This window comes from Vannielia sp. ABF1_015 (assembly GCF_056160745.1).
In genome coordinates, this window is sequence record NZ_JBSWXT010000001.1 from 966853 (window position 1) to 1076318 (window position 109466).

The window sequence follows — 109466 nt, forward strand, 5'->3', positions numbered from 1 at the left end:
TCGGCAGTACAAAATCACCGATCTCGGTAAGAGCGGCTGCAAACTGGTTCTCGGCGGCGAAGGCCAACCGCGCGGCAGCGGTCTTATGCTTGGGTGCGATCGTGTAAACAAACTCTGCGTTGTCGGTGTTCAGATCGCTCGGAGAAAAGGCCTTGGCTTCGGTCGCGAGGCGAAACATCCAGTTCTCGGGTCTAAGCCCGGGAGTTCCGCGTACGCGAAGAGACGAATCCTGAGGCGTGACAGACAGTATGGAGCGGACATCGCCTCTCGGATGCGCGCGCCGCAGAGCTGGGTCGATACAATCGCCCTCGCGGTTGCGAGAGCAGGTGATCGTGGTGAATCTCACAAAGTGGCCGACCGGCTCCCGTCTCATCTCCCACCGCGACCAGCGCAAGAGTTCCAGGGTGTTGGTCTTTTGAAACGAGGTGCCAATGTCCGGCGCGCCTTTGATGCGGTGAATGAGGGCCAGCCGCATCACAGGGCCGCCAATCTTAGGGCGCGGCGTCACGCCGATGGCTTGGAGAAAGTTTTGGTACTCGCTGGAGATCTCAACCTGCTGGCCCGGCAAGAGGTTTCTGCCATCCGAGTGGTAGAGCCTGAACTGGTAAGGCAAGCCAAGCTCCGCTTCGTCGACCGGCACGCAAGTCGGCACATTGGCGCGTTGCCCGATGGTGGGCACGCGGATGTAACACTTGTTGCCGTTGGGGAAGGCAGAAATGTAGAAGACGCTGCGGATGGGAGAGTTATCGAGGCAGTCGCGCACGGGCTTAGCGGCGCAATGGGCATCCCATCTCTCATCCGGGGCGGCGGTAGAAACATTCGGAAGACAGCTCACCAAGAGCGCACTCAATGCCCCGACGAAGGGCGATCGAAATTGTATCATCGGATAATCCTTGCAGGCATAAATTTAATTGTAGGGCGCGCAAACCCGCCAGGGTTGCGCGCCCTACCATGCCGCCAAGTGTATTATTCGATCAAGCCCTTCAGCGTTTGAGGCGTTGGCACCCACCTTACAGAGGCCCGTAGGGTGGGTGAAATCCACCATGCGTCAGGCGGCTTTGGCGTCCGCCCCCGTGCCGAACCGGTCGTAAAACCCACCACCCGATGCCGCGATCTCACGCAGCAGGTCGGGGGTGGCAAAGCGCTCGCCGTGCTTGGCGGTTAGGGTCTCGGTCAACTCCACAGCCCGCTCCGCGCCCATGATGTCGAGCCAGCTGAACGGCCCGCCCGACCAAGGCGCAAAGCCCCAGCCGAGGATGGCGCCCACGTCGCCCTCGCGGATGTCCTCCAACACGCCCTCTTCCAGCGCGCGCACGGCCTCCAGCACCTGTGCGAAAAGCAGGCGGTGCTGCACTTCACTTAGCTCCGGCTGCTCATCGGCCACCGGATATTTGGCCTCCAGCCCGTCCCAGAGCAGCCCGCGCTTGCCCTTCTCGTCGTAGCTGTAGAAGCCCGCGTTGGCCTTGCGCCCAAGGCGGCCTTCGTCGGCCATCCAAAACAGCACCTCGTCCACAGCGCCATCGGGATAGGCATCGCCCATCGCGGCCTTGGTGGCCTTGGCGATCTTCACCCCGAGGTCGATGGAGGTTTCGTCGACCAGTTGGAGCGGGCCGAGCGGCATGCCGACCAGCTTGGCGGCGTTCTCCACCAGCGCGGGCTCCACGCCCTCCTTCACCATGCGGATGCCCTCGTTGATGTAGGGGATGATGCAGCGGTTAGCGTAGAAGAAGCGCGCGTCGTTCACCACGATCGGCGTCTTGCGGATCTGGCGGACGTAGTCGAGCGCCTTGGCCACGGCCACATCGCCGGTGTCCTTCCCCTTGATGATCTCCACCAGCATCATCTTCTCGACCGGCGAGAAGAAGTGGATGCCGATAAACTTCTCGGCGTCCGTCGCGGCTTTGGCCAGCTCGGTGATCGGCAGGGTGGAGGTGTTGGTGGCAAAGATGCAATCGGGGCCAGTGTGCGCCTGCACGGCCTTGGTCACCTCGGCCTTCACTCCCACGTCCTCAAACACCGCCTCGATGATCAGGTCAGCCCCCTCAAGCGCGGCGTAATCGGTGGTGGCGGTGATCCGGCCCAGCACCTCTTCCTTCTTTTCCGGGGTCGCCTTCTTGCGGGCAATGCCCTTGTCCATATAGCTCTCGGTATAGGCCTTGCCCTTGTCGGCGGCCTCCTGCTTCTGGTCGATCAACACCACCTCGATGCCCGCCTGAGCCGACACCAGCGCAATCCCGGCCCCCATCATGCCCGCGCCGATCACGCCAACCTTCTTCACCTTCTGGTCCGCCACCTCGGGCCGGTTGGCGCCCTTCTCCAGCGCCTCCTTGTTGATGAAGAGCGAGCGGATCATCGCGCTCGACGAGGGGTTCATCAGAATGTTGACGAACCAGCGGCATTCGATCTTCAGCGCGGTGTCAAACGGCACCTGCATCCCTTCATACACCGACGACAGCAGCGCCTTCGCGGCGGGGTAAACCCCTTTGGTGTTGCCGTTCACCATGGCCGAGGCCCCGACGAAGGTCATGAAACCCGCCGGGTGGTAAGGCGTGCCCCCGGGAATCTTGTAGCCCTTTTCGTCCCAAGGCTTCACGATCTTGGGCTCGCTCAAAACCCATTCCTTCGCCTTCGCCAGCAGTTCCTCGGGCGCAACCACCTCGTCGATTACCCCGGCGCTCTTGGCTTTCTTCGGGTCGTTCAGCTTGCCCTCCAGCAGCAGCGGCGAGGCCCCCATCGCGCCCAGCTTCCAGCTCAGCCGCGTGGTGCCGCCCATGCCGGGAAAGATGCCCACCATGATCTCGGGCAGGCCGATCTTGGCCTTGGGGTTGTCGGCGGCGATGATGTGGTGACAGGCAAGCGGGATTTCGAGGCCGATCCCCAGCGCGGTGCCGGGCAGCGCGGCACAAATCGGCTTGCCACCCTTGTTCTTGTCGTTCATCCCGGCGCGCTCGATCTTGCGCAAAATGCCATGCGTGGCCATCACCCCGTCAAACAGGCCCTTGGCCGGGTCGTCGCCTGCGCTGGCCTTCATCTTGGCGATGATGTTCAGGTCCATCCCGCCGGCAAAGCTGCCCTCCTTGCCAGAGGTCAAAATCACGCCCTTCACGGCGTCATCTGCCAGCACGTCGTCAATCAGCGCGTCGAGCTCCTGAAAGCCCTCCATGTTCATCACGTTCATGCTCTTGCCGGGCGTGTCCCATGTCAGCGTGGCCACACCATCGGCGTCGACGGATTTGGTAAATTGGGTCATGCGGTTTCTCCCTTAGCGCGGCCCGTCCCACGGGCTGCCGTCTCTATAGGTGAAGCGGGCGTTGCCGCCCTCGATTTCGATACGAAGATCATGGTCGGAATACGCGGCCACCTCGCTGGGGGCCTTGGTGCCGATCACGAGGAACGACGCAGGCGCATCGCTCCGGTTGGTCATGTGGTGGCCGTTGGCCTCGCCTGCCGGGAAGGCGGCAATATCGCCGGGGCCCATGGGGTGCGCCCCGTCATCATCCACCAGCACAAGAGCGCCTTCGGTGACGATCAGGAATTCATCCTCATTCCGGTGCCAATGGCGTAGCGAGCCCATGGCCCCGGCTTCCAGTGTCACAAGGTTCGCCCCAAACTGCGTTAGCCCGCCCATCTGCCCCAGCCGCAGCGAAGAGCGCCCGGCCATCATCGCCGCATAGGGCTCAGGGTAGATCGAGCCGGTCTTTACCGGCGCAGCGGCACGGGTCAGCACGGCGCTGGGCAGATCGGCGGGGGCGGGTGCATCGTCTGGCAGCACCTGTCGCGCGCCACCCTCAGCAATCAGCTTTTTCTCGCCAAGGTCAGGATAATGCACCACGTCATCGCCGCCTCGCGCCCCGACAACAAGGTAGCTGCAGGGCGCCGCGCTGGTGTTTTCAAGGCAATGGGCATTGGCCACGCCCTTGGGCCATGCCACCGCATCACCGGGGCGGAGCAAGGTGCTGCCCCGGTTTTCATGCAGCGTGGCCTCGCCACTCAGCATCCACAAAAACTCGTCCTGCGCCTCATGCCAATGCCGGTTGGAGGAGCGCGACCCGGGGGCCAACTCTTCGACAAAGGCCCCAAACTGGGTCAGCCCACCCGTGTCAGAGTAGAGCCACGCCTGATATGCGCCCAGCGGGTCGCCTGGCTTGGCGCTGTCGCGGCGCACGGTATCCTGCGAGATCAGCGGCATCACATCGGCTCCACAGGCCGGGCGAGCGCGTTGATCAGCTTGGGATCATCGGTGGCATACTGGCTGGAGCCAACTTTCCACACCCCGTCAATTCGGCGCAGCAGCGAGAAGCCGGGAAAGGGGGGCGCAAGCAACTGCGTTCCGCTCATCATCCGGGTGATATGGGTCGCCTTGATAATATCAGGCCCGTCAAACTCGGCAGAAATGCAGGAGCGAACCAGCGCTGTTACCTGGATCGAGTCAAAATAGGCGACCACATCCTTGAAGAGGTCGTGGAGATCGGCCAGATCCTTCACCAGCCGCACCCCACCAAAGGCATGAACGTCACCGGGCACCACGAAATGCGGCGCATAGGCCGCAAAATCCCGCGCGCTATAGGCCGCGCCAGTGATATCCAGCAACTGCTGGCTGATGGCGCGGGCCTCCTCGGCGCTGGTGTCGCTCCCTCCGGTCAACGGATCAAACGCGCTCGATGATCGTGGCCGCGCCCATGCCGGAAGCAACGCAAAGGGTGGCAAGGCCAAGCTCCTTGTCTTGCCGCTCCAGCTCGTCGAGCAGAGTGCCGAGGATGATCGCGCCGGTCGCGCCGAGCGGGTGGCCCATGGCGATCGAGCCGCCGTTGGGGTTGACGAGGGCGGGATCTACATCAAACGCCTGCATGAAGCGCAGCACCACGGAGGCGAAAGCCTCGTTCACCTCGAAGAGGTCGATATCGGAAACACTCATGCCATTGTCGGCCATGATCTTCTCGGTCACGGGCACCGGGCCAGTGAGCATGATCGTCGGGTCAGTGCCGATCTTGGCGGTGGCGCGAATGCGGGCGCGAGGCTTCAGCCCGTGTGCCTCGCCAAACTCTTTCGAGCCAATCAGCACACCCGCCGAGCCATCAACGATGCCCGAGGAGTTGCCCGCGTGGTGGATGTGGTTGATCTGCTCAAGATGCGGATATTTCATCAGTGCGATCTTGTCGAAGCCGGGCATCACCTCACCCATGTCCTTGAAGCTTGCCTTCAGCGCGCCAAGGCTCTGCATGTCAGTGCCCGGTCGCATGTATTCGTCGCGCTCAAGAATGGTCAGGCCGTTCTGGTCGGTCACCGGCACGATTGTCTTTGAAAAGCGGTCAGCCTCCCAAGCGGCAGCCGCGCGCTTCTGGCTCTCCACGGCCAGCGCATCGGCCTCATCGCGCGAAAAGCCGTATTCGGTTGCGATGATATCGGCCGAAATGCCCTGCGGCACAAAGTAGTGCTTCATCGCCACAGAGGGATCAACGGCCACAGCGGCCCCGTCCGAGCCCATCGGCACCCGGCTCATGCACTCCACACCACCGGCAATATAGCCTGCACCCGCGCCGCCCTTCACCTGGTTGGCAGCAAGGTTCACCGCCTCCAGCCCCGAGGCGCAGAAGCGGTTGATCGAGAGGCCGGGAATGCGCTCGTCGAGGTCTGAGGCCAGCACCGCGGTGCGGGCAAGGCAGCCGCCCTGTTCCTTCACCTGGGTCGCATTGCCCCAGATGACGTCTTCCACCGCATGGCCCTCAAGCCCGTTACGCTCCTTCAGGGCGTTCAGCACGCCCGCCGAAAGGGTCATCGCGGTCACTTCGTGCAGCGAGCCGTCCTTGCGGCCCTTGCCACGGGGGGTGCGAACGGCGTCATAGATATAGGCTTCAGACATGGTGTCTCCTCTCAAGCCCGGTCGGCTGGCGAGCCGGGCATCAGGTCGTAGGGGGATTTCCAGCCGGGCTGATCGCTGATGCGGGTCAGCCAAGCGTCGATGGCGGGGAAGTCGGCTCGATCAAAGCCGAAAGGTTCGGGATAAAACAGGTAGCCGCAGCAGGCGAGGTCGGCGATGGTGAGGGCCTCGCCCGCCACCCAGTCGCGCCCCGTCAGGTGGGTTTCGAGCACCTTCAGCGCGGCCTGCGTGCGCCCGTTGACGAAGGCAATGGCCTCCTGCGGGCGCTTCTCTTCCGGCAGGAAGTTCGTCAAAAAGCGCAGCGGCCCTTGCTGGCCACTGCCTTTCTGGCAGTCCCAGAGAATCCAGCGCAGAATCTCGGAGCGCGGGGCATCCATGAACTTGCCGCTCTTCTCGCCGATATGAAACAGGATCGCGCCCGACTGGGTGATGACCTCATCACCATCCACCAGCACCGGCACCTCGCCCATTTCATTGAGCGCAATGAACTCGGGGCTGCGCGCCGCGCCGTTGAAGAAATCAACATAAACCGGCTCCCAGTCGAGGCCGGAAAGCTCAAGTGCCAGCGCGGCCTTGTAGGCATTGCCGGATTCTCCAAAGCAGTGGAGCTTGAGTGTCATATGGTCTCTCCCTTTGCCGGTGTCGGAGTGGGGGCCAGCCCCCACACCCCCGGAGATATTTGCAGCAAGAAAATGAGGCATGCTGTGCCTCTCTCCTGCCGTCCTCTCCCCCGGTCTGCGCGCATTCAGTCAGGAGTTGACGCGCACGGCAAGGGCGACGTCACGTTCCCTGTGTGGCGATCTCGGCTTTGAAGGCGCGCAGCCGATGCGGAAGGGTCTCTTCGTGCAACACCGAGGTGGCGTTTTCGAACAAAAAGCTGATGGCCAGATCAGGGCTGAGGCCGGTTTCGTCGCAAAACCGCTTGAGGTTGCGATGCGCGCTTTCGGTCAGGTTGATCTGGTGCTTGCGGGTGAGGCGGAGCTTGTGGGCCACGTCTGTCCTTCCGGTCTGGGGTGGGCGGGGGCAGGGCCCCCGCCCGTTGATCCCAGCCTAAAAGGCCTCTGCCGCGAGGTCCATCACCGGCTCCGCACCGCTTTCGATGCGCTTGAGGTGCATCGCGGTCGCTGGCAGGCGGCGGGTCATGTAGTAGCGGCCCGTTGCCAGCTTGGTGCGGTGGAACTCCTCGTCGGAGGTGCCCGCCTCAAGCGCGGCGAGCGAAGCCTTGGCCATATGCGCCCACATCAGGCCGAGGCAGACGTGGCCGAAGAGGTGCATGAAGTCGTAAGACCCGGCCAGCGCCGCATTCGGGTTCTTCATCCCGTTCTGCATGAAGAACATGCCCGCCGCCTGAAGATCCTTGGACGCCTGCTTCAGCGGCTCAAGAAAGCCCGACTTCAGCTCAAGATTGCCATCGTTCTCCTTGATGAAGCTCTTCACCATCTCGAAATAGGCCATCACGTGCTTGCCGCCGTCCTGCGCCAGCTTGCGGCCCACGAGGTCAAGCGCCTGCACGCCGTTGGCACCTTCGTAGATCTGGGTGATCCGGGCGTCGCGGACGTATTGGCTCATGCCCCATTCTTCGATGTAGCCGTGGCCGCCGTAAACTTGCTGCGCCTGCACCGCCATGTCGAAGCCCTGATCGGTGAGGAAGCCCTTGATCACCGGCGTCATCAGCGAAATCAGCCCTTCGGCATCCGCATCCTCGGCACGGTGGCCCTTGTCGATCAGATGCGCGCCCCAAAGCAAAAACGCCCGGCCGCCCTCCACAAAGCTCTTCTGATCCATCAGGTTGCGGCGGATGTCGGGATGCACGATCAGCGGATCGGCGGGGCCATCGGGGTTTTTCACGCCGGTCACATCGCGGCCCTGCAGCCGGTCCTTGGCATAGGCAACGGCATTCTCATAGGCAATCGCGGCCTGCGCGAGGCCCTGCATGCCAACCCCGAGGCGCGCCTCGTTCATCATGGTGAACATCGCGCGCATGCCCTTGTGCTCGGTCCCGAGCAGGTAGCCCTCCGCCTCGTCGTAGTTCATCACGCAGGTGGCGTTGCCGTGGATGCCCATCTTTTCTTCGAGCTTGCCGCAGGTCACACCGTTGCGCGCGCCCATGTTGCCCTCGTCGTCCACAAGGAACTTCGGCACGATGAACAGCGAAATGCCCTTCACCCCGTCGGGGCCGCCCGGAATTTTTGCCAGAACCAGATGCACGATGTTCTCGGCCATGTCGTGCTCACCGGCAGAGATGAAGATCTTCTGCCCGCTGATCTTGTAGCTGCCGTCACCCTGCGGCTCAGCCTTGGTGCGCAGCAGGCCGAGGTCGGTGCCGCAGTGGGGCTCGGTGAGGTTCATCGTGCCGGTCCACTCGCAGCTCACCATCTTGGGCAGCCACTTGGCCTTCTGCGCATCGGTGCCATGGGCCAGAATGGCCGAAGCCGCTCCATGCGTGAGGCCCTGATACATGGTGAAGCTCTGGTTGGCGGCCGAGAACATCTCGCCCACCGCTGTGCCCATCAGATAGGGCATGGCCTGCCCGCCAAACTCTTCGGGCAGGTCGAGGCCGGTCCAGCCGCCCTCTTTCACCTTCTCGAAGGCCGCCTTGAAGCCCTCGGGGGTGCGCACGACGCCGTTCTCCAGCACACAGCCCTGCACGTCCCCAACAGGGTTGAGCGGCGCCAGCACTTCGCTCGCCAGCTTGCCCGCCTCTTCCAGCACCGCGCCGGTGAAATCCGCCTCAAGTTCGTCATAGCCGGGAATGCCGGTTTCGGTGACCTTGAGCACGTCATGCAGAATGTACTGCATGTCCTTCGTGGGGGCGGTGTAAGTGGGCATCGGTTTCCTCCCTTGCGGCGCCGTTTACTCGGCCGCTTGCTTCACATCATTCCCGGCGAGCGCGTTGCGGCCCCAGTCGATCTGGGCGTTCAACTCGGTGATGGCCACTGCGAGTTCGTCGCGCTGGGCTTCCATTTCCGCCACACGCTGCTCGGCCATCTGCACCGAGGTCTCAAGCTGCCGGTGCTCGCCATTTTCCATGTCATAGAGGTCAAGCAACTGGCGCATGTCTTCGAGCGAAAACCCAAAGCGCTTGCCGCGCAGAATAAGCTTCAGCCGTGCCCGGTCGCGTTTGGTGAACAGGCGTTTCTGCCCTTCGCGCACCGGAAACAAAAGCTCCTTGGCCTCATAAAACCGCAGGGTGCGTGCTGTTACGTCGTAAGCGTCACACATCTCGCGGATCGTCAAAAATTTCTCCGTCATTTCATGTCCTCATTTAACCCTTAGGGAGTCTCTACTTCCTGAACGAAACGGGACATGATTAGTTCGGGGCGACCATACAAGCATCGCGTGCGCGGACGCAGTTGGAACGCTACGTCATTTACCGCTTGTTAAAATATCTGGAAAGCTGACCTAGGGTCACGCGCAATATTTTGCGCCGTCAAACCGCTTTGGATTCTTCTCAAATCGGTTTGGATTTAATTTATCATTATAATTCGGGTGGCCGTTGCAAGGCCCGGTCGCTTCGCCTTTTAGGAGAGTGAGGCCTCGGTCTCATCGCGCAATTGGCGGAGTTCAGAGATTGCCGAGTCAAGGTCTGCGCGTTGCCGCTCCAGCTCTTCCAACTGCCGGTCTGCGCGCTCGATCCAGGTCTCAAGCTGCGGGCGGCTGCCGTCGCTTTCATACATCTCCAGCCACTGCCGGATGTCCTCCAGCGAAAAGCCAAAGCGACGGCCACGCAGGATCAGCGTCATCCGCGCCACCTCGCGGCTGCCATAAAAGCGCGAGCGCCCCTGCTTCTCAGGGTGCAGGAGTTCGATGTACTCATAATAACGCAGGGTGCGCGGCGTCACATCGAAACGCGCACACATTTCCTTGAAACTTAACCGCTGTTCGCTCTTTGCCTCGGCCATGGGCGAGGGCTCCCTGGCTAGATTTACCCAATCGCCGCCAGCCTAAAACAGCGGCAGCCGCTTATCAATCATGCAGGGTTGCGGGCAGCCCGACCCAGAAGGATAGTGAGCTGACCAAGAGTATAGGAAGGATCCCGATGAGCGATTTCAGCGTGGACTGGGTGCAGTCATTCATTGACGCCTTGCCCTATTCGAAGGCGCTCGGCATGCGGGCCGATGAGGTTGCAGAAGGGCGGGTGAGCATTTCCATGCCCTATGCCGAGGCGCTCGCCGGCGATGGCGAGGTGCTGCACGGCGGCGCGATCTCGGCGCTGATGGATACCACAAGCGGCACGGCGGTGATGACATTGCCCAAGGGGCTGGGCACGGCAACGCTCGATCTACGGATCGACTATATGCGCGCGGCCACGCCGGGCCAGCGCGTGCGTGCTTCCGCAGAGTGCTATCACATCACCCGCACGGTGGTGTTTGTGCGCACAACCGCATGGGACGAAGATGAGAGCAAGCCGGTCGCCACGGCGGCTGGGGCCTTTACCTATGGCCACATGCGCGCACCGCGCACGGCCGAGGAAATGCAGGCGGCAATGCAGGCGCTGGCAAACCGTCAAAAGGAGCTGGGCCAATGAAAACGCCAGAACCCGTGCAGGTCATCAAGGAGCGGCGCGACACGGCGCTGAACACATTGGTGCGCGGCATCAACTTCGTGCAGTTCCTCGGCATCCGGTTCGACCGGCGCGGCGATGAGCTGACAGCCGTGCTGCCCTATGACCCCAAGCTGATCGGCAACCCGATGTTGCCCGCGCTCCACGGTGGGGCGACGGCAGGCTTTCTGGAGGTCGCCGCTGTGGTGCAGTTGGCATGGCAGGAGCTCTGGAGCAAGATCGAAGGCGGGCCTTTCGACCCCGAGCAGTTTGCCGCCGAGGGGCGCACGCGCCTGCCCAAAACCATCGACTTCTCGGTGGATTACCTGCGTGCCGGCCTGCCGCGCGATGCCTACGCCCGCGCACGCGTCAACCGCTCGGGGCGGCGCTACGCCTCCGTCCATGTCGAGGCATGGCAAGACAACGTAAACCGCCCCTTTGCTCAAGCCACCGGCCATTTCCTGATGCCGCAGCCAAAGCCAGATGACGACTCATCCGGCGGCTGAGGCCAGCGGCCCTGCAAAGCCCGTAACCCACCGGCGCATCCTGCACATCGCGGTGCCCATCGTGATCTCCAACGCCACCGTGCCAATCCTCGGCGCGGTGGATACCGGCGTCGTGGGCCAGCTTGGCGACCCGGTGCCGATTGGCGCGGTAGGGATTGGCGCAATCATCCTCACCTCGATCTACTGGCTCTTCGGCTTCCTGCGGATGGGCACTGTGGGGTTGACCAGCCAGGCCGAGGGGGCAGGGGATGCGGCAGAGGTCTCGGCCCTACTCGTGCGCGCCCTACTCATCGCGGGCACCGGCGGGGCGCTGCTTATCGCAACCCAGTGGTTGCTTTTTGCCGGGGCATTCGCGGTCTCGCCCGCCAGCCCCGAGGTGGAGGCGGCGGCGCGAGGCTACATGGCCATACGCATCTGGTCGGCACCGGGGGCCATCGCCGTATTCGGGCTGACCGGCTGGTTGATCGCAAAGGAGCGCACCCGCGGTGTGCTGGTGATCCAACTCTGGATGAACCTCACAAACATCGCGCTCGACCTGCTCTTCGTGCTCGGCTTCGACTGGGGCGTAAACGGCGTGGCGATGGCAACCTTCATCGCCGAATGGTCCGGCGCGGCGCTGGGGCTCTGGCTCTGCCGCGATGCCTTCGCTGGCGAGCATTGGCGCAACAAGGCCCTCATCTTCGACCCGGCCCGCCTGCTGCACATGGCCAACGTCAACACCAACATCCTGCTGCGCACCCTGATGCTGGAGGTGATCTTCGTTTCCTTCCTCTTCCTCGGCGCACGCTTTGGCGACGTCAAGCTGGCCGCCAACCAGATCCTCCTCCAGTTTCTCTTTATCACCTCCTACGCGCTCGATGGCTTCGCCTTTTCGGCGGAGGTCTTCGTGGGGCAAGCCTATGGCCGCAAAAGCCCGGCCGCCGTGCGCCGCAGCGCGGTGCTCACCAGCCTCTGGGGCTTTGGCACGGGGGCGGCGCTCGGCCTTGTCTTCCTCAGCTTCGGCCCGCTCATCATCGACGTGATGACAACCGCGCCCGGCGTGCGCGAGGCGGCGCGGGCGCACCTGTTCTGGATGGTGCTGGCCCCCTTCGTCGGTGCCGCCTCATGGATGTTCGACGGCATCTACATCGGCGCCACCCGCAGCCGCGACATGCGCGATCTCATGTTCTGGTCGCTGCTCTGCTACCTCACGGCGCTGGCCGTGCTGGTGCCGTGGCTCGGCAACCACGGGGTCTGGGCGGCGCTGCTTGTGAGCTTCGCGGCCCGGGGGCTTTTCATGGGGCTGCGATACCCAGCGCTGGAGCGCGACGCGGCGCGATAATCCGCAGGAGAAGCCCCTGCCAGCGTGTGCGGATGCGTGGAATGAGCGCCTACAGCAAGTAGATGCAGCAGGTCAGTCAAGGATCGAGAGCACATTCTCCGGCGGGCGGCCAATCGCAGCGCGGCCCTTGTAGAAGACCACGGGGCGCTCGATCAGGATCGGGTCGGCGGCCATGGCGGCAAAGAGCATGCCCGGCGCCATATCATCAGAGAGCGCCTTGGCCGGGGCCTCCTTGCGCCGGATCATCTCCATCGGGCCAAGGCCCAACTCGGCAGCCGCGCGTTCCAGCTCTTCCGGGTCTGGCGGATTATCGAGGTAAAGCCGCACTTCGGGTGTGTAGCCCTTCTCCTCCAGCAGCTTCAGCGTTTCGCGCGATTTGGAGCAGCGCGGGTTGTGCCAGATCACGGGGTTGCTCATAGCCATGCCTCTCTGTCAGTGCCTGTCGCCTGCGAGATATGTGTGTAGCCGCGCGCGGCGAGGATTTCGTCGAGGCCGTGGGCGATACGGGCGGCAAGGCTGAGGCCGCCATACACCAGTGCCGTATAGAGCTGCACCGCAGAGGCCCCGGCGGTGATCTTGGCAAAGGCCTCCTCGGGCGTCGATACGCCACCAACGCCAATCAGCGGAATCTGCCCCTCGGTCGCAAGCGAGAGCTGCGCCAGAACGCGGGTGGATTTCTCAAACAGCGGCGCGCCGGAGAGGCCGCCCTTCTCGCCCGCATGCGCGCTTTGCAGCCCGTCGCGGTCGAGCGTGGTGTTGGTGGCGATCACCGCATCGACGCCGGTGGACCGGGCGACTAGGGCGATGTCTTCAATCTCCTGCGCGTCGAGATCGGGCGCGATTTTGAGGAACACGGGGATCGGGCGCTCAAGCGCATCACGGGCGGCCATCACACCCGTCAGCAGCGCGGTAAGGGCATCGGCCCCTTGCAGGTCGCGCAGCTGCTCGGTGTTCGGGCTGCTCACGTTGACAGTGGCAAAATCGAGCATCGGGCCGCAGCGAGTAAGGACCGTGGCAAAATCCGCCGCGCGGTCCTCGCTGTCCTTGTTGGCCCCAAGGTTCAGCCCGATCGGGAAGCCCTGTGGCCGCGCCTCAAGCCGCCGCGCCATCGCCTCCATCCCCTCGTTGTTGAACCCGAACCGGTTGATGGCCGCCCGGTCCTCGCGCAGCCGGAAGAGCCGTGGCTTGGGGTTGCCGGGCTGCGCGCGCGGGGTCACGGCGCCGAGCTCGATGAAACCGAAGCCGGCGCGAGACAGCGGCGCCATTGCGGTGCCGTTCTTGTCAAACCCCGCCGCCAGCCCCACCGGGTTGGGCAACGCCAGCCCGGCAATCTCCGTGGCCAGCCGCGGTGATGTGACAGGGCCGGGCAGGGGGGCAAACGGGGTGTGCAGCGCCTTCAGCGCCAGCCCATGCGCGCGCTCGGGGTCAACCCGGCGCAGCGCGGCGAGGGCAGCCTGTTCGATCAGACTCACAGCATACCTTCCGGAAAGATATGCCCCGCCTGTCCCAATGGCAGCGACTTGTCCCAAATCACTTCCGATAGCGCCAGCCGCCGGTAAAGATGCGGAAACAGCGCTCCACCCCGCGAGGGCTCCCACTTCAGCGCCTCCCCGAGCGTATCGGGATCGAAGGCCACCAGCACAAGGTCGCTCTCTTCGGCAAAGTGCTTGGCGGCGGTTTCTGTCACCTGCGCGGAGGTCGAGAAATGGATGAACCCGTCGGCCACATCTACCGGCGCGCCCTCAGTGAGGCCCGCGTCGCGGAAGGCGTCCCATTCGGGGCGGCGGAAGATCTTGTAAATCAGCATGCAGCGGGCATGCCCCAGCCACGCCGGACGGTCAAGCCTGCTGCCGTGGCCTGGCGGGGCCGTAAACAGGCACTATGCCGTAAGCCCATCCTTCGTCCGCCTCTCTCTTTCACGGTCTCCGTCTTGCCGAGCCGAGCCCATAACCGAGAAGGATCCATCGGACTCAAGGATCACCGCCGCAACCTCTGAGAGATCCTGATGCCCCTCGCGCCGTGCCACCGTTTCCAACTCTTCACGGGTCACCCGCGCTGCCCGCATGGCTCGCTCAAGCGGTGTACCATCGCGCAGCAAAAGGCTCGGCTCCGAGCGCACCGCGCGGGCGAAGGCGGAGGACCGCACCGACAGGCTGGTTACTGCATATTGCAGGGCGATCAGCAGGGTCAGCGCGGTGGCACCTTCGGCCAATGCGATGTCTTCGTTCAGCAGTATTGCGGCCAGCGTGGAGCCGAAGGCCACAGTCACCACCAGATCGAAGGCGTTGAGCTTGGCCAGCGTGCGCTTGCCCGAGATGCGCAGCGCGACGACAAGAAATACGTATCCCAGCGCCCCGACGATCACCGTGCGCAGGATCCCGCTCCAGCCCTGAAACAACATCTCCGACCAGTTCATTTTACCTCCTTCAACAGCCAACCGAATAGCCGCGCCGTTTGTTCCGGTGGTGCATGGCGCGGGCGGGGGAGGGGCCGGGCCGCCGCCTGCTATCGCCCGCCCCGCCTGCCGCGGTGTTGACGTAGCGTTGCGCCCCTTTGACTCTGCACGCGCAAGGGGCCAACATCGCTGCAATAATCCAACCGGGAGCTTATAAAAATGTCCTCCAAGATCCTCTCCTCCGTGGCCGCGCTGGCGCTATCCGCCGGGGCCGCCAGTGCCGAGTATTCCCTTACGATTCTTCACACCAACGACTTTCACGCCCGTTTCGAGCCGATCTCCAAGTATGACGGCCCCTGCTCGGCTGAAGACAATGACGCCGGCGAATGTTTCGGCGGTTCCGCCCGCCTGATGACCGCGATGCAGGAGGCCAAGGCCCGCTCTAACAACTGGATCCTCGTTGATGGCGGCGACCAGTTTCAGGGCACGCTCTTCTACACCTACTACAAGGGCAAGCTCGCCGCCGAGATGATGAACCAGATGGGCTACACCGCGATGACCGTGGGCAACCACGAGTTTGACGATGGCCCCGAGGTGCTGGCCGGATTCATCGACGCCGTCGAGTTCCCGGTTCTGATGTCCAACGCCGATGTCAGCGGCGAGCCGCTGCTGGCCGATGCGATCATGAAGAGCACGGTGATCGAGCAGGGCGGCGAAAAGATCGGCCTGATCGGCCTCACCCCGCAAGACACAGATGAGCTGGCCTCCCCCGGCCCCAACGTGATCTTCACCGCACCGGTCGACGCCGTGCAGGGCGAGGTCGACAAGCTGACCGAAGAGGGCGTGAACAAGATCATCGTCCTGTCGCACTCCGGCTACGTGATCGACCAGAAGGTGGCCGAAGGCACCACTGGCGTCGATGTGATCGTGGGCGGCCACTCCAACACTCTGCTGGGCAAGATGGACAACGCCGAAGGCCCCTATCCCACCGTGGTGAACGGCGTGCAGATCGTGCAGGCCTACGCCTACGGCAAGTTCCTCGGTGAGCTGAACGTGACCTTCGATGACGAAGGCATGGTGACCGAGGCCGTTGGGGCGCCTATCGTGATGAGCGGCGAAGTGGTCGAGGATGAGGCCACCAAGGCCCGCATCACCGAGGCCGCCGCGCCGCTGGAGGAAATCCGCAACAAGGTGGTTGCCGAGGCCGCCGAAGCCATCGAGGGCAACCGTGATGTCTGTCGCGCGATGGAATGCTCCATGGGCAACCTAGTGGCCGATGCCATGCTTGACCGTGTGAAAGATCAGGGCGTGTCCATCGCCATCGCCAACTCGGGTGGCCTGCGTGCCTCCATCGACGCCGGTGAAGTCACGATGGGTGAGGTGCTCACCGTGCTGCCCTTCCAAAACACGCTCTCGACCTTCCAGGTCTCGGGTGCCGTGGTGAAGGACGCGCTCGAAAACGGCGTGAGCCAGGTGGAAGAGGGCGCTGGCCGCTTCCCGCAGGTCGCTGGCCTCAAGTTCACCTTCGATACTGCCGCCGAGCCGGGTTCGCGCGTGTCTGACGTGATGGTGCAGGACGGCGAAGAGTGGCTGCCGCTGGATATGGAAAAGACCTACGGCCTCGTGTCTAACAACTACGTCCGTAACGGTGGTGACGGCTACAAGATGTTCGTCGATGCCGACAATGCCTACGATTTCGGCCCCGACCTCGCCGATGTCACGGCTGAATACATCGCCGAGAACGCGCCCTATCAGCCCTACACCGATGGGCGCATCACCAAGAAATAAGGCCGCTTAGGCCGCAGAGAGGGCGCTCTTCGGGGCGCCCTTTTTGTTGCGCCGGGCCTACAGGGAGCTGCGCAGGTTGCGCTTGCACTCTGCCGGGCCGCTGGCGCGCTGCGAATAGGCAGAAACGCCGCAGGCCTCGCAGCGAAACTCCTTCAACGCCCCCGATCCGCCCTTCGGCTGCCAGCGGCACTTGCGGCGGCGAAACAACCGGTTGGCCATCGGATCAAGCCGGCTCGCCAACTCGCCCTTCGCCCGTTCGCGGCCCCAGTTCCACCAAACGAAGAGGCCGATAACGGCAAGGGCAGAGAGAATGACAGGCACGGGCAGAGGCTCCCATTGTGGTGGCTGAAGCGGCAGATTTGCAGATTGCCCTCAACGTGGCAAGGAAGGGTGGCAAGGCTGGCGGGCTACCACCAGATGTCGGCAATGCAGCGGCTGTCGCCGGGCACCTCGGCAAATGCCCCCAGCCCGTCAAACTTGCGGATCGGCACTTGGGCCACCGCCGCCGGATCATCCACCAGCCGCAGGTTCACCGCCATCCGCACCCGCCCGTCTGGCCGTGGCTCAAAGGCCCGCCCGCAGATCAGGCATCCGCAGGCCGGACAATGCTCAAAGCTCATGCTCGCCCGCTCGGGCCGCTGCCACGCGCGGGCCTCGCCCCAGGTCGTTAGCCCGTCATCCTGCCAGCCATAGGCCCAAAGCACACCGTATCTGCGGCAGGCGGTGCAATTGCAGGCGGTGCCGCTTTCGGGCCGGGCGAGTAGCCGCCAACCAGCCGCCCCGCAAAGGCAACTGCCGGTCAGCATGGGATCATCGCGATGTTAGAAAGGCGCTCTTGCAGCTTGGCGTCCCGCCCCGCCCATGCGCCCGCGACAAGGCCCCGCAGCTTTGGCACCGAGACGCACCCGGCCCTTCGGAAACCCAGTGACATCGACGCTTTGAAGCTGAAAACGCAGCAGGCCCGGCCTGGCTGCTGGCCCGGCGCTTGCGCAGGGTAAGATAAATGGCGGTGCAAAGGCTCAAAGACCCGAGAACATAATAAAACATGGTAAAAATGGCCCACTCGTTCAAACTATCCTAACGGTGAAGCGGCTGGAGCTTGATTGCAAGACGTAGCGTCAACTTGTTGACTTCACTTCGCGAGTGACGCTCATTCGCAACGTCAAGTGATGTATCAGGAGCGTATCGAGATGGAAGGGCGCTGCACTTGTGGACAGATCCGCTATCGCCTGACCGACAGGCCGCTGTTCACCCATTGCTGCCACTGCACGTGGTGCCAGCGCGAAACCGGCTCCGCCTTCGTGCTCAACGCCCTGATCGAAACGGCTTGCATCGAGCTGCATCACGGAACGCCTGAGCAGGTCGTCACCCCCTCGGCCAGCGGCAGGGGCCAAATCATCCACCGCTGCCCGCGCTGCAAGGTTGCGCTCTGGAGCCATTACGCTGGCGCGGGCGAGCTGATGTCTTTCGTCCGGGTCGGCACGCTGGAAGACGCCGCGCAGCTGCCGCCAGACATTCACAATTTTACCAAAACCAAGCTGCCCTGGGTGGTCCTCCCCAAGGGCGTGCCCGCCATGCCTGCCTTCTACCGGCGGTCCGAGCACTGGCCCGACTGGGCTCTAAAGCGGCGCGAGAAGGCACTGGCGCACCGGATGTGAGACTTAGAGGCCGCCCCGCTGGGTGCGCGCGTGGCGACAAGTCTCCTCAATCAGTGTCGGCGCGCTGCATCACGCGGCGCGGTCCACCCGGCAGATCAACCCAAAGCGCCGCGTCTCCCGCCAGATCGCGGGGCACCATGCCGTGCGCAATGTTCACCCCGAGCCGGCGCGAATAGGCCATCTCAAAGAGCGTGCCCACCTCTGCGCCCTCCAGCCGCAAGGGCAGGGGGTGGGCATTGCCCTCCACAGCGTCGCCCTCAACCTCCAGCACGCGCCGCTCCCGCGTCCAGCCCTCGGTCTTGATCCGTTCCAGCGCGGCGCGGCCAATAAAGTCATGGCCCGCCTCAAGGTTCACCATCGCGCCAAAGCCCATCTCATACGGGTTGGCGGGCAGGCACTGGCGCCGCATGTCCGCGCCATAAGAGATCAGGCCACTCTCCAGCCGCTCAATGTCATTCGGCGCGCCCGGCCCGATCCCAAAGGGCTGGCCCGCCGCCTTCACCCGCCGCCACAAATCGCCGCCCTTGCTGCCATCCCGTAAGTAAAGCTCCACCCCGCCCTGCTTGGACCAGCCGGAGCGCGCGACGACGAGGGGGATGCCCTCCAGCTCCACCTCGCGAAAGCCAAAGAAGGGCAACTCACGCACCCAGCCGCCCAGCAGCGCCTCGGCCACCTCCATCGCCTTCGGCCCCTGTATCGCCAGCGGCGACACATCCGGCTCGCGCACCTGCACATCCATGCCGCCCTCGCGGGCCACCGCCATCGCCCAAAGGTGAATGTCGCTATCCGCCACGGAGAGCCAAAAGTGATCTTCCGCCAGTTTCAGCAGCACCGGGTCGTTGATGAGCCAGCCATCATGGTCGCAGATCGGCACGTAGCGCCCCCGCCCCACCTTGAGGCCATCAAGGTTGCGCGGGGTGAGGCGCTGGACAAGGCGGGCGGCATCGGGGCCGGTGATCTCCACCTGCCGCTGCGCAGCCACATCCCACATCGCCACCCCGTTCAGCAGCCTGTCATACTCGCCCTCCGGGTCGCCAAAGTGGCCCGGGATGAACATGTGGTTGTAAACCGAAAAGCCCTGCACCCCGTCAGCCACTGTGGCCTCGAAATAGGGCGACTTGCGAATGTTGGGGCCGATGTGAAGGGCGTAGGGCATGGCGCGCGTCCTGTTTGGCAGTTTCGCCGCAGATAGCCTTGGCCGAGGGGCGGCTGCAAGCCGGGGGCTTTCCCGGCGGGCGCAAAAGGCTAGATTGGGTGCATGGACCACCCGCTGATAGATCTCATCACCGCCAAGATCCGCGCCGCCGAGGCAGACGGGCAGTTTGATAACCTGCCCGGCGCAGGCAAACCGCTGCCCCCCTGCGACGATCCGGAAAACGCGGTGATGCACCGGATTCTCAAAGACAATGGCGCGGTGCCCGAGTTCGTGTCGCTCTCCCGCGAGCTGGCAAGGCTGCGCGAGGAGCTGCGCGAAACCGGTGACAGAACGCGCCGGGCCGAGATCGTCCGCGAAATGTCGATGACCGAGGCCAAGATCGAACTCGCCCGCAAGCGCGGTTAGCCCCCCATGTGCGGCCGCTTCGCCATCACCCTGCCCGATGACGCCATGGCCCAGCTCTTCGGCGCGCTGCCCTCCAACGATCTGCCCGAGGTGCCGCGCTACAACGTCTGCCCCACCACCCAGATCGCCACAGTCACCAGCGCCGAGGGCGCGCGGCGGCTGCGTCCCATGCGCTGGGGCCTCATCCCGCATTGGTACAAAACCCCCACCGACGGCCCTCTGCTCATCAACGCCCGCGCCGAGACAGTGGCCGAAAAACCCGCCTTCCGCGCCGCCTGCCGCGAGCGCCGCTGCATCGTCCCGGCCACCGGCTTCTATGAATGGACAAAGGACGCCGAGGGCAACCGCCTGCCGTGGTACATCACCCGCGCCGACGGTGCCCCAATGGCCTTCGCAGCCATCTGGCAGGAGTGGTCCCGCGAGGGCGAAGATAAGGTGGGTGGGCCAACCTGCGCCATCGTCACCACCGCTGCCACCCATGAAATGGCCGAGATCCACCACCGCACCCCTGTCATTCTGGAGCCGGATGACTGGGCACTGTGGCTGGGTGAGGCGGGCAAGGGCGCGGCACCGCTCATGCAGCCACCGCCCCAAGGTGCGCTGCGCATGTGGCGGGTCGACAGGGCCGTCAATTCCAACCGCGCTTCAGGCGAAAACCTCATCGAGCCGATTGCGCCCTGAAGATCGCGCCATGAAACAGCAAAAGGGCCGCGCTCCTTATCAGGAGGCGGCCCTTATATCAGCAAACTCAGCCCGGTCAGTTGTTGCCGTTGTTGCCGTTGTTGCCGTTGTTGGAAGCGCTCTCAAAGTAGATCTCGCCTTCATCCAACTCGCCATTGGCGTTGGTGTCCGAAATGTCGATCCCTTCTTCGATAACACCGTCAAACGGGTCATCGCCGCCGTCTTCCAGGCTGTAGTCGATGAAGTAGGACTCATCGAGCGTGTATTCGAGAGACATCGTGTCGGTCACGACAAACTCCACCGCCACGCCGGCCGGGATCTCACCGGTGGACCAGGACATGTCGGTCGACCAGACAACATGGTTGCCCTGATCGTCGTTGTTGAAGCGCACGGTATCGCCGGGCTCGGCGAGCACAACGGGCGGCATCAGGTCGTTGTCGAAGATGTTGACCTCGTGGGTGGCCGCCGTGGCGGCACCGGCGGAAAGCGCCGCTGCGAGGGCGGCGAAAGTCACGGTTTTACGCAGCATCGGAGCCTCCTTTAACTGCATTCGGGCCCCTACCCACAGTTTTGATGCTGCATTGATGCTCGGTAAAGAAGGCCAAAAAACGGCGGGGATACGTCATTTTGTAAGTATATTCTTCGCTGTCAGGTCGGTGCAGAAACCAGCGCCAGCCCCGGAATCTCGCCAACCCCGCCTTCAGGCCTGAGCCGCAGAGCGGCGTCAAAGTTCTGCCGTGCCAGCCGGGCATGTTCGCGCCCCAGCGCCTCGGCGCGGCTGCCTTCACGGGCAGTGACGGCGGCCAGCATGGCGCGGTGCTGGCTTTGCGCAATGATCAGCGAGCGCCGAAATTCCAGCTGCGCCGCCTGACTGCCCAGAAAGGCCGAGGGCGAGGCCAGTGGCAGCCGGTGAGCGCGCAGCAATTCCCGCTCCAGCAGCGGAGAGGCGGCCAGCCGGGCAAGGGCCGCGTGGAAGGCGGCGTTCAGCTCGGCATAGCGCTCAAAATCCAACGCCTGCGCCCCGGTGTGGATCACCGCCTCAATCTCCTCCGCGCGGGCCTCGACCTCTGCGAGCGCCGCCGCATCCGGCCCGCGCTCGGCCGCCAGCCGCAGCACCATGCCCTCCAGCACGCCGCGCAACTCGATGGCGTCTGCCACGTCATCCCGCGTTAGCGCGCGCACCGTGCAGCGCCCCGAGGCCCCGCGCTCCAGCAAGCCTTCCTCTACCAGCTGCGCCAGCGCCTCCCGCGTTGGCGTGCGCGAAAGGCCCAGCATCTCTGCTGCCGCTGTTTCAGATAGATGCGCGCCCTTCGGCAGCCCGCCAGAAAGGATGCGGTCCCGCAGTATGCGCACCGCGTTGTCGATGTTCCTGAGCTTCCCGCCGTCCGCCATGCATCCTCCGTCCTTCTGCTCTATCTGTATACTGTTTGGCGGCAATATCCAAGCATCGGTGTTCCTATATTGGCATTACCGCGCAAACGGTATACAGTTTTGCCGGTGGGCGAGTCGGTTGGGCCGCCCGGCAGGGGAGGAAAGCATGAGCGATACAGCAACCGAAGTGCAGGCAGGCGGCAAGCCGGTGCCGGTAGACGAAAGCATCAACCTTGAGGCGCTCACACGCGATCCCTACCCCATCTACGCCCGCCTGCGCCGCGACATGCCGGTGGTGCGCGTGCCGGGGATGAACCGCATCCTCCTCTCCAAATGGGCCGACACGAAATACGTGAAGGACAACCCGCAAATCTTCTCCTCCAACGACCCGATCACCCCGATGCACCGCGCCTTCCGGGCCCACACGCTGATGCGTAAGGACGGCGAAGAGCACAAATGCGAGCGTGGCGCGATGCAGGGCGCATTCAGCCCCAAGGTCATCACACAGGATTGGGTGCCGCGCTACCAGAAGGTTGCTGAGGAGTATCTGGACCGTCTGCCCAAAGGCGAGGTGGTCGACCTGTTTCCAATGCTCGCCGCACCCTACGCTGCCCGTGGCCTTGCGGTGCTGCTCGGGCTGGAAGAGGCCAGCGACGCCGAAATGATCCGCTGGTCACAAGCGCTGATCGACGGTGCAGGCAACTTTGGCGAGAACGAAGAGATCTTCGCCCGCTCCGAGGCCGCCAACGACGAAATGGATGCGCTCTTCGCCCGGCTTGAGCCGCGCCACCGCGAACACCCCAACAACTCGGCCTTTTCGGTCATGCTGAACGCCGAAAACCCGATCCCGCTCAGCCAGATTCACGCCAACATCAAAATCGCCATCGGCGGCGGCATCAACGAGCCGCGCGACGCGCTCTGCACCATCCTCTACGGCCTGCTGACCAATCCCGACCAGTTGGAGCAGGTGAAGGAAGGCGGTGATTGGGTGAAGGCTTTCGAGGAGGGCGTGCGCTGGGTCGCGCCCATCTCCGTTTCGGGCCGCTACGTGCTGGAAGACACCGAGATCCGTGGCTACCACATCCCCAAGCACTCCACGGTGATGACCCTGCAAGCCTCCGCCAATTGGGATGAGGAGGTGTTCGAAGATGGCCACCTGTTCAACGTCTACCGCAAGAGCAACCCGCACCAGAGCTTCGGCAACGGCCCGCACTTTTGCCAAGGCACCCACGTTGCCCGCCGGGCCGTGGGGCAGGTGATGCTGCCGATGATCTTCGAGAAATATCCCAACATCCGGCTGGCCGAGCCAGAAGATGTGGTCTGGAGCGGCTGGGGCTTCCGTGGCCCGCTCAACCTGCCGGTCGTGCTCGGCTGATCCCCGCCATCATGCCGTGATGCGCCTGCAACGACGGGGCACGCCCCGCCCTCTGCATCACAGCGCCGCAGCAATCGCTTCGGCCGCCGGGGGGATGGTGGCATCGGTCAGCCCCGCAAGGTTGATCCGGCTGTCCTCTACCATGTAAAGCCCATGCTCCTCGCGCAGTGCCATCACCTGCGCGGGGGTCAGCCCCAGCTGGGTAAACATCCCCTTATGCGCCTGCAAAAAGCCAAAGCGGTCCGAGCCGGTCAGGCGGCGCAGCTCTGCGGCCAGCGCGGTGCGGTTGGCCTTCATCCGCTCGCGCATCCCGTCAAGCTCGCCCTGCCAATCGGCGCGCAGGCCCGGATCGGTCAGAATCTCCGTCACCACCCGCGCCCCGTGATCGGGCGGAAAGGCATAGTTCTGCCGGTTCAGCCAAGCCAGCGCTGCATGGGTCATGTCACGGGCCTTCGGATCGGCGCAGGGGGCAATCACGCAACCCACCCGCTCCCGGTAAAGCCCGAAGTTCTTGGAGGCGGAGACGGTGATGATGGTCTCCGGCAGCGCCGCCACCATGTCGCGCAGCCCGGCCACATCGGCCTCCAGCCCATCGCCGAAGCCCTGATAGGCGAGGTCGACAAAGGGGGTAAGGCCCCGCGCGGCAAGCAGCCGGGTCAGCTCGGCCCAATCTTGCAGGCTGAGGTCCGCGCCAGTCGGGTTGTGGCAGCACCCATGCAGCAGCACCACATCGCCCGGCGCGGCGCGGCCAAGGTCTTCCAGCATCCCGTCCCGGTCGATGCCCCCGGTGGCCGCGTCATAATAGCGGTATTCGGCGCGCGGGATGCCCAGCGTATCAAGAATGGAGCCATGATTGATCCAGCTCGGATCGGGCAGCCAGATGCGCCGCTGCGGATTGCCCGCCAGCTTCATCAGCTCAAACCCCTGCCGCACAGCGCCTGTGCCCCCCGGCGTGCCACAGGCCGCATAGGGCAGGGTCTCGGCCAAAGCGCCCAGCACCAGCCCGGCCATCGCGCGGTGAAACGCCGGGTCGCCCGCCAGCCCCACATAGCCTTTGCTCTCCTGCTGCTCGACAAGCCGCTGCTCGGCGGCCTTCACCGCGCCAAAGATCGGCGTGCGCCCCTCTGCGTCGTGGTAAACACCGACGCCGAGGTCGATCTTGCCCATCCGCGGATCCTCCGCGAAGAGCTTCATCAGGCGCAGAATCTTGTCTTCCTCGCGGGGCGGGATGGCTTCAAGCATGGCAGTCTCCGAACGTGGTTGCGAGAAACTGGCTCAGGTCGATCGGATCAGCAAGGGGCATCGCACGGCGTGGCAGGGCGGTCCGCCCACCTGTCACCGCCCGGTTTCAATCGCCAGATCGTCGTAAAGCCCCCACTCGGACCAGCTGCCATCATAAAGCGCGTGGCGCGGGTGGCCCAGCACCTCCAGCCCGAGCGACAATACCGCAGCCGTCACACCCGAGCCGCAGGAGGTGATGACGGGCTTGGAAAGATCCACCCCCGCATCCTCAAAGGCATCGCGCAGCGCTTGCCCCTGCTTCATGGTGCCATCCGGCTTCAGCAAGTTGCCAAACGGCAGATTCTTGGAACCGGGGATATGCCCCGCCCGCAGCCCCTCGCGCGGCTCCGGCGCGACACCGGCAAAGCGCTCGGGCGCTCGGGCGTCGACGATCTGCCAGTCGCCCAGCTTGGAAGCGGCGGCAACCTGGGTCACATCCTTCACCATATCGGCCTGCCGCTGCACGGTCATATGCCGGTCGCGCACGATCGGCGGCATGTCTTCCACCGGGCGCTCCTCGGCCAGCCACTTGGGCAGGCCGCCGTCGAGCACCGCCACATCCTTCTTGCCCATCAGCTTGAACAGCCACCAAACGCGCGCGGCCGAAAACAGCCCCGCTCCGTCATAAACCACCACCTGATGCCCGTCGCCAACGCCCATCGCCCGCATCCGGGACATGAACTTTTCAACCGGCGGCGCCATGTGCGGCAGGTCCGAGCGGGCGTCGGAAATCTCGTCAATGTCGAAGAACCGTGCGCCGGGAATATGCGCCTTGTCGTACTCGGCCCGCGCATCGCGGTTCATCGCGGGCAGATACCATGAGGCATCCAGCAGCCGCAGGTCCGGGTCTTTCAGGTGCTTGGCAAGCCAGTCGGTAGAAACCAGCGTCTTCGGATCGTCGGCCATGGGTCGCTCCCCTCTCGCATCGCAGGCGAGGGTTAGCGCCATGGCGGCGGGCTGGCAAGGGTGCGCCGTCTAGTCAGCGGGCGGCGGCGGCAGAGGGCGTGCGTCACGCACATGCGGCAGGGCGGAGAAGTCCCCGGCACGGATCGACGCGAGGTAGCTCTGTGTCAGCGCCTTGTCCGCGGCCGACATCTCTGCCTCCAGGCCACGGGCATAGCGCAGACCGTTTCGGAAATCAGCGGAGCCCGATGTTTCGGCAGCGTGGTAGTAGAAAGCAGCCCCGAGCGGCGCGTCGACAAAGTTGCGCGAATACTGGTTATAGAGTGCGCCGAGGCTCAGGGCGCAATAAGCGTCGTTCAGTTGCACCTTGAGGCAGGCAACAAGGTAGTCCCGGGCAAGGTCATTGTCTCGCGCTGTGCCAAGCCCGTTCTTGTAGGCATTTCCGGCAAGGTTCATGCCCCAGACATCGCCCAACGCGGCAAGGCGGCGGCTCAGCACCAGCTCGCGGGGGTAATCGGCGGGCAGCCGCTCGAGCGAAACCCTCAGCTGCAACTCTGTGGTCAGCGCCAGTTTCTCATCGCCCAGCTTGCGATAGCGCTCGGCGGTGCGCATCAGGTAGCCGTCATCAGGGCGCTCAGGGTAATCGAAGGCGTAGAAGTTTCGGATGAAGTTGAGAATGTGCCATCCGCCCCATTCCGCGTCGAGGTCGAGGCCGTAGCGCAGATAGGCCTCCTGAATGTCGGGCGCGGTGGGCGGGGTGGCGCGGGCCATCGCATCAACGGTGTTGACGATGGACGGCAGAAAATCGCGGTCGGCGGCGCGTCGCCAAAGCGCCGCGCTGTGCTCTGCGCCCTCGTGGTCCGGGTGCTCGCTCAGGTAGTTGCCGAGGTTGTGGTATGCCGTCGCGTCGCCGTCGAGGGCAGTGCTGAGGAGGATGAAGAAGGCGTGTTTCCGGTCGGTCTCATTCGTTGCATTGAACAGCGTGTCGACCGCGTCGTAGGTGACGTCAAAGTATCGCCCGGCCGGCTTTCCACCTGACTGGCGCCGGGTCCGGTCATTGGCGCGGGCGTGTACGGCCTCGTCAGTGATCTTGGCAGCCATGGCATCGCGGGTGGCTTCCATCCAGCTCTGAAGCGCACTGCTGTCCCAAGGGACGATGGGCTCGGTCGGGGCGAGGGCCGGGTCTCGCGGCGGGCCGGGCGGAATGCGTTCCACCCCGGTCTGCGGGCGACGGTATGCGAGCCGTTCGGAGGGCAACGTGCTTGCGGAGGTCGCGGAGCCGCCTGAGGGCGACGGCGTCTCGTTGCCCCGAAAGGCGGTATAGGCCGTGAGAGCCGCCGCACAGGCGAGAGCCAGGCCCGGGATGAGAAACTTGTTCATGGAGTACCGCTTAACCACTCGTTTGGATCAGGTTAATCGGATGAGTTCGTCACGCAACCGGCTTTTCAGCCGCCCTGCTTCAGCAGCCGCTGCTTCTGGCGATTCCAGTCGCGCTTGGCCTCGGTCTGGCGCTTGTCGGTGTTCTTCTTGCCCTTGGCGATCCCGATCTTCATCTTCGCGATGCCGCGGTGGTTGAAGTAAAGCACCAGCGGCACCAGCGTCATGCCCTTGCGCTGGGTCTCGTTCCACAGCCGCGCCAGCTCCTTCTTCGACACCAGCAGCTTCCGGCGCCGCCGCTCCTCATGGCCAAAGGTCTTGGCCTGCGCGTAGGGCGCGATATAGCCGTTCACCAGCCACAACTCCCCATCCTCGACAGCGGCATAACTCTCGTTGATCTGGCTGGTGTTCTGCCGGAGCGACTTCACTTCCGAGCCTTCCAGAATGATACCCACCTCAAGATCGTCCTCGATGGCATAGTCGTGCCGCGCCTTCCGGTTCTCGGCGATCACCTTGTAGTTGGGGTTGTCATCTTTCTTGGCCATGGAGAGGGGATATAGGGGCTGAGCGGGGCCGGGGAAAGGGGCGGGGGCGTGGAAAGGGAAGGCGACACAAGGTTCGACCTACGCAGGGCTGTCCACCGTCTCGATCCACGGCTTAATATCCACCACCGGCGTCCCGTCAAAGGCATCCGTGGCGTCGATATGCAGCGTGCGGCCCTCTATGGCCTCAATCCGCACGCAGCCAAGGGCCACCGGGTTGGGGCGGGCCGGCGAGCGGAGCGAAAAGGTGCCGCGCGGCCCGTCTGCGTGGCGCGGGGTCTGCACCAGCAGGTCTCGCCGCGCCTCGCCCGTCCAGTAAAGCAGCATCACCCAGTCGCCGGGCTTCAGCCCCTCCAGCGCGGGGACGAATTGCTCATGCAGTTCAACCCGCGCCGATCCGCCGCCCTGCGCGCGCGAAAGCCGCAGGTTCTTCGGGGCCTTGCCCTCGCGCCAATCCGAGCGGATCATGCCGATAAAATGAAGCCCCGCGTCAACGCGCTCTGCCGGATCATAGTCCAGCCGCACCTCGCCCTCGCGGGGCGGTTTCATCAGTTGATAAGGCCGGCGAAGCGCATCGCGTCTTCGATCTGGCCCTTCACGAAGTCCGACACCTGCACATGCGGGCGGCGCACGTCATCGGCGCATTTGCCCAGCACCGAAAGGCCGTATTTCGCGCCGCACAACCCCGGCTCGGCAAAGATCGCGCGGTGCAGCGGAATCAGCTTGTCCTGATACTCCAGCGCCTTGGCGTAATCGCCAGCCAAAGTGGCCGCCTGCATCTCGGCGCACAGGCGCGGGGCCACATTGGCCGTCACGCTGATACAGCCCACGCCACCCATCGCGTTGTAGCCCACCGCCGTCGGGTCTTCGCCCGAAAGCTGGATGAACTCCGGCCCGCACATCTCGCGGGTGATCGCAACTCGGGCAAGGTCGGCGGTGGCGTCCTTCACCCCGATGATGTTGGGGTTCTTCGCTAGCTCGGCCATGGTGCCCGGCAGCATGTCGACCACCGAGCGCGGCGGAATGTTGTAGATGATGATCGGCAGGCCAACTTCGGCGGCGGCCTCGAAATGCGCGATCAGCCCCGCTTGCGTGGGCTTGTTGTAGTAAGGCGTGACGACAAGCGCGGCATCGGCCCCGGCGTCCTTTGCGGCCTCGACGAGGCGCACCGTCTCGCGCGTCGAGTTGGAGCCTGCGCCCGCAATCACCGGCACCCGGCCCGCGGCGGCCTTCACACAGGCGGCCACAACCGCGTCATGTTCGGCATGGGTCAGCGTCGGGCTTTCGCCGGTGGTGCCGACCGGCACAAATCCGCTTGAGCCCTCGGCAATGTGCCACTCGATGAGCGCTTCAAAGCTCTCAAGATCAAGCTCGCCGTGTTTGAAGGGCGTCACCAGCGCTGGAATTGATCCCTGGAACATGTGAGAGCCCTCCTCTTTTTGCGGCCAAATCCCCATCCGGGCGGAGCTATAGAGCCACCACGCGGCAATGCCAAGTTGTTGTATTGTTCATTAACCATGAAGCGCTACACTCTCCCAAACCGTCTCGCCTGCTCCGGAGCCCACCCGAGCCATGCCTCGTCTTGTCCTGTCGCTTCTCGCCACCGCTTGGCTCGTGGCCCTTTCGCCTGCCTTGGCGCAGGCCACTGAGTCGTCGGCAGGGGCCGGGGGTGAGCCCGGGCCGGAGGCGGTGCAGGAGGCTGCGTTGGAGGCCGAGGAAGGCGAGGAGGGCAAGGCACCCGACGCCGAGCTTGGCCCGCTGCCCCGCGCCCCCGCGCTCGAAGGTGTCGCTCTCGCCGCCAAACCGCCGCCCTCCCGGCCCAAACAGGCCAGCGATTTCACCAAGATGATGCGGGCGCTGGAGCGTGGCGATTGGGGTCAGGCGCTGTTCTCCGCCAAGCGCGATAGCCCGGTGATGGAGCGCTACGTGCAATGGGCCAAGCTGCGCGGCGGCGGTGGCGAGTTTGACGAGTATATCGCTTTCCTGCGCGACCATTCCGACTGGCCCTCGCCCCAGTATATTCATGACCGGGGAGAGGCCTCAATCGGGCGCGGCGAAGACCCCGAAAAGGTCGTCACCTACTTCGGAGACAAGATCCCCGAAACCGCAATGGGCGTGCTACGTCTTGTCGAGGCGCACCTTGCCCGCGGCGAAGATGGGGACGCCGCCGCGCTGGCAGTTCTGGCTTGGCGCACCCGCACGCTGAACGCCGATGTCGAGCGCGCGCTGCTCTCGCAATACGAAGAGATTCTCGCCCCCCACCACGAAGCCCGCCTTGATGACCTGCTCTGGCGTGACAGCCGCACAGCCGCGCTGCGCCAGATGGGGCGCGTGGGCGAAGATTGGCAAAAACTCGCCGAGGCCCGCATGGCGCTACGTGCCCGGGCGGCGGGCGTGGATGCCAAGATCGAGGCCGTGCCCGAGGCGCTGCAGGATAACGCTGGGCTTGTCTGGGAGCGCTACAACTGGCGCGTCCGCAAGGGTCTGCACGAGGGGGCGGAAGAGCTGATGGTGGAGCGCTCCAGCTCTGCCGAGGCGCTGGGCCGGGCCGAGCTATGGTCCAACTACCGGCGCATCTACGCGCGCACCAAGCTGCGCGAAGGCGAGGTGGCGGAGGCCTACGCGCTGGCCTCGCGGCATTTTCTGGCCGATGGGTCCGACTATGCCGATCTGGAGTGGCTCTCGGGCTTCATCGCCCTGCGGTTCCTCCAGGATCCCGAGCTGGCCCTCTGGCACTTCGAGCGGTTCGGCGAGGCGGTGGAAACGCCGATCAGCCTTGGCCGGGCGGGCTATTGGCTGGGCCGCGCCTATACCGATCTGGGCGATGCCGAGAAGGCCCGCGATGCCTATGCCTACGGCGCTCAATACCAAACCAGCTACTACGGCCTGCTCGCCGCCGAGGCCGCAGGGCTGCCGATGGATGTCACCCTCACGGGCCGTGAAGAGTTTCCGGCGCTCGAAGACACCAGCTTTGCTAGTTCCGATGTGCTCGCCGTCGGCCTGCGGATGATCGAAGAGGGCGAGGCCAATCAGGCCGAACGCTTCCTGACCCACCTCGCCAGCACGCTGGACCGTCCCGAGGCCGGCAGTCTTGGCGCCCTGATGATCGAGCGCGGCGAGGTTCATCTGGCGCTGAAAATCGCCAAGAAGGTCGCCCGCAACGGCATCATGATCCCGGCGGCCTATTACCCGCTGCACGAAATGGCCAAAACCGATTGGCCGGTGCCCGATGAGCTGGCCCTGTCCATCGCCCGCCGCGAAAGCGAGTTTGATCCCGTGGTGATCAGCCCCGCCGGGGCGCGCGGGCTGATGCAACTCATGCCCGGCACCGCCAAGGATATGGCCGGCGAGCTGAAGGTGCGCTACGACATCGGCAAGCTGACAGAAGACCCCGTCTATAACGCCCAACTCGGCACCGCCTATCTTGCGGGCCTCATCGACATCTTCGGCAACGCGCCGGTGCTGGTGTCGGTCGGCTACAACGCCGGCCCGGGCCGCGCGGTCAACTGGGTCAGCGACAGGGGCGATCCGCGCTATCCCGGCGTCGATGTGGTGGATTGGATCGAGATGATCCCGTTCCGCGAAACCCGCAACTACGTCATGCGCGTGACCGAGAGCATCCCAGTCTACCGCGCAAGGCTGACCGGGCGGGTCGAGGAGCTTGAGTTCACCAAGATGCTCCACGGGGTGCCAAACTAGGCGCTCCGCCCCCTTCGCCCCCTTCGCCCCCGTCGCCGCCGCGAACCGTGCGCAGGCTCAATCAGCCCGCCGCAATCTCGCAGAAATGGGCAATATCCGCCTCGCGCGCACTCCAGTCACACACCAGCCGGGCCGTGAGCATCTCATCCGGGTCGTCGCCGTCCAACTCGCCCACGTAAATGTGGTATTCCGCCCCCGCCGCCTTCAGCCGCTGATGGGCGGCGCGGGGCAGATCGGCAAAGATCAGGTTGCTTTCCTGCGGTGCCAAAAGCCGCCCGCCCGCTGCTTCGATGCCACGCGCCAGCGCAGCGGCGGCTGCATTTGCGGTGTTGGCCGTTTCCAGCCAGAGGTCATTGGTCAGATAGGCGCTCATCTGCGCGGCAAGGTAGCGGTGCTTCGAAAACAGCTGCGCCCCGCGCTTGCGACGATACTCAAGCTCTTCGCCCTTCGCCGGGTCAAAGAGCACCATCGCCTCAACCCCAAGCAGCCCGTTCTTGGTGCCCCCGAAGCTCAGCGCATCCACCCCCGCCTTCCAACTCGCTTCCGCGGGGGTGCAGCCAAGATGGGTCACCGCATTGGCAAAGCGCGCACCATCCATATGGGTCGCCAGCCCAAAACGGCGCGCCACGCCGGTGAGCGCCGCAACTTCCTCAAGCGTATAAACCGCGCCCTTCTCGGTGGCCTGCGTTAGCGAAACCGGCCCGCGCTTGGGCCCATGCACGCCCCGCGTGCCCTCATTCGCGATCACCGCCTCAAGGTCAGCGGGGCTGATTTTTCCGGCCTCATGGGGCACAAGGGTCAGCTTGGTGCCGCCAGAGAACATCTCCGGCGCGTTGCACTCGTCTTCGTGGATATGGGCGCAGGTCGAGCAAAAGATGGTCTCGTAAGGCTCGGCCAGCGTCGAGAGCAGCAGCACATTGGCGGCGGTGCCGGTGGCCGCCAAAAGCACCACGGCCTCGGGGGCCTCGAAGGCCTCGCGGACCTGCTCCACAACCTGCTGCGACAGCGGATCGCTGCCATAGGGCATGGCGTAGCCCTCGTTGGCGGCGACAAGCGCTTCCATCACGGCGGGGTGGGCGGGGCCGGTGTTGTCGGAGGCGAAATGCATTACAGGTCTTCCTCTTCTGCCACGTAATCCTCCCAGTCATCCTCCGGAATGTCGAACTCGGGAAAGGTGGGGCCCTTCACCGCCCGGCCCGCCTTGGCGGTGCTCTGCGGATCGCCGGTGACAAGCGGATGCCAGCTGGGCAGGGGCTTGCCCTCGTGGCGCAGCCGATAGGCGCAGCTCTCGGGCATGAAATAGGCGGTCTTGTTCATGGTCTCTGGGCGCAGCACCACGCATTCCGGCACGATCTTCAGGCGCACGTCATAATTCGAGCAACGGCATTTGCTGTCATCAAACAGCCGGCAGGCGATGCGGGTAAAGACAACCTCGCCAGTCTCCTCGTCTTCCAGCTTGTTCAGGCAGCACTTGCCGCAGCCGTCGCACAGCGCCTCCCACTCCTCGCCCGTCAGCTCGCCCAGCGGTCGCTCCCAGAAGCGCGGCCTCATAACGATGCCAGAATGTCGCGCGCGCGGGCCTCGTCGCGCTGCATCTGCTCGATCAGCGCAGGCAGCCCGTCGAATTTTGCCTCGGGCCGCAGAAACTCGACAAGCCCGATCGAAAGATGGGCGCCATAAAGATCACCGGTGAAGTCAAACAGGAAGGTTTCGAGGTTGGGCGCATCCCCCTCGAACATCGGGCGAATGCCAAGGCTGGCCACGCCCCGGTGCTTCCCCCTGTGCGGCCCGTCCAGCACCTCTGCCAGCACGGCATACACCCCAAAGGCGGGCCGATGCAGCCGGGGCAGGCCCATGTTGGCCGTCGGATAGCCCAACTCGCGGCCCCGCTTGGCCCCGTGAATCACCGGCCCCTCGATCCGGTGCCAATGGCCCAGCATCGCGGCGGCCTCGCGCGGGCGGCCCTCGGTGAGCGCCTCACGGATCGCGGTGGAGCTGATCTCACCCACACCCGGCAGCGCTTTGAGTTCGGCGATGCTGACGCCAAAGCCCATCTCGCCCCCGTCACGCGCGAGCGAGCCGACATCGCCGGCGCGGCCCTTCCCATAGCGAAAATCAGACCCGACCGTGACATGCGCCGCGCCGATGCCCTCGGCCAGCACTTCCCGGCAAAAGGCAACATCGGTGAGCGACCGAAAGGTCTCGTTGAAAGGCAGTTCCACCAGCAGATCCACGCCCAGCTTTTCCAGCCGGTGCGCGCGGGCCTCGGCGTTCATCAGGCGAAAGGGCGGGGCGGCGGGCTGGAACACTTCTCGCGGATGCGGCTCGAAGGTGAGTACGCCCAGCGGCGCGCCCGGCGCGGCGGCCCGGGCCTGCTCCAGCACAGCCTGATGGCCCAGGTGGACCCCGTCAAAATTGCCGATGGCAAGGCTGGCACCGCGCAGGTCGGGCGGGAAATCGGAGAGGCTCTGGATGGTCCGCATGGGGCCTGAGGTAGCGCCGGGGGCGGGGGAGCGCAAGGTCGGCAGGGGCTTTCGGCGGCCGCGCTGCGCTCGGGTGGGCGGGCACCCTCGGGACGGTTCCTCAGTTCACAATCACCCGCTCCGAGCGCCCGCCGCTGACCCTTAGGAACTTGGCCAGTGCCCCGCCCTCGGGGATGATCTGGTTGGGCACCTCCCAGAGAATGCCCGAGAAGATGTAGTAGTCGCCGTTCGGCACCGCCCTGAATTCAAAGTCTCCCTCCGCATCGCAGGTCGCCTTGCGCTGGTACTGAGCAAAGGCTGGCGGGTGTTTGATCTTGGGCATGAGGATCACCGGGATCGACCCACCCTGCACATTGCCAAAGGCCCGGGTGACGAACTCTTTGGCATAGCCCCCCGCCGGCACCAGCAGCACATCGTAGCCCGCACAGGTCACAACTCCGCCGCCGCGCTGCCGAAAGAAGGCCTGCCCGGTGACCGTCGCGCTGCCGGGCCGTTTGATATAGTCCACCTCGCGGGCGCTGAACGGCTTGGAAACCTCAATCGCAGGGCCGCATCCGGTGAGCCACAGGAGGGGCAGGGCGAGCAAGGCAAGGACGGATCGGCGCATTCGGAACTCCACAGGCAACAGGCGGCGCAGGGCCGACAGGGAGCCCTCAGTGGAGCGGATAAGTGGTTAACGGCAGGTTAACGCTGGCCCGGCGAGCGGCGGGTCACGAACCTCAGGAACGCGTAGAGTGGGTAAAACCCACCGTCCGAACCCATCAATCGCCCGCCACCGGCACAGGAACGAATACCAGCCCTCAGTCGAACTTGGCCGAGGGCGCCAGCACCATGGCCTCCCCCTTCAGCACTACCTTGCCCTCCACCATGCAGCGGGTGTCGAGTTGCACCCGCCGCTTGCGGTGGTCAATCTCCATCACCTCCACCTCGGCCAGCACCATATCTCCAGGGCGCACCGGCGCGAGAAACTTCAGAGACTGGCCAAGATACACCGTGCCATGGCCCGGAAGCTGCTCCCCGATCACCGCCGAGATCAGCCCCGCCGTCAGCATCCCGTGGGCAATGCGGCCCTCAAAGATGGTGTCCTGCGCATAGGCGTCATCGAGGTGCACTGGGTTATGGTCGGTCGAGACCTCGGCAAAAAGCTCGATATCGCGGTCGGTGACAACCTTGCGCAGGCTGCGCGTCATCCCGATCTCGATATCTTCGATGCAGATCGTCCCGCGGGGCATGTTGTCGAGCATCTCGGTCTCCTCCGTCATGCGGTCGATATAGCGCCTCCGCTGCAATGCGGCAATATGGCAAAGCAAGAAAATTCCGAAATCAGCACTAATGTCGCAACTATCCTGCGCGCCCAATCCTCACACGCCCGTCTCGCTGATCTCATCCGAGCGGTCGCCCATCAGGTAGCGTGGCCCGGCCCCGCGCGTGGCGGCCTTGTCCTGCTGGTTGTAGAGCTTGCATTTCTCCAGGCTGAGGCAACCGCAGCCAATACAGCCGTCCAGATCATCCCGCATCTTGCGCAACGTCTCGATCCTCTGGTCCAGCGTGTCACGGAACAGCGCCGAAATATCCCGCCAATCCTTCGCCGTCGGGGTGCGCCCCTCCGGCAGCCCCGCCATCAGCGCCTTGATCTGCGGCAGCGTATAGCCAAACTGCTGTGCAATCCGAATAAAGCTGACCCGCCGAATGTCGGCCCGCCTGAAGCGCCTCTGCCCCGAGGGCGCCCGCATCGGCGCAATCAGCCCCTCCGCCTCGTAATACCGCAACGCACTCACCGCCAGCCCGGCCCGCTGGGCGAATTGCCCGATGCTCAGCACATCTCCCGCACGCAGTTTTCCTGACATCCCGAATACCTCTTGATCTAAAGTTAACTTTAGCTAGTAGGGTCCGAATCGCACCATAGCAAGGAGAACACCCAATGGCCGCCCAACTGGAACATGTGAATGTCACCGTCTCCGACCTCGATCGCGCAGTGGCGCTGCTTGATGATCTCTTCGGCTGGAAGCAGCGCTGGCGCGGCAGCTCGATCCACGGCGGCGAAACGGCCCATGTGGGCGGCAAGGAAAGCTACGTGGCGCTCTATCGGCACCACGATCAGGAGGCCGCAGCCCAATCGACCTACCATGTCACCGGCGGGCTCAACCATATCGGCGTGGTGGTGGAAGATCTCGATGCCGTCGAAGCCCGGGTAAAGGCGCATGGCCTCACCCCCCATGCCCACGCCGATTACGAGCCGGGCCGCCGCTTCTATTTCGATGATTGGGACGGGGTGGAATACGAGGTCATCAGTTACGCATAAACCGAATCTTTACGCCCCGCGCGTAAACAGGCCCTAACGGCTCGGTCCTTCCCCCCAAGGCCCGTCACAGAGCCGCAGCGGCGCGGGCCTTTCCCTCGGCCCGCGCCAACTCAAGTAGGGTGGGTGAAACCCACCACCGTGTCGCACCGCATCACGCGCTCCCCAGGCACGGGCCCCATATGGTCGGCAGAACCCACCCTACACTCGGTCCCCGTGTTGACGGGCCGCCCGGCCCTCGGCCATGCTTCCGGCCATGGCCAAAACCAACCAAAAAACAAACGCCGCCCAGCCAACCAACGCCACCCAGCCAACACAGGCCGACCCACGCGCCTTCTGCAACAGCGTCACCCACCCGGGCCGCCGTGAAGACGCCATGCGCCTGATCGATCTGTTCAGCAAAACCACCGGCTACGCGCCCACAATGTGGGGCCCCTCCATCATCGGCTTCGGGCGCTACCACTACACCTACGCCTCAGGCCGCGAAGGCGACCACCTCGCCACCGGCTTCTCGCCGCGCAAGGCCAACATGGTCGTCTACATCATGCCAGGCTACACCGATTTCTCCCACATCCTCGCCCGCCTCGGCCCCCACAAGCTTGGCAAATCCTGCCTCTACCTCGGGCGGCTCTCCAAGATTGACGAGGCCGTGCTGGCCGAACTCATCCGCGCCGGGCTGAAAGACCTCGCCACCCGCTGGCCCATCCATCCCCAGTAAGTCCCACCAAGGTTGTGCGCCCGCCCCGCATGGCGTAAATCGCGGCCTTGACCCGCAAGGACATCGCCATGACCACCACCCGTTTCGCCCCTTCTCCCACCGGCTACCTGCACGTTGGCAACCTGCGCACCGCGCTGTTCAACTGGCTCATCGCCCGCAAGGCCGGCGGCCAGTTCATCCTGCGGCTCGACGATACCGACCCGGAGCGCTCCAAGCCCGAATACGCCGATGCGATCCAGCAGGATCTCGAATGGCTCGGCCTCACATGGGACCGGGTCGAAACCCAGTCCTCCCGGCTCGACCGCTACGCCGAGGCTGCCGACAAGCTGCGCGAGATTGGCCGCTTCTACGAGTGCTTCGAAACCCCCACCGAGCTGGATCTGAAGCGCAAGAAGCAGCTCAACATGGGCAAGCCGCCGGTCTATGACCGCGCCGCGCTCGACTTGACCGAGGCCCAAAAGCAGGCCTACCGCGACGAGGGCCGCACCGGCCACTGGCGCTTCAAGCTCAACCATGAGCGCATCGAATGGAATGACGGCATCCTTGGCGACATCTCCATCGACGCCGCCTCCGTGTCCGATCCGGTCCTGATCCGCGGCGACGGGCAGGTGCTCTACACCCTCGCCTCGGTGGTGGACGATACCGAAATGGGCATCACCAACGTGGTGCGCGGCTCCGACCACGTCACCAACACCGCAACCCAGATCCAGATCATCGAGGCGCTCGGCGGCAACGTCCCCAGCTTCGCCCACCACTCGCTGCTCACCGGCCCGCAGGGCGAGGCGCTTTCCAAACGTCTCGGCACGCTCGCCCTGCGCGACCTGCGCGAACGCGGGGTGGAGCCGATGGCGCTGCTCTCTCTCATGGCCCGCCTAGGCTCGGCTGACCCGATAGAGCTGCGCAGCACCCATGATGAGCTGATTGAGGGCTTCGACCTCTCCAAGTTCGGCTCCGCCCCCACCAAGTTTGACGTGGAAGACCTCTTCCCCCTCACTCACCGCCACCTCGCCGCCCAGCCGCTCTCTGCGGTGGCGGGCGAAATCGCCGCGCTGGGCGTGCCGGAAGCCGAGCAAGAGCGGTTCTGGTCCGTGGCGAAAGACAACATCACCGTGCGTGCCGACCTCGCCGACTGGTGGAAGCTCTTCACCGAAGGCGCCACCCCGCTGGTGGACGACGAGGATGCCGATTTCGTGGCCGAGGCCTTCGCCATGCTGGGCGAGCCGCCCTACACAGACGCCACCTGGAGCGAGTGGACCTCCGCCGTGAAAGAGGCAACAGGCCGCAAGGGCAAGGGCCTTTTCATGCCGCTCCGCAAAGCCGTCACAGGCCGCCAGCGCGGGCCGGAAATGGCAGATGTCATGGCCTTGATGCAGGTGAAACCGGGCGCTTAAACCACCCAAGCCGGGCCGTGCCGTTCTGCGGGGTGGCGCATCTTTCGCCCGTTTGGGAGCGCTTTATGGTGCAGTAGTCATCTTACCTCGGAAGGAGGCGTAACTGTCACCGAAGCGCCGCCCCGGAGGGCGCGGCGCTGCCCGGCCCCTTCGGCGCGTATCGGGCAAGTGCATCGCTCAACCCGCACGCACCCCAACCCCCAGCCGCCTGAGCCCTTCGTCCACAAAGGCCCGCTCCGCCGCGCTCACCTCTGTGGCGCGCGGATAGACAGGCGCCGCCCGGTCATTCACCACCGCAGGCGGCCAGCCCGCCGTGGTCTCAAAAAATCCAAGCGCCCCGGCCTCGCCAAACACGTCACGAAAGCCCTGCACCACCGTGTCCACGTAACTCAGCAACACCGGGTGCGCCGCATCCGCTACCATATGCTCGGGCGCCACGGCATAAACCTCCACCCGCACATCCCCGGCCTCATGCTCGCAGGCGGCCGAAACCTCATGCCGCCCATAGGCCCGCTCGCGCAGGTCCAGCGCCGCCCAGTCTCCACCGGGCACATGCGCCACCAGCCCCTCCATCACCGCGCCGTCCCACGGCTCGGCGCTCAAAAAGGCCACCTCGCGCAGCACGGTGGAGCGCCAGACGCGCCGCCAGCCTTTCAGTTTCGCCGGAAAAGCGGGCGCGTGGCTGTGGGTGGCGAGGTTCACGAGGCTGCCATAGCCAAAAAAATAAGCGTCAGTCATGGCCGCCAACCTGTCTGTCCCGTGCCACCTTGTCCAGCCGCCCGCGCCGCGCTAACCATGGGCCACCCGTTCGTGGAGAATCTGGCCCCGCGCCAGTGCCGAAGGAGCAACCGCCCCGGTAAACTCTCAGGCACCCGGACCGGACGGTTGATAGACTCTGGAGAGAGGCCGCGCGCGGCCCGCCGAAGGGATAGCGATCTCAGGCGAAAGGACAGAGGGGGCACAGAAACGGGCGCAAACTGCGCTTCACTGTGGCTTGAGGGGATCGCACGTGACCGAAGAAAGACGCACACCGCTCTTTGCGATGAACGCAGAGCTGGGCGGCAAGATGGTGCCATTCGCGGGCTGGGAGATGCCGGTGCAATTCGCTCCCGGCGTGATGAAAGAGCACCTGCACACCCGCGCCGCCTGTGGCCTCTTCGACGTCAGCCACATGGGCCAGGTCGTGCTGCGCGGGGCAGGGGCCGCCGAGGCGCTGGAGGCGCTGGTGCCGGTCGATGTGATCGGCCTCAAACCCGGCCGCCAGCGCTATGCCCTCTTCACCAACGATCAGGGCGGCATCCTCGATGACCTGATGGTCGCCAACTACGGCGACCGTCTCCTGCTGGTGGTCAACGCCGCCAACGCCGAAGCCGATATCGCCCACATGCGCCGCGCCGGGCTGGAGATCGAGCCGCTCGAAGACCGCGCCCTCATCGCCCTGCAAGGCCCCATGGCCGAAGCGGTGCTCGCCTCCGTCACCGGCGCTGTGCCCGACCGCTTCATGGACGTGGCCGAAATCGAATCCCCCTTCGGCGACCTCTGGATCTCCCGTTCCGGCTACACCGGCGAAGACGGCTTCGAGGTGTCTGTGCCCGCCCGCCATGCCGAAGACTTCGCCCGCAAGCTCCTCGCGCATGAGGCCTGCGAACCCATTGGCCTCGGCGCCCGCGATTCGCTGCGCCTTGAAGCGGGCCTGCCGCTCCACGGCCACGACATCGACACCACAACCACCCCCGTCGAGGCCGCCCTCACCTTCGCGCTCTCCAAGGCCCGTCGTGCAGGCGGCACCCGCGCGGGCGGCTATCCGGGCGCAGCCGCCATCGAGGACCAACTGGCAAACGGCCCCGCCCGCCTGCGCACCGGCCTGCTGCCCGAAGGCCGCGCCCCGATGCGCGAAGGCGTGCAACTCTTCGCCTCCGCCGACGCGCCCGATCCCATCGGCACCATCACCTCCGGCGCCTTCGCCCCCAGCCTCCAGCGCCCCGTGGCGATGGGCTATCTGCCCACCGGCCTCGCCGCGCCGGGCACCCCCGTCACCGCCGAACTGCGCGGCAAGCGCTTGCCCCTTGCCACCGCGCCCATGCCCTTTCAACCTTCCACCTATAAACGCTGACCAACAGGACCGACCCGATGAAATACACCGAAGATCACGAATGGCTCCGCACCGAAGACGAGCTGATTGTCGTGGGCATCACCGAACATGCCTCCACCCAGCTTGGCGACGTTGTGTTCGTCGAACTGCCCGAGGTTGAAACCGTCGTTGCCAAGGGCGACGAGGTGGTGGTGATCGAAAGCGTCAAAGCCGCCTCCGACATCACCGCGCCGCTCGATGGCGAGATCGTCGAGGTCAACGAAGCCCTCACCGACAACCCCGCGCTGGTCAACGAAGACCCGCTCGGCGAGGCCTGGTTCTTCAAGATCAAGCCCACCGACATGGCCGAGTATGACAGCTACATGGATGAAGACGCCTATCAGGATCTGATCTCCTAACACATCGGCTCATCCGTCCTTCGAGACGTCTTCGCCCCCGCGACGAGGGGGCGAAGCCCCACGAGGAGCGGCCCCCCAAATCCAACCCGGAAGCCCCAATGCCCTACACCCCCACCGACTATGATCCCTATGATTTCGCCAACCGCCGCCACATCGGCCCCTCGCCGGAGGAAATGGCCGAAATGCTCTCGGTGCTGGGCGTCTCCTCCCTTGATGAGCTGATCGAGCAAACGGTGCCGGGCCGCCTGCGCCAGTCCGATCCGCTGCCGTGGGAGCCGATGACAGAGGGCGACCTGCTGGTGAAGATGCGCAAGATCGCCGCCAAGAATCGGGTGATGACCAACCTCATCGGGCAGGGCTACTACGGCACCATCACGCCCCCCGCGATCCAGCGGAACATCCTTGAAAACCCCGCGTGGTACACCGCCTACACCCCCTACCAGCCCGAAATTGCCCAAGGCCGGCTGGAGGCGCTGTTGAACTTCCAGACCATGGTGAGCGACCTCACGGGCCTCGAAGTTGCCAACGCCTCCCTGCTTGACGAGGGCACCGCGGCGGCGGAAGCCATGGTGATGTCCCAGCGCGTCGCCAAGTCCAAGGCCACCGCCTTCTTCGTCGATGAAAACTGCCACCCGCAAACCATCGCCGTGGTCCAAACCCGCGCCCGTCCGCTCGATATCGAAGTGGTGGTTGGCAACCCTGACGACCTGAAACCAACCGAGGTCTTCGGTGCTCTCTTTCAGTACCCCGGCACCAACGGCGGCCTGCGTGACTTCTCCGCAGAATGCGCCGCGCTCAGCGAGGCCAAGGCCGTCTCCACCGTGGCCACCGATCTGCTGGCCCTGACGCTTCTGAAAGCCCCCGGCGAAATGGGCGCCGACATTGCCATTGGCACCGCCCAACGCTTCGGCGTGCCCCTCGGCTACGGCGGCCCCCACGCCGCCTTCATGTCCTGCCGCGACGCCTTCAAGCGCCAGATGCCGGGCCGCATCGTCGGTGTCTCGGTCGATGCCCGTGGCAACCAGGCCTACCGCCTCAGCCTGCAAACCCGCGAGCAGCACATCCGCCGCGAGAAGGCCACCTCCAACGTCTGCACCGCCCAGGCCCTGCTCGCCGTCATGGCCAGCTTCTACGCCGTGTTCCACGGCCCCAAGGGCCTGCGCGCCATTGCCGAGCGCGTTCACCTCTCCTGCGCCGAACTCGCCTCCGGCCTGCGCGAGGCGGGCTTCACCGTCACCCCCGAAAACCCGTTTGATACTATCGTGGTCGAGGCCGGCCCGCTCCAAGGCGCGATCCTCCGCGCCGCCGAAACCGAGGGCATCAACCTGCGCCAACTGCCCGAAGGTCGCATTGGCATCAGCACTGATGAAACCGTCACCCCTGAGATCATCGAGGGCGTCTGGCGCGCCTTCGGCCTCAGCGAAATCGCCAAGGGCGGCACCCCCGCGCTCCCCGAAGACCTGCTGCGCACGTCAGACTACCTCACCCACCCCATCTTCCAGATGAACCGGGCCGAGGCCGAGATGATGCGCTACATGCGCCGCCTCGCCGACCGTGACCTCGCGCTCGACCGCGCAATGATCCCCCTCGGCTCTTGCACCATGAAGCTGAACGCCGCCGTGGAGATGGACCCAATCAGCTGGCCCGCCTTCGCCGCCATGCACCCCTTCGCCCCCAAGGAACAGGCCGCGGGCTACACCGAGATGCTCGAAAGCCTCTCGGAGCGCCTCTGCCAGATCACCGGCTATGATGCCATGTCGCTCCAGCCCAACTCCGGCGCGCAGGGTGAATATGCGGGCCTTCTCACCATCGCCGCCTACCACGAGGCCAATGGCGAAGATCGTGATATCTGCCTCATCCCGACCTCCGCCCACGGCACCAACCCGGCCTCCGCCCAGATGGCGGGCATGAAGGTGGTGGTGGTGAAATCGGCCGAGAATGGCGACATCGACCTTGAGGATTTCACTGCCAAAGCCGAGGCCGCCGGCGACAAGCTGGCGGCGGTGATGATCACCTATCCCTCCACCCACGGCGTCTTTGAAGACACCGTGCGCGAGGTCTGCGACATCACCCACAAGCACGGCGGGCAAGTCTATCTCGACGGCGCCAACCTCAACGCGATGGTGGGCCTCGTGAAGCCCGGCGAGATCGGCTCCGACGTCTCGCACCTCAACCTGCACAAAACCTTCTGCATCCCCCACGGCGGCGGCGGCCCCGGCATGGGCCCGATCGGGGTGAAGGCGCACCTCGCCCCCTACCTCCCCGGCCACCCCGAAACCGGCGGCACCACCGGCCCCGTGTCGGCGGCGCCCTTCGGTTCCGCCTCCATCCTCCCCATCAGCTATGCCTACTGCCTGCTGATGGGCGGGGCAGGGCTAACGCAGGCCACCAAGGTCGCCATCCTCTCGGCCAACTACATCGCCGCCCGCCTTAACGGTGCCTACGATGTGCTCTTCAAAGGCCGCAACAACCGCGTCGCCCACGAATGCATCCTCGACACGCGCCCCTTCGCGGAAGCCGGGGTGACGGTGGATGACATCGCCAAACGGCTGATGGATTGCGGCTTCCACGCCCCAACCATGAGCTGGCCGGTGGCAGGCACCCTGATGGTGGAGCCGACCGAGTCCGAAACCAAAGCCGAGCTTGACCGCTTCATCACCGCCATGCTCGCCATCCGCGAAGAGATCGCGGCGGTGGAGGCGGGTGACATGCCCGCCGATGACAACCCGCTCAAGCACGCCCCCCACACGGTGAATGACCTCGTGGCCGACTGGACCCGCCCCTATCCCCGCGAGCAGGGCTGCTTCCCGCCCGGCGCCTTCCGGGTCGACAAGTACTGGCCCCCCATCGGCCGGGTCGACAACGTGGCGGGCGACCGCAACCTGATTTGCACCTGCCCGCCGGTCGAAAGCTACGCCGAGGCCGCCGAGTAGGGTGGGCAATCTGCCCACCGCCGAAGCAACGTCATCCTCGGGCCAGCCCCGAGGATCTCTTTCCACAAGGCCCTCGGGGCAGGCCCGAGCACAACGACAGCCCACCGCGCGGTGCATTGATTAATCCGCGCGGTGCAAATATCGTATGCATAGGATGTGCATGGCCTGTGCATCACTTGTTGCCCCTCTCTTTCCCGGGTTAACCGCCAGTCCTTACCCCACCGCGCGCTGCCCGGCCCTCCGGCTTGACTCCGCCGCTGCCCTCGGCCAAATACCCCGCCAGTGGGGCCGTAGCTCAGTTGGGAGAGCGCGTCGTTCGCAATGACGAGGTCGTCGGTTCGATCCCGATCGGCTCCACCAGATCTCCCCGAAAATCTCATAAAAACTTAGGCGCCCGGCGTAGTTTCGCCCCATTTCGGCCCAAGCAAATACCCCATCGGCGGGCAGAACGGTTGGCGATATGCAGCACATCCCGGGAGCCGGACCAATGAAGAAATTCGCCACCATCTCAGCCCTCGCCGTCGCCGCCGCCCTCGCCCTTTCAGGCAGCGCTTCCGCCTTCGGCAAAGGCAAATCCAACCCCCGCCCCCCCTCGGGCTATCAGGGCCAGTGGTACACCACGCCTGCGGGCTGTTCCTACTCCAAGGCGCAGGCCCCCGGCGAGCCGGTAAAATGGTATCTGATCAGGAACCCGCATCACATTGGCAAGCCCAACGCAAAGAAGTCCTGCCCTCGGCGGCTGTAGCGCATTCGCGGGCCGCGAGGGAAGGCTGGGCCGGTGTGGCAGCACCGTGCCCGGCCTTTGATTTCAGGGGGTTGGCAGGCCGCATCTCAGGCAGTTTCGATTTACCCGGGCATCAGCACCGCCCTGGGCCTCGTCGTCAGCTCCAATCCATCGCGTAAAGCCGATGCAGGGCGATCCGCTCAACCTGATAGCAGGCCTCCGCCATCTCCTCGCCCTTGGTGTTATTCATTCGTTCATGAAACTTGCGGATGATACCGGCCTTGTCGTGGTCTTTCACGGCGATGATGAACGGAAAACCATTCTTGGCCATGTAGCGCTCGTTAAGGTCCATCAGCTCGCGGCGCTCTTCGTCGGTCAGCGCGGTCAGCCCCGCGCCCTGTTGTTCGGCGCTGGAGTGCTCGGTCAGCCGGTCGGCCCCGGTGATCGCATCGCCAAGGTCAGGGTGCGCGCGCAGCACGTTCAGCCGCTCGTCCTCGCTGGCGCGGCGGAACACGCGAGCCATCGCGTTGTGGATGCCCTCGGGCGTATCATGCGCCGGGCCAAGCTCCAGCTTGTGGGCGCGTTCGGCAACCCACGCGGAGTGCTCGAACACCTCGCCAAAGCGATTGGTGAAGGTTGTCAGGTCCATCTGGCTCGGGCGGGCCGACATGCGCTTGGGCGGGTGCGTCATCGTCCAATGGCGGGCAATGTCGATCCGCCGGGCAAACCAAACGCCCTCCTTGGCCATCGCATGGTCGATAAAGCGTTTGATCGCCATCAGTCGCCCCGGACGGCCCGCAAGGCGGCAATGCAGGCCGATGTTCATCATCTTGGCCGAGCCCGCCGAGCCCTCGGCATAGAGCACGTCGAAAGTATCCTTGAGGTAGTTCAAAAATTCCTGCCCATCACCAAACCCCGACGCGGTGGTGAAGCGCATGTCATTGGCCTCCAGTGTGTAAGGAATGATCAGCTGATCCTTGCCAGAAACATGCACCCAATAGGGCAGATCATCCGCGTAACTGTCTGACAAATAGGCAAAACCTCCCATCTCCGTGGCGATCTGCACAGTGTTCTCCGAGCACCGCCCCACGTAAAGCCCACGAGGCCGCGCGCCCACCACCTCTCGGTGCAGGGCAATCGCCTTCTCCAGATGCTCGCGCTCTTCGGCTTCGTAGAAGTCTCTGTAATCAATCCATTTATAGCCGTGGCTGGCAATTTCCCACCGCGCCTCGCGCATCGCCGCAACCTGATCGGGCGAGCGGGCCAGCGCGGTCGCCACGCCATAGACGGTCAGTGGAATCTTCATCGCGGTGAACAGCCGATGCAGACGCCAAAACCCCGCGCGGGCCCCGTATTCATACATCGATTCGATGTTCCAGTGCCGCTGGTTGGGCCATGGCTCCGCGCCGATCACATCGCTCAAGAACGCTTCCGATGCCTCATCGCCATGCAAGATATTGTTCTCGCCACCTTCCTCGTAATTCAGCACGAACTGCACTGCGATTTTCGCGCCATTCGGCCATGCTGCATTGGGCGGGCGGGGGCCGTAGCCTCGCATATCCCGGTCGTAACGGTCCATCTGGCGTCTCCAATCCTCAAGTGGCCCAATCGCGCGGCCTGTCCGCCCAAGTTTTTACCCCCGCCGGGCGAATGGCAAGCGCCTGCCGTCACGCCATGTGTGTCAGGCATTGAGAATTGCGTGGCATGGCATAAGCTTGGGCGAAACAAGGGGGCCGCGCATGTTGGACGAGACCGAAAAGAAACCGCTGGTAGATGTCAGCCACCTCAGGGTGGAGTTTGATACCAACGACGGGCTCGTTGTGGGCGTTGAAGACGTGTCCTTCCACATCGACCCGGGCGAAACTCTTTGCGTTGTGGGTGAGAGTGGATCGGGCAAGTCGATCTCCTCGCTCTCGCTCATGCGGCTGGTCGAGTTCGGCGGCGGGCGCATTGCGAATGGCACGCTGAATTTCCGGCGCGAAGACGGTGAAGCGATTGACGTATCCAAGGCCGAAAACAAGCTGATGCGCGACATTCGCGGCAACGAGATCGCCATGATCTTTCAGGAGCCGATGAGCGCGCTGAACCCGGTCTTCACCATCGAGCGCCAGCTCACCGAGGGGCTGCGCGTCCACAAGAAAATGAGCAAGTCAGCCGCTGCCGCCGAGGCGCTGGAGCTGCTCCGGCGCGTGCGCATTCCCGAGCCCGAGCGGCGGCTCAAGCAGTACCCCCACGAGCTTTCCGGCGGCATGCGGCAACGCGTCGTGATCGCCATGGCCCTCGCCTGCGAGCCGCGCCTGCTCATTGCCGACGAGCCCACCACAGCGCTGGACGTGACGATCCAAGCCGAGATTCTCGCCCTGATCGACCGCCTCAAACGCGAAACCGGCGCCGCCGTGCTGTTCATTACCCACGACATGGCCGTGGTGGCGCAGGTGGCTGATCGCGTGGTTGTCATGCTCAAGGGCAACAAGGTTGAGGAAGGCCCCGTTGAGCAAATCTTCGAGGCCCCCCAGCACCCTTATACCAAGGCCCTCCTTTCCGCTGTGCCCAAGCTGGGCGAGATGGAAGGCAAGGCCGAACCCGAGCCGCTCAAAATCCTCGGTCGCGAGATCGAGGCCCACCCGGTGGTTCCGGCGGCAGATCGAAAGGTGCTGTTGGAGGTGAAAAACCTCACCACCCGCTTCCCGGTCAAGGGCGGGCTGCTGCGGCGCACGCAGGCCTACGTTCATGCCGTCGAGGATGTATCCTTTGAGCTGAAAACCTCAGAAACCCTTTCGCTGGTTGGCGAATCCGGTTGTGGCAAGTCATCCTGCGGCCGCTCGATCCTGCGGCTGGTCGAGCCGCAATCGGGCGAGGTGCGCCTTGGCGGCAAGGACGTCATCGCCATGAGCCAGCGCGAGCTGCGGCGTGCGCGTGCCGACATGCAGATGGTGTTTCAAGATCCCTTTGCATCACTCAATCCGCAGATGCGCTTGATGGATCAGGTCGCCGAGCCGATCCTAAACTACGGGCTGGCGAAGGGCTCCGAGGTGCAAGACCGCGTCGCCGCGCTTTTTGACAGGGTGGAACTGCCCCGCAACTTCCTGCGCCGCTTCCCGCATGAAATGTCAGGCGGCCAGCGCCAGCGCGTCGCCATCGCCCGCGCCCTTGCGCTCAACCCCAAGCTCATCATCGCAGATGAGGCGGTGTCGGCGCTCGACGTGTCGATTCAGGCGCAGGTGCTCAACCTGCTGATCGAGCTGCAGGCCGAGCTTGGCATTTCGCTGCTGTTCATCAGCCACGATATGGCCGTGGTGGAGCGGGTGAGCCATCAGGTCGGCGTCATGTACCTGGGCCGGATCGTCGAGATCGGTCCGCGTGCCGCCATCTTCGAAAACCCGCAACACCCCTACACACGCGACCTGATGAAGGCCGTGCCCGTGGCCGACCCGCGCCAGCGCAAGAGCGAGCGCGAGCTAAACTTCAAGCCCATCCCTTCGCCGGTTTTTCCCGTGGGTCACGAACCCGCGCCATCCGTTTACGATGAGGTAGCACCCGGGCATTACGTTCTGAAGCCGCTGGACTAGCCGATGCCCGGTCGGCTCTTCCTCACCCGACCGGCAGAAGAGGTGGGCGCGGCCTTTGGGGCCGAGATGCCGAAAGGGCAGGGGCCTCGGGCCAACATCGCGCCCGGGCAAGAGATCGTGGTGTGGGACGGTGCGGCGCTGCGGCTGATGCGCTGGGGGATGATCCCGGTTGGCCGGGTGAACGCGCGGGGCCGCCCGGTGATGGAAACCATCGTTAACGCCCGCGCCGAGACGGTCTTTGCCAAATCCGCCTTCGCCGGCGTGCGGCGCGGTGTGGTGCCCTGCGACGGCTGGTATGAGTGGACAGGCAAGGCGCGGCGCAAGCAACCGTGGCGGATTGCGTCAAAGGACGGCGGGCTTCTGGGGTTCGCGGCCATCTGGGATGTGTGGAAAGCCCCCAACGGGGCCGAGTTGGCACAGGTCGCCACGGTGACCTGCGAACCCAACGGCGATGTCGCCCCGATCCATCACCGCATGGGCGTCATCCTTGCGCCGCACGAATGGCCCATCTGGTGTGCGGGCAACATGGCCGAGGCCGTAAACCTCTGTCACCCATGGCCAGACGGGCGGCTAGAGCTTGCCCATGCCGAGGGCGTCGACTGGACCGGCGCCTGAAGCGGCCTAGGTCTTTACCCTTGAAACCAAGGGAGAGAGACATGTCTGTTGCACGCGTTACCGAAATTATCTCATCGTCGCCCAAGTCCTTCGAGGACGCCACCGAGAAGGGTGTCGCCCGCGCATCCGAGACGCTCAAGAACGTTCAGGGCGCATGGGTGAAAGACATGAAGGTGACGGTCGACGACGGCAAGATTTCCGAATACCGCGTCGGCCTCATGGTCACCTTCGTGCTCGACGATTAAACCTCAGGAAACAGCCGCCGGCTTGGCCTTCGGGCGCTTGATAAAGCGCGGCTTGGCCTGCGTGGCCCCCCGGATCTCGTCAACCGCCTTGAAGCACTCCTCCAGCGCGTGCTCAAGGCCTTGCCAATCCAGCTTGGCCTTGTCCAGCCGCACGGTGCGCTGCTGGCCATTGCCGCTGACGATGCAGATTTCGCGCTTGCCAAAGGTGACAAACTGCACCCGGATGTCGATCTTTGGAGGGTTGGCGTCATGGGCGCGGATCTTCTTGGCCATGTCCCGCGCGCCCTTGTTGCCATAGCCGCTCTCACCCAGCTTCGCTTCGCCCTTGCGGGCAGCCTGGAACGCGGCGGTATGGTCGTACATCGTCACTTCTTCACCCCAGCGCTCCATGCCGTCGGTGATGAACATGCCCAGCATCATCCCCTTGCCCGAGACCGCGAGCGAAAACCCCTGTTGCGTGCTCATTTTCCTGAATTCCTTGTGCTTTCAAAATGAATGACAGGGAGTTTAGCCGCCCAGAGGCACGGAGCAAGAAAATAAGGCCTACGCTCGCATTTGAGCCTGTTGCGTGCGTGCAAAGATGGCGTCTGGTAGCATAGCCTGAAGGCGGCCTTGCTCACCGCTTCCAACGCAAAAAGGGCACCCGCTAAGGGGCGCCCTTTCCAATTCCTTACCTGTGGCCAGCGGCCAATCGGTGGCTTAGGCCAGCGACAGGTTGGTCGCGCTCTGGCGGCCATCACGGCCGGACTCGAGGTCAAAGGTAACCTTCTGGTCGTCCTTCAGGCCGGTGAGGCCAGCACGCTCGACGGCGGAGATGTGCACGAACACGTCTTTGCCGCCCTCGTCGGGTGCGATGAAGCCAAAGCCTTTGGTGGGGTTAAACCATTTCACGGTGCCACTGGGCATTCCGGTATCTCCTAGTTTCTGCCGCCCGCGGAAGTGCGGCGGCCTGGCGTCGGTAGCGGATCGGTCGTGACGCCTTTTGGAAGGGAGACAGTGGATCGAATAGCGGTAGCGGTCGCGGGCGTTGTATCGCAGGTTGTGCGGATTCGGGCAAGGGGTGCCGTGTTTACCGGCAGTTAATCGCTTTTGGGCAAGCTAGGCGCATGCAACGAAATATTCGCCCCCAGCTTGCCGCAGTGCCCGTGTTCTTCACCGTCTGTCTCGCAGAACGCGGCACCACCCTGCTGATCGACGGCCTCGCGGTGCTGCGAGATGCCGTGCGGCATATAAAGTCCTACCGCCCCTTCGACATCCTCGCCTTCGTCGTCCTGCCCGACCATCTCCACTGCGTGCTAGCGTTTCCCGAGGACGATCCGAATTACTCCCAACGCTGGGGCAGCATCAAGGCCCGCTTCAGCCGCGAGGCCCGAAAGGCGGGCCTCGTCCCGCCATGGCCGACGGCGGATGCCGAAGCGCAGCGCGGGCTGTTCCGCAAGAGTGAGACGGGGCTATGGCAAAAGCGCTTCTGGGAGCATCACTGCCGTGACGAGGCGGATCTGCAAAACCATGTTCGCTATTGCTGGAGCAATCCGGTCAAACACGGGCTGGTGGAGAGGCCGGAGGATTGGGCTGCAAGCTCGTTCCATCGGGAGGTCCGGGCGGGGAAGGTTGGCGCGAGCTGGCAAGGAAGCGGCGCAAACTCGGCGCGGTGCGGGCAAGCCGCCTAGGCTCGCCGCGCTTCAGCAGGTTCAGCGAAACACCTCGCTGTCGTCCAGCAGGTGCAGCCGGTGCCAGCCGAACTGTTTGAACAGTGGCCCCACGAAGGCTTCGGGGAAGGTCACACCAGCATGGCCAATGTTCATCTCATAAATCCAAGGTGAGCCATCGGGGGCAATGCCAACGTCCCAACCGACATAGCGCACGTGGGGCAGTTGGTCATGCAGGCGGGCCATCTCTTCGGCGGCGCGGCGCACGCCGGGCACCTTCTGCCCTTCAAAGCGCAGCCCGCTATCGGGGTGCTGCGTGGTTGCGCTCCAGTCCGGCATACAGCCGACCGGCCCCATCTCTTCCGCCTCGATGTCGAGGATGACCTTCAGCGCAGAGGCCGAACGTATGTGCGAATCTCCCGTGCGTCCCAGCCGAATGCCAGCCGAAACCGCACGTGCCGGTTCCGTTCCAGGGTGAACGGTGGTGATGCGCAGGGTGGTTGTCCCACCTGCCGAAAGCGCGGCGAACTCCGGATCGAGTTGCACTTCGCTCTGGATGGTGAAATCGCGTCGCGGCAGATCCTCCAGCTTAAAGCTCTCACGCGTCAACCTCGTCACGCCCTTTCCCTGCAGGCCACGCGTTTCCTTGACGTAGACCACGGGGGCCTCGGCAAAGATCACATCGGCCAGCTCTTCCGGTGATATCCGCTCCATCGACAGGCCATAGAACTGCCCTGCGATATGATAGGCGATGTCGGGCACGGTGGCGGCAGGCATGGTCCGGCGAAGAAGGGTGGGGCCGGTGAGGTCACCGTAGGTGCTGACGCTGTAAGGCAAGAGGTGGCGGCGCACGTAGTTGTCCGGCAGGCACCCCTCCACAAACCGGCCGCGCAGGGCCGCGTAGGTTTCGAGCCAAGGCGCATAGGCAATGTGCCCAAAAGCTTCCCGCGCGTAGGTCGCAATGCGGCGTCGCGTTTTGCTGTCGAGCGCCCGGCTCGGATCGGCGTTCGTTATCGCCGCATAGGCCGCACGGGCGGTGTTGTTCTGCGACGGATCTATCGCCGAAATATCCCGGCCCAAAACGCGGTAAGGGCCAGGGGTGCGCCGCGGCTTGGCCAATTTACCTCACAAACTTCTTGTACTTCACCCGCTTGGGCTCCAGCGCGTCTGGTCCCAGCCTGCGCGCCTTATCCTCTTCATAGGCTTCGAAGTTGCCCTCGAACCATTCCACATGCGCCTCGCCTTCAAAGGCAAGGATGTGCGTGCAGAGCCGGTCGAGGAAGAAGCGGTCGTGGGAGATGATGACGGCGCAGCCGGCGAAATCTTCCAGCGCGTCTTCCAGCGCCCGCAGGGTTTCCACGTCGAGGTCGTTGGTCGGTTCGTCGAGCAGCAGCACGTTGCCGCCGCTCTTCAGCAGCTTGGCCATATGCACCCGGTTGCGTTCACCGCCCGAGAGCAGGCCAACCTTCTTCTGCTGGTCGCCGCCCTTGAAGTTGAAGGCCGAGCAATAGGCGCGGGAGTTCATCGAGGCATCGCCCAGTTCGATCACCTCGGCCCCGCCCGAGATTTCCTCCCAAACGGTGGCGCCCGCGTCCAGTGCATCGCGCGACTGGTCGACGTAGCTCAACTTCACCGTGTCACCGTATTCTACCGAGCCGCTATCGGGCTGCTCCTGCCCGGTGAGCATGCGGAACAGCGTCGACTTACCGGCACCGTTCGGCCCGATCACACCGACGATCCCGCCCGGCGGGAGGGCAAAATCCAGCCCCTCGATCAGCAGCTTGTCGTCATAGGCCTTTTGCAGCCCCTCTACCTCGATCACCTTCTGCCCAAGGCGCGGGCCGTTGGGGATAACGATCTGGGCGCGGCTGATCTTCTCGCGTTCGGACTGCGCGGCGAGGTCTTCGTAGGCGTTGATCCGGGCCTTCTGCTTGGCCTGCCGGGCCTTAGCGCCGGCGCGGATCCACTCCAGCTCGCGCTCCAGCGTCTTCTGGCGCGACTTGTCCTCGCGGGCCTCCTGCTCCAGCCGCTTGGCCTTCTGCTCCAGCCATGCCGAATAGTTGCCCTCGTAGGGAATGCCCCGGCCCCGGTCGAGCTCAAGGATCCAGCCAGTGATATCGTCAAGGAAATAACGGTCGTGGGTGACGATCAGGATGGTGCCCTTGTAGTCGATAAGGTGCTGCTGGAGCCAAGCGATGGTTTCGGCATCAAGGTGGTTGGTCGGTTCGTCGAGCAGCAGCATGTCGGGTGCTTCGAGCAGCAGCTTGCACAGCGCCACGCGGCGGCGCTCACCGCCGGAGAGGTTTTCGGGCATCGCCTCGTCGGGCGGGCAGCGCAGGGCCTCCATCGCCACGTCGATCTGGCTGTCGAGATCCCACAGGTTGCTCGAGTCAATCTCGTCCTGCAGCTGGGCCATCTCGTCGGCGGTCTCGTCGGAGTAGTTCATCGCCAGCTCGTTGTAGCGATCCAGAATGGCCTTCTTTGCGGCCACGCCTTCCATCACGTTCTCGCGGACGGTTTTGCTCTCGTCGAGCTGCGGCTCCTGCGGCAGGTAGCCCACCTTGGCCCCCTCGGCGGCCCAGGCCTCGCCGGTGAAATCCTTGTCGATCCCGGCCATGATCCGCATCAGCGTGGATTTACCCGCGCCGTTCACGCCCACGACGCCGATCTTCACGCCGGGCAGAAAGCTCAGGCGGATGTTTTCAAAGCACTTCTTGCCACCGGGGTAGGTCTTGGAGACACCATCCATGTGGTAGACGTATTGATAGCTGGCCATGCGATCCTCCGGTCTGGTTGCGGCACATCTAGGGGAGGCGGCGGCAAAGGGCAATCGGGCGGAAATCTGCGAGCTTTCAGGAGGCCGCCCTGCGGCGGGTTGTCGCGCCGGGCTTTTGCCGCTAAAGAAGCCGCACCGAAGCAATTTCGGACCAAGGAGCGAACCATGATGACTATCCGAACCGCCTTTCTCGCCGGGGTATCCCCCCAGTAGCGGCTCGGTTTGCACATCATCGCATGACCCGAAGGCCGCTCTCCGAAGCGGCCTTTTTCATGTCTTTCTTCCTGCTCATGTCTCTGTCTGTCTCGGTGCGCGGCTTTCCTGACCAAAGGAGAGCAAGACATGACCTTGAGCTTTGCAACATTTCTGATCGGGCCTGTGCAGGCCTGGAGCCGCCTGAACCTGGGCCTCTGGCGCGGCAAGCCCAATCTGCCAAGCGCGGATGCCGCCGAGGTGCCGGAGTATCTGAGGCGCGATCTGGGGCTGCTGCCGCCAGAGGCGCCCCCGTATCCGGCCCCCGACAGGGTGACCTTTCTCTGAAGCCAAGGCCCCGTCCCGCCGTCCGCGGGGCGGGGTGCCCTTCAGGCTGCCGGGTCGAGCGGCTGCGACAGCCATATCTCCAGCGTGCCGTCTTTCACGAAAGCGCCGAGCCGGGTGAAATCGCGCACGTAGATCGGGGTGTCGGGGTGCAACCCGTGGATGGTTTGCGCAAGTTCGATGGCCGCCTGCCGGTCATCGGCCTTGAAGTAGCGCACTTCATTGGTGGCTGGCCCGTTGTCGACCAACTCGCCGCCCTTGTCCGCGCCTTGCACATTCCAGTCGAGGCTAAGGAGGGCCGCGGCAAGGCCGGTGGCTGTGCCGCGGTCGATCGGAGTGGAGAACTGCAAGAACACATGGCCCGCGTGATCGGTGGCCACCGGTGTCACACCCTCCTGCGCGTGCCACAGCCGTTCCGGTCCGGCAAGGGGGGCGAGCACTGGCGCGGCGCTGCCGATGCGCAGGTCATTGTCGGTGTTGCGCAGGTTCTCGATGCAGGTCTCCGGCAGTTCGAAGAGAATGCGCAGGTAACAGGGCGTGGGCGGCAGCGAGGGCGGCACCCGGAAGACCGAGCCCACCAGCCCGAGCACGAACATGCCGAAGCCCGCAACGAGGATCCACGAGAGCACCGTGGTCATCCGGTTGTTGCGAGCGATGAAGGCCAGCAGCGTGACGACGCATGCAAAAGCCAACACGTAGGTGGCGGCGAGCCGGAGGTCTTCAAGGTTGCTGCCCCAGCTGATGAGAATGGCAGCTGCGGCCATAACGCCGAGCCCGGCCGAGATGAGCTTGGCGGCATTGGGGTTGATCTTGAGAGTCTGCGAGAAGGCGTCAATCGGGTTCATGGTCGTGCTCCCGGGGAGAAATGGCGAGGGGTCAATGCACGCAAGGGTAGCATGAGTCGCTGGTTCCCTGCCGTTACGGCAGCGTGATTAGCGCGGGAAATATGAGGGTAAATCGCCCCCGGAGAACCAGCCGAAGCTTAAAGCGGCGACGATGAACGCCAGGAGGCACATGGCACCGATCAGGGCGAACCTGTCGATGTTTGACGGTGCGGGCAGTCCTCGCAGTTCCTTATAGGCAACGACATGCCGCTCTTTCTCATCCAGCTGGGTGGCGTAGCCCATCGAGGTGAAAAACGTGCGGGAGATGGTGTTGCCCGGCCAGATCAGCGCCACAACGCCATGGCCGCCTTCCTGAGCCACCCTGCCTTCCGCCGCCTCAACCAGAGATCGGCCCACGCCATACCCCCGATCGCCCTCCCTGACGGAAATATCGGAGATATGAGAGACCGGCCCCGCCTTGTTGTGCTCAAACGGGTGCAACGCGATGTGCCCGGCAAAATGCCCGCTCAGTTCGGCCACAAGCACGGTAAAACCATGCGGGTTCTGGCTCGGGTCGGTGAGGTGGCCGGTAATCTGCTCGTCCCATGGCGCATCATCGTAGCCCTCGATCCGGGCGCGGTGCTCTGCATGGGTGGCCCGGTGGTTGGCGGCGATGGCCTCCACGTCCGCCGCTCGGGCGTCACGTATGGTTATGCTCCTCAAAGCGCCTTCTCGAAGAAGTGGTCGGGGTAGGGGTCATCATTGAAACGGTCGATCTCGGTCCAGCCGGCCTTGCGATACATGGCAACCGCTTCGGGCAGGGCAGAGTTTGTATCCAGCCGCAGCACCGTCATGCCGAGGGTGCGGGCGCGGGCTTCCAGCGCCTCCATCAGTCGGGTGGCCAGCTTCAGCCCACGGGCGGCGGGCGACACCCAGAGGCGTTTGACCTCACCAAACGCCTGCCCGCCCTTCAGGCCCACGCAGCCAATCGGCAGCCCGTCAGACCGGGCCACGAAAAAGCTGCCCACCGGCGAGCGCATTGAGGCGGCGTCAGGGTCGCGCGATAGGTTCACGTCAAAGCCCGTTTCGAAGCGGCGGGCCAGTTCTGCATAGTATTCGCCAAGGCAGTATCTGCTGTCTGGCGAGGCTGGATCATCCTCGGTCAGCGCAATGCGGTGTTGGCCAAGGGCTGAGGCCACAAGGTCCATCGCGTCCAACAGGGCAGCCGGGCGCGGGTGGTTGGCAAGCAGGCGTTCGGCCCGTTGGTCAGAGAGGGTTTCGTAGGCGGCAAACTCCTCACGGCCCGCCGCCGTAAGCCGGGCCAGCCGCTTGCGCCCGTCCTGCGGATGCGGGCCAACCGTCACCAGCCCGTCGCCCTCAAGCCCGCGCAGCAACCGCGAAAGCAGCCCGCTGTCGAGCCCCAAAAATTCGCGCACCTCGCCCAGCTCGCGGCCCGCATCGCCCGCCTGCCCGATGGCGTTGAGCACCCGCGCCGCGCCAAGCGGGCGGCCACGGCCCAAAAAGCTGTCATCCAGCGCCCCCACCTCGGTGGTGACGGCGCGATTGAAGCGGCGGATGCGGGCGATGTCATTCAGCATGGTGGCTGACTTTAGTCAGGTAAAATTGGTGGTCAATCCGAAAAATGCCCGAAACACATTGACTTGGGGCCTCGGCCCCGCGCAACAAACCCTGATGAGATGGGATATTCCATATGCGGCACCCGGTCAGACGGTGGGGCTCTTGGGCGGCAGCTTTGACCCGGCCCATGAGGGCCATGTGCATGTTACCCGCGAGGCGCTGAAGCGTTTCGGGCTGGATGCCGTGTGGTGGCTGGTGAGCCCCGGCAACCCACTCAAGGCCCGAGGCCCGGCGCCTATTAGGGATCGGATCGCCGAGGCCCGCGCGCTCTTGGCCGACCCGCGCGTGGTCGTCACTGGTATCGAGGCCCGGCTTGGCACGCGCTACACGGCAGAAACCCTCGCCGGGGTACAACGGCTTTACCCGCGGGTCCACTTCACCTGGCTCATGGGGGCCGACAACCTTGCCCAGTTTCACCTCTGGGACCGTTGGCAAGATATCATGGCCACCGTGCCTGTGGGCGTTATCGCCCGGCCCGGCCAGCGGCTCTCGGCGCGGATGTCTAAAGCCGCAGAACGCTTCGCCCGCCACCGCCTGCCCGCCGCTGCCTCCCATACGCTGCCTCGCGCCACGCCGCCCGCGTGGTGCTTCATCAACATCCCGATGAGCCACCAATCCTCCACCGCGATCCGGGCAGAGCGGGCGGCTGCAAAGAAGTGATCACGCAGAAGCGCACAGAGGCTTGAGCCCCGCCGCCGGTTTTGCTTTCTTCGCCGTCATGGATGCCCCCACCCTCTCCCGCCGCTTCGTTCTGGCCGGCCTGCTGACCTCAGCCGCCTCCTGTTCTTTGGCGGAGGCGCCCGAGCGCTCTCTGCGGCCTGTCGCCAAGCCGACCGGGAGCAACGGGCAGGCACGCCACTCCACCGCCGCCGAGGCGCTGATCAACGCGGCAAAGCTCGATGGCAAGGTGGGCTTCGTGGTGGCCGACGCCCGCTCGGGGCAGGTGCTTGAAGCGCACAACCCGCTCCTGCCCCTGCCGCCCGCATCCACCGCCAAGGCCATCACCGCGCTTTATGCGATGGAGCGGTTGGGCCCGGGTTTCCGCTTTTCCACCGATGTCATCGCCACCGGCCCCGTGTCGGGCGGGGTGGTGCAGGGCGATATCGTGCTGTCCGGCACCGGCGATCCGACGCTGGATACCAACAAGCTGGCCGAGCTCGCCGCGCGGATGCGTCAGGCCGGGGTGAGCGGCGCCACTGGCCGCCTGCGAATCTACGAGGGCGCCCTGCCTCACCTGCAAACGATTGATCCGGGACAGCCCGACCATGTCGGTTATTCCCCCGGAATCTCCGGGCTGAACCTCAACTACAACCGGGTGCATTTTGAGTGGAAGCGCGCCGGCAGCGGCTATTCGGTTGCGATGGATGCACGCTCCGACAAGTATCGCCCCACTGTCCGAACGGCGCGCATGGACGTCGCCAATCGTAGCCTGCCCGTCTACACATACGAGCAGCGCGGCGGGGTGGATCGCTGGACGGTGGCGAGCAAGGCGCTGGGCAAGGGCGGCTCGCGCTGGCTGCCTGTGCGCAACCCCGGAGCCTATGCCGGCGAGGTGTTTCAGGCGCTGGCCGCGGCGCAGGGCGTGCGGGTTGAACTGGGTGATCCGGTCGCACGCCGACCCGATGGCAAGGTGCTGGCGCGGGTCTTGTCAGACGAACTGTCGACCGTGATGCGCGACATGCTGAAATGGTCCACCAACCTCACCGCCGAGGTCGTCGGCATGACAGCCTCTGCGCGCGGCGGCAGGGTGCCCCGCAGCCTGCGCGATTCTGCGGGCGACATGAGCCGTTGGCTCTCTGCCCGGGTCGGAACAAACAAGGCGCGGTTTGTAGACCACTCCGGGCTTGGCGACGCGTCGGAGATTTCGTGCCGAGAGATGGTCGAGGCGCTCACAACGCTGGCCCCCAAACTGGGCCTGCGCTCGTTGCTCAAGCCCATCCCGATGCGCAACTCGGCCGGCAAGGTGCTTGATGGCCACCCGCTGCAGATCGTCGCCAAAACCGGAACGCTCAACTTCGTGTCCGCGCTGGCGGGCTACGTGCGTGCACCCGATGGCACAGACCTCGCCTTTTCGATGTTCATGGCCGATGAGCCACGCCGCCGCCGCCTGAGCAAGGCCGAGCGGGAACGGCCAGAGGGCGGCGCAGCGTGGAACAAGCGGGCGAAGAACCTGCAGCTGCGGCTGATCGAGCGCTGGGCGGCGCTTTATACCGGCTGATCTGAACGCCGTTAATCAAACGAAAAGGCTCCTCGCGTAAGGCTGTGGCAACGGGGCGAGTCTCTGCGCTCCTGTCGTATCGGCGGAGGCCCAATGACCGAACCCCAAAGCCAAGCGCAACGCCCGACCACGGGAGAGGCCCCCTTCGGGTTTGACGAAATTTTCTTTTCGCGCACCGATGAACGGGGGGTCATTCAGGCTGGCAACCAGATCTTTCAACGGGTGTCGGCACATCCCTGGTCCAAGCTGATCGGTGCCCCGCACAAGGTCATCCGCCACCCGGACATGCCCAAGGGGTTCTTCCACCTGTTCTGGGAGCGGCTGAAGGCCGAGCGTTTGGTTTCTGGCTACGTCAAGAATCGCGCAGCCGACGGGCTCTATTACTGGGTCTACGCCGTGGTTTCACCCATGCCCGGCGGCGGCTACATTTCCGTGCGCATCAAGCCGTCGAGCGAACTCTTCGATCACTGCGCGCAGGAATATGCCCGCATTCTCAAACTGGAGCAGGAGCAAGGCCTCACCCCGGCTGAAAGCGCGGACCTGATCGTCAAACGGTTGAACGAACTCGGCTATACCAATTTTGAGCATTTCATGGCCTCAAGCCTGGCCAAAGAGCTTGCCGCGCGTGACGTCAAGCTGGGCCGCAAGGCCAGTGAGCGGGCGCGAAGTTTTGCCGATGTCGCCACCGCTGTGCGCAAGGCGAGAGCCCACACCGATGCACTGTGCGAAACCTTCAGCGCGATTGAGGCAGTGCCGCACAACATGCGCATCCTTGCCTCCCGCCTTGAGGCTTCCGGCGGGCCGATTGCGGCGATTTCTTCCAACTACGGGTCGATGTCCAAGGAGATATCCAACTGGGTCGACAAGTTCATTCTCGGCAAAGACAGTGCCTTTTCCTCCCTGCGCCACGCCGTTAGCCGCAGCCGGATGCTGAGCGCCACGGCGCGTGTGATGGAGGAGGCGCAGGTGCAGTTTGATTCCGAGGCCGACGACATGCCGGAGGGTGGCGACCGGCTCGCGGAAAAGGACCGGCTGCATGAGGTTTCGCAGAAATACCGCGAGTTGTCGGATGAATACCTGAACACCGTGGAGCGCGAGGCAACAACCTTCGGGCGCGCGGTTGGCGACATGAAGCGTCTGATCGCGGGCCTCTCTACTACCCGGATGATGTGCAAGATCGAAAGCGCCCGGTTGCCCGACCACAACGAGAGCCTGATGGCGATCATCGACCAGCTCGACAGGTTTCAATCCGAGCTTGAAGACAGGTTGGACAAGATCGGCGCCATCACCAGCGCTGTCCTCAAAGCCGCCCGCTCGCTGGAAGTGGGGGGCGTTGCTGGTGCCCCGCAGCCCGCCAGTGCTCCCACAGAGGCGGCCTGAAGGCAGCATCCCTGCCGCTGGGGCAGGCCACCCAAAGCCGCTGATTACAGGGTCAGGTGCCGCGCCCTCGCGCCGCGCTCGATCGCGGCGCCATGCAGCCTGTCAATGTTGAGCTCGTAGCGCATCTCCTGAAGGAAGGCCAACTCGGCCTCCTGCAACTTGCCGTCCGAGGCTGCGACATCGCAGGCCAGCGCATAGGCTGTTTCATAGAGCCGCGCCGGTAACCCGTCACGGATCAGGCCAAACAGCGCATCCAGCCCGTCCTCCGCTTCAAACAGGTCAAACACCGTGGCAGAGACGCCGCGCACACGGTCAAGGTCGTAATCGGCAAAGACCGGCAGGTGATTCACGATCCGCTCAATGGTGAGCAACTCGGTGGTGCGAATGGCCTCATCGGAGGCCGAAACCGCGATCATCACCGCCACAAGGCAGTCCTGCGACGTCATCGAGGAGGTATCTTCGCTCACGTGGGGCCTCTTTCTGCTGTGCGGGCATTGCAATGCGCCTGTTTTATTGACCTTGCCGCGGTGCCGCAATAGCAAGCACCGGCGGGCGGCACATGGGGTGCCCCCGGAAAGGAAAGCACGAACAGATGTCCGAACTGCGGCAAATCGCGATGGAAAGTAAAGCCTGGCCCTTCGAAGAAGCGCGGGCCGTGCTCAAACGCATCGAGAAGACCCCGCCGAAGAAAGACCACGTGCTCTTCGAAACCGGTTACGGGCCGAGTGGCCTGCCACACATCGGCACCTTCGGCGAGGTCCTGCGCACCACGATGATCCGCCGCGCTTTCGAGGTGATCTCAGACATGCCGACCAAGCTCATCTGCTTCTCCGATGACATGGACGGCATGCGCAAGGTGCCAGGCAACGTGCCCAACCAAGAGCGCATGGCCGAAGACATGCAGCGCCCGCTCACCTCGGTCTTCGACCCCTTCGAAACCCACGAGAGCTTTGGCCACCACAACAACGCCATGCTCCGCCGCTTCCTCGATACCTTCGGATTCGACTACGAGTTCATCTCCGCCACCGATTTCTACAAGGACGGCCGCTTTGACGAGGTGCTCCGCCGGGCCGTCGAGCGCTATGACGATGTGATGAAAGTCATGCTGAAGAGCCTGCGCGAAGAGCGCCAGCAGACCTATTCGATCTTTCTGCCGATTCACCCTGAGACGGGCCGGGTGCTCTACGTGCCGATGAAGCACGTGGACGCCAAGGAGCACACGATCACCTTTGATGACGAAGAGGGCCGCGAATGGACGCTGCCGGTGACTGGCGGTAACGTGAAGCTGCAATGGAAGCCCGATTTTGGCGCCCGCTGGGCCGCGCTCGACGTCGACTTCGAGATGTATGGCAAGGACCACTCCACCAACACGCCGATCTACGATCGGATCTGCGAGATCCTCGGCGGTAAGAAGCCTGAGCATTTCACCTACGAGCTGTTCCTCGACGACAAGGGCCAGAAAATCTCCAAGTCCTCGGGCAATGGCATCAGCATCGACGAATGGCTGACCTATGCGGCGACCGAGAGCCTCAGCTACTTCATGTATCAAAAACCCAAAACGGCAAAGCGCCTGCATTGGGATGTGATCCCCAAGATGGTGGACGAATACCACCAGCAACTCCGCGCCTTCCCCGATCAGGAGGCCAAGGCACAGCTGGCCAACCCGGTCTGGCACATCCACGAGGGCAAGCCGCCGGTGTCGAACATGGTGGTGCCCTTCTCCATGCTGCTCAACCTCGCTTCGGTCTCCGGCGCGCAAGACAAGGAAACCCTCTGGGGCTTCATCCGCCGTTACGCCCCGGGTGCCGAGCCCGAAACCCATCCCGATCTCGACGCCGCAGCAGGCTTCGCGGTGAAATATTTCGAAGATTTCGTCGCCCCCACGCGCCAGTTCCGCGCCCCAACCGACCAAGAGCGCGAGGCGCTCGAAGAGCTGCGCGACAAGCTGAAGGCATGGGACGGCGGGCAGGATGCAGAAGGCCTGCAAGGTATCGTCTACGAGGTGGGCCGCGAGCGGTTTGACCCGATGCGCGACTGGTTCAAGGCGCTCTATCAGGTACTCTTGGGGGCCGACCAAGGCCCGCGCTTCGGTGGCTTCATCGCGCTCTACGGCGTGGATGAAACCGTGGCGCTGATCGACAAGGCACTGGCGGGCGAGCTGGTTTGATTTGCCGAACACCCGCGTTGAGCTATCTTCCTTGAGGTCAAGGGAGGTAGCCTCATGCGTGTTCTGGTCGTCATTCTCACCCTTCTGTTCGCCGCGCCCGCCGCGCAGGCGCAGGAGCCAAGCGCCATCCCTGATGTGATCGGGCAGCAGCTCGAGGCCTTCGAGGCCGACGATTATGCCCGCGCCTTCACCTTCGCCTCCCCGATGATCAAAGGCTACTTCCAAACGCCCGAGAACTTCGGCGCCATGGTCCGCGAGGGCTATCCCATGGTCCACCGCCCCGATGCCGTCACCTTCGGCACCCGGCGCACCGAGGGCAGTAGCATCTATCAAACGGTCACGATCCGCGATGCCGAAGGCCGCTACCACGCGCTGGAATACGAGATGATCCCAGACGGGCAGGGCGGCTGGCTGATTGATGGCGTCAGCTTTATCCCCGCGCCGGATGTCGCCGCCTGAGGTGCGTACTCCAAGGTTACCAACCCTTTAACCTTACCCCTTAAACCGAACTGCGCACCGGCATCGCGCCGGACCATTCCGCACTCACGACGACAATCGAGACCTGCCCCGCCCCATGCCGCGGGCGCCGGGTGGTGGCCGCATGTCTGAAGCGGCCCAGAGCAGACAAAGGGGTTTTGCGATGAACAAGGCTATCACTGACGGGATCGTCTTCATGCCGCCACCGTTTTCGGGCGGGCTGTATGTGTGGTCCAAGGAAAACGGCACGCCCGGCAGCGCCACCTATGATGGAGACCCAGGCGCCGCGCAGGTGCCGTCGGACTCCGATTTCGCCGGCTGCCTTGAGCTGACCAAAACCAGCAGCACCCAAAAGCTGCGCTACATGGGCGAAACCCCGATCCTGCCGGGCTGTTACCTTCGGGTGACGGCGCGGGTGAAAGCGGTGGCAGGCAACCTTCCCGCAGTGCGCATCGCAGCCTGGGCCGGCGGCGCGGGCAGCGCCCATGTGACCGGCCTCGATGAAACCGGCCCATCCGTCAGCCTCACCTCCTACGGCGAGGTTGTGGAAGTCTCCGCCATCATAGGCACCGCCAATCGCACAGGTGTGCACATGCCGTGGACAACCGATGTGCTCTACGCCCACATCGGCCTCGATCTCACCGGCCCCAACGGCGGCACCGTGCGCATTGATGATCTCGTGGTCGAAGACATCACCTCCGCCTTCCTGCGCGACATGATGGATTGGGTCGACGTCCGAGATTTTGGCGCCGTGGGCGACGGTGTGGCCGACGATACCGCCGCCTTCAACGCCGCCGATAATGCTGCAAACGGTCGGGCCGTGCTTGTGCCGGAGGGCACCTATTACATCGGCAGCACCATCACCATGGATAATCCCGTTCGCTTTGTCGGCACCCTCGTGATGCCCGACGACAAGCGCCTGTCGCTGAAGAAAAACTTCGACCTGCCCACCTATATCGACGCCTTCGGCGATGAGCGGCTGGCGTTTGAAAAGGCGATCCAGTCGCTGTTCAACTTCAACGACCATGACAGCCTCGACATGGGCGGTCGCAAGGTCGACCTTACCGAGCCAATCGACATTCGCGCCGCTGTCGACAATCAGGATGCCTTCCTGATCCGCCGGGTTATCCGCAATGGCCAGTTTCAGGCATCAACCTCCACAGCCTGGGATGATACGGTTGTCACCTCCCAAGCCACCTACACCACCTCCGATAGCAAAACCCTCACAGGCGTTACCAATGTGGCCAATATCGAGCTGGGCAGCCTTGTGACCGGCGCGGGCGTGGGCCGCGAGGTTTACGTGAAGTCCAAGAACGTCGGCGCTCAAACGGTGACGCTCAACAAGTCGCTCTACGGTGCGGCGGGCACACAGAACTTCACCTTCACCCGGTTCAAATACATGCTCGATTTTTCCGGAATGGTGAACATGGACAAGTTCGTATTTGCCGACATCGAGTTTCAGTGCTCATCCAAGGCCTCGGCCATCATGCTGCCGCAGGACGGGCTGAACTTTCACATCCGCGATTGCTTCATCACCGCCCCGAAAGACCGTGGCATCACCTCCATCGGCGGCGCGTGCCAAGGCATGCAGCTGGACCGCTGCCAGTTTCTCAGCTCCGAGCAGAGCGAAGATGTGCAAGACCGCACGACCATCGCCGTCAACATCAATTCCAACGATGCCAAGGTCCGCGATTGCCGTGCCGTGCGCTTCCTGCACTTCCTCGTGCTGGGCGGGAGCAACTACATCATCCAAGGCAACCACTGGTTTCAGGGCGACGGCGTCAATCAGGGCCTGCGCTCGGCGGGGGTCGTCTTCACCACGGTCAATGTCTTATCGACGATCAACTCCAACTACGTCGACAACAACTTCATCGAGTGGACCAACGAGCATGACGCGACGCCTGATTACAACTCGGGCTATTCCTTCGGCGCGCTCACGGTGCAAAACAACGTCTTCTTCTGCACCAACGCCGCGCCGTGGTTCACCTTCTTTGTCATCAAGCCCTTCGGGGGCGGGCACTTCATCCACGGGCTCACGGTGACGGGCAACACCTTCAAAACGGTGAACGGCTCCATCGACCGGGTGGAACAGGTGGATGAAAGCTACGCCGGGTTCGACTATGGCCGGTTCCGCAACATCCAGTTCCATTCCAACACCTTCAATGGAATTAACCAGATGACGGTCAGCCCAGTAATGCTCCAGTTCGATCAGAACACAGCCGCAAGCACCTGGACGTTGAACTTTGGCGATTACATGCCCTTTGGCGGACGCATCCGCAACGTCGAGAGCGTGGTGGCCGAGAACTCCATCGACAAATCCGTGGGCGGCAAGCTCTGGTCCATGCCCTATGTGCGGGTCGAGCGCGGGGCGACCCAGCAGAAGGTAGACTTGGAGTGGGAGAGCGCCTGCACCGGCCGCGTTCAGGTCATCGGGCGGGTCGACAACCCCAACTGACGCGTCTTGGCGCGCGGCTCCGCATCACCCGGTGCGGGGCCGGTCCGCCAAGCTTAGATCCTGGGGCGTCAGTCGAAAGGCCTTGCCAAACCCGCCGTTCAAAAACGCGCCCTGCACCTCCAGCGCGACAAAGCCGAAATCCCCGAAATCAATGTAGAGTTTCGCCTTCGGATGGCTCTCCAGCCACCGCGCTCGCAGGGCGGCGTGGGCTTCGCTCTGCCGCTCCACGAACCGCGCTATGCATTGCAGCGAAAGCCGAGGATGCGTCAGCGGGTCACCCTTCGGCCCCGGCTCACCCACCATCAACGAACACACCGGCTCGGCCCGCAGCGCGCCGGTATGCGCCGAGAGCGATGAAACAAGCGTCACCGGCCCGCCGCCCGCATCGCTGCCCACTGCGATCCGGCTGACCATCGGCACCCCGCCGTCCAGCACCCCCAGCGCGCCAAAGCGGGCATCGTCCAGCAGCGCGCGGGCCATGGCGCGGGCTTCATCGTCGGTCGGGCGGATGGGATCGGTCATGATTCAGGTCAAGGCGGCTGCACTCCGCCCAGCCTATCCTAAATCCGACAGCCAGGTAAGGAGGGCCAAACTCATGTATTCCACAATTCTCGTCCCGATCGCCTTTGAAGAAGGCCGCGACAGCAGCGCCGCGCTCGACATCGCCAAGGCCCTGCTGGCGCCAGGCGGCACCATCACCGCGCTTCACGTGATCGAGGAGGTGCCGAGCTATGCCTCCACCTATCTCGACGAGTCGCTGATCGTTGAGGCCCGCAAGAGCGTGATGCACGCCCTCGCTGCCAAGCTCGGAGACCATAAGGATGTAACCCCCCATGTGGTGACAGGCCACTCCGGCCGCACGATCCTTGAAGAGGCCGGGCGCATGGGCGCCGATCTCATCGTCATCGCCTCTCACCGCCCCGGCCTGCAGGATTACTTCCTCGGCTCCACAGCGGCCCGGGTGGTGCGCCATGCAAAGTGCTGCGTGCATGTGATCCGGTAGCGCAGGGCTTGCTCCGTCTCCCCCTTCCGCTAGGCTTGGGGGAGGAGGAGTGCCCATGCCGACGATTGCCACCGACAACAGCTACCAAACCGTGCTGACCACCTTCGAGGTCACGCCGGGCACCTGCGAAGATGTGCTGGATGCCCTGAAATCAGCCTACGCCGAGGTGATCTCCAAGAGCCCCGGCTTCAAGGCCGCCGCCCTGCACATGAATGACGCCCAAACCCGGATCGCGAACTACTCTCAATGGGAGCGGCGCGAGGATTTTCAGGCCATGCTGCGCACAAAGGAGATGCGCGAGCGCAACCGGGTGATCCACGGCATGGTCAAAAGCTTCGAGCCGGTGATGTATGAGGTTGGCGCGGTGTTCCCCTAGAGCGGGCCGCGTCCCGCCACCCCCTACAAACCCCGCTCCCCGGTTCATACCTGTCTCCTGAACGCTAATCGCGAAAGGACAGCCCATGAACTGCCCCCACTGCAACATCTCCCTCTCGATGGCCGACCGCACCGGCATCGAAATCGACTTCTGCCCCCAATGCCGCGGCAAATGAATTCTTGAGGGCTTCATCTCCGTGTGTGGAGCTTGGTCAAGCGATATTGACTCCATTGAGTCCTCGCTGAAAGTATTGATCCATAGATTTTCTGTATCTTAGGTTTGCCAATGGAAGATGATCACATTGATCCGCCACCGAGTACTAGAGAGGACAAAGTGGCCGATGGAGATGGCAAGAACCAAAGTGTGAAGGCGTCCGACGGGGAGGCCGGTTGGATCGTCGAGCCCGACGCAGATGACATAGCCCAGATGTCTCCTGATGAGTTGCCGCGCGTAGTTCAAAGGCACAACCATGACATTGCTTTGCTCGCTGCGCTGATTGACAGTGGTGACTTCTCTCAATTGAAGAAGGTCCGAGAGGAGCAAGTTAAAATTCTCGCAACCGTAAGTGAGATTAAAGATCACCAAAAGAAAAATAATGCATCTACACTCTCAAAGCTCATTTTTGCCGTTTGCGTTGGGTTGTTGTTGATTGGGGTATTGGCGGTCGTGGCGCTTTGGCGCAGCTACTCTTACGAACGTGGCGGATCGGTTGCAGCTCTGGTTACAGATGCCTCATGTGGGCAGGCCAAGGTTTTCTCCGGATCGCATTGGCTAAACGCAAATACACTTAGATACTACGAGAATCAGAAAAACGCTGCGTGGACTGAAGTTGATACTTCGGCTGCAGGTATGACTAGCACTCCAACATATCTTGCGAGCATTTCAGCCAATGGCGGTCATTGGTCTCTGATTGGTGTGAATGCAGTCTATCGGCCAGAAAGCGATAGTTTTCGCCTTTATATCAAATGGTATGACGGTAACACTGAAGATATAATACGATACTCGAATGAGGCTAACTGGATACTGAATTGGGTTGCCATTGGTTGCGGCTAGTCGATCGAGGGTACTTAGGTTCTCCTTCAATGGAGGCTTTCTCACTAATATAGGGGACATGTTTGTATAGGCGCTAGTCCGCGTTCTACCTCCCCCGCCTCTTAACATTCCCCCCACGCTGCCCCGGCCTCCCGGCCGTGCTCCGCCCCGAAGCCTTCTGCCCCGCCTCCACAGCCGCATCCACCGCCGACTGCCGGGCCAGCGGGTCTGACGACACCACCAGATCAACAGCCTCCAGCCGTTTCACCTCGTCGCGCAGCCGCGCGGCCTCCTCGAACTCAAGGTTCTCCGCCGCCTTGCGCATCTTGTCGCGCAGCCCGTCGAGGTGCGCCTGCAGGTTCGCCCCGGTCCCAACGGCATCCACCTTCGCCGTCACCCGGTTCATATCCACGTCGCCCTTGTAGAGCCCGGCCAGCACGTCCTCGACGTTCTTCTTCACCGTCTCGGGGGTGATCCCGTGTTCCTCGTTATAGGCAATCTGCTTGGCCCGCCGCCGGTCCGTCTCGCGCATCGCGCGCTCCATAGAGCCGGTGATCCGGTCGGCATACATGATCACCCGGCCATCCGCATTCCGCGCGGCGCGGCCCACCGTCTGAATCAGCGAGGTCTCCGAGCGCAGAAAGCCCTCCTTGTCGGCGTCCAGAATCGCCACCAACCCGCATTCCGGAATATCCAGCCCCTCGCGCAGCAGGTTGATGCCGATCAGCACGTCAAACGCCCCAAGGCGCAGATCTCGCAAAATCTCGATGCGCTCGATGGTGTCGATATCCGAGTGCATGTAGCGCACCTTGATGCCCTGCTCGTGCAGGTATTCGGTGAGGTCTTCGGCCATGCGCTTGGTCAGCGTGGTCACCAGCGTCCGGTAGCCCTTGGCCGAGACCTGCCGGATCTCGTCCATTACATCGTCCACCTGCGTATCCACCGGGCGGATCTCGATCACCGGGTCGAGCAGGCCGGTGGGGCGGATCACCTGCTCGGTAAACACTCCGCCGCTTTGCTCAAGCTCCCATGCCGCCGGGGTGGCCGACACGAACACCGACTGGGGCCGCATTGCGTCCCATTCCTCAAACTTGAGAGGCCTGTTGTCCATGCAGGAGGGCAGGCGGAAGCCATGCTCCGCCAGCGTGAACTTGCGCCGGTAGTCGCCCTTGTACATGCCGCCGATCTGCGGCACCGACACATGGCTTTCATCCGCGAAAACAATGGCATGGTCGGGGATGAACTCAAACAGCGTGGGCGGCGGTTCACCCGGCGCGCGGCCCGTCAGGTAGCGCGAGTAATTCTCGATCCCGTTGCAAACCCCGGTGGCCTCCAGCATCTCGATGTCGAAGTTGGTGCGTTGCTCCAGCCGCTGCGCCTCCAGCAGCTTGCCCTCGCCCACCAGCTGGTCGAGCCGCACCCGCAGCTCCTTCTTGATGGAGGTGATGGCCTGCTGCATCGTCGGCTTGGGCGTCACGTAGTGCGAATTGGCGTAGATCCGCACCTTCTCCATCGTCCCGGCCTTTTCGCCGGTCAACGGGTCAAACTCTGTCAGGCTCTCCAGCTCTTCGCCAAAAAAGCTCAGCCGCCACGCACGATCTTCAAGGTGGGCCGGCCAAACCTCCAGCGCATCGCCCCGCACCCGGAAGGTGCCGCGCTGAAACGCTTGATCGTTGCGCTTGTATTGTTGCGCGATCAGATCGGCGATCACCTTGCGCTGGTCGTAGTCGTTGCCGACGTGCAAATCCTGCGTCATCGCCCCGTAGGTCTCAACGCTACCGATGCCGTAAATGCAGGACACCGAGGCAACGATAATCACATCGTCGCGCTCCAGCAGCGCCCGGGTGGCCGAGTGGCGCATCCGGTCGATCTGGTCGTTGATCTGGCTTTCCTTCTCAATATAGGTGTCCGAGCGCGGCACATAGGCCTCGGGCTGGTAGTAGTCGTAGAACGAAACGAAATACTCCACCGCGTTTTCGGGGAAGAACCCTTTGAACTCGCCATAAAGCTGGGCCGCCAGCGTCTTGTTCGGCGCAAGGATGATCGCCGGGCGCTGGGTTTCCTCGATCACCTTGGCCATCGTGAAGGTCTTGCCGGTGCCCGTCGCCCCCAGCAGCACCTGATCGCGCTCACCGTTCTTCACGCCCTCGCTGAGTTCCACAATCGCTGTCGGCTGGTCGCCCGCCGCCGAAAACTCGGTGTGCATGACGAGCTTCTTGCCACCCTCCAGCTTTTCCCGGGTTTTCACATCGGGGGCGGGCGAGTGCAAAATCGGCGGAAGGCTCTGTGAGCCATCGTTATGGGCATAGGGCATGGGCAGGCTCCTTCGTCAGGTCTAAGTTGTGCCATCACCGCCCGGTGTAAAGACCCATGCTGACAACGAACTGTCAGGAGCCGTCAGGAACCGCCATGCCATATCGCCCCTTCGCTCTGCTCATCTCGGCCTGTTTTGCCGGAATGGGGCTATGCCTTCTGGTCTCGCCGGGCCTGTTCTTCATGGTCTTCGACCTGCCTGCGGAGCCGGGGGCGGGGGTGATGGCGCGCCGCGCCGGGGTCGTCTACCTCGGGGTCGCGGGGTTTGCCGCGCTCTCTGCCGGGGCACAGGGGCGGGCAGAGCAACGGGTGCTGCCGCTCTGCGTGATCGGGATCATGCTGGCGATGGCGGCGCTCGGGGTGGTGGAGGTGCTGCGCGGGGCGGCAGGTCTGCGGCTGCTGCTGGGCGTGGCGTCAGAGCTGCTGCTGGCTGGCATGGCCCTGTCGGCGTTGCGGCGGGCCTGAGCCGGGCGGGGGCAGAAGGCAGGATTTTCAACGCATCGCCCTTGCGCCGAGCCCCCCTTTTGCCACATATATCAACCGCATCAGCCAGGAGACCTGCCACATGCGCGCCCGCATCTACCAGCCCGCCCGCAACGCCATGCAATCCGGCACCGCCAAAACCAAGGGCTGGGTGCTCGATTATGGCCCCTCCGAAAGCCGCGAGCTTGATCCGCTCATGGGCTGGACGGGCTCGGGCGACACCCAAGCACAGGTGCGCCTGCGGTTTTCCTCCAAGGAGGAGGCGCTGGACTATGCCAAGGAGCATGGCATCGACGCGGTGGTGACAGAGCCGCAAAAGCGCAAGCCCAACATCCGCCCCGGCGGCTACGGCGAAAACTTCTCCACCGCCCGCCGTGAGCCTTGGTCACACTGAGCCAAACCGCGCCCGCGTCCGGTTGGCGAAGGCCACGAGCGACAGCATCACCGGCACCTCTACCAGCACGCCTACAACGGTCGCCAGCGCCGCGCCTGAGTTGAGCCCGAAGAGCGAGATCGCCACCGCCACTGCCAGCTCGAAAAAGTTCGAGGTGCCGATCAGCGCACAGGGCGCAGCAATCCGGTGCGGCACCTTCAGCGCAAAAGCAGCGGCATAGGCCAGCGCAAAGATCCCGTAGCTCTGCAGGATGATCGGCACCGCGATCAGCGCAATCACCTGCGGGCGGGCCAAAATCGTTGACCCCTGCAGCGCAAACAATATCGCCACCGTCGCAATCAGCCCGATCATCGACCAAGGTTTCACCCTATTCTGAAACCCCGCAATCCGCTCTGCCGTGGCCAGCCGCTTCCGGGTCAGCACGCCGGCCACCAGTGGCAACAGCACAAAGAGCAGCACCGAAAGCAAAAGCGTCTCCCAAGGCACCTCGATGTCGGTCACACCCAGCAAAAAAGCCACGATGGGCGCAAAGGCAAAGACCATCACTACATCGTTCACGCTCACCTGCAACAGCGTGTAATTCTCGTCGCCCTTGGTCAGCTGCGACCATACAAAAACCATCGCCGTGCAGGGGGCCGCGCCCAGCAGGATCAGCCCGGCGGTGTATTGCGCCGCATCCTCCGGTGCGATCCACGGCGCGAAGACGTAATCGAAGAACAGCACCGCCAGCAGTGCCATGCTGAAGGGTTTGATCAGCCAGTTTACTGCTAGCGTAATTGCCAGCCCCTTGGGTTGCTTCACTGCCGACTTTAGCGCCGCCGGGTCCACCCCCACCATCATTGGATAGACCATCGCCCAAATCAGCACGGCCACCACGAGGTTGACCCGCGCCACCTCCGCCGCCGCCACAAGCTGCACCAATGCAGGCAGCGCTGCGCCAAGGGCGATGCCCCCGGCCATGGCCAGCGCGACCCAGACGGTCAGGTAACGTTCAAAAACACTCACGCCGGTTGCGCCTCCGCATCGAGCCGGCCAGAGAGCAGCGCGGCGAGCGCCACCATGACGGCTGCGGTGCCCAGCACAAGGGCCAGCCCTCCGATCTGGTAGGTCAGGCCAGAAAGCACAGTGCCCAGCAGCCGTCCGCCTGCATTGGCCATGTAGTAAAACCCCACATCCATCGTCACCCGCTCGGCCCGCGTGAAGGCGAGGATGAGGTAGGAATGCAGCGATGAGTTCACGGCAAAGAGCGCACCAAAAGCGAGCAATCCCACAACCAGCGTGGCCGTCAGCCACGGTTGCGGCTCGGGCGAGGCGAGCACGGCGGCCGTCAGCGCGGCAGGCACCACAAACAGCGCCCCCGCCCAGCCCCGCGCCGCTCGGATCAGGTCGCCCTCATCACGCTCCGCCGCCCGCAGCAGTCGGGGCGCGGCGGCCTGCACCGCGCCATAGAGGATCACCCAAACCGCCATGAACGTGCCGATCATGAAAAACGCCGCCCGGTTGCCCTCTTCCGTGCCGTCTGAAAGCACGGCGTAAAAGTAGATCGGGATACCGACGACAAACCACACGTCCCGCGCCCCGAACAGAAACACACGCGCGGCAGAAAGCCAGTTCACATTGGCCGATTTCGAGAACACTTCAGAGAATTTCGCTCCCTTGCGCCCAGTCGGCAGACCGCTCGGCATCAGCACCACGATCGCCGCCAATATCACGCCAAGCACCACCGCCATCGCCAGCACCGCCCCGGTGAACCCGATCACCGCCAGCAGCGCCGCGCCAAGCAAAAAGCCAAGCCCCTTCACTGCGTTCTTCGAGCCGGTCAGCACCGCAACCCAGCGAAACAACCCGCCCTTCTCCGAAGGCGCAAGCAGCTTCACGGCAGACTTGGAAGACATCTTCGCCAAATCCTTCGCCACCCCGCTCGCGCCCTGAACACACATCACGAAGGCAACAGAGGCGCCCACGGCCCAACCCGGGTCAAGCAGCGTCAGCGCCAGCAGCGCCACCACCTGCAAGCCCAGCCCCGCGTAGAGCGTTGCCACCAGGCCAAAGCGCGCGGCGATCCACCCGGCGGAGAGGTTGGTGACCATCCCGGCCACCTCGTAGAGCACGAAGAGATAGGCCAACTGCACCGGCGAAAAGCCCAGCGTGTGAAAGTGCAGCAGCACCAGCATCCGCAGCGCCCCGTCCGTCAGCATGAAGGCCCAATAGGCGGCGGTAACAGCAATATAGGCCGAGAGCCCCTCAGGCTTGCTCAAAGCGAGGCCCCCACCATCAGCGCCACATCCACCAGCCGGTGGGCATAGCCCATCTCGTTGTCATACCAGGCATAGACCTTCACCTGCGTCCCGTTCACCACCATGGTCGAGGGCGCATCGACGATGCTCGACCTCTGGTCATTGGTGTAATCGGTCGAAACAAGCGGCCGGGTCTCGTAGCCCAAAATGCCCTTCAACTCCCCCTCGGAGGCCACCCGGAACATCTCGTTCACCTCCTCGGCGGTCGTCTCCCGCTCCACCTCGAACACGCAATCGGTCAGCGACGCATTCAGCAGCGGCACCCGCACCGCATGGCCATTCAGCCGCCCCTTCAGCTCGGGGTAAATCAGCGTAATCGCGGTGGCGCTGCCCGTCGTCGTCGGGATCAGCGAGTTCAGCGCCGAACGCGCCCGCCGCAGGTCTTTCGCGGGGCGATCCACGATGGTTTGCGTGTTGGTCACGTCATGGATCGTGGTGATCGAGCCATGCCTAATGCCGAGCCCCTCGTGAATCACCTTAACCACCGGCGCGAGGCAATTGGTGGTGCAGGAGGCGGCGGTGACGATGCTGTGCGACTCGGCGTCATAGCTCTCGTCATTCACCCCGATCACGATATTCGCCGTCGGCCCGTCCTTCACCGGGGCCGATACCACCACCTTCTTCACACCCGCCTTGAAGTAGGGCGCCAGCTTGGCCTCGCTCTTGAACACGCCGGTGCAGTCGATCACCACGTCTACGCCCTCAAGCGGCAGCGCGTCCAACTCGCGCGTGCCGATGAACGGCAGCCGCACGCCATCAATCGTCACGCTCTGCTCGTCACTGGCAAATTCCGCATCCCAGCGCCCATGCACCGTGTCGAACTCCAGCAAATGCGCATGCATCGCCGCATCGCCCACCGCGTCATTGATCCAGGCAATCTTCGCGCCCTTCTCCAGCAGCGGCTTCAACGCCAGCTTCCCGATCCGGCCAAGGCCGTTCACAGCATAGGTGGTCATCAGGCGTGGTCCTCCTTCTCGCGGCCAATCTCATCCACAGCCGATTGCAGCGCGATCCGGTCCAGCGTGGCCAGCGGCAGTGCGGTAAAGGCGGTGATCCGGTGCTTCAGCGCGCCGTAGGCCTGCTGAAAGGCCAGCGCCTTCTCGGCGTCCGTGCCCTCCACCTTCACCGGGTCTTCCATCCCCCAATGCCCGCTCACCGGCTGGCCTTCCCATGCTGGGCATTCCTCGTTGGCGGCCTGGTTGCAGACAGTGAACACGAAATCGAGGTCCGGCGCATCCGGCCCGGTAAACTCATCCACGTTCTTCGCCCTCAGGTGCCCAACGTCATGCCCCTTTTCCTCCAGCAGCCGCACCGCAAAGGGGTTCAGCTCCGATTGTGGCCGCGTGCCGGCGGAGAACACGTTAAACCGCTCGCCCGCCGCATCGCGCAGCAGGGTTTCGGCAAAGATCGAGCGGGCAGAATTTCCGGTGCAGATGAACAGCACGTTGTATTTGCGGTCAGCCATCGGGTCGTTTCCTTGGGTTATGAGGTCAGGGAAAGTGGCGCAAAGCTCCGGGCGGCCCCGGCAGCAATCAAGCAGGAGATATTCAAAGGTCTGTCGCACGCCTGCCATATCAATCGCATAGAGCAGCGATGTGCCCGCCCGCGTCTGGGTGACAAGGCCAGCCCCATTCAGCGCCGAAAGATAGGCACTGAGCGTGCTGGCCTTCAGCCCCATCGCCTCCGCGATCTCCCCCGCTGGCAGGCGGTCGGGGTAGCGGCGCATCAGCAGCCGAAACAAGGCCAGCCGCTGGGGGTGGCCAAGAATTGTCAGACGGTCGGGAATCACTTTTTCCATATTTCACGAATAAACGAAATAGTAGCGAGACCCAAGTGAAGTTTTCATGACACCGCCACGCCGCCCGCGTTGACCACTCCCCGCCTGCGGGCTACCACGTCGCAAGCGGTCCCATAGCTCAACTGGATAGAGCAGCTGACTTCTAATCAGCAGGTTCGGGGTTCGAGTCCTCGTGGGATCGCCAGTTTAGCCGGCATATCGCCGCCAGCCCGTGTCTCACGCGCCACCTGGCTTCCGGATGGGGCCGCCCCCGGCTATTCTTTGCCTCAAAGACAGGCTAACCAGCAGCGATGAGCCCGATGAACGCCCCTTCCCACACAGCTGCGCCCTCAAGCGATGAAAATGCGCGCCCGCTCTATTATGTGCTTTCAGCCGGGCGCACAGGCACCGTCTTTCTGGAAAACCTGATAAACCGGCACTTCCCCGACGTGTCCATCGAGCACGAGCCAGCGCCCACCCGTTCGCTGATGATGCTCGGCAACCTGCGCAACGATTTCGGCCTCATGGGCGGGGCCGCGCGTTGGCTGGCGCGGCGGCACCAGCAGGCCTTTCACGGCGCGGTAGGCAAGCGGGTGGAGGTAAATCCCTTTCTCTGCGCGGTGACAGACCTGCTACCCCACCCAACCCGGCCCCTGCGCATCGTCCACGTGGTGCGAGAGCCGGGCGGCTGGGCGCAGTCCATGACCACCTTCAAGGCCTCCAGCCGCTATCGCCACGTGATCGACTATGTGCCCTTCGCCAAACCCTTCCCGTCGCCCCGTCCTGCGGGCTGGCGCGGGCTTACCCCTTTTGAGAAAAGCCTGCACCGCTGGGTCTGGTGCAACCAGCGCATCGCGGCTGTTGCGAGCAAGGCCGAGGCCTACGCGCTTGTGCGCAGTGAAGATATATTTTCAGGCGATGCCACGCGGCGTGACGCGGCGATGACGCAGGTGTTCGATGTGCTCCAACTGGAGCCACCCGCAAGCGTCGATCCCGAGGAGTTCGGCCAACGGGTCAACCCCGCGCCGCCCGGGGTCAACCTGCGCAATGCCGCTGCCGAGCGCGCCATCTGCGGCGCGGCGGCGGCGGAGTTCGGCTATGATCTCAAGGCGTAGCGCTCTTGCCCTCGTCGTCAGTGCTGTGCTTCTGGCGCTGGTGCTCTGGGTTGCCGACATTGGCACCGTCGACCTTTCCACCATCCGCCCCGTGCTGCTGCTGCCCGCTGTCGCGGCCTATGTCGCCGTGCTGGCGTTGCGGGGCGCGCAGCTTCGCCTTCTCGCGCCTGCCCTTGGCACCGCCGCGGACACCGTCAAAGGCACAGACCGAAGCTCGGGCGGATGGCGCTGGGTGGCGCTTGCCGGGCGTCACCAACTGGTGTTCATCCTCTCGCCCTCCGGCGCGGGAGACCTAGCTTTTCCACTGCTCGCAAAACGCATGGTGGGCCTGGGCACCGTCCCGGCAGCAGCACTGATCGCCGGGGCGCGGCTGCGTGATATCTGTGCCGTTCTCGGGCTGGGCTGCGCTGGGCTCGCGGGCACCGGGCATGTGCCGCTGCTGGCCGGGACCGGGGCGGCGGTGTGCTGCGCCGCGCTCTACTTCTCCGATGTCACCGTGGCGCTCGCCGGGCGTCTGTTGCGCCGCCTTCGCAAAGTGCCGCCACCTGAGCCAGCGCAATTTGCGCCCAACCGCCTGCCCGCCGCATTGCTCACGCTGCTGATCTGGCTCACCGCCTCAGGCGGGATTATGGCGGGCTTCGCGGCGGCGGGCCATCCCCTGGGGCCATTCGAGGCCTGGGTCATGCTGGCGGGCCTAAACGTGGCCGGCGCGCTGGCGCTTTCGCTGGCCGGGCTTGGTGTGGCCGAAGCCGGCGCGGCAGGCGTGCTTGTGTTTCTTGGCATGCCTCTGGCCGAGGCGGCGGCGCTGGCCATCGTCGCCCGGCCGCTGTTGCTGCTCTCCAACGCTGCAGCCAGCGGTGTGATTGAGGCCGTCACCCGGCTGACCGGGCGCGCCTTGGCCTGATTACTGTGTGCCGGTGGCCGCGAGCCTGTCCGGCTCCTTGGCCTGCGCCTTTTCCTTTGCGCTCGCGCCCATCGGCCGTGCCTTCAGCACCCGAACCCGGGCAATATGCGGATGCACGGCCGGGCGCTGCGAGGCGCTCACGTCATGGCCAAGGAAGTTGAGCAACATCTGCACCCCCAGCAACACCGGGAAGGCGCTGAGCATGACGGTGCCTGCCGTGGCCGGCACTCCGCTGCGCGCGCTCTCGATCCATTGGGTCACGCCGTAGATGCCGCCGAAGGCAAACAGCAGCGTGCCCATCATCAGCATCAGCGACGCGGTGGAGAAGCCGCGCAGGAAGTAATTGTAAAACACCCGCGTTATCAGGTTGCGGGCATGAAGCCACGGAAACTTCAGCAGCGCGTCCATCTCGCTCAGCCCGCTCTTCTCGTCGCCATAAACGGCCTCCATCGGCACGTCGCTCACCGCTGCGCCGACCGTGCCGAGGCGAAACAGCAGATCGCTCTCGAAGAAGTAGCGCTTGTGGAGCTTGTCCAGCGGCAGGATCGCAGCCACATCGGCGTGGATCGCGGTGAAACCGTTGGTCGGGTCGAACAGGTGCCAGAGGCCCGAGGACAGCTTGCTCATGAAAGACAGCCCCGCATTGCCGATCAGCCGCACGGTGGGCATTTTCTGCACGCCGGCGATGTCGAAGAAACGGTTGCCCTTCACATAATCCGCCTCGCCGCGCAGGATCGGCTCGATCAGAGCCGGAATGAGGCGCGGGTCCATCTGCCCATCACTGTCGATCTTCACGATCACCTTGGCCCCGCCCTCGATCGCCGCGCGATAGCCGGTAACGGTCGCCGCGCCCACGCCGCCGTTGACCTCATGGGTCACGACCTGCACGCGCGGGTCTTCGGCGGCGAGTTCGGCCAGCACTTCGGCCAGATTGTCGGGGCTGGCGTCGTTGACGCAATAGATCCGCCCAATCCCCTCGGGCACCTCGGCAACAACGTCTCGGATACTGCCTGCGGCCTTATAACAAGGGATCACGACGGCGGTGTTGGAAAGCGGTGAGCTGCGCATGGTTCAGGTTCCCTCGGTCAGCTTGAATGCCCGTATGCCTGGCACACAGGAGTTGATTTCTTGATAACCCGACCAGATCCGCGCGAAGGCGGGATCCTCGGTGTAGAAGGCTTCAAAATCCATTGGCAGGGAGCCGATGGCGTGGCGGTGTTCGCGGGCGTCGATCAGCACCAACGCGGGACGGTTAGCCAGGTCTTTCAGCGCAGCGGCGCGTTCGGCCTGCTCGGCCAGTGCCAGCACCCGGGCGGCCTCGGGCGTGGCGGTGCCCTGCGCGCGCAGCCGCACGATTGCGGGTAGATAGAGCCGGCTGTTGGTGGCCGCGACCCACCGACGGTGGCTGTAGTTCGCCACAGGGAAGCCGGGGTAGGGGTGCGTCGAGAAGGCCATGAACCCACCGCCCTCGGGCACATGCTGCTGCACCATGCCGACGAGGCAGCCGGTGTCGATGCCATATGCCCCCCCGGCCATACGGTGTCTCAGTGCAAGCGTGTTCTGAAGCGCCGGAAGCGCCAGCCCAAGCACCAAGGCACCAACCGCCACCATCCGGTGCCATGTGGCAACGGGGGCAAGCGTCGTGAGCGCCAGTGAAAGCAGGGCCAGCGCGGTGACCGGGTAAAAATGATAGCTATAGCCCTTGGCCTGCGCCAAAGCCGCCACCAGAAACCCAGCTGCCGCCAGCGCCATCACCATGGCCGCGGCAGAGCGCCCGCGCCCAAGCGCCACTGGCAGCGCCACGAGGCACAGGACGGTGGGAGAAAGCTGAACCAGAACAACCTGCGCAATTGAATGGCTGAAGCCCCAGTAAACCTGCGAAATCAGCGGCACCACCTCGGAGAGGTAGGGACGTGCAAACACCCATGTCGCGCCCACATAGGCCACGCCCGTCAGCACGATCACTACGCTCTCGATGCGCAGCACCGGGCGCAAGCTGCGCTGGCGCACCATTGCGTAGAGGCCCACAAAGACCGGAACCGCAAGGAAATGTGGCTTGAAACAAAGGCCCACACCCGCCGCCAGCCCTGCCAGCACCGCCGTCAGCCGCGGCACTTGGCGTCCCTCGGCGCGCGCGGCCATCAGCATCAGCCATGGCAGGCATAGCGCAACAGCCAGATGTTCCCGCTGGCCAAAGTCACGCCCGGCGCCGAGTGTCAGCAAAAGCGCCAGCCCGGTAAGCAGGACCGCGCGGTGGAGTTGGTTGAGCGAGGCGGGCAGGGCGCGGTTGAAGGCCGCAAGACTCAACGCAAGCAGCCCAAGCACCACTACGCGAAAGGTGGCCACCGGATCGCTGCCCAGCAGCCCGGCTAGTCCGGCCACCGGCGCGTTCAGCCACCAGATCAGCGGCGGATTTGCCGCCACGATCTCGCGCCCAAAGGTGCCGCCCTCCAGCAAACGCTCCGAAGAGTTGAGCACCCAGGCCACATCATGGTTGAGATAGATCAGCCCCTGAACAAATCCGCCAGCAAGCAAGGCAATCAAAGCCGGCAGCAAGGCAGATTGGCCTGCCCGCGCCCATAGAGCACGGCCATGTCCGTCCTGAGCGAGCGTTGAACCCGTCTGCATGTTTGCCCCTTCTTTGTCGCGTCTCACCGCTGTCTTTGTCACCAATTTGGAAACAAAAGGTGGCGGGATTGCGTCCTTCGCGGGGCGTTTATGGGTGAAGTTCTGCAAAGGCAGCAGGCATTGCCCGGCCAGCAATTAACCGGTCGCCAAGATGCTCTGAGATGAAGTAAATAAAGGGGCGCAGCGGCCCTGTGTCAGTCGGGGGCGGCGTCCAGTACGCGCGCCGCCACGCCCTCGGCCCAGCGGTCGGCGGCGGCTCCGAAACAATCGTGAATCGAGTCCACGGCAATCACGCTTCCGGCAGCCATCCGGCCCAGCACCGCGAGGCCCGGGGCGGGGCGGCCGTCGCGCGTCAGGGCCAACCCGTCTGCTGAGGTGGCCGCGCCCAGCCCTTCGGCCAGCGGATGCAGCCATCCGGCCTCGCGCAGCCCGGCGAGGGCCGGGTCGGTCACCGGGGCGAGGGCAGGAGAGGGCAGCACCGCATCCACCATGGCCTGCGCCGTCAGTGTCGCCGCGGCGCCATCCAGCACCCAGCCCTCCGGCACCAACCGAATGTCCGGGTCGTCCACCGCCCGCAGGTCCACCACGCCCGCGCCGATCAGCGCGAGCAATTCTTCCGCCGAGCGCAGCGGCGGGCCATACGAGAAGCGCTTCAGCCCATCGTCAAACTTCAACAGCGCCGCCGCCGTTTCCGGTGCCATGCGCGCCGGGTTGAAGCCCTGCCGCAGGGCGTCCTGCCACTTGCGCCAAAGCTGCCCAAGCGCGTAGCCCACATCCGGCGGCGCGCCCCGTGCCATCGCCACCTGCGCCTTCAGCGCCTCTATGGCGCCGCGCGTCTCTTGGCTGCCCGGGGCCTCTCGCTCCATCGCAAGCCAGTCCCGAACCTCCCCGCGCAAAACCTTGGCCAGCCGGGCCACCGGGGCCTCAAGTGTGGCGCAAACCCGTTCCAGCGCGGCTTCTGCGGCCATCCCGGCCGCCTCTTCCAGTCCTGTGAGAAAAGCCTCTGTCTCCGCCCTCTCCGGCGCAAACGCTTCGTCGATCGTGGCATCGGCGGGCTTGGGCGCAGGCGCGTGCCCATCCAGCGAAAATGGCACAATCCGCTCTGGCTCTCGCCCCGAGCGCAGGTATCGCTCCCCCTCAAACCGCCCGCCTTGGCCGAGCGTCAGCAGCCGCAGCACATCCAGCGTTGATAGCCCCAGCCCGCGCACGCCTACCACCTTGCCGGCCCAGTCTTGCGCCGCCTCGGCCAGCGCGGTGCCGGGGTAGGCGGGGCGAAGGGGCAGATCATGGCGCTCCGCGTGTTCCCTCCATGTCGCAAGCTGCGGATCGGGGGCAGAGCGCGGCTGGCCCTGGGTCAGCAAAACCTCGGCAAAGGGCCCGTGCTCTCCACCCGCACGCAGCCACCAGCCATCGCCCCTATGCTCAATCGCCTCGACGCGTGCGGCATGAAGCTGCGGGCGCAGGCGGGCCTGAAGCGCCTCGAACCGCGCCGCAAAATACCGCCCAAGGTCAGCGCGGGGCGGAAAGTGCTCAGCATCCGCCTCCCCCAGCCAGTCCCCGAAGGCCCCCACTGGGCCGTCGTCAATCCGCACCTCGCGGATGGGCAGGTTCAGCAGGCATAGCTCCGCCTCCCGGGGCGAAAAGTTTGGCCCAGCACCGCAGGGCCGTACCGGGTCAAAGATCTCCACCCGCGCCTCCGGCAGCCATGCGGCCAGCGCCTCGGCCGCGCCAAGGCCCCTTGGCCCCATTCCGATGATGGCAATGCGGCATCCGCCGATCTGGTCTGTCATGGCCAGAGTTCTCGGCTATCCCTACGCGATGTGGAAGCCTGAAATGAGCTGCCGCAGCCCAAGTGCCGCACCGGCAAAGATCGCGGCAAAGGTGACGGGCGCCGACCATGCAAGCACCGAAAACGCGCTTATGCCCTGTCCCACAGAGCAGCCCACCGCCAGCACCGCACCCGGCCCCATCAGCGCCGCGCCCGCCATCTGGCGCTTCAACTCGCGCGGGTCTTCGCAGGCCTCCCAGCGAAAATGCCCCTTGATGAGCGAGCCCGCAAAAGCGCCGATGAGCACGCCCGCCACAGAGCCCACGCCGAAACTCAGGGTGTTTCCGCTCGCCGTCATGACCCAAAGCATCGTATCGCCCAACGGCTGCGAAAAGGTGTGCGTGGTGATCCGCTCGCCCGCAAAGCCCGTGTGTGCCACCCAGAATGTGCCCAGCCAGCCTGAAAGCACCGCCAAGCCCACCGCCACGCCCCAGGCCATGTGCCCGGGCGCGCGCAGCATCTCCCGGCTGGCGAGTCCCAGCACCAGCAGTGCCACGCCCACGATGAGCGCCACCACCACCGGCGATATCCCGGCCATGCCGCCGAGGCTCTCGGCAAATCCCTGCGGCGCAACCGCCATGCCATCCACCGGAAACAGCCAAACCCGCGCCCGCGCCAATGGACCGGACAGCACCGCATAGGCCGAAAGCCCCATGACCAGCACAATGATGAACCCGCGCAAATCGCCGCCGCCCAGCCGGGCCAGCGCGCCGTAGCCGCAGTTGCCCGCAATCGCCATGCCATAGCCAAACATCAGCCCGCCAAGGATGCTGCCAAGCGGGGTCCAGACGCGGGAGAGGTAGAGGGTTTCGGCAGGGTCGAAGTGCCCACCCGCCCGGGCCAGCGCCACGCCGATGACGGCGGTGCCGATGGCCAGCGCCCACATGCGCAAACGGCGGCTGTCACCCGCGTAGAGCATGTCTTCAATCGCGCCGAGCGTGCAAAACCGGCCAATCCGCGCGGCCAGCCCCAGCAAAATGCCACCCGCCAGCCCCACGAGGGCCACGGCATTGGCATCACCGATCCTGTCGAGAAGGTATTCGAACACCCGGCTCTCCTCCCCAAGCCCCGGACGCCCGCAGCGGGCCGGTCAGCCCTCCTTGCAGAACATCTCGTAGACAACTTCCATGATCTTCTTCGGGCGCTCATCCGCAAGGCTGTAGTAAATCGCCTTGCCCTCCCGCCGTGGGGTCACCAGCCCTTCCAGCCGCAGGCGCGAAAGCTGCTGCGAAACCGCCGCCTGCCGGGCCGAAAGCAGCTCTTCCAACTCGGTCACCGTCTTCTCGCCCGTCGCGAGGTGGCACAGGATCATCAGGCGGCCCTCATGGCTGATCGCCTTGAGAAAATTCGCCGCGTTGGTGGCATTGGCCACCATCCTGTCCATGTCCTCGGCGCACATGTTCTTGTCAAACACCGGAAGGCCCGGCTTGTCATCCAGCATGTTCTGCGTTCCCTCGGTCCTCATCCCTCGGCCCCGGCCTCCCCCGATTCAGCGGGCAGTGCCACGCCGTTCTGTTCCATCATCTGCCCAAGCAAGCCCCAAAAGAAGTCCTCGCCCGGATAGCCTTCAATCCGCCCCAGCTCCGCGCCATCACGCACCAGCACGAAGGTCGGCGTAAAGTGCAGCCCGCGTTCAAAGGCAATATCATCCGGCGGTGCGCCAATCATCTCTCGGCGCAGCGGCGCGGCGCGGCCCTCTGGCGTCTTGCCATAAATCGGGCCGATCTCCTTGTTCCAACGCGCACACCATGCGCACCCGGCCTCTTCCACCATCACAAGCACCGTCTCGGCCCGTGCTGCTATAGGCAGGACCGTGAGGGTCAAGCTGAGAAGAAGGGCCACAAGCCGCAAGGGCACCGATCCCGATTGACGTTCCATTCAACAAACTTAATATGATAATGGGTCTGAAACAAGGGAGGACAGGCCATGTTGCTCGACGTGGGCATTTGGAGCGCCTTCATCGGCGGGCTGGTGGTGTTCTTCTCCCCCTGCGTGCTGCCGATCGTGCCGTTCTACCTGTCTTACATGGCCGGTGTCGGCATGTCCGAAATCTCCGCCGATGGCACGCTGGCCCGGGGCGCACGGCTCCGCCTGATCGCTTCGGCGGTCATGTTCTCGCTTGGCATGATGACGGTGTTTGCCGTGCTCGGGGCAGGGGCCTTTGCCATCTCCGAGCTGTTCAAAACCTATATCGACTACTTCCGCTATGCCGCCGGGGCGCTGGTGCTCATCATGGGCCTGCACTTCCTCGGCGTCTATCGCATCGGCTTTCTCGACCGCACCCTGCAACTCGACGCAGGCGACACCTCCAACATGACCATCTGGTCGAGCTACCTCGTCGGCCTCGCCTTCATGGCTGGCTGGACACCCTGCGTCGGCGGCGTGCTCACCGGCGTCTTCATGATGGCCTCCACGGATGAAACCGCATGGCGCGGGCTGCTCATGGTCAATGTCTTTGGCGCGGGCATGGTGCTGCCCTTCATCATCGCCGCCCTCTTCACCGCGCCCTTCATGCAGTTCGCCGGGGCTTTCCGCAAACACCTCGGCAAGATGGAGAAGGTCATGGGCGCCTTGCTCATCCTCTTCGCCGTCCTAATTCTCACCGGGACAGTCAATGCCATCGCATGGTGGCTGATCGAGAAGTTCCCGGCCTTCACCAGCTAGCAACGGGAGAGACCCATGAAACGCCTCCTAACCCTCTTCGCGGCCCTCTTCATGGCCACCACCACGGCGCAGGCCGAGATCGGTGACGACGGGCTGCACAAGGAGCCTTGGTTCCGCGACACCTTCAAGGACATGTCCGAAGACCTTGCCGAGGCAGGCGAGGAGGGCAAACGATTCATGGTCATTATCGAGCAACGCGGCTGCATCTACTGCACCAAGATGCATGAAGAGGTGTTCTCCGACCCGGCGGTGAAGCAACTGATCGAAGAAAACTACTTCGTTGTGCAGCTCAACATGTTCGGTGACATTGAGGTGACCGACTTCGACGGCGAGGCGATGGCCGAGAAAGACATGGTCAAACGCTGGAACGCCCTCTTCACGCCAACGATTCTCTTCTTTCCCGAAGAGGTCGAGGCGGGCAAAACCGGGGCGCAGGCCGCCGTTGTCACCATGCCCGGTGCCTTTGGCAAATGGACCACCATGAACCTGCTCACCTGGGTTCTCGAGAAGGGCTACGAGGGCGATGAACCCTTTCAAAAATACCACGCCCGCAAGTTCGCCGAGCAGCAGGGCTGAGGCCAATGCTGCGCTGCAACATAATCAATAATTCAGGTAACTGAATTTGTTATTGCGGTGGTGCCCGGTTGTGCGCTACCGTATGCCGACAAAGGTAGCGGGTCCGCAGCGGCCCGGCCACCCAAGGGAGGGATCATGAACAAAACGCTTGGAGCGATCGCCGCCGCAACCGTGCTCGGCACGGCAGCCTGGGCCGAAACCGTCGCCCCCACCGCCGTTGCCTATGATGATTACGGCGCAGTCGAAGTCTCGCTGACCGGCGCGCCGGGCGATGTCGCCAATGGCGCTGTGCTGATGAACAAGGGCTCGGGCAACTGCGTGGCCTGCCACCAAATCTCGGCCCTGCCCGAACTGGCCTTTCAGGGCGAGATCGGCCCGCCGCTGGATGGCGCAGGCAGCCGCTGGAGCGAAGCCGAACTGCGCGGCATCGTCGCCAACGCCAAGAAAACCTTCGAAGGCACCATGATGCCGTCGTTCTACAAGACCGAAGGCTTCATCCGTCTGGGCAATGCCTACACCGGCAAGGCCCATGCTGATGGCGAGGTGGCCCCGCTGCTCACAGCCGAACAGATCGAAGACGTCGTCGCCTTTCTGATGACGCTCAAGGACGAGTAACAGACCCACAGCCGCGCCCGCACCGGCGGGCCGCATAGGAGGCACCATGATCCTGACAAGACGAGACACCCTGCTTCTGGGCGCGGGCGCCGCACTGGCCGCCACGCTGCCCATGCCCGCCATGGCCGACGCCGTGGCCGATCTCATCGCCGAATTCACCGGCGGGGCCGAAGTGGCCGAGGGCGGCATCACCATCGACGCCCCCGAAATCGCTGAAAACGGCAACACCGTGCCAATCTCGGTCAGCGCCGAGGGGGCCGAAAGCATCATGGTGCTCGCCACGGGCAACCCCACGCCGCCCGTGGCCACCTTTACCTTCGGCCCGCTCGCGGCCAGCCACTACGGCGCCACCCGCATCCGCCTTGCCAAAACGCAAGACGTGGTCGCCGTGGCCAAAATGGCCGATGGCAGCTTCAAGCAGGCCAGCGCGACCGTAAAAGTCACCATCGGCGGCTGCGGCGGCTGAGGCAGAGAACAGGAGACAGATAAAATGGCATCCGGAGTCAAACCCCGCGTCAAAGTCCCCAAGTCGGCCTCCGCCGGCGAGGCGATCACCATCAAAACGCTGATCTCGCATCCCATGGAGAGCGGCCAGCGCAAGGACGGCGACGGCAACCCCATTCCGCGCTCGATCATCAACCAGTTCACCTGCACCTTCAACGGCGAGACCGTGATCGACGTGAAGATGGAACCGGCGATCTCGACGAACCCCTACTTTGAGTTCGAGGCCACCGTGCCCGAGACAGGAACCTTCGAGTTCACTTGGCAGGACGACGACGGCTCGACTTACACCGAGACCAAGGAAATCACCGTCGGCTGATCGCCGCGCACGTTCAGGGAGGGACGCGTGAAAAAAGCTAGCAAACGCGCAAGCACAATCGCACTCATAGCGGCTTCCGCCTTCGCGGTGGCCGCCCATGCCGGACCGGATGAAGACAGCCTCGTCATCAATGGCGAGACCGAGATCGTCACCGAAACGGCCGCCCCCGACCACCTGTCGGACGCCATCGATACGATCTACTCCGGTTGGCGCTTCCGCACCGACGAAACCCAGTCGCTCGAAATGGACGACTTCGACAACCCCGGTATGCTCACCGTGGATGCCGCGATGGATGCCTATTCCACCGCCGAAGGCTCCGCCGGCAAAAGCTGTCAGGGCTGCCACGAAGGCGTCGAAAGCTTTGCGGGCCTGACGCCAACCATGCCCAAGGTCGATGAAGAGACCGGCAAGCTGGTAACGATGGAAGATGCCATCAACAATTGCCGCACCGAGCGCATGGGGGCCGATGCCTGGAAGTGGTCGGGCAACGACATGCAGGGCATGGTCGCCCTGATCGGCCTGCAATCGCGCGGCATGCCGATGAACGTGGCCATCGACGGGCCCGCCGCCCCCTTCTGGGAGCAGGGCAAGGAGATGTATTACACCCGCTACGGCCAGCTTGAGTTGTCCTGCGCCAATTGCCACGAAGACAACTATGGCAACATGATCCGCGCCGACCACCTCAGCCAGGGGCAAACCAACGGCTTCCCCACCTACCGGCTGAAGCAGGCCAAGCTGATCTCCAAGCACAACCGCTTCCGTGGCTGCATCCGCGACACCCGCGCCGAGACCTTCGCCGAAGGCTCCGACGAGTTCCGCGCGCTGGAGCTTTACGTCGCCTCGCGCGGCAACGGTCTCTCGGTCGAAACTCCGGCAGTTCGCCAGTAAGCTAGGCCCGCGTCGGAGTGATCCGGCGCGGGTTTTCTGTCCCCGACAGATGCATACATGCGCATATAACTAAAGGATGAGTCTTCCATGATCTCCCGCCGCGATTTCCTCCAGGTCGGCATGGCCGCTTCCGCCCTCCTCGGCACCTCCGGTTTCGGCAACTGGGCCCGTCTCGCCGCGCAGCAGGCCCTCACGCAGGATCAGCTGCTGGAATTCGACACCTTCGGCAACGTCTCGCTCATCCACGTCACCGATATCCACGCCCAACTGAAGCCGATTTACTTCCGCGAGCCTTCGGTAAACCTCGGCGTCGGTGAGAATCTCGGCAAGGTGCCCCACGTCACCGGCGCTGACTTCCGCAAGCTCTACGGCATCGCCGATGGGTCTCCCTCCCATTACGCCCTGTCCTCCGGCGATTTCGCGGCGCTTGCGGCCCAATACGGAAAGGTCGGCGGCATGGACCGCGTCGCCACCGTCATCAACGCCATCCGCGCCGACCGCCCCGATTCCCTCCTGCTCGATGGCGGAGACACATGGCACGGCTCCTACACCTGCCTGCAAACGCAGGGGCAGGACATGGTCAATGTGATGAACGCCCTCAAGCCCGACGCCATGACCTTCCACTGGGAGTTCACCCTCGGCTCCGACCGGGTGAACGAGATCGTCGAGGGCCTACCCTTCGCCGCCCTCGGCCAAAACATCTTCGACGCCGAATGGGACGAACCCGCCGAGCTTTTCGCCCCCTACAAGATGTTCGAGCGCGGCGGCACCAAGATCGCCGTCATCGGCCAGGCCTTCCCCTACATGCCCATCGCCAACCCCGGCTGGATGTTCCCCGAATACAGCTTCGGCATCCGCGACGAGCACATGGCCGCAGTGGTGGAAGAGGCCCGCGCCGCCGGGGCCGAGGTGGTCGTCGTGCTCTCCCACAACGGCTTTGACGTCGACAAGAAGATGGCCTCCGTCGTGCCAGGGATCGACGTGATCCTCTCCGGCCACACCCACGATGCGCTCCCCGAGCCGGTGGTGGTGGGCAACACCATCGTCGTCGCCTCCGGCTCCCACGGCAAGTTCGTCTCCCGGGTGGATCTCGACGTGCGCGATGGCCGGATGATGGGCTACCGCCACAAGCTCATCCCGATCTTCTCCGACGTCATCGCCCCCGACCCAGCGATGACCGCCCTGATCGACGAGCAGCGCGCGCCCTACGAGGCCGAAATGGCCGAGGTGATCGGCCAGAACGACACCACGCTCTACCGCCGCGGCAACTTCAACGGCACATGGGACGACCTGATCTGCGACGCCCTCCTCTCCGAGCGCGACGCGCAAATCGCCATGTCCCCCGGCGTCCGCTGGGGCGCCTCGATGATCCCGGGGCAGGACATCACCCGCGAAGATATCTTCAACGTCACCTCCATGACCTACCCCAACGCCTACCGCACTGAAATGACGGGCGAATTCATCAAGGTCATCCTCGAAGACGTGGCCGACAACATCTTCAACCCCGACCCCTACTATCAGCAGGGCGGCGACATGGTCCGCATCGGCGGCATGGGCTACCAGATTGATATCAACAAGCCGCAGGGCGAGCGCATCTCGGGCATGACCCTGCTCTCCACCGGCGAGCCCATCGACCCCGGCAAGAACTACACCGTCGCCGGCTGGGCCTCGGTCAACGAGGGCACCGAAGGCCCGCCCATCTGGGACGTGGTCGAAAGCCATATCAAGAAACTCGGCACAGTCACCGCAGGTGACCATGACAACGTGAAGGTGGTGGTCGACTGACCATCACCCACCCCCCCGTGAATGAGGAGCACACCCCCATGAGCGACGATCTCAAACTCTCCCGCCGCGCCGTTCTGGCCGGCACTGCCGCCGCAGCCGCTGGCACGCTGGCCACGCAGGCCCGCGCCGAAGGTGATCCGCTGATCACCGAGGTGCAGGAGTGGGCCAGCGGGCTGGGCGAAGGCGTCGATGCCACCCCCTACGGCATGCCCATCGAGTATGAGGCCGACGTGGTGCGCCGCAACGTGCCCTGGCTCACCGCTGATCCGATCTCCTCCATCAACTTCACCCCGATTCACGCGCTCGATGGCACCATCACGCCGCAAGGCTGCGCCTTCGAGCGCCATCACTCCGGCGCCATCGAACTGAAGAAGGAAGACTACCGGCTGATGATCAACGGCCTCGTGGGCCAGCCGCTCGTCTTCACCTATGCCGATCTGGAGCGTTTCCCGCGCGAAAACCACGTCTACTTCTGCGAATGCGCCGCCAATACCGGCATGGAATGGGCCGGCGCCCAGCTCAACGGCGCCCAGTTCACCCACGGCATGATCCACAACATGGAATATACCGGCATCCCCCTGCGCACGCTTCTGGCCGAGGCCGGATATGATGGCACCACCGAGGGCCGCTGGGTTTATGTCGAAGGAGCTGACGCCTCCTCCAACGGGCGCTCGATCCCGATGGAAAAGGCGCTTGATGACGTGCTCGTGGCCTTCAAGGCCAACGGCGAGGCTTTGCGTAAAGAGCACGGGTACCCAGTGCGCCTCGTCGTTCCCGGCTGGGAGGGCAACATGTGGATCAAGTGGCTGCGCCGCATCGAGGTCACAGATGCCGCCGTCGAAAGCCGCGAAGAAACCTCCAAATACACCGACACGCTGGCCGATGGCACTGCGCGCAAATGGACATGGGTGATGGATGCCAAATCCGTCGTCACCTCGCCCAGCCCGCAGGCCCCCATCACCCACGGCCCCGGCCCGCTGGTCATCACCGGCATGGCATGGTCCGGCCACGGGCGGATCACCCGTGTCGATGTGTCCAAGGACGGCGGCAAAACATGGGAAACCGCCCGCCTCGGGCGCACCCAGGGCGACACCAAGGCGCTCACCCGCTTCTACCTCGATACCGAGTGGGATGGCTCCGAGATGCTGCTGCAAAGCCGCGCGATGGACGAAACCGGCTACGTCCAGCCCACCAAGACCCAGCTGCGCGAGGTGCGCGGGCTGAATTCGGTCTACCACAACAACTGCATCCAGACCTGGCATGTAAACACCGACGGGAGCGCTGAAAATGTCGAAGTTTCTTAATATCTTCGCCCCCACGATGGGGGGCACCGCCGTTCTCCTCGGCTCCGCCTATATCCTCGCCGATCAGTTCGTCGCCGATATCCCCGCCCCCCTGCGCGGCCAAAGCGTGCCCGCCGCCTCAGCCCAGAGCGCGCCTGAACCCAAAGCCGAAGAGGCGGCGCAAGCCGCCGATGAGGCCGCCCCCGCCGAGGCTACAGCCGAGGGCGTTCCGGTAACGCAGGCCAAATTCGGCCTCGGTCGCCCCGCCACCGAAGATGAAATCGCCGCTTGGGATGTAAAGGTCATGCCCGATGGCCGCGGCCTTCCGCCCGGCTCCGGCTCCGTCGAAGACGGCGAGGTGCTGTTTTCCGAAAACTGCGCTGTCTGCCACGGCGAATTTGCCGAAGGCTCCGGCAACTGGCCCAAACTCGCGGGCGGCGACGGCACCTTGGCCGATGAAGACCCGCTCAAAACCGTCGGCTCCTACTGGCCCTACCTCTCGACCACATGGGACTACGTCCACCGCTCAATGCCCTTCGGCGCGGCACAGACCCTCTCGGCGGATGATACCTACGCCATCACCGCATACATCCTCTATTCCAACTTCTTCGTCGAAGACGACTTCGTGCTCACCCGCGAAAACTTTCTCGACGTCGAAATGCCCAATGCCAACGGCTTCATCGTTGATGACCGGGCAGAAACCGAATACCCGAACTGGCGCACCGAGCCCTGTATGGAAAACTGCAAGGACAGCGTCGAAATCACCATGCGCGCCACCGTGCTCGATGTGACCCCGGAAGAGGAAGGCGCATCCGAGGCCGCTCCGGCTGAGGAGGCCGCATCCGAGATGGTGGTCGAAAACCCCGTGGAGGAAACCGTCGACGCCGGGGCCGAAGCCGTGGTTGAGGAGGCTGCTTCCGAAGAAACCCCCGCCGAAGAAACCATGGCCGCCGCTCCCGCCGACCCGGAGCTGATCGCCGCAGGCGAGAAGGTCTTCCGCAAGTGCAAGGCCTGCCACCAAGTGGGCGAGGGCGCCGAAAACAAGACCGGCCCCCAGCTCAACGGCATCATGGGCCGCACCGCAGGCACCGTTGAGGGCTTCCGATATTCCAAGGCGATGGCCGAGGCAGGCGAGGCCGGCCTCACATGGAATAGCAAAACCCTTGCCGAATTTCTGACCAAGCCCAAAGCCTTCCTCAAGGGCACCAAAATGTCCTTCAACGGCCTGCGCAAGGAAAGTGATATCGAGGCGGTCGAGGCCTATCTGGGGTCATTCGCTGAATGATCCGTGCCCGCGCCGCCCTTCTCGTCGCCGTGCTCGGTCTCGCACCGGGCGCGGCGCTCGCGTCCGAGGTCGGGGATGCGGAGCGCGGCGAGGCGGCTTTCTCCAAATGCAAAGGCTGCCACCAGCTCGGCCCCGAGGCCACCAATCGCATCGGCCCCCACCTCAACACCCTCTTCGGCCGCCGCGCCGCCTCGCTTGAGGGCTTCCGCTACTCCAACGCCTTCAAGCGGGCCGGGGCCAAGGGCCTTGAGTGGCACGCCGATACGCTCGATGCCTTTCTCGAAAACCCCAAGCAACTCGTCCCCGGCACCCGTATGAGCTACCGCGGCGAGGCGGATCCGCAGGTGCGCGCCGACCTCATCGCCTATCTGCGCCGCTTTTCCGACTCTCCCGCCAATATTCCCGAGGCCGATCCAACGGCCCAAGCCACCGACCATGACCTTGATCCGGCGATCCTCGCTCTGACGGGCGATCCGGAGTATGGTGAATATCTGGCGTCGGAGTGCACCACCTGCCACCAGACCTCCGGCGGTGACGAGGGCATCCCCTCCATCACCCTCTGGCCGGAGGAAGATTTCGTCATCGCCATGCACGCCTACAAGCAAAAGACGCGCACGCACCCGGTGATGAACATGGTCGCCGGACGCCTCGGCGATGAAGAGATCGCGGCGCTGGCCGCCTATTTTGCGACCCTGGAGGAGTAAAGGGGCCGCATAGAACAGGGAGGAGTACACATGAAACTCAACAGAAGGACGTTCCTCGGCACCGCTGCCGCAGGCACCGCCGCGCTCTCGGCCCCCATGGTTCGGGCCGCCGCCCACGGCATGCCCCGCGTGGTGGTGATCGGCGGCGGGGCAGGGGGCGCCACTGCAGCCCGCTACATCGCCAAGGACAGCGAAGGCGCGATAGATGTCACCCTCATCGAGCCCACCCGCACCTATTACACCTGCTTCTTCTCCAACCTCTACATCGGCGGCTTCCGAGACCTGCAAAGCATCGCCCACAGCTACGGCACGCTCGCGTCCGACTATGGCATCAACGTCGTGCACGACTGGGCCATCGGCGTGGACCGTGACGCCAAAACCGTCGCCCTCGCAGGCGGCGGCTCGGTGCCCTACGACAAGCTGGTGATCTCGCCGGGCATCGACTTCGTGCCCGGCTCAGTCCCCGGCTGGTCGGTCCTGAGCCAAAACAAGATGCCCCACGCCTACAAGGCCGGGAGTCAGTCCGAGTTGCTGAAGGCCCAGATCGAGGCCATGCCCGAGGGCGGCACCTATTGCATGGTCGCCCCGCCCAACCCCTACCGCTGCCCGCCCGGGCCCTATGAGCGTATCTCGATGGTGGCCCACGTGCTGAAGGAGCGGAACCCCACCGCCAAGATCCTCATCGTCGACCCTAAGGAGAAGTTTTCCAAACAGGCGCTCTTCGAGGAGGGCTGGCAAAAGCACTACACCGGCATGATCGAGCGCATCGGCCCCGACTTCGGCGGTGACAAGGTCGAGGTAAACCCCGGTGAGATGACCGTCACAATCGACGGCTCCGTCGAAAACGTCGATGTCTGCAACGTCATCCCCGCCCAGAGAGCGGGCCACATCGCCGATGCCGCCGGGCTGACAGAGGGCAACTGGGCCCCGGTCAACCCCACCGACATGAGCTCGAAGATGGATGCCGACATCCACGTGCTGGGAGACGCCTCGGCTCAGGGCGACATGCCCAAATCCGGCTTCTCCGCCAACAGCCAGGCCAAGGTGGCCGCCAATGCCATTCGTGGCGCGCTGACCGATAGCCGGGTGTTCCCGGCCAAGTTCTCCAACACCTGCTGGTCGCTCATCGCCACCGAAGACGGGGTGAAAGTGGGCGCTTCCTACGAGCCTACCGAAGAGAAGATCGCCAGCACCGACAGCTTCATCTCTCAAACCGGCGAGGACGCAGCCCTGCGCAAAGCCACCTATGAAGAGAGCATCGGCTGGTACTCCGGCATCACCGCCGACATGTTCGGCTAAGCCACACCGGCGGGGCGTTTGACACATGTCATGGCGCCCCGCCGCCCTATCTCCATTCTGAAGGCACACCCACGGAGGAGACCCCCATGAAACACCTCACCCTCGCCGCCGCGCTCCTGCTGGCCACCCCCGCTCTGGCGCAGGATGCCGTGCTGCACGACTTCGAAGGCAGCTTCGATGATGCCACCTTTGCGGTCGAAAGCGCCATCGTCGGCCAAGGCCTCGTGATCGACTACACCAGCCACGTCGGCGATATGCTCGCCCGCACCGGCGAGGATGTCGGCTCGGATGTAAAAATCTTCGACGCCGCCGACATCTTCCTCTTCTGCTCCGCCGTGGTCTCGCGGCAGGTGATGGAAGCCGACCCGATGAACATCCAGCACTGCCCCTATGGCGTCTTCGTCACCGAGAAAGAGGGCAAGGTGCAGATCGGCCACCGCGACTATCCCGAAGGCCCGATGGATGCGGTCGAGGATCTGCTGGAAACCATCATCACAGAGGCCATCGGCGGCTAAAGCCCGCCCCGGTTTGATCCGGGTCAACGCGCCCCGCGCGGCTGCGTGGTAGCCCGGTGAAAACCGGAGACACCCCTGATGATCTGGCTCTTCGATACCCTCGGCGAAGCCGCCGCCATCGCCCTCTTGGGCCTCTTCGTGGGGCTGCTCTTCGGCGCGGCGGCGCAGCGCTCCGCGTTCTGCCTGCGCGCCGCTACCATCGAGGTCGCCACCCTCTCGCCCGGCCCCCGGCTTGCAACTTGGCTCATCGTCTTCACCACCGCCCTCGCGCTGGTGCAGGGCGGCCTCGCGCTGGGCTGGCTCGACCTCTCTGAAGCCCGCCAGTTTTCCCAACCCGGCTCCATCTCCGGCGCGGTGATCGGCGGGGCGATGTTCGGCTCGGGTATGATCCTCGCGCGCGGCTGCGCCTCCCGCCTTCTGGTGCTTTCGGCCACCGGCAATCTGCGCGCGCTGGTCACCGGCCTCGTGCTCACGCTTGTCGCACAGGCCTCCCTCACCGGCATCCTCGGCCCGGCGCGCCTCTGGCTCTTTTCGCTCTGGACAGTCCCGCCCGGCCCGGCGCGCGACCTCGGCGCGCTCGCAGGCCTCGCGCCCATTGCCACCGCCGCACTCTCCCTCGCCGCCTTCGGCGCAGCCCTTGCCTGGGCCGTGCTCGCAGCCCGCAAAAGCCCCGGCCAAATCCTCGCCTCCGCCCTCGTCGGCGTGGCGGTCGCCGCAGGCTGGTATGTCACCTACCACGCGAGCCAGGTCGCCTTCGAGCCCGTCTCGGTCAGCTCCATAAGCTTCACCGGCCCGGCGACCGACACGCTGATGGGCCTCGTCGGCAACCCCTCGCTGCCGCTCTCTTTCGGCGTCGGCCTCGTGCCCGGCGTCTTCCTCGGCGCCCTCGCCGCCTCCCTCGCGGCCCGCACCTTCGCCTTACAGCGTTTCCAACCCGACACCCCGATGGAGCGTTACCTCGTCGGCGGCGCCCTCATGGGCTTCGGTGCGATGCTCGCTGGCGGCTGCGCTGTCGGGGCAGGGGTCTCCGGCGGCTCGGCCCTCAGTGCCACCGCATGGCTCGCCCTCTTCACCATGTGGCTCTCCGCCATGGCAACCCACCGACTGCTCGCCCGCCCCCGCACCATCGCAGCCGCCTAAAATCAGATTAAAATTCGCCCTGCAGCCAAATCCACGAACCGCCCCCGCAATTAACGTTTCCAATTCGGTTAGAATTGCGCGCACCCGCCCCCCAGGTCACCCCGCCAACCCCATTTTCTTGCTGAAAATATCTCCGGGGGGTGTGGGGGGCTGGCCCCCCACTACGACACCTCAGCCAAAAACGAGGCCCGGGCCCGAAAGCCTACATCGCCACCCAGCGATAGCCCGCGCCATCCTTCTCCGCCCGGCCAATGCCGCCCGGCAGATGAAAGCCCACCAGCGTCATCTGCTCTCCGGCCAGCCGGTCCATCAGCGCAACGCGGTTCACAGCCGCCGTCACCTTGTCCTGGTCCGAGTTCACCTCCCAGCCGGGCCGCGCGAAGGCCACGTGGTGATTGCCGATGGCATCGCCCACCACCATTATGCTCTCGCTGCCCTGGCGAACCTCGAAGCACATATGCCCCGGCGTGTGCCCGACGCAGGCAAAGGCCGCCACGCCGGGTAGCACCTCTTCGCCATCGTCGAAAAACGCCACCCGGTCCTCGATCGCCTCCATCCGCCGCTTCGCCCCCACGGCAAAGGCCTGCCGCTCCGCGCCGATGCTCTCCACTGTCTCCGGGTTCCACCAATAGTCCCACTCGGCCCGGCCCATCATATAATTCGCCTCGGGAAAGAGCGGCTCGTCAAAGTCATCCAGCAGCCCCCAGATGTGATCGGGGTGGGCATGGGTGAAAATCACATCCGTCACATCCTCCGGCGCAACGCCCGCCGCGTCGAGATTGGCGGCCAACTCCCCTGCCGATGGCATAAAGTCCGGCCCCGCGCCCACGTCAAACAGCACCACTCTGTCGTCCAGCCGCAGCAGGGTCACGTTGCAGGGCGGCTCCAGCGCAGAGGGAGAAACCCCCATCGGCTCCACAATCGCCGCCACCTCCGCCTCGGGCAGACCCTCGAAGACGAAAGACCCCGGCAGCATCAGGTGCCCGTCGCTCACCGTGGTCAGCCGCGCCCCGCCCAGCGAAATCTCCGCCAGCGCGCGCAGCGCCAGCCCCGTGCTCGCCGCCACACCCGCTGCCGCGCCCGTCACGAATCCGCGCCGTGTTATCCGCATGTCATCCTCCCATATCTATTTTTGTGAATATGACTGAACCCACGCGCTACGGCAACGAAAGATGGACGCCGCCGCGCCGCCCGCTATCTTCCGCCCATGCGCCGCGCCCTCAAGATCCTCGCCCTCACCCTGCTCGCCCTGCCGCTGCTGGCCTGCGCCCTCCACGTCGCCCACTCCGGCTCCGAGCCGGTGCCGCCGCACCCCGAAGGCACGCTTCGTGTCGCCACCTACAACACCCATTACATCCTGCTGAACAAGCCCGAGGGCGCATGGTCCGTTGCCGACTGGGACCGCCGCAAAGCCCCCATGGCCGAGGCCCTGCGCAAGATCGACGCCGACATCATCGCCTTTCAGGAGATGGAGAGCTTCAGCCGCGGCGACGATGGCTCCACCAACCTCGCCCGCGACTACCTCCTCGCCGAACTCCCCGCCTACCGCGCCGCCGCCTCCGGCCCTTGGCAGAGCTTTCCGGCCACCCAACCCATCTTCTACCGCGCCTCCCGCCTCACACCGGTGGACGAAGGCTGGTTCTTCTTCTCCAACACGCCCGACGTGATCTACTCGCGCACCTTCAACGGCTCCTGGCCCGCCTTCGCCTCCTGGGCCGAGTTCGAAACCGCAGACGGCAAACGCCTCCGCGTCGTCAATGTCCATTTCGAATACAAAAGCCGCTCCAACCGCCGCTTCTCCGCCGCCCTCGTGCGCGACCGTCTCGCCCCCGCCATCGCCGCCGGAACGCCTGTCATCCTGCTCGGCGATCTCAACGCCATGCACGGCGCCTACACGCTCCGCACCCTCGAAGAGGCCGGCCTCACCTTCGCCCCCACCCGCGGCGCGACCTACCACCTCAACGCCGGCATAAACATCCTCGGCGCGATCGACCATATCGCCGCCAGCCGCGGCATCACCGTCACCAAGCCTCTGGCTTTGCGTGAAAAATTCATGGGCGAATGGCCGTCAGACCATTACCCCGTCTACGCCGACATCACCCTGCCCTAACCAAACCGCGCCACGAAGTTCCGCAAGATCTTCTCCGGTTCCGTCACCCGCGCCGCCCGGCACATCGCAATCAGCCCATCGGCCTCGCCGGGGTCAAAGTACCCCTTGTTGCGATACACCCTGATCCGCGTCTCAAACCCGCCCGCATCCGCCTCGGGATGGAACTGCGTGGCATAAACATTGGCCCCATAGCGCACCATCTGAAACGGGCAAGGCCCGCTCTCCACCAGCAGCACACAGCCCTCCGGCAACACCTCCATCGCCTCCTTGTGGCCGACAAAGGCATCAAACTCCTGCGCAACCCCCTCCAGCACCGGATCGGCCTGCACCACCCGGCACGCACTCGTCCCCACGGCCTCGCCATAGCGCCCCTTGGCCACCACGCCCCCTAGCGCCTTGCCCAAAATCCCGATCCCGTAACAGCAGCCCAAAAACGGAAAATCCCGCGCCGCCACCTCAGGCATCAGCCCCAGAACGGCGGCCTCGATCTTCGCCTCCACCGGGCTCTTCTCCTCCGGCGGGTCGCTCACGCAGCCCGGCCCGCCGCCCACGATCACGCCGGAATAATCCTCCAGCCGCACCGCGCCCAGCTCTTCGCAATCCAGCCGCACTCGGCGCGTGTCGGCCTCCGCCAACCCGCCCTTGGCGCAGATCGCCGCAAACTCGTCGTCCGAAGCCTCCGCCTCAGGCCGCAACTGCAAAATCAAAAATGGCTTCATCCCGTAGGGTGGGCAATCTGCCCACCTCCCCAATCCCGAATTTTCACCGCGGCGCCCCGCCTTCAAAGGCATTCGGCGCGCCATATTCGCAAGGCCCGTCCTGCATCTCCAAATGCAGCCCATCGCCCTCCCACGGAAGCGCCCGCGCCAGTTCCTCATCCACCTCGATGCCCAGCCCCGGGCCCTCCGGCGGCACCACATGGCCACCTTCCACCCGGATCGCGCCCTTCACCAGATCACGGTGAAACGCCGTCTCGATGCACTCCACCATCAGCAGGTTCGGGATCGCCACGCCAAGGGCAATATTGGCCGCAAACTCCACCGGCCCGGCATACAAGTGCGGCGCAACCTGCAGGTTGTAAACCTCCGCCATCACCGCCACCTTCCGCGCTTCGCCAATCCCGCCCACACGCCCCAACGCGGGCTGCAAGATCGCCGCCGCCCCGGCCCGCAACACCGGCGCAAACTCCGCCTTGGTAGTCAGCCGCTCGCCCGTGGCCACCGGCACCGGCTGGCCGCTGGCCACCTTCGCCATCGCGCCCACGTTGTCTGGCGGCACCGGCTCTTCGAACCAGAGCGGGTCGCAATGCGCAATCGCTCGCCCCATCCGCAAAGCGCCGGAAACCGAAAACTGCCCATGGGTGCCAAACAGCAAATCCGCCCGGTCCCCCACCGCCGCTCTGATCTGCTCGCAAAATGCCACCGAGCGCGAAATATCCGAGGCCGAAGGCTCATGCCCCCCGCGCACCGTGTAAGGCCCCGCCGGGTCAAACTTCACCGCCGTCCAGCCCTCTGCCACCCGCTGTGCCGCCACCTCAGCGGCCATTTCAGGGCTGCTCCAAAACTCGGGCAGCGCCATTCCGTCCTCGGGATACAGGTAAGTATAAGCCCGCAGCCGGTCATTCGTGCGCCCGCCGATCATCGCCCAAACCGGCCGCTCACGTGCCTTGCCGATGATGTCCCAACAGGCCATCTCCAGCCCGCTGAAGGCCCCCATCACCGTCAGATCAGGCCGCTGGGTAAACCCCGCCGAATAGGCCCGCCGAAACATCAGCTCAATGTTCTCCGGGTTCTCCCCCTCCATATGCCGCGCAAACACATCGGCGATCACACCTCGCATCGCCTGGGGCCCCACCGAGGCGGCATAAACCTCGCCCCAGCCTATGATCCCGCAGGCCGTGGTGAGCTTCACCAAGATCCAGTAACGCCCGCCCCAACCGGGGGCAGGGGGCGAGGTCACGATGATATCCAGATCGGCAAGTTTCATCGCACTACCCCATCACGTTCCAGCCCGGCTCATCAAGGCCTCCGGACCTTTCTTCGCCCTGGCCCCCGCGAGAACGCCCCGAAGGGCGGACGAGCAAAGCATCCCCCGCAAGGACGCCTCGAAGGGCGGACGAGCAAAACACCCCCGCGAAGACGCCGCGAAGGGCGGATGAGCCCACCCAGCATCCCTCAAAACACAATCACATTCCGCCGTGCCGCACCGGCCTTGGTGTCCGCAATCGCCTCGTTGATCTGCTCCAGCCGCCAAGTCCCGCTCACCAGCTCATCCAGCTTCAGTCGCCCCTGCCGATAAAGCTCCACCATCCACGGAATATCCCGCTTCAACACAACCTCGCCCAGCAGCGACCCCTCAATCTTCTGCCCCAGCGCCGCCACCATCACCGGCTCCCATGCCGCCCTCTCGCCCGAGTGCGGCATCCCCACTGCAACGACCCGCCCGCGATAGCCCGCATAATTCAGCGAGGTCTCATACGCCGGCACCGCCCCCACCGTGACAAACACCGCATCCGCCCCCATGGGCGCAATCTCACGCATCGCTTTCCACGGCTCCGGCGCGCTCGCCAAAATCCCGTCCGTCGCCCCAAACTCTTTCGCGGCAGCCAGCTTCTCGGCGCTCATATCCACCGCCACGATCCGCGCCGCGCCCGCGATCCGCGCGCCCTGAATCGCATTCAGCCCCACGCCGCCCGCGCCGATCACCACCACCGTCTCGCCTGGGCGCACGCGGGCGGTGTTCACCACCGCGCCCACACCGGTAATCACCCCGCAGGCTAGCAGGCAGGCCGAGGTGGCCGGAATATCCTCATCCAGCGGCGCAAGCTGGCTCTGGTCCACCACCACCCGCTCGGCAAAGGCCCCGGTGCTCAGCCCGTGGTTCACCCCCGCGCCGTTCTGGCTGATCGGGCTCTGCGCGTCCCGGTCATAGCCCGTTTCGCAGTAAACCGGCGCACCCTCGGCGCAGCAGCCGCAGTGCCCGCAGGCCCGCAGCATCGTCACCAGCACCCGGTCGCCCTCCGCCAGCCCGCGCACGCCCGGCCCGGTCGCGGCAACGCGGCCCACCGCTTCGTGCCCATAAACCGCCGGAAGCCCGCCGCCCCATGCGCCCTCGGCGAAGTGGATGTCCGAATGGCAAATCGCCACGGCCTCCAAGACCACCTCTACCTCGCCTTCGTGCGGGGCGGCGAGGTCCACCTCTTCGATGGCCAAAGGCGAGCCAAATTCGCGGGCCACAGCGGCCTTGATCGTCACCATTCGCCGCTCCTATTCATATTTGCATAGGTATGGGTTGTGCATAGGATGTGCATGGGTTGTGCATGTGCGCTTTTCCGCACACTCCGCCTCAACAGGGCTAATTTCCCGCCCATCCATGCATTTCTGAATAGGTCAGTCGTCAAAGCGCAAATGCGCCATGATCTGCCCATGGTCAGACGCCAGTTTGTTGTAGGGCGCTTCAGGGTGCGAGCCGTCGGTCAGGTGGTCATTGAAGACACTGAAATAGTCCATGCTTCCAATGGCTTGGTCGAAGTCCGGGTGGAAGTGGCGGGAGAGCAGGATCTGGTCGATGCTCTCATAAACCCCGCCAAAAGCCGCCGTGTAAACCATGTCGCGCAGGCTCTTGCGCACAAACAGCTTTTCCGCCGAATGCAGCCGCATCGAGTCCACGCTTTCGGTAATTTGTGCGGCCTCTTCAACGCTATAGCGGTCCCCTTGGTGTTTGGCATCATGCCGCCGCATCCAAGCATAATTCTTGAACGGGGCTTCTCCGGTGATAATCTCGCTGCTCACCGCATGCTCGCCATCGTTCAGATCGCCTAACACGATGACAGCATTGCCTTTTTCCAGCTCCGCCACCACCTCGCGCCGCAGCACCCAGGCCTCCGCCATCCGCCTCAGCGCCGAGCGAAGCGAGCCCATCGCCCTCCCCACGGCGTCATAGTCCAACAGGTTGGCTTCATTGGAAAATTCCGCCCCCTCAGGGGCAATGAACTCGCCCAGCTTGCTCTTTAGGTGGCAGTTGAACACCGTCACCACATGCGCGCCCACCGGCACTTTCACCTTCAAGATGGGGCGCGAAATCCGCTTCAGCTTAAAGCTCCCCGCGCCCTCGCCGCCAAGGTCGCGCAGCGGAATTTCAAGAGGCTTATCAAGCACCTGGATCACCTCCGGCGCCCCGACAAACCCATTGCGCGATAGCACCGCAAGCCCCGGCCTGCGCTCTCCCGGCCCGCCGTCCTGCGCATTGGGCGCAAAGGCCAGCGCAGCATCGCCATAGGGCTCATAGGCCAGTTTCCGAAAGATCGCCTTACGGTGATAGGGCTTGCCCTTGTCCGGCACCGATACCGCGTTGGAGGCCTCGCCCATCCGATCTGCCTGCGCAACCACATCGCGCAGCGCCTCCTCCTCGAAAATCTCTTGAAAACCAATGAGATCAGCGTTGAGCGAGGCCACCTGATCGGCCAGCCAATTGGCCTTCCACGCGTATTCCTCGGGCGTGTATCTCTCGAAGCGGTAATACTCTTTCTCCGCCCCGATCAGGTTTTTCACGTTGAAGCTCGCCACCGTCCAATCGGTCATGCCGCATCTCCGTAAGTGTCTATTGCCTTTGCAAAAATCCGCGCGTCCACATTGCCGCCGCTGACCACCACCACCACATCTTCGCCGGTGATGTCATCGCCGCGAAACAGAGCCGATGCCAGCGCCACGGCCCCGCCGGGCTCCACCACGATCTTCAGCCGCAAGAAGGCCAGCGCCATGGCGCGAAGCGCCTCCGCGTCACTCACCGCCATGCCCGGCCCGCAGAGCCGTTTCATGATCGGAAAGGTCAACTCGCCCGGCCGCGGCGTCACGATCGCATCGCAGAGCGATCCGCTAAGTGCTTCGTTGCTCTGGATATTTCCGGCAGCCAGCGAGCGGGCGACGTCGTCAAACCCCTCTGGCTCTGCCGTGCGCACCCGAAAGCTCGGCGCGGCCTCTTCCAACGCCAGCGCAATGCCCGAGGTCAGCCCACCGCCGCCGCAGCACACGATCACCTCGCCGCCGTCCACTCCCACCTCGGCGGTCTGACGGGCAATTTCCAGCCCGCAGGTGCCTTGCCCGGCAATCACCTGAGGCTCGTCATAGGGGCGGATCAGCGTCAGCCCCCGCGCCTCGGCCAATTTGGTACCAATCGCCTCGCGGCTTTCCGTGGCGCGGTCGTAATGCACAACCTGCGCGCCGTAAGCCTTTGTGTTGGCGACCTTTATCGCCGGGGCATCCCTGGGCATCACGATCACGGCCTCACGCCCATGCGCCTTTGCTGCAGCCGCCACGCCCTGCGCGTGGTTGCCCGAGGAATAGGCCAGCACGCCGCCGTCGCCGTCCAAGGCCGACACGGCTGACCAGCCCCCACGAAACTTGAAGCTGCCGGTCACCTGAAGGCACTCCGCCTTCACCCAAACACGCCGGCCCGCGATTTCGTCTAGGAACGGCGAGTTGAGCAGCGGCGTCACCCGCGCATGCCCGCGCAACCTTTCGGCGGCGGCCTCTATCATCTCGAAATTCAACGGATTTTCTCCAGCCACTGATCCAGCGCCTTCAGTGCCTCGGGCTCATCGAGGAAAGGGATATGCGCCCGGTCTGGCACTTCCGCATAAATCATTTCCGGGTTCATCTCGCGCATCTTACCGGCGGCTTCGGGCGTCAGCAGATCAGAGTTTTCGCCCCGGATCAGCGCCAGCGGCAGGCCCTTCAGCTTCTCGAAAAGCGGCCACGCCTCGGGGATATCCCCCTCGAACGCGGCCAGAAAAGACTTTCGTAGGGCGGGATCGTAATTGATTTTCAACCCTTCTGGCGTTTCATCGTAATGTTTCCGCGCTTCTTCAAGCCAGCGCTCGGGCGGCACGTTAACGAAGCCGGGCATCGCGCCGGGCAGCGCAGCGGCCAGTTCAGCGTGAGTCTTTGCCGCCGGGTTGCGGCCCACGTAATCGAAGATCCGTTCCAGCCCGTCGCGGCTCAGGGCCGGGCCTACATCGTTGAGGCAGAGGCCCAGCACCTTGTCGCGCTGCATCGCCGCGAGCCCCATGCCGATCAGGCCGCCGCGCGATGTGCCCAGAATGGCCACTTGGGCCAGCCCGAGGTGGTCGAGCAGTTCAAGCTGGTCCTTTGCTTCCACCGGCACGGTGTAGGTTTCGGCGCCTGACCAGCCAGAGCCGCCGCGCCCGCGATAGTCGGGGCAGATCAGGCGGCAGCCGGTCAGATGCGGGGCGACATAGTCGAAGTCGCTGGCGTTGCGGGTCAGCCCGGCTAGGCAGAGCAGCGGCAGGCCCTCGCCCTCGTCGCGGTAATGAATGCGGGTGCCGTCAGAAGCGGTGAAGCTGGGCATCAGAGCCTTCCTGCGAGGTCGGGGATGGGGGATAGGTCGGTCAACTCGTGAGCGGGGCGCCAAGGCAGGCGGTCCATCGGCAATCCGGCGCGGTTGACCCATGCGGTCTGAAAGCCATAGCCCGCGGCGGCGGCGGCATCCCAGCCGTTGGACGACACGAAGAGCACATCCTGTGGGGCCACGTCGAGCGCGGTGCCTACCAAATCGTAAACCCGGCGGTCGGGCTTGAACACGCCAACATCCTCGACCGAAATCACGTCATCCAACACCGCACCGATCCCGGCAGAGGTGACGGCCCCCATCAGCATCTCGGGCGAGCCGTTGGAAAGGATCGCCGTGGCAAAGCCCGCATCCTTCAATTTCTCAAGTATTCCAGGCACTTCCGGGTAGGCGGACAGTTCGAAATAAAGCGCCATCAACCGCTTGCGCAGGGCCGCGTCGGTGAGGTTTTGCTCGGCCATCGCATAGTCCAGCGCCTCGCCAGTCACCTGCCAAAAGTCGGCGTGCTCTCCTGTGATTGCGCGCAGCCAGCTGTAGCCAAGCTGCTTCTCGCGCCACGTTGCGGCGAGGGCCTGCCAGCAACGCGCCAGCGCCTCCCGGCCCGGTTCCGCGGCTGCTTCACGCGCGGCGGCGGACACGTCGAAAAGTGTGCCATAGGCGTCGAAAACACAGGCTTTGATTGTCATGCCGCCCCCTTTCTCGCGGCAGACTGGCACAGGGGCGTCCGGGGCGGAAGGGGCAGCAGTTGGCTGCTGGCAGGAATCACCGCGAAGGCGCTTGCGTCAGAGCAGGTAGCGGTCAAGCAGCGCCCAGCCGCCCCAGAGGTGTGCGGCGGTCGTGAAGAGGTAAGCCGCTGCCGCCAGCGCGCCCTGCGTGCGGCTCATCGGGCGCTGGTATCGCGCCTCGTCATGTTCGCTGAAGAGCGATTGGGCCGAGATCAGCGCGAAGAAGAACAGCATCGTCGACTGCATCCACAGCGCCGTGGCGGCAAAGGCGGCGCTCATTGCCATGCCCACCACGCGGCCCAGCGGTGGCCAGAACGTTTGCGCGAGGATCTTCACGCAACGTCCACCGTCCAGCGGCCAAAACGGCAGCAGGTTGAAGAAGTTGAGCGCCCCAGTGACGATGGCAAAAACCCATGCAGCATGGGCGATTTCCGGTGCCCGCCATGTGAAATATTCCGAGACGGCGAAGCCCAGTACCATCGGCGCAATGCAAATGCCCGGCCCCATCAGGGTGATGAAGAAGCTCTCGGCTTGGGTGTCGGGCAGCCGGTTTGAAATCGCCACGCCGCCCATAAGAGGCACAAGCCGAAACCGGGCGTCAGAGTGGCCTGCCACGCGGTAGGCCGCGACATGGCCAAACTCGTGTACCACGACTGAAAGCGTCAGCGCGATCCCGTAAAGCGGGCCGAGAAGCCACGCAGCCAAGCCAAAGGCGGCCAGGCCCAGCAGGACGCCGTTGGTATCCAGTGAATGCACCACCATCCCGCGCGGAGCCATAAGGCCGCCACGCAGCGAAAAAGCAGTAAATGCGCAAAGCGCCACAGCGAGGAGCAAGAGTGTCATGCGCTCCGTATCGCCATGAAATCAGGCCTGAATTTGGCGCAAGCAGGGAAAAGGCTAGAGGTTGTCCGGCTGCGGCATGGACAACATATGAAAGCCGCCATCCACCCGCACGATCTCACCCGTGGTGCAGGCCCCGTAGTCGGAGGCGAGGTAAACCGCCGTGCCGCCCACTGCCTCCAGCGTCGCATTCTCGCGCAGCGGTGCGTTGGCACCGGTAAAGCGGAAGGTCTTGCGCGCTCCGCCAATCGCCGCGCCCGCGAGGGTTTTCATCGGTCCGGGCGAGATCGCGTTGACCCGAATGCCATCGGGGCCAAGATCGTTGGCAAGGTAGCGCACCGAACTCTCCAGCGCGGCCTTGGCCACGCCCATCACGTTGTAATAGGGCGTCACCCGGTTGGAGCCCTGATAGGTCAGGGTCAGCAGCGTGCCCCCTTTGTTCATCAGCGGTGCAGCCCGGCGCGCGACGTCGATGAAGGAAAAGCAGGAGATGGTCATCGAGTTGCGAAAGTTGTCGCGCGTGGTGTTGATGAACCGTCCGGTCAGCTCGTTCTTGTCCGAGTAGGCGATGGCATGCACCACAAAGTCGAGCTCACCCCAGCGGTCGCCGATCTTGCCAAATGCGGCATCCATACTCTCATCGTTCATCACGTCGACATCGAGCAGAAAATCGGAGCCGAGGCTTTCGGCCAGCGGCTCTACCCGTTTACCAAACGCCTCGCCTTGATAGCTGAACGCCAGTTCGGCGCCCTCGGCGGCCATGGCCTTCGATATGCCCCAGGCAATCGAGCGGTCGTTCGCCACCCCCATGATGAGGCCACGCTTGCCTCGCATCAATTCAGCCATCGTGTTTATCCGTGATACTTGCTCAAAATCAGAGATCCGTTGGTGCCGCCAAAGCCGAAGCTGTTGGAAAGGACCGAGTCGAGATCAACGTCAAATTGCGTTTCTGTCACGATCTCGCCGGGGTTCAGGCCCGGGTCGAGCTCGGTGATGTTGGCCGAAGCCTGGATGAAGCGGTTTTCCATCATGAGGATGGAGTAGATAATTTCGAGCACGCCAGTTGCGCCTTGGCTATGGCCCGCGAGCGACTTGGAAGAGGAGATCGGCGGGGTGCTTCCTTCGCCAAACACCCGGCGGATGGCCTCGACTTCCAACACATCGCCCACTGGCGTCGCGGTGCCGTGTGCGTTGATGTAATCCACTTTGTGATCGCCGATGGTCGAGAGCGCCAGCTTCATCGCCCGTTCACCACCCTCGCCGGAGGGCGCAACCATATCGGCACCATCGGAGGTGGCACCGTAGCCGGTGACTTCGGCGTAAATCTTCGCACCGCGCGCCTTGGCGTGCTCCAGTTCTTCCACCACCACAACGCCGCCGCCGCCAGAGATCACAAAACCGTCGCGGGTAGCGTCATAGGGGCGGGAGGCCTTGGTGGGGGTGTCGTTGTACTTGCTGCTCATCGCGCCCATCGCGTCGAACAGGCAGGAGAGCGTCCAATCCACCTCTTCGCCGCCGCCGGCAAAGACCACATCCTGCTTGCCCATCTGGATCTGCTCCACCGCGTTGCCCACGCAGTGCAGCGAGGTCGAACAGGCTGAGGTGATCGAGTAGTTGATGCCCTTGATCTGGAAGGGCGTGGCAAGGCAGGCCGAGTTGGTGGAACTCATGCAGCGCGTCACCATGAAGGGGCCCATCCGCTTGGGAGAGCCCTTGTCCTTCACGATGTTATGCGCGGTAAAAAAGTTGGAGGTCGAAGGCCCGCCGGAGCCCATGATCAACCCGGTGCGCACGTTGGACACGTCGGATTGCTCAAGCCCGCTGTCCTTCACCGCCTGATCCATGGCGATGAAGTTGTAGGCCGCGCCCATGCCCATGAAGCGCAGGTTGCGTTTGTCGATGTGTTCGGCAACGTCGATGTCGGGCTTGCCGTGAATGCAGGAGCGGAAGCCGTTTTCAGCGTATTCCGGCGCGGCGGTAATGCCCGAGCGCCCGGTCTTCAAGCTCTCGGTAACCTCTTCGGCGGTGATCCCGATGGGAGAGACGATCCCGATCCCGGTGATGACGACGCGACGCATGTAACCTCGTATTCTGGGGTGTGCCCGTTGTTATTCGTCCTGGAACAGCCCGACCTTCATGCCCTCGGCAGTGAAGACGTGCTTTCCGTCAGCGAATATCTTGCCGTTGGCGATGCCGAGTTTCAACTTCCGGTCCATGACGCGGGTGAAATCAACGTGATAGACGATCTGGCTATTGGCCGGTGTGATCATGTCGGTGAACTTCACCTCGCCCACACCCAGCGCCCGGCCCCGGCCCAGCATCCCGCGCCAGCCAAGGTTGAAGCCGGTCAGTTGCCACAGGCCATCGAGGCCAAGGCAGCCGGGCATCACCGGGTCGCCGGGGAAGTGGCAGGAGAAGAACCAGAGGTCAGGGTTGATATCGAATTCGGCCACCACGTGGCCCTTGCCGTGCTCGCCGCCGTCGGCCGAGATCTCGGTGATCCGGTCCATCATCAGCATCGGCGGCTCGGGAAGTTGCGGATTGCCCGGCCCGAACAGCTCGCCGCGGGCGCATTTCAGCAGCCCTTCCTTGTCGAATGTGTTCGGATGGTTCGCCATTCGGCCCCGCCTCCTCGTTTTGTGGTACTATTGTTGCGCACCCCTCTACCACCCGGTCCCGCGCAGGCGCAATAGTGGTGGCGGCGCGACAGTGGCGCGCAGTCGTGGTCTATTTCCGTTTGAATTCGGGCAGGATGAACAGATATAACAGATCGCAGGCAGGACGATGGAACCCAACCGAATGCAAAGCGAAGCGCACACGCGCGGATCAGAATGGCTTGAAGCAGGCGGCTTGCGCCCCACGCGCCAGCGCTTGGCCCTTGCCACTTTGCTGGTGGGGGATGGTTGCAACCGCCATGTCACCGCTGAAAGCCTGTTTGAAGCCTCGCGTGCGGCGGGCGATCGGGTCTCTCTCGCCACGGTTTACAACACATTGCGCGCCTTCTGTGATGTGGGCCTGATGCAGGAAATCACTGTTGACGGTTCGAAGAGCTACTTCGACACCCGCACCGATGATCACCCGCATTTCTATTGGGAAGACAGCCAGAAGCTCACCGACGCCCCCACCGAGCAGCTGCGCCTCGCCTCCATTCCGGATGCGCCGGAGGGCACCGAGATTGCCAAAGTGGATGTGGTCATCCGCCTTCGCCGGGTCTGACGCGACTGTCGGGGCAGCACCCGGCTTAATGCCTGCTTAGCGCTTTGATTTCCTTCGCGATGTGACGCGCCAGCGCGCAGTCAGATCAAAACCACTGGCCTGGTTCCATCAGCCCTAGATCTAGCAATTGCTGACTGTGCCACTCGAACTTGGTGGAGTTGTGCCACTTGAACGTGTCGATGTCATACCGGCTGCCGGGGTTGCGCTTGAGCGCCTTGGCGGTGCGGAACGAGCAGACAGTCGCCGTGAGATTATGGTGCCACGGGCAGGCATAGGTATTGTATTCTTCGTCCGAAAACCTGTGTGTTGGCAACAGCTTGAGCCCGGGCTTGGCGCGGAATAGCGAAATGCGGTCAATCCGCCGGCGATCCTTGTCGACATGCTCCTCAAAGCGCCACCGCAACCCGCCGAAGAAATCCAGCTGCCGCTCTTTGGGATAGTTGTGGTTGGTCGGGTCGGGGCGGGCGAGGGCGTAGTATCCCGATTTGTCGAGATGCGCGTTCTCAATCGAAACCGCATCCGGAAAGCGCTCCAGATCGTCGGCGTAGAGATCAACGACGTAAGTCAGCATCGCGTCGCGCCGTTCTTCGACGTGGAAGGCCAGCATCTCGCCCACGGTGCGGTTTTCGCAGAAGGGAAAGAAGAGATACTCGGCATTGTAGCAGTAGTAGAGCCATTGCCCCGGAGCGGTTGCCGCGATGATGGGGTTAATGGCGTCGACGAGGGCGAAATCGGCGTGCATGTCGTAGCGCACGCGATGCACCTGGCTTTCGAGCGCCTCGGGCAAATCCAATGCATCCGGGGCCAGCAGCACGATCTCGTGAAAGCCGGCCATCCGATGGTGACGGATCGTGGTGGCCACCTCTTGCAGGTCTTCCACGCAGATCACCGCAATCGGCCCCTTCTTCAGCGCCGATTTTCCTTGATCGAGGAAGGTATTGAGAGAGCTGTATTTCATGTCACCGGCGGCCCATGCCCGAGTTTGTGCCATTTGTGGGTTAATGAAGCCTCAAGCGCAACCGTTGCGGGGGCGCTGGCCATCCGCTAGACACCGCCCGACCCCTCCAGGAATGCGTGATGACTAAAAAGCTCTATATCAAGACCTATGGCTGTCAGATGAATGTCTATGACAGCGAGCGCATGGCCGAAGCGCTGGAAGGCTACGAGCAGGTGCAGAGCCCTGACGGGGCAGACATGATCCTGCTCAACACTTGCCATATCCGCGAGAAGGCGGCGGAGAAGGTTTATTCCGAGCTGGGCCGTTACAAGGACTTGAAGGAGGCCAAGCCGGATCTGAAGATCGGCGTTGCTGGCTGCGTGGCGCAGGCTGAAGGCGAAGAGATCATGCGCCGCCAGCCGATGGTTGATCTGGTGGTGGGGCCGCAAAGCTATCACCGCCTGCCCGAGCTTGAGGCAAAGGCGCGTGGCGGCGAGAAGGCGCTGGATACGGACTTTCCCGAAGAGGACAAGTTTGAGAAGTTGAAAGGGCGCCCAAAGGCGCAGCGCGGGCCGACCGCCTTTTTGACGGTGCAGGAGGGCTGCGACAAGTTCTGCGCCTTCTGCGTGGTGCCCTATACCCGCGGCGCCGAGGTGAGCCGCCCAGTGGCCCGGGTGCTGGCGGAGGCCGAAGAACTGGTGTCGCGCGGGGTGCGCGAGATCACGTTGCTGGGTCAGAATGTGAACGCCTACCACGGCGAGGATGGCGGCGAGACATGGGGCCTCGCGCGGCTGATCCGGCGGCTGGCCGAGATTGATGAGCTCAAACGCATCCGCTTTACCACCTCGCACCCAAACGACATGGAAGACGACCTGATTGCCGCCCATGGCGATTGCGAAAAACTCATGCCTTACCTGCACTTGCCGGTGCAGTCCGGCTCTGACCGCATTCTCAAACGGATGAACCGCAAGCACACAGCCGAAAGCTACATCGCGCTGATCGACCGCATCCGAGCTGCCCGGCCGGATCTGCTGCTGTCGGGCGATTTCATCGTCGGTTTTCCCGAGGAGACCGAAGAGGA

General features: G+C 64.2%; 117 protein-coding genes, 2 tRNA genes and 1 riboswitch (2 of these 120 only partly in view). Of the genes, 53 read left to right on the forward strand and 66 right to left on the reverse strand.

Translation table 11 applies throughout. The features are described 5' to 3' along the window. From ACXAG6_RS04970 to ACXAG6_RS05015, 10 genes are all read right to left on the reverse strand, one after another. Positions 1–763 carry the 5' portion of a hypothetical protein gene (locus ACXAG6_RS04970; RefSeq protein WP_475335605.1) on the reverse strand. The gene continues 401 nt to the left of window position 1, outside the view, so only the first 763 of its 1164 coding nucleotides appear in the window; the start codon lies at positions 761–763; the stop codon falls past the left edge of the window. Positions 764–1048: 285 nt separating this feature from the next. After that, complete coding sequence (locus ACXAG6_RS04975; protein WP_475335607.1) at positions 1049–3250, reverse strand: 3-hydroxyacyl-CoA dehydrogenase NAD-binding domain-containing protein; 2202 nt, start codon at positions 3248–3250, stop codon at positions 1049–1051. Between the two features lie 12 nt (positions 3251–3262). Continuing rightward, positions 3263–4189, reverse strand: a complete 927-nt coding sequence (locus ACXAG6_RS04980) for a cupin domain-containing protein (protein WP_475335609.1) — start codon at positions 4187–4189, stop codon at positions 3263–3265. Then, the gene (locus tag ACXAG6_RS04985) at positions 4189–4644 is read right to left on the reverse strand and encodes a hypothetical protein (protein WP_475335612.1); all 456 of its coding nucleotides are present in this window, start codon (positions 4642–4644) and stop codon (positions 4189–4191) included. Before ACXAG6_RS04985 ends, ACXAG6_RS04980 begins: the two co-directional genes overlap by 1 nt. A gap of 4 nt (positions 4645–4648) precedes the next feature. Continuing rightward, a complete protein-coding gene (locus ACXAG6_RS04990) occupies positions 4649–5860 on the reverse strand; it encodes an acetyl-CoA C-acetyltransferase (protein ID WP_475335614.1) in 1212 nt (403 codons plus the stop codon). Positions 5861–5871: 11 nt separating this feature from the next. Next, on the reverse strand, positions 5872–6498 hold the full coding sequence (locus tag ACXAG6_RS04995) for a glutathione S-transferase family protein (protein WP_475335616.1): 627 nt from the start codon (positions 6496–6498) through the stop codon (positions 5872–5874). 160 nt (positions 6499–6658) lie between these two features. Next, the gene (locus tag ACXAG6_RS05000) at positions 6659–6871 is read right to left on the reverse strand and encodes a hypothetical protein (RefSeq protein ID WP_475335619.1); all 213 of its coding nucleotides are present in this window, start codon (positions 6869–6871) and stop codon (positions 6659–6661) included. A 57-nt stretch (positions 6872–6928) separates the two neighbouring features. After that, positions 6929–8707, reverse strand: a complete 1779-nt coding sequence (locus ACXAG6_RS05005; protein WP_475335621.1) for an acyl-CoA dehydrogenase C-terminal domain-containing protein — start codon at positions 8705–8707, stop codon at positions 6929–6931. A 24-nt stretch (positions 8708–8731) separates the two neighbouring features. Then, positions 8732–9130 carry a MerR family transcriptional regulator gene (locus ACXAG6_RS05010; RefSeq protein WP_140012910.1) on the reverse strand — a complete coding sequence of 133 codons (399 nt, stop codon included), beginning with the start codon at positions 9128–9130 and terminating at the stop codon, positions 8732–8734. 269 nt (positions 9131–9399) lie between these two features. Further along, positions 9400–9780: a MerR family transcriptional regulator gene (locus ACXAG6_RS05015; RefSeq protein WP_140012911.1), complete on the reverse strand. Its 381-nt coding sequence runs from the start codon at positions 9778–9780 to the stop codon at positions 9400–9402. 137 nt (positions 9781–9917) lie between these two features. On the opposite strand from ACXAG6_RS05015, the gene ACXAG6_RS05020 reads away from it, so the two are divergent. From ACXAG6_RS05020 to ACXAG6_RS05030, 3 genes are read left to right on the forward strand one after another with little or no spacing between them, the layout of a single operon-like run. After that, positions 9918–10406, forward strand: a complete 489-nt coding sequence (locus tag ACXAG6_RS05020) for a PaaI family thioesterase (RefSeq protein WP_140012912.1) — start codon at positions 9918–9920, stop codon at positions 10404–10406. Beyond that, positions 10403–10927 (forward strand): PaaI family thioesterase, encoded by a 525-nt coding sequence (locus ACXAG6_RS05025; RefSeq protein WP_475335625.1) that lies wholly within the window; start codon positions 10403–10405, stop codon positions 10925–10927. The genes ACXAG6_RS05020 and ACXAG6_RS05025 overlap by 4 nt, the downstream gene beginning before the upstream one ends. Then, positions 10905–12248 (forward strand): MATE family efflux transporter, encoded by a 1344-nt coding sequence (locus tag ACXAG6_RS05030; protein ID WP_475335627.1) that lies wholly within the window; start codon positions 10905–10907, stop codon positions 12246–12248. The genes ACXAG6_RS05025 and ACXAG6_RS05030 overlap by 23 nt, the downstream gene beginning before the upstream one ends. A gap of 72 nt (positions 12249–12320) precedes the next feature. Here ACXAG6_RS05030 and arsC read toward each other — a convergent pair whose 3' ends face one another. The 4 genes from arsC to ACXAG6_RS05050 form a co-directional block, all read right to left on the reverse strand. Next, entirely contained in the window at positions 12321–12665 is a 345-nt protein-coding gene (arsC, locus tag ACXAG6_RS05035) for an arsenate reductase (glutaredoxin) (RefSeq protein WP_475335629.1), read from the reverse strand. After that, positions 12662–13720: a quinone-dependent dihydroorotate dehydrogenase gene (locus ACXAG6_RS05040; protein ID WP_475335631.1), complete on the reverse strand. Its 1059-nt coding sequence runs from the start codon at positions 13718–13720 to the stop codon at positions 12662–12664. Before ACXAG6_RS05040 ends, arsC begins: the two co-directional genes overlap by 4 nt. Then, entirely contained in the window at positions 13717–14055 is a 339-nt protein-coding gene (locus ACXAG6_RS05045) for a DUF952 domain-containing protein (protein WP_475335634.1), read from the reverse strand. The genes ACXAG6_RS05040 and ACXAG6_RS05045 overlap by 4 nt, the downstream gene beginning before the upstream one ends. Positions 14056–14127: 72 nt before the next feature. Next, the gene (locus ACXAG6_RS05050) at positions 14128–14664 is read right to left on the reverse strand and encodes a DUF421 domain-containing protein (protein WP_475335636.1); all 537 of its coding nucleotides are present in this window, start codon (positions 14662–14664) and stop codon (positions 14128–14130) included. 198 nt (positions 14665–14862) lie between these two features. Between ACXAG6_RS05050 and ACXAG6_RS05055 the strand changes: the two genes are divergently transcribed. After that, positions 14863–16431 carry a bifunctional metallophosphatase/5'-nucleotidase gene (locus tag ACXAG6_RS05055; protein WP_475335639.1) on the forward strand — a complete coding sequence of 523 codons (1569 nt, stop codon included), beginning with the start codon at positions 14863–14865 and terminating at the stop codon, positions 16429–16431. Positions 16432–16488: 57 nt separating this feature from the next. Here the strand turns inward: ACXAG6_RS05055 and ACXAG6_RS05060 are convergent, their stop codons facing one another. Next, on the reverse strand, positions 16489–16752 hold the full coding sequence (locus ACXAG6_RS05060) for a hypothetical protein (protein ID WP_475335641.1): 264 nt from the start codon (positions 16750–16752) through the stop codon (positions 16489–16491). A gap of 86 nt (positions 16753–16838) precedes the next feature. Then, positions 16839–17237, reverse strand: coding sequence for a GFA family protein (locus ACXAG6_RS05065; protein WP_475335644.1), 399 nt, complete (start codon positions 17235–17237; stop codon positions 16839–16841). A gap of 384 nt (positions 17238–17621) precedes the next feature. Between ACXAG6_RS05065 and ACXAG6_RS05070 the strand changes: the two genes are divergently transcribed. After that, positions 17622–18089 (forward strand): GFA family protein, encoded by a 468-nt coding sequence (locus ACXAG6_RS05070; RefSeq protein WP_475337922.1) that lies wholly within the window; start codon positions 17622–17624, stop codon positions 18087–18089. Positions 18090–18135: 46 nt separating this feature from the next. Here the strand turns inward: ACXAG6_RS05070 and ACXAG6_RS05075 are convergent, their stop codons facing one another. Next, positions 18136–19245: an aminomethyltransferase family protein gene (locus ACXAG6_RS05075; RefSeq protein WP_475335646.1), complete on the reverse strand. Its 1110-nt coding sequence runs from the start codon at positions 19243–19245 to the stop codon at positions 18136–18138. 102 nt (positions 19246–19347) lie between these two features. On the opposite strand from ACXAG6_RS05075, the gene ACXAG6_RS05080 reads away from it, so the two are divergent. Both ACXAG6_RS05080 and ACXAG6_RS05085 read left to right on the forward strand, forming a co-directional pair. Beyond that, on the forward strand, positions 19348–19650 hold the full coding sequence (locus ACXAG6_RS05080; protein WP_140012924.1) for a DnaJ family domain-containing protein: 303 nt from the start codon (positions 19348–19350) through the stop codon (positions 19648–19650). 6 nt (positions 19651–19656) lie between these two features. Next, positions 19657–20331, forward strand: coding sequence for an SOS response-associated peptidase (locus ACXAG6_RS05085; protein ID WP_475335649.1), 675 nt, complete (start codon positions 19657–19659; stop codon positions 20329–20331). Positions 20332–20407: 76 nt separating this feature from the next. Here the strand turns inward: ACXAG6_RS05085 and ACXAG6_RS05090 are convergent, their stop codons facing one another. Together ACXAG6_RS05090 and ACXAG6_RS05095 are read right to left on the reverse strand one after the other, a co-directional pair. Next, complete coding sequence (locus ACXAG6_RS05090; RefSeq protein ID WP_475335652.1) at positions 20408–20860, reverse strand: cupredoxin domain-containing protein; 453 nt, start codon at positions 20858–20860, stop codon at positions 20408–20410. 119 nt (positions 20861–20979) lie between these two features. Continuing rightward, positions 20980–21723 carry a GntR family transcriptional regulator gene (locus ACXAG6_RS05095; protein WP_475335655.1) on the reverse strand — a complete coding sequence of 248 codons (744 nt, stop codon included), beginning with the start codon at positions 21721–21723 and terminating at the stop codon, positions 20980–20982. 145 nt (positions 21724–21868) lie between these two features. Here ACXAG6_RS05095 and ACXAG6_RS05100 point away from each other — a divergent pair, with 145 nt between their 5' ends. After that, complete coding sequence (locus tag ACXAG6_RS05100; protein WP_475335658.1) at positions 21869–23077, forward strand: cytochrome P450; 1209 nt, start codon at positions 21869–21871, stop codon at positions 23075–23077. Positions 23078–23134: 57 nt separating this feature from the next. On the opposite strand, the gene ACXAG6_RS05105 is transcribed toward ACXAG6_RS05100, so the two are convergent. The 6 genes from ACXAG6_RS05105 to dapA form a co-directional block, all read right to left on the reverse strand. After that, a complete protein-coding gene (locus ACXAG6_RS05105) occupies positions 23135–24319 on the reverse strand; it encodes an amino acid aminotransferase (protein WP_475335660.1) in 1185 nt (394 codons plus the stop codon). A 93-nt stretch (positions 24320–24412) separates the two neighbouring features. Beyond that, positions 24413–25264: a 3-mercaptopyruvate sulfurtransferase gene (gene sseA, locus ACXAG6_RS05110; RefSeq protein WP_475335662.1), complete on the reverse strand. Its 852-nt coding sequence runs from the start codon at positions 25262–25264 to the stop codon at positions 24413–24415. Positions 25265–25333: 69 nt separating this feature from the next. After that, positions 25334–26641, reverse strand: coding sequence for an SEL1-like repeat protein (locus ACXAG6_RS05115; RefSeq protein WP_475335663.1), 1308 nt, complete (start codon positions 26639–26641; stop codon positions 25334–25336). Between the two features lie 65 nt (positions 26642–26706). Then, positions 26707–27183: an SsrA-binding protein SmpB gene (gene smpB / locus ACXAG6_RS05120; protein WP_475335666.1), complete on the reverse strand. Its 477-nt coding sequence runs from the start codon at positions 27181–27183 to the stop codon at positions 26707–26709. Between the two features lie 78 nt (positions 27184–27261). Next, complete coding sequence (gene tsaA / locus ACXAG6_RS05125; RefSeq protein ID WP_475335669.1) at positions 27262–27729, reverse strand: tRNA (N6-threonylcarbamoyladenosine(37)-N6)-methyltransferase TrmO; 468 nt, start codon at positions 27727–27729, stop codon at positions 27262–27264. Beyond that, the gene (dapA, locus tag ACXAG6_RS05130) at positions 27729–28601 is read right to left on the reverse strand and encodes a 4-hydroxy-tetrahydrodipicolinate synthase (RefSeq protein WP_475335671.1); all 873 of its coding nucleotides are present in this window, start codon (positions 28599–28601) and stop codon (positions 27729–27731) included. The genes tsaA and dapA overlap by 1 nt, the downstream gene beginning before the upstream one ends. 151 nt (positions 28602–28752) lie before the next feature. Here dapA and ACXAG6_RS05135 point away from each other — a divergent pair, with 151 nt between their 5' ends. Then, positions 28753–30879, forward strand: coding sequence for a lytic transglycosylase domain-containing protein (locus tag ACXAG6_RS05135; protein WP_475335673.1), 2127 nt, complete (start codon positions 28753–28755; stop codon positions 30877–30879). Positions 30880–30940: 61 nt separating this feature from the next. Here the strand turns inward: ACXAG6_RS05135 and ACXAG6_RS05140 are convergent, their stop codons facing one another. The 6 genes from ACXAG6_RS05140 to soxR all read right to left on the reverse strand — a co-directional run bounded on the left by ACXAG6_RS05140 (position 30941) and on the right by soxR (position 35209). Then, on the reverse strand, positions 30941–31987 hold the full coding sequence (locus tag ACXAG6_RS05140; protein ID WP_475335675.1) for a threonine aldolase family protein: 1047 nt from the start codon (positions 31985–31987) through the stop codon (positions 30941–30943). Then, on the reverse strand, positions 31987–32430 hold the full coding sequence (locus ACXAG6_RS05145; protein WP_475335677.1) for a YcgN family cysteine cluster protein: 444 nt from the start codon (positions 32428–32430) through the stop codon (positions 31987–31989). The genes ACXAG6_RS05140 and ACXAG6_RS05145 overlap by 1 nt, the downstream gene beginning before the upstream one ends. Next, positions 32427–33362, reverse strand: a complete 936-nt coding sequence (locus ACXAG6_RS05150; protein ID WP_475335680.1) for a bifunctional riboflavin kinase/FAD synthetase — start codon at positions 33360–33362, stop codon at positions 32427–32429. The genes ACXAG6_RS05145 and ACXAG6_RS05150 overlap by 4 nt, the downstream gene beginning before the upstream one ends. A 100-nt stretch (positions 33363–33462) precedes the next feature. After that, complete coding sequence (locus ACXAG6_RS05155) at positions 33463–33969, reverse strand: hypothetical protein (protein ID WP_475335682.1); 507 nt, start codon at positions 33967–33969, stop codon at positions 33463–33465. A 193-nt stretch (positions 33970–34162) separates the two neighbouring features. Beyond that, complete coding sequence (locus tag ACXAG6_RS05160; protein ID WP_140015987.1) at positions 34163–34606, reverse strand: MaoC family dehydratase; 444 nt, start codon at positions 34604–34606, stop codon at positions 34163–34165. Positions 34607–34723: 117 nt separating this feature from the next. Then, complete coding sequence (gene soxR / locus ACXAG6_RS05165; protein WP_475335683.1) at positions 34724–35209, reverse strand: redox-sensitive transcriptional activator SoxR; 486 nt, start codon at positions 35207–35209, stop codon at positions 34724–34726. Between the two features lie 74 nt (positions 35210–35283). Here soxR and ACXAG6_RS05170 point away from each other — a divergent pair, with 74 nt between their 5' ends. The 3 genes from ACXAG6_RS05170 (at position 35284) to gltX (ending at position 37770) form a co-directional block, all read left to right on the forward strand. Beyond that, complete coding sequence (locus ACXAG6_RS05170) at positions 35284–35664, forward strand: VOC family protein (protein ID WP_475335686.1); 381 nt, start codon at positions 35284–35286, stop codon at positions 35662–35664. A gap of 253 nt (positions 35665–35917) precedes the next feature. Further along, positions 35918–36379 (forward strand): DUF1801 domain-containing protein, encoded by a 462-nt coding sequence (locus tag ACXAG6_RS05175; protein ID WP_475335688.1) that lies wholly within the window; start codon positions 35918–35920, stop codon positions 36377–36379. 68 nt (positions 36380–36447) lie between these two features. Next, a complete protein-coding gene (gene gltX, locus ACXAG6_RS05180) occupies positions 36448–37770 on the forward strand; it encodes a glutamate--tRNA ligase (protein ID WP_475335691.1) in 1323 nt (440 codons plus the stop codon). A gap of 177 nt (positions 37771–37947) precedes the next feature. On the opposite strand, the gene ACXAG6_RS05185 is transcribed toward gltX, so the two are convergent. Further along, the gene (locus tag ACXAG6_RS05185; protein ID WP_475335693.1) at positions 37948–38508 is read right to left on the reverse strand and encodes a gamma-glutamylcyclotransferase family protein; all 561 of its coding nucleotides are present in this window, start codon (positions 38506–38508) and stop codon (positions 37948–37950) included. A 62-nt stretch (positions 38509–38570) separates the two neighbouring features. After that, positions 38571–38659, forward strand: a riboswitch (glycine riboswitch). 120 nt (positions 38660–38779) lie between these two features. On the opposite strand from ACXAG6_RS05185, the gene gcvT reads away from it, so the two are divergent. The 5 genes from gcvT to ACXAG6_RS05210 all read left to right on the forward strand — a co-directional run bounded on the left by gcvT (position 38780) and on the right by ACXAG6_RS05210 (position 43938). Then, positions 38780–39883, forward strand: coding sequence for a glycine cleavage system aminomethyltransferase GcvT (gcvT, locus tag ACXAG6_RS05190; RefSeq protein ID WP_475335695.1), 1104 nt, complete (start codon positions 38780–38782; stop codon positions 39881–39883). A gap of 17 nt (positions 39884–39900) precedes the next feature. After that, positions 39901–40260, forward strand: a complete 360-nt coding sequence (gene gcvH / locus ACXAG6_RS05195) for a glycine cleavage system protein GcvH (RefSeq protein WP_140012945.1) — start codon at positions 39901–39903, stop codon at positions 40258–40260. Positions 40261–40358: 98 nt separating this feature from the next. Then, the gene (gcvP, locus tag ACXAG6_RS05200) at positions 40359–43193 is read left to right on the forward strand and encodes an aminomethyl-transferring glycine dehydrogenase (RefSeq protein WP_475335698.1); all 2835 of its coding nucleotides are present in this window, start codon (positions 40359–40361) and stop codon (positions 43191–43193) included. A 284-nt stretch (positions 43194–43477) separates the two neighbouring features. Further along, positions 43478–43553: transfer RNA gene (locus ACXAG6_RS05205), tRNA-Ala, on the forward strand. Between the two features lie 127 nt (positions 43554–43680). Next, positions 43681–43938 carry a hypothetical protein gene (locus tag ACXAG6_RS05210; RefSeq protein ID WP_475335700.1) on the forward strand — a complete coding sequence of 86 codons (258 nt, stop codon included), beginning with the start codon at positions 43681–43683 and terminating at the stop codon, positions 43936–43938. A 136-nt stretch (positions 43939–44074) separates the two neighbouring features. Here the strand turns inward: ACXAG6_RS05210 and puuE are convergent, their stop codons facing one another. Next, positions 44075–45496 carry an allantoinase PuuE gene (gene puuE / locus ACXAG6_RS05215; protein ID WP_475335702.1) on the reverse strand — a complete coding sequence of 474 codons (1422 nt, stop codon included), beginning with the start codon at positions 45494–45496 and terminating at the stop codon, positions 44075–44077. 160 nt (positions 45497–45656) lie between these two features. Between puuE and ACXAG6_RS05220 the strand changes: the two genes are divergently transcribed. The 3 genes from ACXAG6_RS05220 to ACXAG6_RS05230 are packed head-to-tail and all read left to right on the forward strand — an operon-like array spanning position 45657 to position 48346. After that, positions 45657–47486, forward strand: coding sequence for an ABC transporter ATP-binding protein (locus ACXAG6_RS05220; protein ID WP_475335704.1), 1830 nt, complete (start codon positions 45657–45659; stop codon positions 47484–47486). A 3-nt stretch (positions 47487–47489) separates the two neighbouring features. Continuing rightward, on the forward strand, positions 47490–48101 hold the full coding sequence (locus tag ACXAG6_RS05225) for an SOS response-associated peptidase (RefSeq protein ID WP_475335706.1): 612 nt from the start codon (positions 47490–47492) through the stop codon (positions 48099–48101). 41 nt (positions 48102–48142) lie between these two features. Continuing rightward, a complete protein-coding gene (locus tag ACXAG6_RS05230; RefSeq protein ID WP_475335709.1) occupies positions 48143–48346 on the forward strand; it encodes a dodecin family protein in 204 nt (67 codons plus the stop codon). Positions 48347–48349: 3 nt separating this feature from the next. Here the strand turns inward: ACXAG6_RS05230 and ACXAG6_RS05235 are convergent, their stop codons facing one another. Both ACXAG6_RS05235 and ACXAG6_RS05240 read right to left on the reverse strand, forming a co-directional pair. After that, complete coding sequence (locus tag ACXAG6_RS05235; protein WP_475335711.1) at positions 48350–48811, reverse strand: hypothetical protein; 462 nt, start codon at positions 48809–48811, stop codon at positions 48350–48352. Positions 48812–49045: 234 nt separating this feature from the next. Continuing rightward, a complete protein-coding gene (locus tag ACXAG6_RS05240) occupies positions 49046–49252 on the reverse strand; it encodes a cold-shock protein (RefSeq protein WP_475335713.1) in 207 nt (68 codons plus the stop codon). A 200-nt stretch (positions 49253–49452) separates the two neighbouring features. Between ACXAG6_RS05240 and ACXAG6_RS05245 the strand changes: the two genes are divergently transcribed. After that, a complete protein-coding gene (locus tag ACXAG6_RS05245; RefSeq protein WP_475335715.1) occupies positions 49453–50016 on the forward strand; it encodes an REP-associated tyrosine transposase in 564 nt (187 codons plus the stop codon). Positions 50017–50037: 21 nt separating this feature from the next. Here ACXAG6_RS05245 and ACXAG6_RS05250 read toward each other — a convergent pair whose 3' ends face one another. Next, a complete protein-coding gene (locus ACXAG6_RS05250) occupies positions 50038–51114 on the reverse strand; it encodes a sugar-transfer associated ATP-grasp domain-containing protein (protein WP_475335717.1) in 1077 nt (358 codons plus the stop codon). Between the two features lies 1 nt (position 51115). Next, complete coding sequence (gene ettA, locus ACXAG6_RS05255; RefSeq protein WP_475335719.1) at positions 51116–52771, reverse strand: energy-dependent translational throttle protein EttA; 1656 nt, start codon at positions 52769–52771, stop codon at positions 51116–51118. Between the two features lie 342 nt (positions 52772–53113). On the opposite strand from ettA, the gene ACXAG6_RS05260 reads away from it, so the two are divergent. Next, positions 53114–53311 (forward strand): hypothetical protein, encoded by a 198-nt coding sequence (locus ACXAG6_RS05260; RefSeq protein WP_475335721.1) that lies wholly within the window; start codon positions 53114–53116, stop codon positions 53309–53311. Between the two features lie 41 nt (positions 53312–53352). Here ACXAG6_RS05260 and ACXAG6_RS05265 read toward each other — a convergent pair whose 3' ends face one another. The 3 genes from ACXAG6_RS05265 to ACXAG6_RS05275 form a co-directional block, all read right to left on the reverse strand. Then, entirely contained in the window at positions 53353–54153 is an 801-nt protein-coding gene (locus ACXAG6_RS05265) for a hypothetical protein (RefSeq protein WP_475335722.1), read from the reverse strand. 87 nt (positions 54154–54240) lie between these two features. After that, positions 54241–54855 (reverse strand): N-acetyltransferase family protein, encoded by a 615-nt coding sequence (locus tag ACXAG6_RS05270; RefSeq protein WP_475335724.1) that lies wholly within the window; start codon positions 54853–54855, stop codon positions 54241–54243. Further along, positions 54852–55730, reverse strand: a complete 879-nt coding sequence (locus tag ACXAG6_RS05275) for a GNAT family N-acetyltransferase (protein ID WP_475335727.1) — start codon at positions 55728–55730, stop codon at positions 54852–54854. The genes ACXAG6_RS05270 and ACXAG6_RS05275 overlap by 4 nt, the downstream gene beginning before the upstream one ends. Before the next feature lie 94 nt (positions 55731–55824). Between ACXAG6_RS05275 and ACXAG6_RS05280 the strand changes: the two genes are divergently transcribed. The 3 genes from ACXAG6_RS05280 to ACXAG6_RS05290 all read left to right on the forward strand — a co-directional run bounded on the left by ACXAG6_RS05280 (position 55825) and on the right by ACXAG6_RS05290 (position 59368). Then, positions 55825–56430 carry a nicotinate-nucleotide adenylyltransferase gene (locus tag ACXAG6_RS05280; RefSeq protein WP_475335728.1) on the forward strand — a complete coding sequence of 202 codons (606 nt, stop codon included), beginning with the start codon at positions 55825–55827 and terminating at the stop codon, positions 56428–56430. 58 nt (positions 56431–56488) lie between these two features. Beyond that, positions 56489–57988 (forward strand): D-alanyl-D-alanine carboxypeptidase/D-alanyl-D-alanine endopeptidase, encoded by a 1500-nt coding sequence (gene dacB / locus ACXAG6_RS05285; RefSeq protein WP_475335730.1) that lies wholly within the window; start codon positions 56489–56491, stop codon positions 57986–57988. 93 nt (positions 57989–58081) lie between these two features. Continuing rightward, the gene (locus ACXAG6_RS05290) at positions 58082–59368 is read left to right on the forward strand and encodes a PAS domain-containing protein (RefSeq protein ID WP_475335732.1); all 1287 of its coding nucleotides are present in this window, start codon (positions 58082–58084) and stop codon (positions 59366–59368) included. Between the two features lie 44 nt (positions 59369–59412). Here ACXAG6_RS05290 and ACXAG6_RS05295 read toward each other — a convergent pair whose 3' ends face one another. Next, positions 59413–59814: a tellurite resistance TerB family protein gene (locus ACXAG6_RS05295; RefSeq protein ID WP_475337923.1), complete on the reverse strand. Its 402-nt coding sequence runs from the start codon at positions 59812–59814 to the stop codon at positions 59413–59415. Positions 59815–59960: 146 nt separating this feature from the next. Between ACXAG6_RS05295 and ACXAG6_RS05300 the strand changes: the two genes are divergently transcribed. The 3 genes from ACXAG6_RS05300 (at position 59961) to ACXAG6_RS05310 (ending at position 64467) form a co-directional block, all read left to right on the forward strand. Further along, on the forward strand, positions 59961–61535 hold the full coding sequence (locus ACXAG6_RS05300; protein WP_475335735.1) for a lysine--tRNA ligase: 1575 nt from the start codon (positions 59961–59963) through the stop codon (positions 61533–61535). Positions 61536–61589: 54 nt separating this feature from the next. After that, entirely contained in the window at positions 61590–61994 is a 405-nt protein-coding gene (locus ACXAG6_RS05305) for a DUF4864 domain-containing protein (RefSeq protein ID WP_475335737.1), read from the forward strand. Positions 61995–62175: 181 nt separating this feature from the next. After that, positions 62176–64467: a glycosyl hydrolase family 28-related protein gene (locus tag ACXAG6_RS05310; protein ID WP_475335739.1), complete on the forward strand. Its 2292-nt coding sequence runs from the start codon at positions 62176–62178 to the stop codon at positions 64465–64467. Between the two features lie 24 nt (positions 64468–64491). Here the strand turns inward: ACXAG6_RS05310 and ACXAG6_RS05315 are convergent, their stop codons facing one another. Then, on the reverse strand, positions 64492–64989 hold the full coding sequence (locus ACXAG6_RS05315; protein WP_475335742.1) for a HugZ family pyridoxamine 5'-phosphate oxidase: 498 nt from the start codon (positions 64987–64989) through the stop codon (positions 64492–64494). Between the two features lie 73 nt (positions 64990–65062). On the opposite strand from ACXAG6_RS05315, the gene ACXAG6_RS05320 reads away from it, so the two are divergent. From ACXAG6_RS05320 to ACXAG6_RS05335, 4 genes are all read left to right on the forward strand, one after another. After that, complete coding sequence (locus tag ACXAG6_RS05320; protein WP_140012968.1) at positions 65063–65470, forward strand: universal stress protein; 408 nt, start codon at positions 65063–65065, stop codon at positions 65468–65470. Positions 65471–65525: 55 nt separating this feature from the next. Then, positions 65526–65846, forward strand: coding sequence for an antibiotic biosynthesis monooxygenase family protein (locus ACXAG6_RS05325; protein ID WP_475335744.1), 321 nt, complete (start codon positions 65526–65528; stop codon positions 65844–65846). A gap of 85 nt (positions 65847–65931) precedes the next feature. After that, positions 65932–66021, forward strand: coding sequence for a TFIIB-type zinc ribbon-containing protein (locus ACXAG6_RS05330; protein ID WP_475335746.1), 90 nt, complete (start codon positions 65932–65934; stop codon positions 66019–66021). Between the two features lie 110 nt (positions 66022–66131). Further along, positions 66132–66899: a hypothetical protein gene (locus ACXAG6_RS05335; protein ID WP_475335748.1), complete on the forward strand. Its 768-nt coding sequence runs from the start codon at positions 66132–66134 to the stop codon at positions 66897–66899. A gap of 85 nt (positions 66900–66984) precedes the next feature. On the opposite strand, the gene uvrB is transcribed toward ACXAG6_RS05335, so the two are convergent. Beyond that, a complete protein-coding gene (uvrB, locus tag ACXAG6_RS05340) occupies positions 66985–69192 on the reverse strand; it encodes an excinuclease ABC subunit UvrB (protein WP_475335750.1) in 2208 nt (735 codons plus the stop codon). Positions 69193–69287: 95 nt separating this feature from the next. Between uvrB and ACXAG6_RS05345 the strand changes: the two genes are divergently transcribed. Together ACXAG6_RS05345 and ACXAG6_RS05350 are read left to right on the forward strand one after the other, a co-directional pair. Then, entirely contained in the window at positions 69288–69656 is a 369-nt protein-coding gene (locus ACXAG6_RS05345) for a hypothetical protein (protein ID WP_475335752.1), read from the forward strand. Between the two features lie 100 nt (positions 69657–69756). Continuing rightward, positions 69757–70068 carry an ETC complex I subunit gene (locus ACXAG6_RS05350; protein ID WP_475335754.1) on the forward strand — a complete coding sequence of 104 codons (312 nt, stop codon included), beginning with the start codon at positions 69757–69759 and terminating at the stop codon, positions 70066–70068. Here the strand turns inward: ACXAG6_RS05350 and arsB are convergent. From arsB to ACXAG6_RS05370, 4 genes are read right to left on the reverse strand one after another with little or no spacing between them, the layout of a single operon-like run. Then, entirely contained in the window at positions 70060–71073 is a 1014-nt protein-coding gene (arsB, locus tag ACXAG6_RS05355; protein ID WP_475335757.1) for an ACR3 family arsenite efflux transporter, read from the reverse strand. The genes ACXAG6_RS05350 and arsB overlap by 9 nt on opposite strands. Next, positions 71070–72326 (reverse strand): organoarsenical effux MFS transporter ArsJ, encoded by a 1257-nt coding sequence (arsJ, locus tag ACXAG6_RS05360; protein ID WP_475335759.1) that lies wholly within the window; start codon positions 72324–72326, stop codon positions 71070–71072. The genes arsB and arsJ overlap by 4 nt, the downstream gene beginning before the upstream one ends. Beyond that, on the reverse strand, positions 72323–73321 hold the full coding sequence (locus tag ACXAG6_RS05365; protein WP_475335762.1) for an ArsJ-associated glyceraldehyde-3-phosphate dehydrogenase: 999 nt from the start codon (positions 73319–73321) through the stop codon (positions 72323–72325). The genes arsJ and ACXAG6_RS05365 overlap by 4 nt, the downstream gene beginning before the upstream one ends. Further along, a complete protein-coding gene (locus tag ACXAG6_RS05370; protein ID WP_475335764.1) occupies positions 73321–74163 on the reverse strand; it encodes an arsenate reductase/protein-tyrosine-phosphatase family protein in 843 nt (280 codons plus the stop codon). Before ACXAG6_RS05370 ends, ACXAG6_RS05365 begins: the two co-directional genes overlap by 1 nt. 107 nt (positions 74164–74270) lie before the next feature. On the opposite strand from ACXAG6_RS05370, the gene ACXAG6_RS05375 reads away from it, so the two are divergent. The 3 genes from ACXAG6_RS05375 (at position 74271) to ACXAG6_RS05385 (ending at position 76161) form a co-directional block, all read left to right on the forward strand. Continuing rightward, a tRNA-Arg gene (locus ACXAG6_RS05375) sits at positions 74271–74347 on the forward strand. A 106-nt stretch (positions 74348–74453) separates the two neighbouring features. After that, a complete protein-coding gene (locus ACXAG6_RS05380) occupies positions 74454–75257 on the forward strand; it encodes a hypothetical protein (protein ID WP_475335767.1) in 804 nt (267 codons plus the stop codon). Next, complete coding sequence (locus ACXAG6_RS05385) at positions 75241–76161, forward strand: lysylphosphatidylglycerol synthase domain-containing protein (protein WP_475335768.1); 921 nt, start codon at positions 75241–75243, stop codon at positions 76159–76161. Before ACXAG6_RS05380 ends, ACXAG6_RS05385 begins: the two co-directional genes overlap by 17 nt. Here ACXAG6_RS05385 and ACXAG6_RS05390 read toward each other — a convergent pair whose 3' ends face one another. From ACXAG6_RS05390 to ACXAG6_RS05415, 6 genes are all read right to left on the reverse strand, one after another. Next, positions 76162–77229: a glycosyltransferase family 2 protein gene (locus ACXAG6_RS05390; protein WP_475335769.1), complete on the reverse strand. Its 1068-nt coding sequence runs from the start codon at positions 77227–77229 to the stop codon at positions 76162–76164. 3 nt (positions 77230–77232) lie between these two features. Further along, positions 77233–78789, reverse strand: a complete 1557-nt coding sequence (locus tag ACXAG6_RS05395) for a hypothetical protein (protein WP_475335771.1) — start codon at positions 78787–78789, stop codon at positions 77233–77235. Positions 78790–78983: 194 nt separating this feature from the next. Next, complete coding sequence (locus ACXAG6_RS05400) at positions 78984–80579, reverse strand: FAD/NAD(P)-binding protein (protein ID WP_475335774.1); 1596 nt, start codon at positions 80577–80579, stop codon at positions 78984–78986. Between the two features lie 21 nt (positions 80580–80600). Further along, entirely contained in the window at positions 80601–81665 is a 1065-nt protein-coding gene (locus ACXAG6_RS05405; RefSeq protein ID WP_475335776.1) for a YeeE/YedE family protein, read from the reverse strand. Positions 81666–81707: 42 nt separating this feature from the next. Beyond that, entirely contained in the window at positions 81708–82082 is a 375-nt protein-coding gene (locus ACXAG6_RS05410; RefSeq protein ID WP_371707321.1) for an ArsR/SmtB family transcription factor, read from the reverse strand. After that, positions 82079–82495 (reverse strand): thioredoxin domain-containing protein, encoded by a 417-nt coding sequence (locus tag ACXAG6_RS05415; RefSeq protein WP_475335779.1) that lies wholly within the window; start codon positions 82493–82495, stop codon positions 82079–82081. Before ACXAG6_RS05415 ends, ACXAG6_RS05410 begins: the two co-directional genes overlap by 4 nt. 48 nt (positions 82496–82543) lie before the next feature. On the opposite strand from ACXAG6_RS05415, the gene ACXAG6_RS05420 reads away from it, so the two are divergent. From ACXAG6_RS05420 to ACXAG6_RS05480, 13 genes are all read left to right on the forward strand, one after another. Further along, entirely contained in the window at positions 82544–83281 is a 738-nt protein-coding gene (locus ACXAG6_RS05420) for a cytochrome c biogenesis CcdA family protein (RefSeq protein ID WP_475335781.1), read from the forward strand. A gap of 15 nt (positions 83282–83296) precedes the next feature. Next, complete coding sequence (locus tag ACXAG6_RS05425; RefSeq protein WP_475335783.1) at positions 83297–83857, forward strand: thioredoxin family protein; 561 nt, start codon at positions 83297–83299, stop codon at positions 83855–83857. A 135-nt stretch (positions 83858–83992) separates the two neighbouring features. Next, positions 83993–84472 (forward strand): sulfur oxidation c-type cytochrome SoxX, encoded by a 480-nt coding sequence (gene soxX, locus ACXAG6_RS05430; protein WP_475335785.1) that lies wholly within the window; start codon positions 83993–83995, stop codon positions 84470–84472. A 46-nt stretch (positions 84473–84518) separates the two neighbouring features. After that, positions 84519–84938 (forward strand): thiosulfate oxidation carrier protein SoxY, encoded by a 420-nt coding sequence (gene soxY, locus ACXAG6_RS05435; protein WP_475335787.1) that lies wholly within the window; start codon positions 84519–84521, stop codon positions 84936–84938. A gap of 24 nt (positions 84939–84962) precedes the next feature. Beyond that, on the forward strand, positions 84963–85292 hold the full coding sequence (gene soxZ, locus ACXAG6_RS05440) for a thiosulfate oxidation carrier complex protein SoxZ (RefSeq protein WP_475335789.1): 330 nt from the start codon (positions 84963–84965) through the stop codon (positions 85290–85292). 27 nt (positions 85293–85319) lie between these two features. Continuing rightward, on the forward strand, positions 85320–86180 hold the full coding sequence (gene soxA, locus ACXAG6_RS05445) for a sulfur oxidation c-type cytochrome SoxA (protein WP_475335791.1): 861 nt from the start codon (positions 85320–85322) through the stop codon (positions 86178–86180). A gap of 87 nt (positions 86181–86267) precedes the next feature. Continuing rightward, positions 86268–87965, forward strand: coding sequence for a thiosulfohydrolase SoxB (gene soxB, locus ACXAG6_RS05450; protein WP_475335793.1), 1698 nt, complete (start codon positions 86268–86270; stop codon positions 87963–87965). 38 nt (positions 87966–88003) lie between these two features. Beyond that, the gene (soxC, locus tag ACXAG6_RS05455; RefSeq protein ID WP_140013001.1) at positions 88004–89269 is read left to right on the forward strand and encodes a sulfite dehydrogenase; all 1266 of its coding nucleotides are present in this window, start codon (positions 88004–88006) and stop codon (positions 89267–89269) included. Beyond that, positions 89253–90533 carry a c-type cytochrome gene (locus ACXAG6_RS05460; protein WP_475335796.1) on the forward strand — a complete coding sequence of 427 codons (1281 nt, stop codon included), beginning with the start codon at positions 89253–89255 and terminating at the stop codon, positions 90531–90533. Before soxC ends, ACXAG6_RS05460 begins: the two co-directional genes overlap by 17 nt. Continuing rightward, the gene (locus tag ACXAG6_RS05465; protein WP_475335798.1) at positions 90530–91237 is read left to right on the forward strand and encodes a c-type cytochrome; all 708 of its coding nucleotides are present in this window, start codon (positions 90530–90532) and stop codon (positions 91235–91237) included. The genes ACXAG6_RS05460 and ACXAG6_RS05465 overlap by 4 nt, the downstream gene beginning before the upstream one ends. 30 nt (positions 91238–91267) lie before the next feature. Beyond that, positions 91268–92536 (forward strand): FCSD flavin-binding domain-containing protein, encoded by a 1269-nt coding sequence (locus ACXAG6_RS05470; RefSeq protein ID WP_475335801.1) that lies wholly within the window; start codon positions 91268–91270, stop codon positions 92534–92536. 86 nt (positions 92537–92622) lie between these two features. Further along, the gene (locus ACXAG6_RS05475; protein WP_475335803.1) at positions 92623–93051 is read left to right on the forward strand and encodes a DUF302 domain-containing protein; all 429 of its coding nucleotides are present in this window, start codon (positions 92623–92625) and stop codon (positions 93049–93051) included. A 78-nt stretch (positions 93052–93129) separates the two neighbouring features. Further along, positions 93130–94191 (forward strand): YeeE/YedE family protein, encoded by a 1062-nt coding sequence (locus tag ACXAG6_RS05480; protein ID WP_475335806.1) that lies wholly within the window; start codon positions 93130–93132, stop codon positions 94189–94191. Between the two features lie 202 nt (positions 94192–94393). On the opposite strand, the gene ACXAG6_RS05485 is transcribed toward ACXAG6_RS05480, so the two are convergent. Further along, positions 94394–95302 (reverse strand): MBL fold metallo-hydrolase, encoded by a 909-nt coding sequence (locus ACXAG6_RS05485; RefSeq protein ID WP_475335808.1) that lies wholly within the window; start codon positions 95300–95302, stop codon positions 94394–94396. Positions 95303–95398: 96 nt separating this feature from the next. Here ACXAG6_RS05485 and ACXAG6_RS05490 point away from each other — a divergent pair, with 96 nt between their 5' ends. Beyond that, complete coding sequence (locus ACXAG6_RS05490; RefSeq protein WP_475335811.1) at positions 95399–96301, forward strand: endonuclease/exonuclease/phosphatase family protein; 903 nt, start codon at positions 95399–95401, stop codon at positions 96299–96301. Here ACXAG6_RS05490 and ACXAG6_RS05495 read toward each other — a convergent pair. From ACXAG6_RS05495 to fabA, 11 genes are all read right to left on the reverse strand, one after another. Beyond that, positions 96298–97020: a glutamine amidotransferase gene (locus ACXAG6_RS05495; protein WP_475335813.1), complete on the reverse strand. Its 723-nt coding sequence runs from the start codon at positions 97018–97020 to the stop codon at positions 96298–96300. The two genes, ACXAG6_RS05490 and ACXAG6_RS05495, sit on opposite strands and share 4 nt — an antisense overlap. 43 nt (positions 97021–97063) lie before the next feature. Further along, positions 97064–98287 (reverse strand): mandelate racemase/muconate lactonizing enzyme family protein, encoded by a 1224-nt coding sequence (locus ACXAG6_RS05500; protein WP_475335815.1) that lies wholly within the window; start codon positions 98285–98287, stop codon positions 97064–97066. A 188-nt stretch (positions 98288–98475) separates the two neighbouring features. Then, entirely contained in the window at positions 98476–99558 is a 1083-nt protein-coding gene (locus tag ACXAG6_RS05505) for a zinc-binding dehydrogenase (protein ID WP_475335817.1), read from the reverse strand. Between the two features lie 132 nt (positions 99559–99690). Further along, positions 99691–100881 (reverse strand): endonuclease/exonuclease/phosphatase family protein, encoded by a 1191-nt coding sequence (locus tag ACXAG6_RS05510; RefSeq protein WP_475335819.1) that lies wholly within the window; start codon positions 100879–100881, stop codon positions 99691–99693. Next, a complete protein-coding gene (locus tag ACXAG6_RS05515; protein WP_475337924.1) occupies positions 100878–101837 on the reverse strand; it encodes a threonine ammonia-lyase in 960 nt (319 codons plus the stop codon). The genes ACXAG6_RS05510 and ACXAG6_RS05515 overlap by 4 nt, the downstream gene beginning before the upstream one ends. Positions 101838–101845: 8 nt before the next feature. Then, a complete protein-coding gene (locus ACXAG6_RS05520) occupies positions 101846–102667 on the reverse strand; it encodes an alpha/beta fold hydrolase (RefSeq protein WP_475335821.1) in 822 nt (273 codons plus the stop codon). Then, positions 102667–103353 carry a haloacid dehalogenase type II gene (locus tag ACXAG6_RS05525; RefSeq protein WP_475335823.1) on the reverse strand — a complete coding sequence of 229 codons (687 nt, stop codon included), beginning with the start codon at positions 103351–103353 and terminating at the stop codon, positions 102667–102669. The genes ACXAG6_RS05520 and ACXAG6_RS05525 overlap by 1 nt, the downstream gene beginning before the upstream one ends. Before the next feature lie 96 nt (positions 103354–103449). Continuing rightward, positions 103450–104235, reverse strand: coding sequence for a metalloprotease (locus tag ACXAG6_RS05530; RefSeq protein WP_475335826.1), 786 nt, complete (start codon positions 104233–104235; stop codon positions 103450–103452). A gap of 54 nt (positions 104236–104289) precedes the next feature. Then, the gene (locus tag ACXAG6_RS05535) at positions 104290–105078 is read right to left on the reverse strand and encodes an enoyl-ACP reductase FabI (RefSeq protein WP_475335828.1); all 789 of its coding nucleotides are present in this window, start codon (positions 105076–105078) and stop codon (positions 104290–104292) included. Between the two features lie 5 nt (positions 105079–105083). After that, a complete protein-coding gene (gene fabB, locus ACXAG6_RS05540; RefSeq protein ID WP_475335830.1) occupies positions 105084–106310 on the reverse strand; it encodes a beta-ketoacyl-ACP synthase I in 1227 nt (408 codons plus the stop codon). A 30-nt stretch (positions 106311–106340) separates the two neighbouring features. Beyond that, a complete protein-coding gene (fabA, locus tag ACXAG6_RS05545) occupies positions 106341–106850 on the reverse strand; it encodes a bifunctional 3-hydroxydecanoyl-ACP dehydratase/trans-2-decenoyl-ACP isomerase (protein WP_475335831.1) in 510 nt (169 codons plus the stop codon). Between the two features lie 181 nt (positions 106851–107031). Here fabA and irr point away from each other — a divergent pair, with 181 nt between their 5' ends. After that, complete coding sequence (irr, locus tag ACXAG6_RS05550) at positions 107032–107448, forward strand: Fur family transcriptional regulator Irr (RefSeq protein ID WP_140013018.1); 417 nt, start codon at positions 107032–107034, stop codon at positions 107446–107448. 85 nt (positions 107449–107533) lie between these two features. Here the strand turns inward: irr and ACXAG6_RS05555 are convergent, their stop codons facing one another. Further along, positions 107534–108406, reverse strand: a complete 873-nt coding sequence (locus tag ACXAG6_RS05555; protein ID WP_475335833.1) for a glycosyltransferase family 2 protein — start codon at positions 108404–108406, stop codon at positions 107534–107536. Positions 108407–108525: 119 nt separating this feature from the next. Here ACXAG6_RS05555 and miaB point away from each other — a divergent pair, with 119 nt between their 5' ends. Continuing rightward, positions 108526–109466 carry the 5' portion of a tRNA (N6-isopentenyl adenosine(37)-C2)-methylthiotransferase MiaB gene (gene miaB, locus ACXAG6_RS05560; protein WP_475335836.1) on the forward strand. Its footprint extends 367 nt past the window's final position, so the window shows 941 of its 1308 coding nt (coding positions 1–941); the start codon lies at positions 108526–108528; its stop codon lies off the right edge, out of view.

Coding starts and splice junctions, on each gene's coding strand:
- ACXAG6_RS04975 (WP_475335607.1), bottom strand. CDS start 3,250: ATGACCCAATTTACCAAATCCGTCGACGCCGATGGTGTGGCCACGCTG.
- ACXAG6_RS04980 (WP_475335609.1), bottom strand. CDS start 4,189: ATGCCGCTGATCTCGCAGGATACCGTGCGCCGCGACAGCGCCAAGCCA.
- ACXAG6_RS04990 (WP_475335614.1), bottom strand. CDS start 5,860: ATGTCTGAAGCCTATATCTATGACGCCGTTCGCACCCCCCGTGGCAAG.
- ACXAG6_RS04995 (WP_475335616.1), bottom strand. CDS start 6,498: ATGACACTCAAGCTCCACTGCTTTGGAGAATCCGGCAATGCCTACAAG.
- ACXAG6_RS05005 (WP_475335621.1), bottom strand. CDS start 8,707: ATGCCCACTTACACCGCCCCCACGAAGGACATGCAGTACATTCTGCAT.
- ACXAG6_RS05010 (WP_140012910.1), bottom strand. CDS start 9,130: ATGACGGAGAAATTTTTGACGATCCGCGAGATGTGTGACGCTTACGAC.
- ACXAG6_RS05015 (WP_140012911.1), bottom strand. CDS start 9,780: ATGGCCGAGGCAAAGAGCGAACAGCGGTTAAGTTTCAAGGAAATGTGT.
- ACXAG6_RS05020 (WP_140012912.1), top strand. CDS start 9,918: ATGAGCGATTTCAGCGTGGACTGGGTGCAGTCATTCATTGACGCCTTG.
- ACXAG6_RS05025 (WP_475335625.1), top strand. CDS start 10,403: ATGAAAACGCCAGAACCCGTGCAGGTCATCAAGGAGCGGCGCGACACG.
- ACXAG6_RS05030 (WP_475335627.1), top strand. CDS start 10,905: ATGACGACTCATCCGGCGGCTGAGGCCAGCGGCCCTGCAAAGCCCGTA.
- arsC (WP_475335629.1), bottom strand. CDS start 12,665: ATGAGCAACCCCGTGATCTGGCACAACCCGCGCTGCTCCAAATCGCGC.
- ACXAG6_RS05045 (WP_475335634.1), bottom strand. CDS start 14,055: ATGCTGATTTACAAGATCTTCCGCCGCCCCGAATGGGACGCCTTCCGC.
- ACXAG6_RS05050 (WP_475335636.1), bottom strand. CDS start 14,664: ATGAACTGGTCGGAGATGTTGTTTCAGGGCTGGAGCGGGATCCTGCGC.
- ACXAG6_RS05055 (WP_475335639.1), top strand. CDS start 14,863: ATGTCCTCCAAGATCCTCTCCTCCGTGGCCGCGCTGGCGCTATCCGCC.
- ACXAG6_RS05065 (WP_475335644.1), bottom strand. CDS start 17,237: ATGCTGACCGGCAGTTGCCTTTGCGGGGCGGCTGGTTGGCGGCTACTC.
- ACXAG6_RS05070 (WP_475337922.1), top strand. CDS start 17,622: ATGGAAGGGCGCTGCACTTGTGGACAGATCCGCTATCGCCTGACCGAC.
- ACXAG6_RS05075 (WP_475335646.1), bottom strand. CDS start 19,245: ATGCCCTACGCCCTTCACATCGGCCCCAACATTCGCAAGTCGCCCTAT.
- ACXAG6_RS05080 (WP_140012924.1), top strand. CDS start 19,348: ATGGACCACCCGCTGATAGATCTCATCACCGCCAAGATCCGCGCCGCC.
- ACXAG6_RS05085 (WP_475335649.1), top strand. CDS start 19,657: ATGTGCGGCCGCTTCGCCATCACCCTGCCCGATGACGCCATGGCCCAG.
- ACXAG6_RS05090 (WP_475335652.1), bottom strand. CDS start 20,860: ATGCTGCGTAAAACCGTGACTTTCGCCGCCCTCGCAGCGGCGCTTTCC.
- ACXAG6_RS05095 (WP_475335655.1), bottom strand. CDS start 21,723: ATGGCGGACGGCGGGAAGCTCAGGAACATCGACAACGCGGTGCGCATA.
- ACXAG6_RS05100 (WP_475335658.1), top strand. CDS start 21,869: ATGAGCGATACAGCAACCGAAGTGCAGGCAGGCGGCAAGCCGGTGCCG.
- ACXAG6_RS05105 (WP_475335660.1), bottom strand. CDS start 24,319: ATGCTTGAAGCCATCCCGCCCCGCGAGGAAGACAAGATTCTGCGCCTG.
- sseA (WP_475335662.1), bottom strand. CDS start 25,264: ATGGCCGACGATCCGAAGACGCTGGTTTCTACCGACTGGCTTGCCAAG.
- ACXAG6_RS05115 (WP_475335663.1), bottom strand. CDS start 26,641: ATGAACAAGTTTCTCATCCCGGGCCTGGCTCTCGCCTGTGCGGCGGCT.
- smpB (WP_475335666.1), bottom strand. CDS start 27,183: ATGGCCAAGAAAGATGACAACCCCAACTACAAGGTGATCGCCGAGAAC.
- tsaA (WP_475335669.1), bottom strand. CDS start 27,729: ATGAAACCGCCCCGCGAGGGCGAGGTGCGGCTGGACTATGATCCGGCA.
- dapA (WP_475335671.1), bottom strand. CDS start 28,601: ATGTTCCAGGGATCAATTCCAGCGCTGGTGACGCCCTTCAAACACGGC.
- ACXAG6_RS05135 (WP_475335673.1), top strand. CDS start 28,753: ATGCCTCGTCTTGTCCTGTCGCTTCTCGCCACCGCTTGGCTCGTGGCC.
- ACXAG6_RS05140 (WP_475335675.1), bottom strand. CDS start 31,987: ATGCATTTCGCCTCCGACAACACCGGCCCCGCCCACCCCGCCGTGATG.
- ACXAG6_RS05145 (WP_475335677.1), bottom strand. CDS start 32,430: ATGAGGCCGCGCTTCTGGGAGCGACCGCTGGGCGAGCTGACGGGCGAG.
- ACXAG6_RS05150 (WP_475335680.1), bottom strand. CDS start 33,362: ATGCGGACCATCCAGAGCCTCTCCGATTTCCCGCCCGACCTGCGCGGT.
- ACXAG6_RS05155 (WP_475335682.1), bottom strand. CDS start 33,969: ATGCGCCGATCCGTCCTTGCCTTGCTCGCCCTGCCCCTCCTGTGGCTC.
- ACXAG6_RS05160 (WP_140015987.1), bottom strand. CDS start 34,606: ATGCTCGACAACATGCCCCGCGGGACGATCTGCATCGAAGATATCGAG.
- soxR (WP_475335683.1), bottom strand. CDS start 35,209: ATGTCAGGAAAACTGCGTGCGGGAGATGTGCTGAGCATCGGGCAATTC.
- ACXAG6_RS05170 (WP_475335686.1), top strand. CDS start 35,284: ATGGCCGCCCAACTGGAACATGTGAATGTCACCGTCTCCGACCTCGAT.
- ACXAG6_RS05175 (WP_475335688.1), top strand. CDS start 35,918: ATGGCCAAAACCAACCAAAAAACAAACGCCGCCCAGCCAACCAACGCC.
- gltX (WP_475335691.1), top strand. CDS start 36,448: ATGACCACCACCCGTTTCGCCCCTTCTCCCACCGGCTACCTGCACGTT.
- ACXAG6_RS05185 (WP_475335693.1), bottom strand. CDS start 38,508: ATGACTGACGCTTATTTTTTTGGCTATGGCAGCCTCGTGAACCTCGCC.
- gcvH (WP_140012945.1), top strand. CDS start 39,901: ATGAAATACACCGAAGATCACGAATGGCTCCGCACCGAAGACGAGCTG.
- gcvP (WP_475335698.1), top strand. CDS start 40,359: ATGCCCTACACCCCCACCGACTATGATCCCTATGATTTCGCCAACCGC.
- ACXAG6_RS05210 (WP_475335700.1), top strand. CDS start 43,681: ATGAAGAAATTCGCCACCATCTCAGCCCTCGCCGTCGCCGCCGCCCTC.
- puuE (WP_475335702.1), bottom strand. CDS start 45,496: ATGGACCGTTACGACCGGGATATGCGAGGCTACGGCCCCCGCCCGCCC.
- ACXAG6_RS05220 (WP_475335704.1), top strand. CDS start 45,657: ATGTTGGACGAGACCGAAAAGAAACCGCTGGTAGATGTCAGCCACCTC.
- ACXAG6_RS05225 (WP_475335706.1), top strand. CDS start 47,490: ATGCCCGGTCGGCTCTTCCTCACCCGACCGGCAGAAGAGGTGGGCGCG.
- ACXAG6_RS05230 (WP_475335709.1), top strand. CDS start 48,143: ATGTCTGTTGCACGCGTTACCGAAATTATCTCATCGTCGCCCAAGTCC.
- ACXAG6_RS05235 (WP_475335711.1), bottom strand. CDS start 48,811: ATGAGCACGCAACAGGGGTTTTCGCTCGCGGTCTCGGGCAAGGGGATG.
- ACXAG6_RS05240 (WP_475335713.1), bottom strand. CDS start 49,252: ATGCCCAGTGGCACCGTGAAATGGTTTAACCCCACCAAAGGCTTTGGC.
- ACXAG6_RS05245 (WP_475335715.1), top strand. CDS start 49,453: ATGCAACGAAATATTCGCCCCCAGCTTGCCGCAGTGCCCGTGTTCTTC.
- ettA (WP_475335719.1), bottom strand. CDS start 52,771: ATGGCCAGCTATCAATACGTCTACCACATGGATGGTGTCTCCAAGACC.
- ACXAG6_RS05260 (WP_475335721.1), top strand. CDS start 53,114: ATGACCTTGAGCTTTGCAACATTTCTGATCGGGCCTGTGCAGGCCTGG.
- ACXAG6_RS05265 (WP_475335722.1), bottom strand. CDS start 54,153: ATGAACCCGATTGACGCCTTCTCGCAGACTCTCAAGATCAACCCCAAT.
- ACXAG6_RS05275 (WP_475335727.1), bottom strand. CDS start 55,730: ATGCTGAATGACATCGCCCGCATCCGCCGCTTCAATCGCGCCGTCACC.
- ACXAG6_RS05280 (WP_475335728.1), top strand. CDS start 55,825: ATGAGATGGGATATTCCATATGCGGCACCCGGTCAGACGGTGGGGCTC.
- dacB (WP_475335730.1), top strand. CDS start 56,489: ATGGATGCCCCCACCCTCTCCCGCCGCTTCGTTCTGGCCGGCCTGCTG.
- ACXAG6_RS05290 (WP_475335732.1), top strand. CDS start 58,082: ATGACCGAACCCCAAAGCCAAGCGCAACGCCCGACCACGGGAGAGGCC.
- ACXAG6_RS05295 (WP_475337923.1), bottom strand. CDS start 59,814: ATGACGTCGCAGGACTGCCTTGTGGCGGTGATGATCGCGGTTTCGGCC.
- ACXAG6_RS05300 (WP_475335735.1), top strand. CDS start 59,961: ATGTCCGAACTGCGGCAAATCGCGATGGAAAGTAAAGCCTGGCCCTTC.
- ACXAG6_RS05305 (WP_475335737.1), top strand. CDS start 61,590: ATGCGTGTTCTGGTCGTCATTCTCACCCTTCTGTTCGCCGCGCCCGCC.
- ACXAG6_RS05310 (WP_475335739.1), top strand. CDS start 62,176: ATGAACAAGGCTATCACTGACGGGATCGTCTTCATGCCGCCACCGTTT.
- ACXAG6_RS05315 (WP_475335742.1), bottom strand. CDS start 64,989: ATGACCGATCCCATCCGCCCGACCGACGATGAAGCCCGCGCCATGGCC.
- ACXAG6_RS05320 (WP_140012968.1), top strand. CDS start 65,063: ATGTATTCCACAATTCTCGTCCCGATCGCCTTTGAAGAAGGCCGCGAC.
- ACXAG6_RS05325 (WP_475335744.1), top strand. CDS start 65,526: ATGCCGACGATTGCCACCGACAACAGCTACCAAACCGTGCTGACCACC.
- ACXAG6_RS05330 (WP_475335746.1), top strand. CDS start 65,932: ATGAACTGCCCCCACTGCAACATCTCCCTCTCGATGGCCGACCGCACC.
- ACXAG6_RS05335 (WP_475335748.1), top strand. CDS start 66,132: ATGGAAGATGATCACATTGATCCGCCACCGAGTACTAGAGAGGACAAA.
- uvrB (WP_475335750.1), bottom strand. CDS start 69,192: ATGCCCTATGCCCATAACGATGGCTCACAGAGCCTTCCGCCGATTTTG.
- ACXAG6_RS05345 (WP_475335752.1), top strand. CDS start 69,288: ATGCCATATCGCCCCTTCGCTCTGCTCATCTCGGCCTGTTTTGCCGGA.
- ACXAG6_RS05350 (WP_475335754.1), top strand. CDS start 69,757: ATGCGCGCCCGCATCTACCAGCCCGCCCGCAACGCCATGCAATCCGGC.
- ACXAG6_RS05365 (WP_475335762.1), bottom strand. CDS start 73,321: ATGACCACCTATGCTGTGAACGGCCTTGGCCGGATCGGGAAGCTGGCG.
- ACXAG6_RS05370 (WP_475335764.1), bottom strand. CDS start 74,163: ATGGAAAAAGTGATTCCCGACCGTCTGACAATTCTTGGCCACCCCCAG.
- ACXAG6_RS05380 (WP_475335767.1), top strand. CDS start 74,454: ATGAGCCCGATGAACGCCCCTTCCCACACAGCTGCGCCCTCAAGCGAT.
- ACXAG6_RS05385 (WP_475335768.1), top strand. CDS start 75,241: ATGATCTCAAGGCGTAGCGCTCTTGCCCTCGTCGTCAGTGCTGTGCTT.
- ACXAG6_RS05390 (WP_475335769.1), bottom strand. CDS start 77,229: ATGCGCAGCTCACCGCTTTCCAACACCGCCGTCGTGATCCCTTGTTAT.
- ACXAG6_RS05395 (WP_475335771.1), bottom strand. CDS start 78,789: ATGCAGACGGGTTCAACGCTCGCTCAGGACGGACATGGCCGTGCTCTA.
- ACXAG6_RS05400 (WP_475335774.1), bottom strand. CDS start 80,579: ATGACAGACCAGATCGGCGGATGCCGCATTGCCATCATCGGAATGGGG.
- ACXAG6_RS05410 (WP_371707321.1), bottom strand. CDS start 82,082: ATGAGGACCGAGGGAACGCAGAACATGCTGGATGACAAGCCGGGCCTT.
- ACXAG6_RS05415 (WP_475335779.1), bottom strand. CDS start 82,495: ATGGAACGTCAATCGGGATCGGTGCCCTTGCGGCTTGTGGCCCTTCTT.
- ACXAG6_RS05420 (WP_475335781.1), top strand. CDS start 82,544: ATGTTGCTCGACGTGGGCATTTGGAGCGCCTTCATCGGCGGGCTGGTG.
- ACXAG6_RS05425 (WP_475335783.1), top strand. CDS start 83,297: ATGAAACGCCTCCTAACCCTCTTCGCGGCCCTCTTCATGGCCACCACC.
- soxX (WP_475335785.1), top strand. CDS start 83,993: ATGAACAAAACGCTTGGAGCGATCGCCGCCGCAACCGTGCTCGGCACG.
- soxY (WP_475335787.1), top strand. CDS start 84,519: ATGATCCTGACAAGACGAGACACCCTGCTTCTGGGCGCGGGCGCCGCA.
- soxZ (WP_475335789.1), top strand. CDS start 84,963: ATGGCATCCGGAGTCAAACCCCGCGTCAAAGTCCCCAAGTCGGCCTCC.
- soxB (WP_475335793.1), top strand. CDS start 86,268: ATGATCTCCCGCCGCGATTTCCTCCAGGTCGGCATGGCCGCTTCCGCC.
- soxC (WP_140013001.1), top strand. CDS start 88,004: ATGAGCGACGATCTCAAACTCTCCCGCCGCGCCGTTCTGGCCGGCACT.
- ACXAG6_RS05460 (WP_475335796.1), top strand. CDS start 89,253: ATGTCGAAGTTTCTTAATATCTTCGCCCCCACGATGGGGGGCACCGCC.
- ACXAG6_RS05465 (WP_475335798.1), top strand. CDS start 90,530: ATGATCCGTGCCCGCGCCGCCCTTCTCGTCGCCGTGCTCGGTCTCGCA.
- ACXAG6_RS05470 (WP_475335801.1), top strand. CDS start 91,268: ATGAAACTCAACAGAAGGACGTTCCTCGGCACCGCTGCCGCAGGCACC.
- ACXAG6_RS05475 (WP_475335803.1), top strand. CDS start 92,623: ATGAAACACCTCACCCTCGCCGCCGCGCTCCTGCTGGCCACCCCCGCT.
- ACXAG6_RS05480 (WP_475335806.1), top strand. CDS start 93,130: ATGATCTGGCTCTTCGATACCCTCGGCGAAGCCGCCGCCATCGCCCTC.
- ACXAG6_RS05485 (WP_475335808.1), bottom strand. CDS start 95,302: ATGCGGATAACACGGCGCGGATTCGTGACGGGCGCGGCAGCGGGTGTG.
- ACXAG6_RS05490 (WP_475335811.1), top strand. CDS start 95,399: ATGCGCCGCGCCCTCAAGATCCTCGCCCTCACCCTGCTCGCCCTGCCG.
- ACXAG6_RS05495 (WP_475335813.1), bottom strand. CDS start 97,020: ATGAAGCCATTTTTGATTTTGCAGTTGCGGCCTGAGGCGGAGGCTTCG.
- ACXAG6_RS05500 (WP_475335815.1), bottom strand. CDS start 98,287: ATGAAACTTGCCGATCTGGATATCATCGTGACCTCGCCCCCTGCCCCC.
- ACXAG6_RS05505 (WP_475335817.1), bottom strand. CDS start 99,558: ATGGTGACGATCAAGGCCGCTGTGGCCCGCGAATTTGGCTCGCCTTTG.
- ACXAG6_RS05510 (WP_475335819.1), bottom strand. CDS start 100,881: ATGACCGATTGGACGGTGGCGAGCTTCAACGTGAAAAACCTGATCGGG.
- ACXAG6_RS05515 (WP_475337924.1), bottom strand. CDS start 101,837: ATGATAGAGGCCGCCGCCGAAAGGTTGCGCGGGCATGCGCGGGTGACG.
- ACXAG6_RS05520 (WP_475335821.1), bottom strand. CDS start 102,667: ATGCCCAGCTTCACCGCTTCTGACGGCACCCGCATTCATTACCGCGAC.
- ACXAG6_RS05525 (WP_475335823.1), bottom strand. CDS start 103,353: ATGACAATCAAAGCCTGTGTTTTCGACGCCTATGGCACACTTTTCGAC.
- ACXAG6_RS05530 (WP_475335826.1), bottom strand. CDS start 104,235: ATGACACTCTTGCTCCTCGCTGTGGCGCTTTGCGCATTTACTGCTTTT.
- ACXAG6_RS05535 (WP_475335828.1), bottom strand. CDS start 105,078: ATGGCTGAATTGATGCGAGGCAAGCGTGGCCTCATCATGGGGGTGGCG.
- fabB (WP_475335830.1), bottom strand. CDS start 106,310: ATGCGTCGCGTCGTCATCACCGGGATCGGGATCGTCTCTCCCATCGGG.
- fabA (WP_475335831.1), bottom strand. CDS start 106,850: ATGGCGAACCATCCGAACACATTCGACAAGGAAGGGCTGCTGAAATGC.
- irr (WP_140013018.1), top strand. CDS start 107,032: ATGCAAAGCGAAGCGCACACGCGCGGATCAGAATGGCTTGAAGCAGGC.
- ACXAG6_RS05555 (WP_475335833.1), bottom strand. CDS start 108,406: ATGAAATACAGCTCTCTCAATACCTTCCTCGATCAAGGAAAATCGGCG.